The sequence below is a fragment of the Polaribacter huanghezhanensis genome (assembly GCF_030444335.1).
GTDB classification, from domain to species: Bacteria; Bacteroidota; Bacteroidia; order Flavobacteriales; family Flavobacteriaceae; genus Polaribacter; species Polaribacter huanghezhanensis.
Genome location: NZ_CP128595.1, coordinates 1,210,024 through 1,325,366 on the forward strand (window position 1 = coordinate 1,210,024; position 115,343 = coordinate 1,325,366).

The following is a 115,343-nucleotide window of genomic DNA, read 5'->3' on the forward strand; positions in this document are numbered from 1 at the left end:
TTTAATAATTCTTCAACAAAATCTCTTTTATTAGACAACCTTGGCACTTTGTGTTGTCCGCCTAATTTTTGTTTTTGTTTGAGCCAATTGTAAAATAATCCTTTTTCTGCAACATGAATTTTCGGCAAATCCAATGTCATATTATGATAACGTTTTGCTTCGTAATCAGAATTGATAGACTTTAACGCATTGTCTAACAGTTCGGTAAAATAATCTAAACTTTTGGGTGCTTTTTTAAATTCAATAATCCATTCGTGTCCGCCACTAGATTTTCCTTCCATAAAAATAGGAGCAACCGTATAATCTGTAATGGTAGCTTTTGTTTTTTTACACGCTAATTTTAAAGCATCTTCTGTGTTTTCAATAATCAATTCTTCACCAAAAACATTGATAAAATGTTTGGTTCTTCCTGTAATTTTTATGCGATATGGATTTGTTGATGTAAATTTTACAGTATCGCCAATTAAATAGCGCCACAAACCGCCATTTGTAGTAATTACCATGGCGTAGTTTACGTTCTTTTTTACTTTTGATAACGGAATTGTTTTCGAATTTTCTCCTTCGTAAGCATCCATCGGAATAAATTCATAGAAGATTCCGTAATCTAACATTAACAACAATTCTAGTGAATTATTTCTGTCTTGTAATCCAAAGAATCCTTCGGATGCATTATAGGTTTCGTAATATTTAAAATCGGCTTTCGGAATCAGTTTTTTGTATTGTTCTCTGTATGGATTAAAATTGACGCCGCCATGAAAATAGACTTCTAAATTTGGCCAAACTTCTAAAATAGTGTCTTTTCCTGTTTTTTCTAACACACGATTTAACAATAATAACATCCAACTTGGTACGCCCACTAAACTGGTAATGTCTTCATGAATAGTTTCCTCAACAATGGCGTCCATTTTGGTTTCCCATTCGCTCATTAATGCTGTTTCTTGACTCGGAGCAGAACTAAAATCCGCCCAAAAAGGAAGATTTTCTGTAATAATTGCTGATAAATCTCCGAAATACGAATTGTTGTCTTCATAAATTGCTGAACTTCCACCAAGCTTTAATCCTTTTCCAGTAAATAATTGTGTGTCTTCATTGTTGTTAATGTACAAGCACAACATGTCTTTTCCGGCTTTTAAATGACAATATTCCAACGCTTCATCACTCACAGGAATAAATTTACTTTTGGCATTCGTAGTTCCGCTAGACTTTGCAAACCATTTTATTGGAGTTGGCCAAAAAATATTTTGTTCTCCTCTTCTACAACGTTCTATTAATGGCTCAAAAGTTTCGTATTTCTGAATCGGAACGGCGTTTGTAAAATCTGTATAATCTCTAATGGATGAAAAATAATGTGCTTTTCCAAATTCTGTATTCTGAGCAGTATCCAATAATTTAAGCAACAATTCGTCTTGAACATCTAAAGGATACTTTAAAAACAGCTCCATTTGATGCTTTCGTTTTTTTAAAAACCAAGAAATAATTGAGTTTACGAAAGGAAATGCCATTTGGTTTGTTTCTCGTTTAATTTATGAATACAAAATTCTTAAAACTTGCTTTTTTATAGTAAGTTTGTTTGTTGTCGATTATCAACGGAGTTAAAAATACTAAAAATAGTTGTATGCAATATCAAGGAGTCTTAAAAAAAATGCCCACAGAAAATTTAGAGATCATTCAATATTATTTAGAATTGGGTGACGACTTCTTAAATATGAATCAGTTATTGGGTAAAACCATTACAATGACCTTTGTAAAATACGAATGTTTAAACTGTCATTTAAACAAAGAAATTTACCGACAAGGATTTTGTAAAAACTGTTTTTTTGAAACTCCAACTGCTGGCGATTGGATAATGAGACCAGAATTAAGTACCGCACATTTAGGAATCGAAGACCGAGATTTAGAATACGAAAAACAAGTGCAATTAAAGCCGCATATTGTGTATTTAGCAAATTCTAGCAATGTAAAAGTTGGTGTCACTAGAAAACAACAAGTTCCGACGCGTTGGATAGATCAAGGCGCACATGAAGCGATTGAAATTGTAGAAGTGCCAAACAGATATTTAGCCGGAATTACAGAAGTAGCCTTGAAAGAATTTGTTGCCGATAAAACCAATTGGCGAAAAATGTTAAAGAATGATATTGTGGATGAAAACTTGGTAGCATGGAGAAACAAATTAGCCCAATACATTCCGGATGAAGCAAAAAAATATTTTATAGAAAATAATACAGAAACCAATTTGAATTTTCCGGTGGATAAATATCCGCTAAAACCAAAAAGTTTAAACTTGGTAAAGGAACATTCTTATACAGGAACGTTAGTGGGTATAAAAGGACAATATTTAATTTTTGAAGACGAAACCGTTTTTAATGTCAGAGCAAATGAAGGTTTGGTGGTAAGTATTAATATGTAAATGAATTAATTTTTTAATGTAACAATTGCTCAACTTTGTGACTTTGTTACTCTTTTAACTTTGTAATTGAAAAATGAAAAACAACATCCTAAAAGTAGCACTAGCACAAATTTCACCCGTTTGGTTGAACAAAGAAAAAACACTTCAAAAGATTGAGAAATCAATTATTGATGCTGCCAAAGAAAACTGCGAACTCATTGTTTTTGGAGAAGCATTATTGCCAGGGTATCCATTTTGGATTGCGTTAACAAACGGCGCAGAATGGGATTCGAAAGTTCAAAAAGAAATTCATGCTCATTATGTTCGTAATTCTATCACGATTGAAAAAGGCGAATTAAATTCGGTTTGTGAATTGGCGAAAAAACATCAGATTTCTATTTATCTAGGGATTATGGAACGTGCAGAAAATAGAGGCGGACATAGTATTTATGCTTCGTTGGTTTATATCAATCAAGAAGGAGAAATAAAATCTGTTCATAGAAAATTACAACCAACTTTTGATGAGCGTTTAACGTGGGCGCCAGGAGACGGAAATGGTTTGCAAGTACATCCTTTAAAAGAATTTACAGTTGGTGGATTGAATTGTTGGGAAAATTGGATGCCGTTGCCAAGAACTGCTTTGTATGGTTTGGGAGAAAATTTACACATTGCAGTTTGGCCTGGAAGCGATCATAATACCAAAGATATCACACGATTTATCGCAAGAGAATCTCGTTCTTTTGTAATTTCAGTTTCTAGTTTAATGGCAAAGACTGATTTCCCAAAAGAAACGCCACATGTTGACAAAATCATCAAAGATGCGCCAGATATTTTAGCAAACGGAGGTTCTTGTATTGCTTCTCCAAATGGAGAATGGTTGGTGGAACCAGTGATTAATAAAGAAGGTTTGATTATTGAAACTTTAGATTTTAATCGTGTGCTAGAAGAACGTCAAAATTTTGATTGTGTTGGGCATTATTCGCGTCCAGATGTTACGAAATTGCATGTGAATCGTGAGCGTCAAAGTACTGTTTCTTATGATGATTTTTAAAAAACAATTCCCAAATTAAAAATCCATAAACGATTGTGTATTCTAGGCCAACAAACCACAAATTTTCTTTCCAAGGAAGATTAGAGTAGGCTTGGTAACTGAATATAATTACCAAACTCCAAACAATTGGAAAACGATATTTGGTAAAAACAGACAACAAAACTAAAGTTGCTAAATACCACGGATGCATCGTTGTTGTGGTAAAGTAATAAAAAGACAATCCGAATAACAACCCAGTAATGAGTTCTTTCGGACTTTTATTTTTTCTAAAAAAAGTGATAAACCCTAAAAACACAATTGCTAAAACCGGAATGATTTTTCCGATGACAGCAATTTCATTATAACCTCTAAACAGGTATCCAATTTCTCTAAAAATATAATAAAAACTTGCATTAAATTCGAAACTTCTAAACCACAATCCAACAGAATTAAAATAATTTTCAATCAATTCTGAATTGTAAAAGGGTAGAAAAAGTAATATAATTGTTGTGAAAATAATTAGATAGAACACAAATAGTTTTGTCATTCCTGCGAAGTCGAGAGATCTTTTTACAAACCATTGATAAAATAATGGTAGAAATAATAACGGAATTAATTTCACAGAAATAGAACAAGCTAATAATAATGCAGCCCACATCCATTTGTGTTTAAAAAGCAAATACAAACTCCAAATTAAAAAGAACAACAGCACAGGTTCAAAATGAATGTTTCCAGTTAATTCAATTATGATAAACGGATTTAATGCATATAAAAAGATGTTGTGAATTGGTAATTGTAGTTTTTCTAAGATTTTTTTTCCAAAGTAAATAATTCCGATATCTGCTAAAATTAGTTGAAGTCTAAACACAATTACTGAACCTAAAATACTGTTGCCAGCAAAAAGTGATGCGATATAAAAACTCAATTGATTTAACGGCGGATAATTGGTAAAATGACTGCCGTTTAAAGTTCCCATTTCGGCATACAATTCTGTTGCTTGGTTTACTGGAAATTCGTGTTGATTGATAAAGTTTTCTGGTAAATATAAATACGGATTCAATCCTTCGAAAAGCATTCTTCCGTCCCAAATAAAACGGTAAAAATCTTGTGATAAATTTGGAATTGAAAACAAGAAAATCAACCGAAATAAAATGGATAAACTGGTTAACAACTTCGTGTTTTCTTTTCCTTTTTTTAGGATGTAAAATGATGTTGCAAATAGCGAAATATATAAAAACAACACCATTGAAAATTGAGTTCTTTCTACATAAAATGCAAATAAAAAATAAAGAATGATTGTAAGAATTACTGCAATTATAAATCCTGTATTTTTTCTGCTGAAAACCATTATGCTTTAGAAAAAATAGATTTAAAAAACACGTAGCCAAATCCTAAAAACAACATCAAATGAAAAGGAAACAAACCAAAATCTCCACCTTGATTTCCAACCACAAAAGCGCTGTACATTCCAAATGCAAAATACAAGGCTAAAAATCCTTCTAAAATTACATGAACCGATACTTTTTTAGAAATGTATTTGTTGTTTTTCCAGCTGTCTTTTAATGAATTAATATTGAATTTTGGCGTTCTAATAAAATCGCTTTTTTTACCAAAATGACCTTCTAAAACGGCTATTGAATTGTGTAAGGAAAATCCCATCGCAATAGAAAAAAAGGTAAAAAAAGTAACAAGATATTTTAAGAAATTTTTAAATCCACCACCATAAATATTCCGAAACATAAACCAATAACAAATTAAAAATATGAAAGAACTTATCACAAAGAAACTCATCATATAAAAGTAGTTTTTTAAATGTGCATATTCATTTTTAATATATAACATGGGTATACTTAAAACGGCTACAATTAAAACATTTAAAAACATAGTGCTATTTAGTAAATGTAAAATTCCGTGGATTTTTGTTTTAAAATGAACGTTTTTATTAGACAAAACTCGCTTTGCCATTTTTTGAAAATTTTCTGCGCCGCCTTTGTTCCATCTAAACTGTTGCGATCTTGCTGCGCTAATAATAACGGGTAATTCAGCAGGAGTTTCTACGTGTTCTAAATATTTAAATTTCCAATTTTTTAACTGCGCCCTATAACTTAAATCTAAATCTTCAGTTAATGTGTCGCCTTCCCAATTACCAGCATCATAAATACATTCTTTTCGCCAAACACCCGCAGTTCCGTTAAAATTTATGAAATGGTTTTTGCTATTTCGCCCAACTTGTTCTAACGTAAAGTGTGCATCCAATGCAAAAGCTTGAATTCTTGTAAGTGTAGAATAATTTCTGTTGATATGTCCCCAACGTGTTTGAACAACGCCAATTTCTGGGTTTTTGAAATACGGAATGGTTTCTAACAACCAATTTTCTTTGGGTAAAAAGTCAGCATCAAAAATGGCAATAAATTGCCCTTTTGCATTTTTTAAACCTTCTTTTAGCGCTCCAGCTTTAAAGCCTTTTCTGTTGGTTCTTTGGATGTGTTTAATGTCGATTCCAGATTTTTGAAGCTCTTTTATTTGCTTCGATGTAGAAATAACAGATTCATCTGTAGAATCATCCAACACCTGAATTTCTAATTTGTCTTTTGGGTACTTTAATTTTACAATATTCGTTAACAAACGTTCCATTACATACAACTCATTATACACAGGAAGTTGAATGGTTATAAACGGAATTTCATTCGGATTAGAAAAATTAAATCTTTCTGAAGTGTCTTTGTTTTTTTGCGCTTTTAAATAATTAAAAAGCAGGTTGAGTTGTGCAATGGCGTACATAAAAATGAGTACCAAAGCAATGGTATAAATCGCTATAATTATATACGCAACTACAATCATTTAAAACTATATTTAAAAATCCAACCTAATATTTTAACTCCTGCCATCACACTTCCTTTTACAGTTCCAGAAACTTTAGAAACGCCAATTCTATTTCTGTATTTCATCGGAATTTCTACATACGTTAGTTTTTGTTTCAATGCTTTTAATTGCATTTCTACGGTCCAGCCGTAGGTTTTGTCCTCCATGTTTAAAGCTATTAATTTGTCGTATTTAATGGCTCTAAATGGACCTAAATCGGTAAATTTTGCACCAAAAAAAAGGCTCATTAAAAAAGTTGCTAACCAATTACCGAATACTTGTTGCGGCGTCATAGAATCTGTTTCTCGGAATCGTTTTACTCTTGCGCCAATTACAAAATCGATGTTATCATTGATAATTGGAGCAACAATTTCTGTTAATTGTTCTGGGTAATCAGAATAATCGCCATCTAAAAAAACAATAATTGCTGGTTTTACTTTTTGATTTGCGATATAATCCATTCCTTTTAAACAGGCAAAACCATAACCTTTTCTAGATTCTTTTAAAACTGTTGCTCCAGCATTTTTAGCATTTTCTTCAGTATTATCAGTAGAATTGTTGCTAATCACAATAATTTCATCCACGATTGATGGAATATCATGAATGACATTTGCAATAGAATCTTGCTCGTTATAAGCAGGGATGATTACTTTTATAATTGACATTAAAAATTTTTAAGTTTCGGCAAAAATACGATTGTTTCTTTGTTATTTGTCGTTAATCAACTTCATTAAATCAACATCATTTCCTAATAAAATTTCTGTCGGATTGATGCGTCCATCTTCTGGTCCGTTTTCTAATTTTAAAACACCACGCGGACAAACAGCAGAGCAAATTCCGCAACCCACACAACTAGAACGCACAATATTTTCTCCTTTCTGCGCGTAGGCTCTCACGTCAATTCCTTGTTCACAATACGTAGAACAATTTCCGCAAGAAATACATTGTCCGCCATTTGTGGTAATTCTAAAGCGCGATTTAAAACGTTGTACAAATCCTAAATAAGCAGCTAACGGACAACCAAAACGACACCAAACTCGGTTTCCAAAAATGGGATAAAATCCGGTTCCGATTACGCCAGCAAACCAAGCGCCAATCAAGAAGCTATAGGTGTCTTTTATCCATTGCGAATTGATTCCTAAAAAGGATTGTGATCCTGTAAAATAACAATACAATGTTACAGCGGTCATCACCAAAGAAAAGATTAACACCGAATGAATCAACCAGCGTTCTAATTTCCAAGATTTTAAGGTTTTGCTAGAATGTTGTCTGTACGGATCGCCCAATGTCTCTGCCAATCCGCCACAACCACAAACCCAAGAACAGTACCAGCGTTTCCCAAAGAAATAGACCATTACAGGAACGATCACTAAGGTTAACACAATTCCCCAAACTAAAATAAACAATCCGATGGAGCCGCTACTTTTTAAAGTTTCTAAATTCCATTCAAAGAAGAAATCATAATCTAACGGAAAAGCACTTTTAAAATCATATCCAGGCATGTTTAAGCTGGTCATAATTTCTGGAATTAAAAAAGCAAAGACAATTTGAAAAAATAAGACAGAAGTTGTTCTAATAATTTGATATTTATTGTGTCTGTATTTGATGTACATCCTTGTTGCCATCACCAACATAATTACACAATATAAAAAGCCGTATACAAACCATTGAGACGCTAAACCACCATTTAAAAATTTACTTAATGGATCAAAAATAAACGTCCAGTTTACAATATAATCTGGTACAAAATATAAGACCAAATAAAAAGAAACTAGATAGACAAGCACCAACCAAGCAATCCAACCACGATTTGTGCTCGATTCTAAATAAATCCCGTTGTTTTTAATTCCCGCTTTTCCCAATAAAATAACGTTTGGTAAAATAAAAAGAAGTGCGCCAAAAATGGCCAAACCAAAAGTAAGCCACCAAAATAAAACAGCATTTTCTTTTACAAAACCATTGCCAGCAATTTTGGCCATTTCAAAACTTAGTGAATGTGGTTTACCATAAATTTTATATTGATATTGTACTCCTTTTTTATCCCAATTTTTTTCTGAATCGTATTTTGTAATTAATGCATCATAATGATCATTTGAAACTTTAAAAGCGTTTCTAACACGACTAGAAAATTCGAAAATTGATAAATCTTTAGAAGTTACAACTGCTTTTTGTAGCTCGTCTTTTATCAGTTCATTTTTGTAGTTTTTCTCTTTGATGAAAGTATCAAATTCATCAGAAGTTAAAGAAAACGAACCTGTAAAAATAGTTCCCGTAAAAACGGTTAAACCAATTAAGAAAAGGATTAGACCTGTTTGTTTTATTGCTTTCATACTTATTAAGAGCTAAAAATTCTTTTCCAACTTTTCTTTTTCAGTTGGATGTTTGTATTGTTTTCTAGATTGAATTTTGCTACAATTTCTGCTTCATGTAATTTGTAAAACTCAGGGTCAAAATTAGCATCTGATAAATGTTCTAAGACATGATGTATAGAACGTTTTTCATTGAGGATTTTATCAAAAAACTCATGCCGCATTCTAATTCCGAAGGTGTTAATTCCGATAAATTCTTGGGTGTTTTTATCATAATTGATATGAATACATTTTTTACCACTTTTATGTTCCCAATAAAAACGAGCTTCATTTTCTTTTGGTTCTGCCCAAACCCAACCATAGGTTTGATATTCGATATCAAAAAATTTTGCGGAGTTAAACCAATGTCCAGGTTTGTATTCAATTTTATTTCCGCAAATTGTTTGCGCTAGCGTTTCTCCCATCATTCTTCCTGTGTACCAAACGGCTTCAATAGGTCTTCTTTGTCCGATTGCTTCGTGTTGTTCTGCACAATCACCAATGGCATAAATATTTTCAATATTGGTTTCTAAAAAACGATTCACTTTTACACCACGCCCGATTTCGATGTTTGAGTTTTTTAAAAAATCCACATTTGGAGAGACTCCAGCAGTTAATCCAACCACATTACATGCAATTTCTTCATTGGTTTCAGCAATAATGACCGATTTTACATTTCCGTTTTCATCAGCAATAATTTCTTTTAAATTGACTCCCAATCGCAAATCGATATGATTGTCTGTAATTTCTTTATTGATGATTTCAGATTCTTCTTTTGGCAATACATTTCCCCAAAAACTTGGTTCTCTTACTAAAAAAGTAACCGGAATATTTCTGCTATGTAACATTTCTACCAATTCAATTCCGATTAAACCACCACCAACAATTACAGCACGTTTACACACTTTGTTATCGGGCGCATATGTTTCTAAAGATTCTAAATCTTGTTTGTGATACATTCCCATAACGCCCTTTAAATCTTGACCAGGCCAACCAAATTTATTGGGTTTAGAACCCGTAGCGATGATGAGTTTGTCGTAAGTTAATTTTTCGCCATTAGAAAATTCAAGTTCATTTACATCAGAATTTACTTTTGATACAAACCCTTTTTTAAGGTTGATGCGGTTTTTTTTCCAAAACCAAGATTCATATGGTTGTGTGTGCTCAAATTTTAGGTGTCCCATATACACATACATCAGAGCAGTTCTAGAAAAGAAATACTCAGTTTCTGCAGAAATGATTGTGATTTCTTTGTCAGAGTTTTTTCTGATATGCCTGGCGGCTGTAACACCAGAGATTCCGTTTCCTATAATAACAATGTGCTCCATAAATTTCTTTGTTGGCTATTCTGTCGAGTTGTAAGTTACAAACTTAATATAAGATTCTAATTTATAATCAATTCAGATAAGTAAACTATTTTTAATTTCCGTTTGCTATTTATTTTATCAAAAAAACATACTTTAGAAGAATGAAAAGCACAAATTTTATTTTTCTGTTGATATTGCTGTTTTCTTGTACGAAACCTCATCAACCAGAGAAAATAAACGGAATTAGTTTTGTTGCTTCTAATGCTGCAATTGATACAAGCCACGTTGACCCAATTGTGGCAGTTAACGCAAATTATGTTGCTTTAATGCCTTTTGGTTTTTTTAGAGATTTAAAAAATCCAAAAATTATATACAATTCAAAAAGACAATGGTTTGGTGAAACCAGAAAAGGATTAGAACATTACGCAAAAGAGTTTAAAAAACGAAATGTAAAAATTATGTTGAAGCCTCAATTGTGGGCTTCAAGAGGTTTGTATACGGGTTTAATTAAAATGGAATCGGAAGAAAATTGGAAAATTTTAGAAGATTCGTATGAAGTTTTTATTTTAGAATTTGCTGATATCGCTCAGAAAATGAATGTAGATATTTTATGTATCGGAACCGAATTAGAAAAATTTGTAATCAAAAGACCATTATTTTGGAAGCAGTTAATTGCGAAAATTAAAAAGATTTATACTGGGAAATTAACCTATGCAGCAAATTGGGATGAGTTTAAAAGAGTTCCATTTTGGAACGATTTAGATTATATTGGAATTGATGCATATTTTTCTTTAAGTGATAAAAAAACACCAACAATTTTAGATTTTGAAAAAGGATGGAAACCACATAAAGCATCCATCAAAAAAATGCAACAAAAATTTAATAAACCAATTTTATTTACAGAATTTGGTTATAGAAGTGTCAATTTTAACGGGAAAAAACCATGGGAGTCAAATAGAGTAGAAGGAAGTGTTAATTTAGAAGCGCAAAAAAATGCAACGCAAGCAATCTACAATCAGTTTTGGAAAGAAAATTGGTTTGCTGGCGGATTTTTATGGAAATGGTATCACAATCATGAAAATGTTGGCGGAGAGAATAACAACCGATTTACACCACAAAATAAACCCACCGAAGCTTTAATTAAGAAATTATATAAAATAAATTAAAAACATGATAAATGTTATAATTTGCCTTGAGTCAATAACTTAAATTTGTTTTTATCCAAAATTTATATATCATGAAAAAAATTATTGTACCTATAGATTTTTCTGACCACTCAGAATATGCGTTAAAAGCAGCAGCCCTATTAGCAAAAAGACATCAAATTGAAATTGTAGTATTACACATGCTCGATATTAGCATTGCATCTTTGAGTGAAAGCGCAAGCGATTTACAAGCTCAATCTATTTTTTATTTAAAATTAGCAGAAAAAAGGTTTAGCTCTTTTTTAAAAAAGGACTATTTAAAAGAGGTTAAAGTTACTCCAATTATCAAACATTATTTATCCTTTAGAGAAATAAATGACATTGCTGAAGAAGTAAGTGCCGATTTAATAATCATGAGTTCTCATGGAGCAAGCGGAATAAAAGAACTTTTTGTAGGCTCAAACACAGAGAAAGTTGTCAGATTTTCAAGCATTCCTGTTTTAATTTTAAAAGAAGAGCTATTCGATTTAAATTTTGAAGATGTAGTATATGCATGTGATTTTTCTGAAAAATCAATTCCTGCTTATAAAAAAACAGTAAAATTAATGCATTTTTTTGGAGCAGAATTGCATTTGTTATATGTCAATTTACCAAACGATTCGTTTAAAACTTCTGCAGAAATGAAAGAAATGGCAGCTAATTTTTTAACAAAAGCAGATCAAGATAGTAGTAAACTTAAAGAAGTTACTTTTGAGTGTGAACTTACTATTGAAAAAGGAATTTTAAAATTTTCTCATAGAATTGGAGCAGATTTAATTGCCATTAGTACACACGGAAGAAAAGGGTTGTCTCATATCTTTGAAGGAAGCGTTGCCGAAGATTTAGGTAACCATTCAATGTTACCGGTAATTACAATTAAAATATAAACGATAAAAATAATTGTTTTTTTAGCAACATCCACCGCCATCATAACGTAAAGTAGAAGGAGAGAAAAAGAGGTCGTCTCTTCCTAAATTTTGTAATGCTTTTGCAGTTTTATTACAAATTGCTGTTTTTCTTGTAAAAATACAAGGTTCGACTTATGGGATTGAGCAGTATTTTTAAGTAAGTATTTTATTTAGAAAAATACTTTGAATTATTAGGGTTGTTTATTTCAAACTTAATGTATATTGAATCTCCTTTGTGTTTTTGACCAGTAAGTTTATTTGCCCAAAACCAGGTTTCATAAATTTTTCCTTTGTATATAATTCTATAATCAACTTTTTGGTAATAACCAGCCCTCCCTCTTTGTTTGAATTCTGTATTTGTAATTATTCCTTTTTTTACACCCGTTTTTCTTCCAAAAAAACGAGCTTCATCATTCCAAAATAAAGAAATAATATAAAATAAAAGTGCAGAAACTAATAGTGCTATACCAGTTTTTAGAAAGTTTATTTTCCGTTCTCTTTTTCTAGTGAGGTTATATTTCTCTTTTCAATTTGTATAGTAAAATAGCTATTTCACTATAAAAATAATGAAATAAACGCTTTAAAAGTTCTTTTATAAAAGATTTCTCGACTCCGCTCGAAATGACAATTAACTAACAACACCCACCACCATCATAATGGAAGGTAGAAGGAGAAAAGAAAATATCATCTCTTCCTAAATTTTGTAATGCTTTTGCAGTTTTATCACAAATTGCCAATGGCTGATTTTTCAATAACGTATGTCCTAACCCATCATCAAAATAGGCTGAATTACCATAATAAATGGCTGCTTTTCCTGTAAAAACACAAGGGCCATCTTCTGGCATTGGATCTTTAATTGCGGCAATTTCAATCGATTCTATATAAATCAATTCATCTGTTGGATAATTTTTAGGATCTAAAATTCTGTAAGGTTTTCTCGCTCTAATTTCTATCGTTCCAAAACCAGCATCTGTCAATGCTTTTACATAATCAGCAATCGATAAACTGCCAGACAAACACAAGGCACGCAAGCGATCATCGTTGCGTAATTCATCATTCATTGGTTGTTCGCATGTAGGATCGCTCATTACCAAACGCCCATGAGGTTTTAAAACTCGGTGCATTTCTTCAATGGCCTTCTTTAAGTCATCGGACTTAAAAATATTGAACAAACAGTTTTGAGCAGCAACATCAATCGAATTATCTTCCACAGGTAAATTCATGGCATCGCCTTTCCGTAAATCCACAAAATCAGATTTGAACCAATTGTTTTGCGCTTCTGCAATTTTAAAATTCTTACGAGAAGCTTCTAGCATTTCACCCACAACATCCAACCCAATTACGCCGCCTTTATTTCTATTGAAATACGCGAATTGCAACAATTCCATTCCGCCACCAACTCCAACATATAACATTTTCGGATTGTTCGTTAAATCTCTTGCATGCACTGTAGAACCACAACCGTAATTCATTTCTTGCATAATTCTAGGAATCTTCAATCCGGGCAATTCCCAAATAGGATTTGTTGTGCAGCATAAACCAATATCTGGCGTTAAAGCTGCTTCTTTATATACGTTATGTGTGGTTTCTAGGTAACTCATTTTCTTTGGATTTATCGATTTTTGGATGTTTAGATTTTTAGACTCTAATAATCCAGAAATCTACTAGTCTATTTATCTAATAATTTAATTAATTCTTTAAATAATACAATCATTTTTGGCTCTGCTTTTCCAGCAATTGCAATGATTTCAGCAATATCAACAGGATGTAAATTTTTCGGATCACATTCGTCTGTCAACACAGAAATAGCAGCACAAGGCAACTCTAATTGTTTTGCAACAATCACTTCAGGAACGGTACTCATTCCTACAGCATCCGTTTCTAAAATTTGTAACATTCTGTATTCTGCTCTAGTTTCTAATTGCGGTCCAACTACGCTGGTATAAACACCAGCTTTTAAATCTATGTCGTTTGCTTTGGCAATTTCTTGCAGTTGAGTATTTATTTTTTTAGAATAGGGTTCTAACATATCCGCAAAAATATTCCCAAAATCATTGGCGCCTTTAAAAGCTAACGGGGAACTTCCTTGCAAATTGATATGATCTTCAATCAGCATGATATCTCCTTTTTTATAATTTAAATTGATGGCACCTGCGGCATTTGAAATCAATACATTTTTGATTCCCAAACCGTGCATAGTTCTAATTCCGTAGGTTACTTCCCATAAATTATAGCCTTCATAGACATGAAAACGACCAACCATTACAATTACTTTTTTACCAGATAGGTTTCCGTAAATTAGTTTCCCTGAATGGAACTCAACCGTAGCTTGCGGAAAATTAGGAATATCGGCATAAGCAATTTCTTTTTCAATGTCGATTTCATCAACCAATTTCCCTAAACCTGTTCCGAGTACAATTCCAACTTCTGGAGCTGTAATTCCAACAGATTTTAAAAATGCTATTGTTTCTTTAAGTTGTTTTTTTTTCATATTCATGCTGAATTAGTTTCAGTATCTTTTTATTTTAAAGTTGTATCTTTTTTTCAATAATTTCTTTAACCTTCGGATTGTTTTTATAGAAATGGGAATCGATTAAATCTTCAAAAGTATCGATGTCGTTTAGTGTTTTTATCAACCCAACTGATTGTTGTTGCTCTTTTAATTGGGCTAAAGTTATTGTTAATAATTCAGATTGACTCCAAGGTTTGTCTTTAAAAATGGATGGATTCATTTTTGACATCCCAATTAAATAATAACCACCATCTTCAGCGGGACCAAAAACAACATCATTTTTTGCCAAACTCTCAAAACCTGAATCAATAATTTCTTTTGAAATATCAGGTAAATCAGAGCCAATTAAAAGGATGTTTTCATAGCCTTCTTCAAATCCATTTTGAAATGCATTTTGCATTTTAATTCCTAAATCTTCACCTTCTTGTACAAATTTTTTGCCACCTTTCCATTTTGATGAAATAATTGCATCAGAAAAATAAATGTGTCTGTCGGCTTTAATATTAGAAGTTGCTTTTTCGGTGATACCTGCCAATTCTGAATAAATTTTAAACGCACCAATAGCACCAATCCTTTTAGCCAAGCGGGTTTTTACTTTGCCTAAAATAATATTCTTAACAAATATGATTAGCAAGTCTTTGTCTTTTCTCTTGGCTCTTTTCTCTTGGCTCTTTTTATCACTCATATATTTCAACTTTTTATTTTTTAGCTGCTGAGAACTGTTAACTGAACACTGAATTACGCAACAACTCCTTGACAGCTACTTCCTGCGCCAGCTGTGCAGCCGTAGCAATGTTGATTGATAATAATATTTCTATTTTGCAGCAATTCTTCGTTGTAGTCAGCAATATGTTTTACGCTAGAATTTACTTTTAAATTTAACATTTGATTGAAGTCACAATCGTATAAAAACCCGTCCCAACTAACAGAAATTGTGTTGGTGCACATTACGTTTTCTACTGCTGCAGGATTGTAAGCTTCAACCAAAGAAATCATATACTCTTCATAGTTGTCAGAAGCAATTAGATAATCTAAAAATCGGCTGATGGGTAAATTGGTAATGGCAAATAAGCTGTGAAAATCAATATTAAAATCGTCTTTCAATGCTTTTTTAAAATCGTTTTCTAATGCTTGTTGATCTCCTGGTAAAAATGCGCCTGATGGATTGTACACCAAATCTAATTTTAAGTCAGAATCTTCAATTCCATAACCAACTTCATTTAGCATTTGTAATACTTTGATTGATTTATCGAAAACGCCATTTCCACGTTGTTTATCCGTTTTTCCACGTGTCCAGTGCGGCATCGAAGAAACCACATGAATATTGTGTTTTTTAAAAAAGGCGGGTAAATCGTGGTATTTTTTATTTGCTAAAATGATGGTTAAATTAGATCGAACAATAAAGTCTTTGATTCCAGCTTTAGCAGCTTCTTCAACAAACCATCTAAAACTTGGATTCATTTCTGGAGCACCACCCGTTAAATCTAAGGTATGTGCTTTGGTTTTTTTTATGACATCCAAACATTGCTTCATGGTTTCAATTGTCATGATTTCTTTTCTGTCTGGACCCGCATCAACATGGCAATGCGAACACACCTGATTGCACATATAACCCAAATTGATTTGCAGAATTTCTAATTTCTTTGGACGCAATGGAAACTGATTTGTTTCCGTTATTTTATTAGTAAACGTAGGCAATTCACCATCAGCAAAAATTCCGTTTGATAGAATTTCTAATTGACGTTGGGTGTTTGCTAAATCGTTATTTCTTGCTAAAAGGGATTTTTTCATGTATGCTGATTCAGTATCTTTTTGTCTCCTCAAGCGCAGTCGAGAGGTTATAATTTTTATCCGTCTAGTTTATTCACTTTATTCATCATTTGAACTCCATGAACCAACGTTGCCCCACTTTTAATAGCGGCACCAACATGTATAGCTTCCATCATTTCTTCTTTGGTAATTCCGCGTTGCAATCCATCTTTTGTATAGGCATCAATACAATACGGGCATTGTTCTGTGTGTGCTACAGCTAATGCAATCAATGATTTTTCTCTAGCTGTTAACGCCCCTTCTTCAAACACTTTTCCGTAGTAGTCAAAGAATTTGTTTCCTAGTTCTTCGCTCCATTCTGTAATTTTTCCAAACTTTCTTAAATCTGCTGGATCGTAATATGTTTTTGCCATGTTTTTTGTGTTATTCTTAAAAAATAAAGATACTACTTCCCGTTCAGATTCCAATCATATTCTAAGAAACGAATCTTTGCTTTTTTGTTGATTTTAATTGTAGAATACTTGTTTAAATAATCAATTAAAGAACCATTCTTTGTGAAATCGTCTTTATACCAATCAAATATTTTTGAAAGCTGAATTTTCTTTTGAGTGATTTTATTTCGATTAGAATCATTAATAAAAATTTTCATTAAATCTTCTAGTTTTTCGTCAATATTGTCTTCAGTAAAGGCAAAACCCCCTAATTGCGGACAAGATACAGAAGCACAATTTACACCAACATGAATTCTAGGATCGTTAAAATTCTTTCTTAAAATTTTATGTTCAATATGATTTAACGTATACATTTCTCCACCAACATTTGCAAATGGAATATTCCAAGCATCTTTTCCTTTTTCTTTAATATTGGTGATGCTTTTTAAAGGATATTTATCAAGGATTGTTTTTAAAGTGTAGGCGTTATAGGCATTAATCCAAAATGCTTTTGATTTGTTTTTTGACCAATTTTTTTGAGGAGCTGTATTTTCTAAATAACGAATGTATTCAGTTAATTTTGATTCGTCAATTTTTAACATTTTGTAATTTACATTTTCCTTACCATCCACATGTGTATTTAATAAAGCATTGTAAGTTGCTGTTTGTGAATTGATTGAGTCAGTTAGAAAAAGAGAAAAAAGAATGGTAAGAAATGATTTCATCTAAAATGTTTTTATGCTAAATTTTAGACGAACTAATTTAGCGTTGTTTACACAGAAAGAGATAAAAAATTAATCCATTATTTCTTCTCTAGGTTTCAAATTGAATTTTTTTCTAAACCAAAAGACAAAAACATATAAAAAAGGTGTGTCTAAAATGGCGATAATCATTTTAAAAACGACACCACCAACTAATAAACCTAAAAATTTATCCCAAGAAATAATGTAAAAAGAACAAAGTAAAATTAATACGGTTAACGTGTCTATAAATTGAGAAGTAAATGTTGAAAAATTGTTTCGTAACCAAAGATGTTTTCCTTTGGTAAGTTTTTTCCAAAAATGATAGACTCTAATGTCTATAAATTGTGCAAATAAATAGGCCATCATAGAAGCGAATACAGCCAACGGAGCAGCGCCAAATACATTTAAAAATGTTTTATCTGTAACTTGAGACCAAGAAGTAGCAGGAACATGTTTTGAAACAAAAATGATTAACAATGAAAAAAACGAAGCAAAAATTCCAGCAATTACTACTTGATTAGCTTTTTTCTTACCATATACTTCAGATAAAATATCAGTAATTAAAAAAGTAATTGGATAGGGTAATAAGCCAACAGAAATCTCAAATAATTTTACGTCAAAAAGAGTAATATCAAAAGGATACCAATAAAAAAACTTTTGAAAAATAAGATTAGAAGTTACTAATGATGCAATAAATAAAGCGGCTAAAATTAAATAAATTAATTGTGAAGTAGATTTTTGGTTAGCTGTCATTTAACGAAAGTAAGAATTTAGTTTGATTTTAAAAATTTGTATGTTTGCAACATTAAATAAAGAATAAAAAAGAAGAACATGAAGGCATATATTTTTCCAGGTCAAGGAGCTCAATTTTCAGGAATGGGATTGGATTTATACGAAAAATCAACCATAGCGCAAGAGTTATTTGAACAAGCCAATAAAATTTTAGGTTTTGCAATCACAGATATTATGTTTGAAGGAACAGCAGAGCAGTTAAAAGAAACAAAAGTTACTCAACCTGCTATTTTTTTACATTCAGTAATTTTAGCTAAAGTGTTGGGAGATTCTTTTCAGCCAGAAATGGTAGCAGGACATTCTTTAGGTGAAATTTCCGCTTTAGTTGCAAATGGTGTTTTGTCTTTTGAAGATGGTCTAACATTGGTTTCAAAACGTGCTTTAGCAATGCAAAAAGCGTGCGAAATTCAGAAATCTACAATGGCTGCCATAATTGGTTTAGAAGATGGTTTAGTTGAAGAAGTTTGTGAATCAATTGATGGAGTGGTAGTAGCAGCAAATTACAATTGCCCTGGGCAATTAGTGATTTCTGGCGAAATTAAAGCTGTTGAAAAAGCCTGTGAATTATTAAAAGAAAAAGGTGCGAAAATGGCTGTAATGTTGCCAGTTGGTGGTGCATTTCATTCACCAATGATGGAGCCCGCAAGAGAAGAATTAGCAGCGGCAATTGAAGCTACAACTTTTAGCAATCCAACGTGTCCGGTATATCAAAATGTTACTGCAAGTGCAGTTACAGATCCAGATGAAATTAAGAAAAATTTAATGTCGCAATTAACGGCGCCAGTTCGTTGGACACAATCTGTGCAACAAATGATTGCAGATGGTGGAACAGAATTTATAGAAGTTGGCCCAGGAAAAGTATTGCAAGGGTTGATGCGTAAAATTGATAGAAGTGTTGCCGCAAGTGGAGCTTCTTTTGAATAAAGAATAAAAAGTAATTGGAATAAAAATCCCATTCAATTTGAGTGGGATTTTTCTTGTTTATTTAGAAAGAACGCAATCTTCGCAGTCTTTAATTTCGCCATAGTATGTTTCTCTATATTTGTGAAGAGTTTCTAAAGGAATAATGTTTAAAAACATTTTTTTAATGTAAGTAACCCTTGTGTGTAATCGTCCCATCTGTGGAGTAAATCTTTTTTCTAAACGGGTTTTTCTTTTAATTTGAATCAGTCTCATGTTGTCTTTTATCATTAAATTAATATGATACAAAGATATGGAGATGATGAGGTCTTGTCAATTTTTAAATGTTAAAACATTAATTTTCAACTGATTAATATTGTATTGAAAATGATAAGGCGTAATTTTTAAAGATATGTTAAGGATATCTGCTTTTATTGAACTATTTGTAATCTTAAAAAGTTAAATTTGAGCAAAAATGACTTAAAAAAGCTAAAAATAATTCAAAAATGAGGTAAAAAAGGTTAAAAGCAGCTAAAAATGGCATTTTTTAATTAAAACCATTTTTTTCTTTTAAAATAATATAACATTCCGATTGCAATAACCACCATACTTCCTAACATAATAAAGTAGCTGTATTTGTAACGTAATTCAGGGATCACATCAAAATTAGTTCCGTAGATACCAGCAATAAAAGTAAGTGGAATGAACACTACTGAAAATACGGTTAAAAACTTCATAATGTCGTTTAGCTTTGTGCTAACTGTTGTGTGATAAATATTTAGTTGATCGGATAAAATTTCTCTATAACTATCAGAAATTTCTACTGCATGATTAATGTTGTTTTGTAATTCTTTAAAGTGAATGAAGTTTTTATGATTGATAAATTCAGAATCTATTTTTGTTAAATTGACAAGCATTTCTCTTGCAGGTAAAATATTTTTTCTTAAATAGTTTAATTCTTTTTTATGCTTGTTTATAGCGTCAATAATAGATTTTTCTGGGCTTTGAATTAATTGTTCTTCTAAGTTTTCAATTTTATCTCCAAGAACGCTTAAAATATAAATGTAATTATCAATTACAACATCTAAAAGTGCAAAAAGTAAATAATCTGATCCAGAATTAATAATTCTTTTTTTCTGCTTACGAATGCGAATTCTTACTGGCTCAAAAACGTCTCCTTTTTTCTCTTGGAAAGAAATTAATACAGATTTAGTAATAATCAAACTCAGGTTTTCAAAAGAAATTTCATGAGAGTTTTCATTTACTTGTAACATTTTTATGGATGTAAACAAACAATTGTCATATTCCTGCACTTTAGGCCTAGAATTCGTATTCATTACTTCTGCAATAATGAAATCATCAAATTGAAAACCTTCTGCAATTTGTTTCATTATATGAGTTTCATCAATTCCGTCTACATTAAACCAAGTAGTAGATTTTTTATCTTGATACGCTAAAGCCTCTTCTACAGAATTAATCGGAATTTCTTCTAAATTGTTTTTATCATAATCGATAATTCTTAGAACGGTGTTTTCTGTTTTTTTTTCACCAATAAAAATAAAATCATCTGGTGATGCGCCAATTTCATTTTGATGTTTTTTAATAAACCTAGCCATAGAAAAATCAATTTAGTGCCAATTAGGACGTTTAATCAGTGAAAGATATATTTTTTTATTTAAAACAACAACTAAGACTGTTGTTTTAACTGCCACTTCCAAGCGGATTCTAGTGCCTCGTCGAGTGTTTTTTCTGTTTTCCAGTTCAATTCTTTGTTGGCAATTGTGGTGTCTGCAAAAGCAGCAGTAATATCGCCTTCACGTCTTCCAACAATTTTATAATTAAGCGATTTTCCAGAAATTTTTTCGAAAGATTTTATGACTTCTAAAACCGAACTTCCTTTTCCTGTTCCCACATTAAAAAATTCGAAATTTGCTTTATTTTTTTTGTTGATCAATCGCTGCAACGCTGCAATATGTGCTTTTGCTAAATCTACCACATGAATATAATCACGAACGGCTGTGCCATCAATAGTATCATAATCATCACCAAAAACAGACAATTCTTTTCTGATACCTGTTGCGGTTTGTGTAATAAACGGAATTAAATTTTGTGGAACACCTAAGGGCAATTCGCCAATTTTTATGCTTTCGTGTCCGCCAATCGGATTGAAATATCGCAAAGCAATAGCATTTAAATTGTAAGCTTTACAGCTTTCTTTGATGATTTCTTCTCCAATTTGTTTGGTGTTTCCGTACGGAGATTCTGCTGGTTTTGTAGGTGCATTTTCTGTAATTGGCAACTCATCAGCTTGGCCATAAACGGTACAAGAAGAACTAAAAATAAAATTATCTAGCTTTCTATTTTTCATTTCTTGTAATAAATACACTAAAGAACCAATATTATTTTCGTAATAATCTAATGGTTTATGAACACTTTCTCCAACTGCTTTAAATGCTGCAAAATGAATAATTCCGTCAATTTTATTGTTTTCAAAAAAAGAAATTACGTCATTTTTAATACGTAAATCGAGTTGATGAAACTCGGGTTTTATTCCTGTAATATCAGTAATGTTGTCTAGAACATTTATAGATGTATTTGATAAATCATCAATAATTACAACATTGAATCCAGCATTTTGTAATTCTACAACGGTGTGAGAACCTATAAAACCTAAACCGCCAGTTATTAATATTTTTTTCATAAAAATGTTTTTAATCTCTCGACTCCCCTCGAGGAGACAAACATAAATCATGTCAAGTCGAGCGGAGTCGAGACCTAAATATTATCTAACAAAATCTAAAATAATCTGAGTTATAAACTCTAATTGATCTTGTTCTAATTCGGTATGCATTGGTAATGAAATAACTGTTTGTATCAATTGATTTGTAACAGGAAAATCACTTTCATTATAACGTTCATCCGCATACGCTTTTTGTGCGTGTAATGAAACAGGATAATAAATTGCATTTGGAATGTTATTTTCTAATAAATGTTTGTGTAATTCGTCACGTTTTCCGTTGGTAATTTGCAATGTATATTGATGAAAAACATGTGTTGTAAAATCGCTAATTGTTGGAGTGATAATATTTTTATTGTTTGCAAAAGCATTCGAATAAAAGGTTGCAGCTTTTCTGCGAGCATTACAATAAGAATCTAACAAAGGTAATTTTGTTTTTAAAACGCCGGCTTGAATAGAATCTAAACGAGAATTTACACCAACAACATCATGATAATAACGCGTGTACATTCCGTGATTTACAATTCCACGTAAAGTATGAGCCAATTCATCATCATTGGTGAAAATTGCGCCGCCATCACCATAACAACCTAAGTTTTTTGAAGGGAAAAATGATGTCGTTCCAACGTTTCCAATAGTTCCGGCTTTCTTTTTTGTTCCGTTTGCAAACGTATAATCTGCACCAATTGCTTGTGCATTGTCTTCAATAACAAGCAAATTATGCTCTTTTGCAACTTCTAATATAGCTTCCATATTGGCACATTGACCAAATAAATGAACAGGAACAATGGCTTTTGTTTTTGGTGTGATGGCTTTTTTCAAAGCATCAATATTTATATTATAAGTATTCGCTTCAACATCAACCAAAACAGGCGTTAACTTTAACAATGCAATCACTTCTACAGTTGCCGCAAACGTGAAATCTGCGGTAATCACTTCATCTCCTTGTTCTAAACCTAACCCCATCATTGCAATTTGCAAAGCGTCAGTTCCGTTTGCACATGGAATTACATGTTTTACGTCTAAATATTTTTCTAAATCTGCTTGAAATTCATGGACTAAAGGACCATTAATATAAGTTGAAGAATCTAATACTTCTTGTATTGAAGCATCAACTGTATCTTTAATTTTAGCATATTGACTTTGTAAGTCAACCATTTGAATTTTTTCCATCTAATTTGTTTTACATCGAGTAACAAAAGTACAAAATTCTACTTGTTTAAAGGAGTTTCTTTTTTGATTGATTTTTCTATTATCTTTGAGAAAATTCTAATTCAATTTCATGAAAATTTTCAAAAAATTCTTAAAAGTAGTTGCCGTATTCATCGTTTTAATTTTTGTTGGATTTTGGTTGTTTTCCAGAACGTTATATCCAACCTATAATGGAGAATTAGAGTTGGCAAATATTTCTGATGAAGTTACTGTCTATTATGATGAAGTTGGCGTGCCGCACATCAATGCGCAAAATCAAAAAGATGCATATACTGCTTTGGGTTATGTACACGCGCAAGATAGATTGTGGCAAATGGAATTAATTAGAAGAATTGCCGCAGGAAGATTGGCAGAAATTTTCGGAAAAGAATTGATAAAAACAGACAAGTTTTTCTCTGGATTAGGAATTGAAGAAGCATCTGCAAAAACGATAAAAAACTTAGATAAAAATTCTGAAGCCTACAAATTAACGATGGCGTATTTAGACGGAATCAATCAATTTATGGAAAATGGACCAACGCCTATTGAGTTTTATTTAGTTGGAGTTGATAAAGAAAAATACACCATAAAAGATGTGTATAATGTGTTTGGTTATATGGCTTTTAGTTTTGCTGCTGCTTACAAAACAGATCCAATGTTAACTGAAGTAAAAGAAAAATTAGGTGCAGCGTATTTTAACGAAATCAGTTTGTCTAATGTTAAAAATACGGTGTTAATTCACAATGAGAAAAATCCTATTTTAACGGCAAGTGTTGCTGCTGCAATGCAAGAGTTAAATAAAAATTTACCCTTATCGCCATTTATTGGAAGTAATTCTTGGGTTTTAGGTCCAGAAAAAACAAAGTATGGACGTGTAATTTTTGCAAACGATCCACATATTGGATATTCACAACCATCCGTTTGGTATCAATCTCATATAAAAACTCCAGATTACGAAATGTATGGATTTAATTTAGCGCTTTCTCCATTTTCATTAATTGGTCATAATAGAGAATATGCATACGGAATGACGATGTTTGAGAATGATGATGTCGATTTTTATTTTGAAAAAAACAACCCAGATAATCCGAATGAATATCTAACAGACAACGGTTGTAAAACCTATGATGTTATAGAAAAAAGAATCAAAGTAAAAGACCAAAAAGATGCTGTGTATCAAATAAAAGTAAGTCAGCATGGCCCAATTGTAAATGATTTAATGGAGCAAATTGACGATAAAAGACCAATAGCAATGCAATGGATTTACACCAAATTAAACAATGAATTGTTAGAAGTTGGTTACGATATTTCGCATTCAAATTCCTTAGCAGAATTTAAAAAAGGTGCTGCACGTTTGCACGCTCCGGGATTAAATATGATGTACGGTGATGCTAAAAATAATATTGCATGGTTTGCTTCCGGAAAACTGTATAAATACCGAGAGGGAATCAATACAAAAACCGTTTTAGACGGTGCTTCTGGAAAAGATGAAATCTTAGAGTATTATGATTTTGAGGAAAATCCGCAAGCAATAAACCCGAGTTGGAATTATGTGTATTCTGCAAATAATGAACCAGATTCTATAAAAGGAGGTTTGTATCCAGGGTATTATTTGCCAGAGGATAGAGCGAAAAGAATAGTGAGTTTATTGAAAGATAAAAACGATTTCACAAAAGAAGATGTTGCCAAAATGCTATATGATGTTACTTCTGCAACAGTAGCATCAAATATTACAACTTTAGCAACTGGAATTGATAAAGAGAACTTATCGCCAAGCGAAAAATTAAGTTTAGATTATTTAAAAAAATGGAATGGTTTTTACGGAAAAAAAGAAATTGCTCCAACCATTTACAACCGATTTATTTATGAAGTTTTAGTAGCAACATATCAAGATGAAATGGGTAAAAGCTTCAAACAATTTATAAATACACCTTATCAAGATAAAGCATTTGTAGAGCAAATTGCGAGAGAAGAATCTGTTTGGTGGGATAATATTAAAACTGTAAATAAAAAAGAAACAAGAACAGATATTATTACCAGTTCATATAAAAAAGCCATTGCGTTTTTAGGAAATCAATTGGGAGAAAATGTGCAAGATTGGACTTGGGATCGTGTTATTTCTGTTGAATATCCGCACGCATTAGGAAAAGTTGCTGCATTGCGTAGCTATTTTAATGTTGGGCCTTTTAAAACGAGAGGAGGAAACGAGGTAATTAACAATCAGATTTTTAATTTAGATAGCACAGGCGTTTATAAAATTACTGCCGGACCTTCTACGCGTAGAATTGTCGATTTTTCTGATGTTGAAAATAGTTTAGGGATTTTACCAACCGGACAATCTGGAAATGTGTTTAGTGATCATTATAAAGACCAAGCACAAAAATATGTTGATGGCGAATTTGTAAAAATGAAACTGAATCAAAAAGAGATTGAAGCTTCTGAAAATGTGTTGATTTTTAAAGTGAAGAAATAAATTTTTACTAACTTTATGAAAATTAAAATGAAATGAAAAAAACACTGTTTATATTTTTATTGTTTAATGCTTTTCTTCTGAATGCACAATCAGCAAAAAATTATCATGTTAAATCGCAAAACTTAAATGTAAGAGAAAAACCAAACAGTAAATCTCCAATAGTTATTAAGTTAAAGAGATATGATAATTTTAAAATAATTGAAGAGAAAAATTCACTAGGTTGGGTTAAGATAACTTATAAAAGTTATACAGGATATGTTCATTCAAGATATATTAAAAAAGGGAAAGTAAATATTTCTTACTATTCTGTTAGAACGGGGGCTAAATGTAGAGATGGATCTAGTAGTAGTGCAACAGGTAGAGGAGCATGTTCACATCATGGAGGTGTTTCTTATTGGATTACATCAAAAAGAAAATCAGTTAGTGTAGAGAATTAAACCTCCTTATAAACTTCTTCAAACGGAATTCTAAAACGTTCTCCATACACACCTTTTTCGGTTCTAATTCCGCAAGAAACAATCATGTTTATTTCTGCGCCAAAAGGCAAACCCAATACACGTTTTACGCGCCAAGTATCTGAACCTTCCATTGGGCAGGTATCATAATCAATTGCCGCCATACTTGTCATAAAATTTTGGGCTGCCAATCCAGCAGATTTGTGTGCAACAATGCGCATATCTTTTTGCCGAACTTCTCTGTAAATCGGTCTAAAAAGCCCTATAATTAAAATCATCAAATATTTAAACCAACCTAAAATTCCGAAGAAATCTACGTATGCAAACGGAATGATTTTTCCGTAATAATTTCGAGCTACTTTTTCTCTACTACGTTGTTCAGACTTCGGATTGTTTTCGCCAAAAACAGCATCCATAAATTTTAAATTTGCTTTTGCACGTTGTTTCCATAAATCTTTTCTGACTACAAAAACAACTAATTGTTGTGCGGTTGTTGCTGCATTTTGATTGAAACAAAAGGGCGCAATTTTGGCAATCATATCTTTTGAAGTGATGTGATAAAACTCCCACAATTGCATATTGCTACTATTTGGAGCAAGTGTTGCTTGCTCAATACATTTTTTTACGAGAGAAGTATCTAGAGGTTTTTCTGCGTCAAATATTCTTACAGAACGCCTGTATTGTATTGCTTCTGAAACTGTTTTTTCGTTGGTCATATTTTATGAAAATAATTTCATGAAGGTTTTTAATGTCTTTAATTTTCCTTTATAAGGAGCATACCTCATCGGAAGATCGAGCCAATTGTAACGTTTTGTTACTCCTTTTTTGTGTGAAAACAACTCAAATGTTTGCTTTCCGTGGTAACTTCCAATTCCGCTTTCGCCAACGCCACCAAAAGGTAAATTGTGATTTGCAAAATGTACCGTTGTGTCGTTAATGGTTCCACCACCAAAAGAATACTTGGCAATCATTTTATTTGCAAATTTTTTATTTCCAGAAAATACATAAAGTGCTAAAGGTTTTTCGTAGTTGCCGATTATTTTTTCTAAATCTTCTTCGGTTTGATAAGAAATCACAGGAGAAATTGGTCCAAAAATTTCACCTTTCATTACTTCGCTATCCAAACTCGGTTCATCAATTAAAGTAGGGGCAATATAATTGTCTTCTCGGTTTGTTTTTCCACCAACTAAAAAGGTTTCATTTTCTAACATCGCTGCTAATCTATCAAAATTACGTTGATTTACAATTCGTGGATAATCGTTAGAGTTCTCTGGATTTTCTCCATAAGCGGTGGTGACTTCTTTCTGATAATATTCAATAAATTTATCTTTTACAGAAGTATGAATTAACAAATAATCTGGAGCAATACAGGTTTGTCCGCCATTGATTAATTTTCCCCAAACAATTCTTTTTGCCGCTAATTTAATATTGGCAGTTTCATCAATAATACATGGATTTTTTCCGCCTAATTCTAACGTAACTGGAGTTAAAAATTGCGCGGCAGCTTTTGCTACAATTTTACCAACTTGTACACTTCCTGTAAAGAAAATATAATCCCAACGTTGATTTAGTAATTCTGTTGATGTTTCAACACCGCCTTCAACAACGCTTACCAAGTTTTTGTCGAAAACCGACTCGACAATTTCTTTGGTAATTTTACTGGTGTTTGGCGTTAATTCTGATGGTTTTACAACCACAGTATTTCCTGCAGCAATTGCGCCAATAAGTGGAACTAATGCGAGTTGATATGGATAATTCCAAGGAGCAATTATTAAAACAGTTCCAAAAGGTTCTTTGTAAATTTTACTAGAAGACGGAAAGTTTAAAAATGCAGGCATCACGCTTTGTGGTTTTGCCCAAGTATTGATGTTTTTAATTGTTCTTTTGAGTTCAGAAATTACAATGGAAGTTTCTGTCATTACACTTTCGTATTCCGATTTTTTAAAATCTAAATACAGCGCATTTACAATGTCTTTTTCTCTTTTAGTAACTTCTGAAAGCAAACTTTTTAAAAGTTTTTTTCTGTTGGAAATGTCTTTGGTTTGTTGCGAAGAAAAATATGTTTTTTGCTCTTGTACTATTTGCGGAATATTCATAAACCCTATTGTTCTTTTAGTTTTGTATGCATTACTGAAAACCATAAAGGAGGTACTAATGCTAAGATGACCATCCCTGGATAACCTGTTGGCATTTGCGGACTTTCTGGTAGCGATTTTAAAATTTGATAGTGTTTACTTCCGTTGTAATGATGATCTGAATGACGCGATAAATTAAACAACATTAATTTACCAATGACATGATCTGAGTTCCAAGAATGTGTTCTTTTTACTTTTTCGTACCTGCCACTTTCAGATTGTTTTCGTAATAGTCCGTAATGTTCGATGTAGTTTACACTTTCTAATAATAAAATTCCAATTATTGATGCAATTACAAAGCAAATCAGCACAAATGTTCCGAAGAAATAAAAGATGGATGAAAGTAAAATGATGTTTAATAAAGTATAGATGACCATTCTGTTTTGGTAATGAAACCAGCTTCTGCCAGAAAGTTTTAAGCGTTTGTTTTCTAATTGCCAAGCTTGTTTGTAGCTCGTAAAATGAGAGCGAATCCAAAAGCTATAAATAATTTCGCTTTTTCTTGCAGTAGCCGCATCTTTTGGAGTGGCAACGTTAAAATGATGGCCCGCATTATGATACGGTAAAAAATGAGTGTTTATAGAACTTAATAATAAAATTTCTCCTAAAAACTGGTCAAATCTGTTGTTTCTGTGACCTAATTCATGTCCCACATTTATGCCAAGTGTTCCAGACATTAATCCCATTCCAAAGAGTCTTCCAATCAATTCAAAAGTGGTTAAATGAGGTTCTTGGATTGCGTAAAAAAACAAATACAAAAAGTACAATTGCACAGGAACTGTTAAATATAAAATATAAGTGTACATTTTATTTTCTTTTTCAATTTGCTCTTGTTCTTTGTTAAAATTTTCTGGTGTTGGTTTAAATAAAAACTCTAAAATAGGAACAATTCCGAAGAATAAAAATAAAGGTAAAAAAGTATACCAACCATTCATATTGAATGAAAAGTAAACGCTAATTGGTAGAGAAAAAACGGTAAGAAATTTTAGGCTTTTCATTTAAAAATGGATTTCAGCCTAAAGATACAAAATTAAGTACACGAATCCCAAATAGGATCTTTTGATAAAGGAGCAATTACAGAAATTTCTTCTTTGCTTACAGGATGAATAAAATTTATTTTTCGTGCATGTAAATGAATACTCCCATCTTTATTACTTCTGTTAAAACCATATTTTAAGTCGCCTTTTATTGGTGATCCAATTGTAGCTAATTGACATCTAATTTGATGATGACGACCGGTTTCTAAATCGATTTCTAACAGCGAATAATTATCTAGTTTTCTAATGGTTTTATAATGTAAAACAGCTTTTTTACTGCCATCAATTTCTTTAGAATACGCGGTAGATTTGTTGTTTTTTGGATTCTTTTTTAGAAAATTAATTAAGGTATCCGATTCTTTTTCTGGTTGATTTTTTACAACTGCCCAATAGGTCTTTTGAATGGTTTTATCACGTAACATTTTGTTTAATCTTTCGAGAGCTTTAGAAGTTCTTGCAAAAATGATCACGCCGCTTGTTGGTCTGTCTAATCTGTGGACAACTCCTAAAAAAACATCACCTGGTTTGTTGTATTTCTTTTTGATGTATTCTTTAACAACATCACTTAAAGGTTTGTCGCCCGTTTTATCACCTTGAGAAATATCGCCAGCACGTTTGTTTACAATAACAATGTGATTGTCTTCAAATAAAACTTGCAAATTTTCTTTGGTAGATAACATGACTGTTATTTGAAATTATCAGCAACATCAACGTTTACATTATCAATAAAATCTAAAACTTCTTTTCTTCCAAGACTTGTTGTTGATGAAGTTAAAAATGATTCAGGAAGTGTTTCCCAATACGTAAGTAATTTCTTTTTGTAAGAAGCAATTTGATTGTTTATTTTAGAACTTCCAATTTTATCAGCTTTGGTAAAAACGATGCAAAACGGAATTTGATTTTCTCCTAAAAACTGCATAAATTCGATGTCTATTTTCTGCGGATCATGTCTGCTATCAATTAAAACAAAGGTACAAACCAATTGTTCTCTTTCTTTAAAATAATTTTCTATAAAGTGTTGAAAAATGGTTCTTTTCTTTTTAGAAATTTGTGCATAACCATAACCAGGTAAATCCACTAAAAACCAAGATTCATTTATTTTAAAATGATTGATTAATTGTGTTTTTCCAGGTTTTCCAGAAGTTTTAGCTAAATCTTTTCGCTCCATCAACATGTTGATTAAAGAAGATTTACCAACATTAGAACGACCAATAAAAGCGTATTCTGGAATTCTGTCTTTGGGTGCATTGGTAACATTACTGTTACTCATTACAAATTCTGCCGATTTGATTTTCATTTGAAATTAAATGTTTCTAGAAGTGAGCCAAGCGTCTAAAAGATTGTTGAACTCCTTTGGTCTTTCCATCATTGCCGCATGACCACATTTATCTACCCAAAATAATTCAGAATCGGGTAAAAGCTTGTCAAAATCTACCGCAACTTCTGGCGGCGTAACTTTATCTTGTTTTCCCCAAATCAAACAAGTTGGTTGGCTCATTTTTGGTAAATCTTTTGCCATATTATGCCTTATTGCACTTTTGGCAATTGCTAAGGTTCTTATTAAGGAGTTTCTGTTGTTAATTACAACATAAACATCATCAATCAATTCTTCTGTTGCAATAGCAGGATCGTAAAAAACATCACGAGCTTTTTGAGTTACATATCCTCTATCTCCTCTTCTAGGGTAGCTATCTCCCATGGTATTTTCATAGAGTCCAGAACTCCCAGTTAGCACCAGTGCTTTTACTTTATCTGGGTAATGTTTTGAAAAATAGAGACCAATATGTCCGCCTAAAGAGTTTCCAACTAGTACGATTTTGTCTAGTTTTTTAAACTCGATAAAATCATTTAAAAATTTTGCTAAATTTTTAATATTGGTTTTTAATAAAGGCAAAGAATATAAAGGTAATTCAGGAATTAAAACTTTATAGCCTTTTTTAGAAAAATGATTAAAAGTAGCATCAAAATTACTTAACGCTCCCATTAGCCCATGCAATACAACTATTGCTTGTCCTTCACCTGCTTCTGCGTATGTAAACTTACCTTCAGTAATTAAGTTTTCTGTCATGGTCTAAATTGATTTTGACTTTGTGGCAAATGTAGTTTTTTTTTAGGACATATACATCTTTAACACAATGAGCAGAATTCTAAACGTATGTATTAAAGTGTCAATATTTTACGTTAAAATGAATTTTTTGCAATAAAGTGGTAAAAAGTGGTAAAAAGTGGTAAAAAATTTCTACTTTTGAAAATCAAACTAAGAGGTAACTAGAAATTAATGAATCTAATTGGTACATACGAATGCAAGGCCGATGCTAAAGGAAGAGTGATGTTTTCATCCGCTTTGAAGAAGCAGTTGTTGCCTGTTGTATCTGAAGGATTTGTAGTGAAAAGAGCAGTTTTTCAATCTTGTTTGGAGTTGTATCCGATGAAAGAATGGAATTTGATGATGGATAAAATCAATACGTTAAATCGGTTTGTGAAAAAGAATAATGATTTTATCAGAAGGTTTACAGCTGGAGTTAAAGAGGTTGAGTTAGATGCCTCTGGACGATTATTAATTCCGAAAGATTTATGTCAGTTTGCTGGAATAGAAAAGCAAGTTGTGCTGTCGTCAGCAGTCAATATTATTGAAATTTGGGATAAAGATAAGTATGAGAATGCGATAGATGATGCCGCAGTTGATTTTGCAGAATTGGCTGAAGATGTAATGGGAAATACCGATGCAGATGAGTTATCATGATCCGGTTTTATTAAAGGAAAGCGTTGATGCTTTAAAGATTAAAGAAAACGGAATTTATGTTGACGTGACCTTTGGTGGCGGAGGACATTCTAGAGAAATATTAAGTCGTTTAGGAAAAGACGGAAAGTTGTTTGCTTTTGATCAAGATCCAGACGCACAAGAAAATAAGATTGATGATGAACGTTTTGTCCTGATTGCAGAAAATTTTAGACACATTACAAGGTTTTTAAAATTTTATAGAATAAAAAAAGTAGATGGAATTTTAGCTGATTTAGGAGTTTCATCGCATCAATTTGATGTAGCAGAAAGAGGTTTTTCTACTCGATTTGATGGAGATTTAGACATGAGAATGGATCAGAAAAGTGATATTTCTGCGAAACACATCATTAATAAATATGGAGAAGAGCGGTTGGCAGATGTATTGTTTTTATATGGCGATTTAAGAAATGCAAGAGCGTTGTCAAAATCGATAGTAGAAGCAAGACTAGAAACAGCAATTGAAACAAGTTTTCAATTAAAAGAAGCATTAAAAAGACATTTGCCAAAGGCAAAAGAACATAAAATTTTAGCTCAGATTTTTCAAGCTATTCGCATAGAAGTAAATCAAGAGTTAGAAGTATTAAAAGAGTTTTTAAATCAGATTCCAGATTTGTTAAAAGAAGATGGAAGATTGAGTGTAATCTCTTATCATTCTTTAGAGGATCGATTGGTGAAGAGATTTATAAGAACAGGATTATTTAGCGGCGAGCCCAATAAAGATTTTTACGGTAACACAAGTGAACCCTTAAAAAAAGTTGGAAAATTAATAGTACCTACCCAAGATGAAGTTAAGTTGAACAACAGGGCTCGTAGCGCTAAATTAAGAATGGCAACATTAAAATAGTATAATGACAAAAGTAAAAAGAAATATTTACGATGTATTACGTGGAGGTTTCCTTACAGATGCTTCGGCATTTAAAAACTGGCGCATTATCATTTTTGTTGTTTTTCTATTATTATTTATGATTACTAGTGGGCATAAAGCCGATGGTAAGGTTATTAAAATTGCAGAATTAAATAAAAAGAAAAGAGAATTAAGAGCAGAATACGTTGATACAGGAACCATTTTAATGCGAATGAAAATGGAATCGAACATTCGACAGAAGGTAAAATCTAGAGGAATACTTCCTTCCAAAACGTCTCCAGAAAAAATAAAAATCATCCGAAAAACGAACTAACCTTGGCAACCATTAAAAAGAGCATATTAAACAAACTATATATAGTCACTGCTTTAATGACGCTTTTTTTTATTGTTATTATTGGACGAATTATAGATATTCAATATGTACAAGGCGATAAATACAGAAAACTTTCTGTAGAAAGCACCGTTAAAAATGATACTATTTTTTCTAACAGAGGAAATGTGTATGCAGCCGACGGAAATTTATTGGCAACATCGATGTATAAGTACACAATCCGAATGGATTTGGTTGCGGTAAAAAGTGCAATTTTCGAAAAAAACATCAACGCTTTATCGAGCTCATTATCCGAATTACTTGGAAAGCCAGCGGCTTATTATCAACAAAAATTAAGAACTGCTCGTAAACGAAAAAACAGGTATTTACTGATTGCAAGAAACTTGGGATACAATGATTATATAAAAATGAAGCATTTTCCTGTTTTCAAATTAGGTCCATATAAAGGAGGTTTTATTACAGAGCAGAAAACGGTAAGAGTAAAGCCAATCGGAAAAATTGCTGAAAGAACAATTGGGTATGATGATTATAGAGGCGGAGCAGGAATTGAAGGTGCATTTGCCAAATATTTAGAAGGAGAAAATGGCTGGAGATTAAAACAAAAAATAGCGCAAGGTCAATGGAAACCAATTAATGATGTCAACGAAAAAGAACCAATAGATGGCAGCGATGTTATTACAACTTTAGATGTTAACATTCAAGACATTACGCATCACGCTTTGTTAAGACAAATGGAGTTTTTTGATGCAGAACATGGATGTGCAATTGTGATGGAAACGGCTACTGGAGAAATAAAAGCAATCGCAAATCTTGGTAGAACATCAAAAGGAACGTATTACGAAAAAAGAAATTACGCAGTTTGGGAATCTCATGAACCTGGATCGACTTTTAAATTGGCAAGTTTAATGGCTGCTTTAGAAGATAAAGTAATAGATACCTCTACAGTTGTTGATACAGGAAATGGAATTTTAATGCTGCACGGAAATAAAGTGGAAGATTCTCATCGTGGAGGTTACGGAAAAATCTCTGCTGCTAGAGTTCTTGAGGTTTCATCTAATGTAGGAATCGTAAAGCTGATTAGAAAATATTACGATGAGACTCCGATGAAGTTTATCAACAAAATGAGATCATTTGGATTAGATAAAAAACTAGGATTACAAATTCAAGGAGAAGGAACACCATTTATTCCGTACCCAGGAAACAAAAGAAATCCGTGGAATAAAATTTCTTTAGAATGGATGGCTTGGGGTTATGGAGTTTCACTTACACCATTACAAATGTTAACGTTTTACAACGCTGTTGCAAACAATGGTGAAATGGTAAAACCACGGTTTATTAAAGAATTACGAGTGCAAAATAAAACGGAGAAAGTCTTTAAAAAAGTAATTATAAAAGAAAAAATTGCAAGTCAAGAAACGATAAATAAAGTTAGAAAAGTATTGGAAAATGTTGTGATAAAAGGAACAGCAGAGCATATTTATTCTCCAAATTTTTCTATGGCTGGTAAAACCGGAACGGCAAAAAAATGGGTAGATACTTATACAGATAAAGAAGGAAAAAGGATAAAAGGCCATTATTCTAGCCAATTATATGTTGCGTCTTTTGCAGGTTTTTTTCCTGCGGATAATCCTAAATATTCTTGCATTGTTGTAATTCATGAGCCAAACAAAAAGAAAGGATATTACGGAGCAATTGTTGCTGCTCCAGTTTTTAAAGAAATCGCTCAAAAGATATATACAACTACACCAATTAATGTGCAACAAGTAACTGATCAACCAACAATTACTGGATTAGATTCAAAGTATCAAGAGTACTATAAAAATGTACAAAAAGAACACGATGTTGTTCCAGATGTAAACGGAATGTCTGGGATGGATGCGGTTTCATTATTAGAAAATTTAGGTTTAAAAGTAAAATTTAATGGTGTTGGAAATGTAGAAACACAATCGATACATAAAGGATCAAAATTTAAAAAAGGAGATACAATTCTACTGAAATTATCATAAATAAATTGAAGAAATTAAAAGACATATTATATAAAATATCCATCGAAGAAGTTCTTGGGTCAACAGCTCTTGAAATAAACTCTATTCAGTTTGATTCTCGTAAAGTAACATCGAACGATTTGTTTGTTGCGCAAAAAGGCGTCACTGTTGATGGACATTTGTTTATTGAAAAAGCAATTTTATTAGGAGCAACCGCAATTATTTGTGAAGAATTCCCAAAAGTAATTGCTGAGAATATTTCTTATATCAAAGTAAAAGATGCTAAAAGCGCATTGGCAATTTCAGTGTCTAATTATTTTGAGAATCCATCATCAAAATTAAAATTAATTGGAGTTACCGGAACAAATGGTAAAACGACTATAGCTTCTTTATTATATCAATTATTTAAAAAAGCAGGTTTTAAAGTTGGGTTGCTATCTACAGTAAAAGTGGTTATCAACGAGAAAGAATACAATGCAACACACACAACACCAGATTCAATCACCATCAATTCGTATTTAAATGATATGATCAATGAAGGAGTTGACTATTGTTTTATGGAAGTGAGTTCGCACGGAATTCATCAAAAAAGAACACACGGTTTGCATTTTGAAGGAGGCATTTTCACGAATCTTTCTCACGATCATTTAGATTATCACAATTCGTTTGCAGCATATAGAGATGTTAAAAAAGCATTTTTTGATTCGTTGCCAAAATCGGCTTTTGCTCTCGTAAATATTGATGATAAAAACGGAACTGTAATGTTGCAAAATACCAAAGCAACAAAAAGAACATATGCATTAAAAACCATTGCAGATTTTAAAGGAAAAGTGCTAGAAAAAAGTATGTCTGGAACTTTGTTAATTGTAAACGGAACAGAAATTTGGTCTAAACTTATTGGGACATTTAATGCATACAATTTATTAGCAATTATTGGAACAGCAGAATTATGTGGTTTAGAAAAACTAGAAATTTTAAGATTAACAAGTGAGTTAGAAAGTGTAAGCGGTCGTTTTCAGTACACAATTTCTAAAACTGGAATTACCGCAATTGTAGATTATGCACACACGCCAGATGCGTTAAAAAATGTGTTAGAAACCATTGCTGATATTAAAACGGGTAAAGAAAAAGTAATCACAGTTGTTGGTTGTGGCGGTGATAGAGATAAAACAAAAAGACCAAAAATGGCAAGAATTGCTTCGCTGTTAAGCAATCAAGCAGTTTTTACTTCTGATAATCCAAGAACAGAAAATGCGCAAACAATTATTGATGAAATGGAAGTTGGAGTAAGCGCAGAAAATCTTGCAAAAACGTTATCGATTGTAGATAGAAAACAGGCGATAAAAACAGCGTGTAAATTATCTGAAAGTGGAGATATTGTTTTAGTAGCCGGAAAAGGCCATGAAACCTATCAAGAAATAAATGGAGAACGATTTCATTTTGATGATTTAGAAGTTGTTACCGAATGTTTAATCCAATTAAATAAGTAAGAATGTTATACTATTTATTTCAATATTTAGAGAGTCAATTCAATTTCCCAGGAGCAAGTGTATTTCAATTTATCACATTTCGTGCTGCTTTGGCATTTATATTTTCGTTGTTGTTTTCAACGATTTTTGGAAAGAGAATCATCAATTATTTACGAAAACAACAAGTTGGAGAAACAGTTAGAGATTTAGGGTTAGAAGGTCAAGCTCAAAAATCAGGAACACCAACAATGGGAGGGATTATCATCATTTTGGCAACCTTAATTCCGGTGTTATTATTGGCAAAATTAGACAACATTTATGTCATCATATTAATCATAACAACTCTTTGGATGGGTTTTATTGGTTTTGTAGACGATTATATAAAAGTATTTAAAAAAGACAAAGGTGGTTTAAGCGGAAAATTTAAAGTGTTAGGTCAGGTTGGTTTAGGATTAATTGTTGGCTCGATGCTTTATTTTCATCCAAACGTAACAATCAAAGAACAATTGCCAGTTGAGCAACAAATTGTACAAGAAAACGGAAGAAAACAGGTTTTTGGAGATGCGCATAAATCTACAAAAACAACCATTCCATTTTTAAAAGACAACGAATTAGAATACTCAAAAGCATTGAGTTTTTTGGGTGATGGATATGAAACCTACGCGTGGATTATTTTCATTTTTGTAGTAGTTTTTATTGTAACCGGAGTTTCTAACGGGGCAAACTTAACAGATGGAATTGACGGATTAGCCGCAGGTTCATCAGCAATTATAGTCATTACGTTGGCTGTTTTTGCGTGGGTTTCTGGGAACATCATTTTTGCAGATTATTTAGATGTAATGTACATCCCAAATTCTGGAGAAATGACCGTTTTTATTTTGGCATTTGCAGGTTCATTAATCGGATTTCTTTGGTACAACACGTTTCCGGCTCAAGTTTTTATGGGCGATACAGGAAGTTTGACAATTGGAGGAATTATAGCTGTAATTGCCATTGCAATCCGCAAGGAATTGTTGTTGGTTTTTTTAGCTGGAATTTTTGTTGTGGAAAACATGTCAGTGATTTTACAAGTAGGATATTTTAAGTACACCAGAAAGAAATTTGGAGTTGGAAGACGCATTTTTAAAATGTCGCCATTGCATCATCATTATCAAAAATCGGGATATCACGAAAGTAAAATTGTAACGCGTTTTTGGATTGTTGGAATTCTGTTAGCGGTGTTTACAATTGCAACATTGAAATTGAGGTAAATGAAGAGAATTGTGATTCTTGGTGGTGGAGAAAGTGGCGTTGGAACCGCCATTTTAGCAAAGCAAAAAAACTATGAAGTTTTTGTTTCTGATAAAGGAGCAATTGCGGAGAAGTATAAAAAAGTTCTTTTACATAATGAAATAGATTTTGAAGAAAATCAACATACAGAAACGAGTGTTTTAAATGCTGATTTGGTGATGAAAAGTCCAGGGATTCCTGAGAAAGTTGAGTTGGTTCAAAAATTGATAAAAATGCAAATTCCAGTAATTTCAGAAATAGAATTTGCGAGTCAATTTACAGATGCAACGATTATCGGAATAACAGGATCAAACGGAAAAACAACAACAACATTGCTAACGCATCATGTATTAAAACAAGCGGGTTTGCATGTTGGAATTGCAGGGAATATTGGAGACAGTTTTGCGCAACAAGTTGCGGAGCAAAACTATGAGAAATATGTGTTAGAGTTGAGTAGTTTTCAGTTAGATGGAATCGAAAAATTTGCACCGCATATTGCAATCATCACCAACATAACGCCAGATCATTTAGACAGGTACGAATATGATTTTAATAAGTATATCGAATCAAAATTTAGAATCACAAAGAATCAAACAACAAAAGACTATTTAATTTATGATGCGGATGATACAGCAATACAAAATTGGTTAAAAAAAAATAAGATACAAGCACAGTTACTTCCTTTTTCGATAGAAAGAGAATTAGAATTTGGCGCTTTTATAAAAGGAGAAAATATAATAACGAAAATAAACACAGAAGAATTTACTATGCCACTATCAAACCTAACGCTACAAGGCAAACACAATGTAAAAAACGCAATGGCTTCGGCTATGGCAGCTCAATTACTAAAAGTAAGAAAGCAAACAATTAAAGAAAGTCTTTCAAATTTTGAAGGCGCAGAACACCGTTTAGAAAACGTACAAAAAGTAAAAGAAGTACAGTATATCAACGACTCTAAAGCAACCAATGTAAATGCAACTTTCTATGCTTTAGAATGTATGGATAATCCAACAGTTTGGATTGTTGGTGGAGTTGATAAAGGAAATGATTATCACGATTTATTGCCTTTGGTAAGAGAAAAAGTAAAAGCAATTGTTTGTTTAGGAATTGACAATAAAAAAATTATTGAAACTTTTAATAATGTTGTCGATATTATTGTAGAAACTGCTGGAGCAGAGGAAGCTGTAAAAGTTGCAGCAAAATTAGCAACAAAAGGAGACAATGTTTTATTGTCGCCAGCCTGTGCAAGTTTCGATTTATTTGATAATTACGAAGACAGAGGAAGGCAATTTAAAAAAGCAGTAAGATCAATTTTATAATTTAAGTGATACACCTACTCAAACATATAAAAGGAGATAAAACCATTTGGACTATCGTTGCAGTATTGGCAATTTTTTCGTTTATGCCAGTTTATAGCGCTAGTACAAATTTGGTGTATGTTGTAGGTTCTGGATCAACATTTGGCTATTTAATAAAACACATGATTTTATTAATTATGGGTTTTGTCATTATTTATGGAGTTCATAAAATTCCGTACAGATATTTTAGTGGAGGTTCTGTACTAATGTTGCCAATTATTATCTTATTGTTGATTTATACCTTGTCTCAAGGAACTACAATTGGTGGTGCAAATGCCAGTAGATGGATTCGCATTCCGTTTGTTGGTGTAGGTTTTCAAACATCAACGTTGGCAGGATTAATTTTGATGGTCTATGTAGCAAGATATTTAGCAAAGAATAAAGAAAAAAAGATAGAATTTAAAGAAAGTTTGTGGCAGTTGTGGTTGCCAGTCGCTTGTATTTTAGTGTTGATTTTACCAGCAAATTTTTCTACAACAGCAATTATTTTTACCATGGTAATGTTGTTGGTTTTTATTGGTGGATATCCGCTTAAATACATCGGATTTATATTAGGAGTTGGAATTGTTTTTTTAACATTGTTTGTGTTGATGGCAAAAGCATTTCCGGATGCAATGCCAAACCGTGTTGCTACTTGGGAAAGTAGAATAGAAAATTTTTCAAAAAGTGATGGCATTGAAGGATATCAAGTAAACAAAGCAAAAATAGCCATTGCAACTGGTGGATTAACAGGGAATGGGCCAGGAAAAAGTGTTCAGAAAAACTTTTTACCACAATCTTCGTCAGATTTTATTTATGCAATTATTGTAGAAGAATATGGACTTGTTGGAGCATTTTTAGTGCTTTTTATTTATTTTTTATTGCTGTTTAGAATCCTAATTGCAGCCAAAAAAGCCAATACAATTTTTGCTTCTTTATTGGTGATTGGAGTTGGTTTGCCAATTATTTTTCAAGCAATGATAAACATGGCTGTTGCAAGTAATTTATTTCCTGTAACTGGTCAAACATTACCGCTAATTAGTAGTGGTGGAACATCGATTTGGATGACGTGTTTTGCACTCGGAATGATTTTAAGTGTAAGCGCATCAAAAGACGAAACAGAAGAAGCAATTTTAGATGATAATCCTTTAGATATTTTACATGAAGCGATCGATTAACATCCTAATAAGTGGCGGTGGAACAGGCGGACATATTTATCCGGCGATTGCGATTGCGAACGAATTAAAGTTGCGGTATCCGAAAGCAAAATTTTTGTTTGTTGGCGCAAAAGATAAAATGGAAATGGAGAAAGTTCCGCAAGCTGGATACGAAATAAAAGGATTGTGGATTTCTGGAATTCAACGAAAATTGACGCTGAAAAATCTTTCGTTTCCTTTTAAATTGATCAGTAGTTTATGGAAAGCATCTAGAATCATTAGAAAATTTAAACCAACAATAGCAATTGGAACGGGTGGTTTTGCAAGCGGACCAACATTAATAGTTGCAAGTAGTAAAGGAATTCCGACTTTGATACAAGAACAGAATTCGTATCCAGGAATTACTAATAAAATATTAAGTAAAAAAGCAAAATCAATTTGTGTGGCTTATGATCATTTAGAGCGATTTTTCCCTGTTGATAAAATTGTAAAAACAGGAAATCCTGTAAGGCAAGATTTATTGACAATTCATCATAAAACAGAAGAGGCAAAAGCATTTTTTAAGTTAGATGCAACTAAAAAAACAATATTGATTTTAGGCGGAAGTTTAGGTGCAAGAAGAATCAATCAATTAATTGAAGCGCAATTAGATTTTTTTAAAAATCAAGAAGTGCAACTTATTTGGCAATGTGGTGCATTCTATATTGATGAATATCAAAAATACAATGAAAACAAAAACGTACAAGTTCATCAATTTTTAAACAGAATGGATTTAGCGTACGCGGCTGCAGATGTTATTATTTCTAGAGCAGGAGCAAGTTCGGTTTCGGAATTATGTATTGTTGGCAAACCAACAATTTTTATACCGTCGCCAAATGTTGCAGAAGATCATCAAACAAAAAACGCAAAATCTATTGCAGATAAACACGGAGCAATTTTGTTAAAAGAAAGTGAGTTAGAAACGTTTCCAATTGTTTTTGAAACCTTGATGAAAGATAAAGGAAAGCAACAAAGCTTGAGTGAAAATATAAAAGGATTGGCGTTGCCAAATGCTACAAGTCAAATAGTAAATGAGATTGAAAAATTATTAAATAAAGAATGATGTCTCCTCGAGTGGAGTCGAGAGGTTTAGTAGGTCTCGACTCCGCTCGAGGAGACACGTAATATGAATTTAAATACTATACATAACGTTTATTTTATAGGTATCGGAGGAATCGGTATGAGTGCGCTTGCGCGTTATTTTAAGGCAACTGGTAAAAATGTTGCGGGTTACGACAAAACCCAAACAAACATTACTATTGGTTTGGAAGAATTAGGAATTGCAATTCATTTTGAAGATGCTGTAGAGAATATTCCAACTAATTTTCTGTCAAAAGAAAAAACATTGGTGGTGTTTACTCCAGCAATTCCAAAGAATCATGTAGAATATAATTATTTAAAAGAAGCAGGTTTTACCATTTTAAAACGCGCAGAAATTTTAGGTAAAATAACAGAGAACACGTTTTGTTTGGCAGTTGCAGGAACGCATGGTAAGACGACAACGTCATCAATTTTGGGACATATTATGCAACCAAGTAAAGCAACTTCGTTTTTAGGCGGAATTGCAGAAAATTACAATTCGAATTTAATTTTAGGAGAGGATAAAATTTCTGTTGTAGAAGCTGATGAGTTTGATCGTTCTTTTTTGCAGTTATCGCCAAATATTGCATGTATAACTTCTATGGATGCAGATCATTTAGATATTTATGGCGATCATAATGAACTGATAAAATCGTTCAATGATTTTTCAAAAAAAGTGTCAGACAAATTAATTGTTGCAAAAGGATTGCCAATTGATGGATTGACGTACGCAATTGATGAAGATGCAGATTACAAAGCGTTTAATCTTAAAATAGAAAGCGGTACCTACATTTTTGATGTACAAACGCCAACAGAAATCATCAAAAATATTGAATTCTATTTACCAGGAAAACATAATGTAATGAATGCTTTAGCTGCATTAGCAATGGCAAATGAATATGGAATTTCGTTAGTATTAATCAAAGAGCAATTAAGAACTTTTAAAGGAGTTCAACGCAGATTTTCATACAAAATTAATACACCAGAATTGGTGTTGATTGATGATTACGCACATCATCCAACAGAAATAAAAGCAGTAGAGAATTCGGTAAGAGAAATGTATCCAAACGAAAAAGTGTTGGCGATTTTTCAACCACATTTATTTAGTAGAACCAAAGATTTTATTGATGATTTTGCTACTGAACTTTCAAAATTTGATGAGTTATTGGTGTTAGCTATTTATCCTGCGAGAGAATTGCCAATAGAAGGAGTGAATTCTGAGTGGTTATTGGGTAAAATCAATTCAAAAAATAAAAAAGTAATCACAAAAAATGATGTAATTACTGAGATTCAAAAATCATCGGCAAAAATTATTGTAATGATTGGAGCAGGAGATATTGGCGCATTGATAAATGATGTAGTAAAAGAATTAAAACAGAAAGAATTAAGCTAAGTGAAAAAAGCAACAACATATCTATTTTTTGTACTATTAATAACATCTTTGGTATTTTTATATAGTTTTTCTTTGGTTAAAAATTCGAATAAGAAAATTAAAAAAGTAACGATAGAGTTTGCTGAGGGAAACAATGATTTTTTAACTCAAGAAATGGTTAATAAATTGTTAATACAAAATAGTAAAGAGCTTAAAAACCAACCAAAATCTGTTATAGATTTACAAGAGTTAGAGCATGCTGTACTTTTAAATCCATATATAGAAAGTGCAACGGTTTTTTACACAATAGATGGCGAGTTAAAAACAATCGTAAAACAGCGCACACCAATCGCTAGAATTAATAATGTTGGTTCGTCTTATTATATTGATAAACATGGATTTAACGTCCCTTTGTCAGATAATTACTCAGCAAGAGTAATCTTGATAACGGGCACTATAAATAAAGGAAATTTACAAGAATTTACAAGGTTTGTAAATATAATTTTGGCTGATGATTTCTTAAAAAAAGAAATTATTGGCATAGATAAAACGCAGGATAATGAATTTATTTTAAGCGTTAGAAGTGGGCAGTATAAAATTGAATTTGGTTTTTTAGAAGATATCAATGTTAAATTTAAAAAATTAAAGGCTTTTTATAACAAAGCTTTTGTTGATAAAACAATTGAACAGTACAAAACAATAAATTTAAAATATCACAACCAAGTTGTGTGCGCAAAATAAGACAAGATGGAAAACAATAAAATAGCGGTAGGTCTTGATATTGGTACAACCAAAATTGTTGCCATGATTGGTAAGAAAAACGAATACAATAAATTAGAAATTTTAGGTATTGGTAAAGCTAAGAGTTTGGGTGTAAAAAGAGGTGTTGTAAGTAATATTACACAAACAATCCAATCTATTCAGCAAGCTGTTGAAGAAGCAGAAAGTGTTTCTGGGCATAAAATTGAAGATGTAGTTGTTGGTATTGCTGGGCAACATATTAGAAGTTTACATCACAGCGATTATATCACTAGAAATAATGCTGAAGAAGTTATTGATGAGAATGATATCGATAATTTGGTGAATCAAGTTCATAAATTGGTAATGCTGCCTGGAGAAGAAATTATTCATGTATTACCTCAAGAATTTAAAGTGGATAGTCAAGGAGAAATCAAAGAGCCTATCGGAATGTATGGCGGAAGATTAGAAGCTAATTTTCATGTCGTTGTTGGGCAAGTTTCATCAATAAGAAATATTGGACGTTGTGTTAAAAGTGCAGGTTTAGATTTAGCAGATATTACTTTAGAGCCACTAGCATCGGCATCAGCAGTTTTGAGTCAAGAAGAAAAAGAAGCTGGAGTTGCGTTGATTGATATCGGTGGAGGAACCACAGATTTAGCCATTTTTAAAGATGGAATTATTCGTCATACAGCAGTGATTCCGTTTGGTGGAGGCGTAATTACGGAAGACATTAAAGAAGGCTGTTCAATTATTGAAAAGCAAGCTGAATTATTAAAAATAAAGTTTGGTTCTGCGTGGCCAGGAGAAAATAAAGAAACAGAAATTGTTTCTATCCCTGGATTAAGAGGAAGAGAACCAAAAGAAATTACGTTAAAGAATTTATCTAAAATTATACATGCAAGAGTTCAGGAAATTATTGAACATGTGTATTTAGAAATTAAAAATTACGGACACGAAACAGCAAAAGGGAAACTAATTGCAGGAATAGTGTTAACAGGTGGTGGAGCGCAACTAAAACATTTACGTCAGTTGGTAGAATATATCACAGGAATGGATGCAAGAATTGGATATCCCAATGAACATTTAGCAGGAGATTCTGAGGATTCATTATCTAGTCCTTCTTATGCAACCGCTGTTGGTTTGTTAATGGAAGGGTTAGAGAAAGAAGGAAAAGAATTTGAAGCAGAAAAGACGGAAGAAGAAATAAAAAATTCTCAAGAAGGAGTTTCAGAAGAAACAGAAGTAGAAGAAAAACCAGTAGCAAAAAGAAAATCTTTTTTCGACAAGTTTACAGAGCGTTTCAAAGAGTTTCTAGACAACGCAGAATAAAGAATTAAAGAAAAAAATAATATATAAACCCTATAAAATAGAAAAGTTATTATGAGCGATGAATTCGATAACATTTCATTTGAAATGCCAAAATCACAATCAAATACTATTAAAGTAATTGGTGTTGGTGGTGGTGGAAGTAATGCTGTAAACCACATGTTTCAGCAAGATATTAAAGGAGTAGATTTTGTAATCTGCAATACAGATGCACAAGCATTAGAAAATAGTGCTATTCCAAATAAAATACAATTAGGCGCAAATTTAACGTCTGGTTTAGGCGCTGGAGCAAATCCAGAAGTTGGAGAAAAAGCAGCTCAAGAAAGCTTGATTGAAATTCAACAAATGCTTAGCACGCAAACCAAAATGGTTTTTATAACTGCCGGAATGGGCGGTGGAACCGGAACAGGTGCTGCACCAATAATTGCTAAAATAGCCAAAGACATGGATATTTTAACCGTTGGTATTGTTACAATGCCATTTCAATTTGAAGGAAGAATGCGCTCAAATCAAGCTCAAATTGGAATAGATACATTAAGAAATAATGTAGATTCTTTAATTGTAATTAACAACAATAAGCTAAGAGAAGTTTACGGTAACTTAGGGTTTAAAGCAGGTTTTTCTAAAGCGGATGAAGTATTGTCTACAGCTGCAAGAGGAATTGCAGAAGTAATTACACACCACTACAAACAAAACATCGATTTACACGATGCTAAAACCGTACTTTCTAATAGCGGAACAGCAATTATGGGTTCTGCAAAAGAATCTGGTGTAAATAGAGGTAAAAATGCGATTGTAAAAGCGTTGGATTCTCCGTTATTAAACGATAATAAAATTACTGGAGCGAAAAATGTATTGTTGTTAATTGTTTCTGGTGTTGACGAAGTTACCTTAGATGAAATCGGTGAAATAAACGATTACATTCAGATTGAAGCAGGGTACGATGCCAATATTATTATGGGAATTGGTGAAGATGAAGCCTTAGGAGATGCCATTTCTGTAACCATTGTAGCGACAGGATTTGCTGCAGATCAACAAAGTACAATTACAAATACAGAAGTTAAAAAAATCATTCATACGTTAGAAGATGAACAAAAAGCAACCTATGATTTTTCTGAAAAAACAGTTACCAAATCAAGTGCTTTAGAAACTCCAATAACAAGTAAACCAGAAGCTAAAATTGTACATATTTTAGAAGAAGATGTTGTGGAAGAAAAAACAACATTAACTCCTACAACAAAATTCATCAACAATATAGATGTGGTTTATGATGAGATTCAAGACGAAACTGTTTCTGATGATGATTTTATCATAACAAATGCAACGCCAGTTGTAGAAGAAATAATTGAAGAAGAGCCAGCTCTAATGCAGCTAGAAACATTGTTTGATTTGCCGTTAAATAGTTACGAAGAAATCAAGCCAGAACCAACAGAAGTTCGTTTTGATTTGTCTATTGATGATGTGAACGAAATTGAAGTAAATGACGTAACTGAAATTGTTGCAGACGCAACTAACGTTGTTGAAAAAAGATATGTTTTAGAAGATTTTACAACTGAACCAACTATCGGAAAAAGTTCTTTGTTACATCAACAAAAAGAAACCGTTGTTGAAGAAGATGAAGAGTTAACATTTACTGTGAAAACAAAAAAAGCAAAAGAAATTGAAGATATTGAAACTATCTCAGAAGAAATTTCTCCGTTAAGTATCACCATTTCAGAATTAGAAAAGACAGCAGAATTACGTCGTCAAAAAATGAAAGGATTCAATTATAAATTTGCAGATCAAGTACACAAAAATATTGATGAAATCGAAAAACAACCCGCATACAAAAGGTTGGGAGTAGATTTAGATGAAATTAATTCTGATTTAAGTAAATCTAAAACTACATTAAGTACAGATGCAAATGATGATATTCAAATTCGTTCAAACAATTCATTTTTACACGATAATGTAGATTAATATTTAAAAAAAATAATCAACTAATCCCTTATTACTTGATTATTTTTTTAAAATTCCTAAGAGATTAGGAATTTTTTTTATACCTATATTTGTAGTCCAAAAAGCAAAAAGAATGAGTTTAGAAAAATTAATAATGGAACAACTAAAAGCAGCAATGAAATCGAAAAATGCTGTTGCTTTACAAGCATTAAGGGCCGTTAAGTCGTCTATTTTATTAGCTAAAACAGAAAACGGAGCAGGAAGTGAGTTGCCAGAGGATTTGGAATTAAAAATTTTACAGAAACAAGTAAAACAACGTAAAGATAGTGCTGCGATTTTTTTAGAACAAGGAAGACAAGATTTGGCAGATCCAGAATTGGCAGAAGCAGCAATTATAGAGCAATTTTTACCAGAAGCTTTATCGGAAGAAGAAGTTGAAAAAATTGTGATTTCAGCAATTCAAAAAACGGGAGCAAGCGGAATGAAAGATATGGGAAAAGTAATGGGAATGGTTTCTAAAGAATTGGCTGGACAATCAGATGGAAAAATGATTTCTACCTTAGTGAAAAAGAATTTATCTTAAATTAAATAATGGCTCCATAGTTCAACTGGATACCTGCCTGCCGCAGGCAGGGAATATCAGATTTTTTTAATTAATATTTTTTAAAAAATCAAGTTATATGTTTGTAGTTTATGTAATTCAAAGTCAAAAAGATTCAAGATTATATAAAGGTTTTACAAAAGATATTGAGAAAAGATTAAAAGAGCATAATAGCGGAAAAACAAAATCAACAAAAGCTTATTTGCCATGGGTTTTAGTTTACTCTGAGAAAGTTTTCAGTAGAGTTGAAGCAAGAAAAAGAGAGAAATACCTTAAATCGGGAATTGGCAGAGATTATTTAAAAGAAATATTAAAAAAGGCTCCATAGTTCAACTGGATAGAATATCAGATTTCGGCTCTGACGGTTGAAGGTTCGAATCCTTCTGGAGTCACAAGTAGCAAAAAACCAAAGCGAAAGCTTTGGTTTTTTTGTTTTCTAAAAAATATAGATACCGATTAAATTTATTTAGCTTTTGAATTAAGAATAACAAAGCAATTCTAAAATACCTAAAACTAGGTATTTTTTTATATAAAAGAAATTTTTACTTTTATCTATATTCTTAAAAGATGATTATAAAGAGGCAAATTTTAGTATTATTTTTTCTGTTATTATTTATGTTTAATATTAAAGGGTATACACAAATAATTAAGTATAATAAAAATAAAGGATTTACACAAAACATTAAAAAGAATACAGGTGTTCTTACAGTGTTGGGTGATTATAATGAAGATTTATTGAAAATTTTTTCAATTCATTATAAAGTGCCTTTAATTATTATTTCTTCAAAAATATACCTCCCAGGAAAAGAATGTTTGGAGGTAAGGAAAATAGGAGGTGATACAGAAAATAGAAAGCTGGGTGGAGACACGGAAAAGAGGAAATTAGGAGGTGATACTGAAAACAGAAAATTAGGAGGAGACACGGAAAACAGAAAACTTGGTGGAGATACAGAGAACAGGAAGTTGGGAGGTGACACGGAAAACAGAAAGTTAGGTGGCGATATAGAGAATAGAAAATTAGGAGGTGACACGGAGAATAGAAAGCTTGGTGGAGATACAGAGAAAAGGAAGTTGGGAGGTGACACGGAAAACAGAAAGTTAGGTGGCGATATAGAGAATAGAAAATTAGGAGGTGATACAGAAAATAGAAAACTTGGTGGCGATACAGAAAACAGAAAGTTGGGCGGCGACACCTCGGTGTTAAAATGTAAAAAATTAGAGAAAGAAAGAGGGTTTGAAATATTACATGTAAATCCAAATGCAACGATTAAAGTATACTATCAAAAACAAATACATATTGTAAAAAACTTACAGGTAAAATATTAATTCTTCTTATTATGAAATCAATTTATTTAAGTGCTTTTTGTTTATTGTTAATGTCTTGTGCAACTGTACCCCAATTTACATATTATAAAAAAATTCCAAATGAAACCTTAACTATAGGGACCGAGGGAGTTGTTATAGAGGCTGAAGATGGTAGTTTTAAATGGGAGTCAGGAAAGGTCAACGATGTGACAAATTTTAAATTTAACAACGGTTGGAATTCATCGGGAGCAGCAACTAAAATTTCACTAAGCACAGAAAATTTTGCTGGATTAAATAAAGAAACCGCAACAAGAGTTAAAATTACAACGCCTTATTCTGATAAGACCTATTATGGTCTTTTAGAAATGGCAGGAATTTACTCTAAATGTAAAGACAAATCACCAGAAACTAGATCCTACTATGTACAGATCCCAAAAAGCTATATAGATGCTGCAGAAGGAGGTAGAGTCTCTGTAGTTTATGAATATTACTCCTGTGAAAGAGGGTATTTTTCTAACAATACCAAGGTGATAAAAAGGGCGATGACTACTTGGGTATTATGGTTGTCAGATAGGCCATTGTAAGGACTTTAAGAATTTATAAAAACCAAAGCGAAAGCTTTGGTTTTTTAGTTGAACTAATTTTTTTAGTATAAAAAAGAGGAACAAAAAATAAATTAAAAATTTGTATATTTATTTTCATCAAATAATATCAAAGCCATGAAGTTGGATTACAATACATTAACTAATGTATACAAATCACACAATAAGTATCTTGGAGGCAAATCTATTCAATTAGAAAACTTCAATATTAAAAAGCAACTGACTGACCTTTTTTGTCCTGGTCCAAATTTTTATTTTATAATAGATTCTCCTACGCTTACTATAGATTTTGTGAGTGATTCTATTCAAGAAATTTTAGGGATAAAACCAGAAAACTTAGAGCTAGCAAACTTTTTAGAGATTTTACACCCAGGAGATGTACAATTTTTTGTAAAATGCGAAGATTTAATAGCTTATTTTTTAACAAAAATTGTTAAGCCTAATAAAATAACAAGCTATAAAATAAATTATTGTTTAAGATTAAAAACCAAAGACAATAGTTATAAGTTGTTTTTATTGCAAATCATTACCCTAAAGGTAGATGAAAAAGGTTCTTTATTAAAGGTTTTTGACTCCTTTACAAATATTAACCACTTAACTTCTTTAAATAATTATAAATTATCATTTTTTGGGTTGGATGGAGAATTGTCTTACCCCGAAATAGATGTTTTTAAAGAAAATCCTTTTGACGATTATGTCCCGTTCAATATAAATGCAGAGGGACATCCTTTTACAAAAAGAGAATTTGAGATTATTAATTTTTTAGTAAAAGGTTTTAGCACAAAAGATATTTCTAATAAATTATTTATATCTCCTCAAACAGTTTTAACACATAGAAGAAATATTTTAAGAAAAACAAAAGCAAAGAATACACTAGAGTTGGTGGCAGATTTGCTAAGTAAAGGGTTTATTTAAAATACCTATTAAAGGGTATTTTTTTAATAAACGATCTTTTTTATTTTAGTTGCTTATTGATAAAATATGAATTATTGTAATATAAAATATAAGTTTATTTTGACATTTTCTTTTGCCTTAATTACTTTTTTAGGTTTTTCTCAAAGAGGTCCAGAGTATGCAACGAATGTTTCTTTTATAAGAAACGCTACCATTAAACAAGATTTAGAAACCTATTTAAATTACGAATTTAAAGTTAGTTCTCATTCAAAAGCAAGATTATATAACATATTCTAATTATAAATTAATACTTAAAACACAATTTTATGAAAAAAATAATCATTTTTCTTGTCTTAATGTCTACCGGCATTATAAACGCTCAAAAGCACATTGTTGTAGCATTTGCAGTTGGTAAAACAAGTTGTCAATACTCAACTGATACAGATTTAGGGTATCAAATTTATACTGGAAATTCTTCATCAAGTGCAAATAAATCAGCAAGAGATAGAGTAAAAAGAGACTATCCAAACTTAATTAGGGTTTCGGTTGAACAGAATGGTTGGAAAGCTGAAAAAGGAAATCACTTAGTGATTATTGAAGTAAAAACAAAATACCAAGGCTGTGATAAATATACTTATGGAGCTGGATTTGGCTTTAATAAAACTGAAGCTTTAAGAAATGCAAAAAAGAGTTTAGGAATGCGAAACTGGAATTGGGTTGAAAGTAAACACGGATACAAGCAAGTACATTATAGGTCATATTAAATGATAAATATTTTTATTTGAATTCCTATAGTTTATATAGAAGTTTAAAATTGTTTAATATTATAGCATGAAAAACATTTTTTTAGGAGTAACATTTTTTATAATTGCAAGCTCTTATTCTCAAACAAAACAAGAAACCGAAAATTAGGGAAAGTGACTTTAAAATATATTATTGGTAATTTTTCTGGATGCTTTGGAGAGACTTTTAGTGTTTTAAAAGAGGTAAGAGAGAATGCATTAGCAGATGTATATAAAAAGAATATCAATAGTTTACAATTAACCAATATAAAATTGATAAAGGCAGATGCCACAGGAACAAGTAGAAAATATAAGATAATTAAGAAAATAAAAAGCTCAAAATGAAATTATATTTAACGTTAAGTTGTGCTTTCTTATTGATTTTACTTGGTGTTCATCGACAAGAAGATGCTCACAATAAAGAGTCTTTAGAATCATTTAAAGTCTACTATTATTTTAAAATAGCAACATATCCAAGAAATGGAAATAGGTTGATTTTTTCTGAAGTAAAATCAGTTACTTGTAATTGGAATAAGAATTATGTTGGGTCGTCTCAAAGAACAGCCATTCAAATTCAATTTCACGATTGGTTTAGAGCAAGATATAGGTCAAATTTAAAGTATAAATTAGGTAATAATATTAATGTCTTTGAAAAGAAATCAGCTGCGGTAAAGGCATTAAATAGAGAAGTTGCATATTACAATAATAACAGAAATATAGACTATGCGATTAATTTTAATAGAAGATTTACGTATGTATGTAATGACAAATAAATATAAATATCGGGGGATGAAAAAATTATTTTTATTACTAACACTACTATTCGTTATAAACTCCTATTCTCAAACTAAACAGGAGACAGAGAAATGGATTTTAGATAAATTAAAATTATATTCTAAAAATTTTACAACTAATAATTTTTTGAGCTATAAAAAACCAACATTTAAGTTAGATGGAAATAATTTAATTATTAACTACAAATACAGTGAGGGTGTTTTTACAATTAATGGATTAAAAAAAATAACAATTCCAATTTGGGCAATAAAAGACATCAGGATGATAGAGTATAAAGATAGTTATGGTTACAAGGTATATAATTTTAAGTTTAATCTAGAGAAGTATTGTAAAGAATGTAGTATAAATGAAAGATGGGAGGAAACAGGATATAAAAGAGTAGAATATGAGTCTGTAAATAAATACGGAAGAAAAGTGATAAAAACAAAAAGATTGGCTAATAGAATTTATACTAAAAAATATCGGAACCAAAAGGAAATTACTTCAGTTGATGTTAGATTTGTATCTAAAGATCCTGAACAAGATTTTGTAGTGCGTTTCAATAAAGCCATCAAACATCTACAAACTTTGTACCCTAAGCGGGTTAAAAAGAAAGAAACTTTTTAGTAAAAAGAAATAAACTTTAAAATAGATAATTACAAATTTAAAACTCGTTTAAGATGATAAAAAAAATGAAAACGAATGTTATGTGGACAGTTGTATTATTTATAATTGTTCATGGAGTTGGTTGGTATATAGATGGTTTCGATTTGACAAAAAAATTCTTTTTAGAATATTGGTGGATCTGGTTGATTTTACCTTTTGCTTTACGCTTGTACGCTTGGTTTCGTAATTTAAAAAGAAAGGCATTTAATTATGGTGCAGGCATTAAAGAAGAAACACCAAAGAATGAGTAACAATTTTTTAAAGTGATAAAAGCAGGTCATCATATTAGACATCATATTTTATTTGTGCTACTTTGTTTTTTAAACAGTCAATTGTATGCTCAAAAAGAAAATATTGCCTCAGATTTTGTAGAAATACAAAAAGACACTTTAGGAAAACAGTATCATTTTTATATTTCTAAGTTTGTAGTAAGTGTAAAAGAGTATCAAGACTATCTTCGGTTTTTAGGTCTTAAATTACCAGAACCACCTAATTATGGGTGGAAAAATAAGACTTTACCAATGGTTTTAGTTTCCTATAAAGATGCTTTGAGCTACACTAACTGGATGACCGATGTATTTCAGGTTCAATTTAGATTGCCAACAGAAATAGAATGGATGTTAGCTGAAGACAGCAATCAAAAACAAATACATATATCTAAAGAAATTCCAATCTGTACAGATTGCGCTAGCCCAAATAAAAATGGAATTTACGGAATGAATGGCAACGTTTGGGAGTGGACATCTACTTTAAAGGACAAAGAATTCAACATTTTAAAAGGCGGTAGTTATGCAGATGATTCTAATAAAAATTTGAAAGAAAATACCTTTGCAATTAGTCCAAGTTTAAAGTTAATAGATGTTGGTTTTCGGTTGGTTATGGATGTAAATGAAATGAAGAAATACGAGTTTGCCTTTAAGGTAGATGAGATTCTGAAAAAACTATTTCCAGAATATACTAATATTAGAGTAGAGCCTTATGGACTTTATTTAAATGATGGAGAAATTTTATGGAAACAACAGCATGATATTGTGAAAATTGATTTCGGAAAGTTAAAATTAGAATTTTGCTGTTTGGAATACGCGAATTCAAAAAACAATTTGGAGCATAAAATAGTAGCGTTTCCTTTTGCAAAGAACGATGTAAAACTTATTAAAAAACTTGAGAAGTTAATCAACAAAAGAAACCTTGATTTATTTAAATAGATATGAAACTAAAATTGAATTTACTTTTTTTTTATGCGTGTTGTTTACAGCTCAACGCTCAACTCAACATTCCCGCTCATTTTGCGTATGTAAAAGAAGGGATTTATAAAGAGTATTCTAGAGATAGTTCACAAGTGTATGAGCAAAAAATAGCAACTTTTTATATGTATCGATTTGAGGTAAGCGGAATGGATTATTTAAGGTTTTTAAGAGCTTCAAATAAACAAATACCTAAAGATTTAGACTTAAAAAGACCTGTGGTCAACGTTGCTTATTCTGATGCTCAGGCTTATTGTAGATGGTTACAATCAATTTATAAACTTCACTTTAGGCTTCCTACAAAAGAAGAATGGGAGTTTGCAGCAAGAGGAGGGAATTTTGACAATGATAATTATATATATCATAAAGCCTTGCCTAATGACTATGTGGTTTATATAGGGAACTCAAAAGAAAAACCAAATTGCACAAGTTGCATGCAACCAAATGAATTAGGTATATATGGAATGGTTGGTAATGTTTGGGAGTGGACAGAGCAACGGTTAAAAGGTTTTGATACATTTATTGTTGGCGGAAGTTTTTTTGAAGATGCAAACCATGTAAAAGTTACTACTAAAAAAGCAATAAATATGGATCGAAAACAAAAAGATCTAGGTTTTAGAATGGTTGTTTATGCTAAAGAATTTGAGTTGTATTTAAATAAGAAAAAGAAAGAATAATAATTAATGAGATTTACACAACCGCCATATCCAACAGTGTTTTTTAGCGAAAAAATAGTTGTTAAATGTAATGAATGTAATGGTGTTGGAATCGTTAAAACAACGTTGGGTAAATATATAATTCCATTTCCTCATGATCACAAATCTACGTTTACTTGTACAAGTTGCGGAGTTATAAAAAAGTACTCAAAAGAGTGGCACGGATATTATCAAGGCTTTTTAACGATACCTTGCGGTTTTTGTGGTAGCAGTATTGTTCATGCTACCAAACCAGAAAAAAAAAGAACAAAGACTACTCAAATAAAATGTGAGGCTTGTAAGAAAGAAAAAGAATATCAATTAAAATGGTATCGATATCGAAAAGACAAATCTATCGACCCTTATTTCGGATTAGATTTATGGCTTCAGATTAATTTTAAAAAGCATTTTTTATGGGTTTATAATTTGGAGCATTTAAAATATTTAAAAGAATATATCGCGTCTAAATTAAGAGAAGATAATGATAGGCATAAGTATTCTATGATTACAAACCTTCCACAATGGATTAAGTCTGCTAAAAACCGAGATGCCCTTTTAAAAAAACTGAATACGCTAGAAAAGGAAATTAAAAAAATAAATATGGCTTAAAAAAAAGCAAGTAATAAATTTTACTTGCTTTTTTATTTTTAAAAGGATTTAATTTTATAAAGCTTTCAAATTAGCAATTGTTGCTGTCGGATTATCACTTTTAAAAACAAAACTCCCGGCAACCAAAACATCAGCACCAGCTTCAACCAATGCATTTGCATTTTGATCTGTTACTCCGCCATCAATTTCAATTTGACAATTGGAGTTTGAAAACTCTATTAAATGTTTTAACTGACTTACTTTTTTGTAGGTGTTTTCTATAAATGATTGTCCGCCAAAACCAGGATTGACACTCATAATACACACCAAATCTAAATCAGCAATGACATCTTCTAAAACGGCAATTGGCGTGTGCGGATTCAAAGCAACTCCTGCTTTCATTCCTGCTGCTTTTATAGCTTGAATTGTTCTGTGTAAATGGGTACAAGCTTCGTGATGTACTGTTAAAATATTAGCGCCTAAATCGGCAAAAGTTGTAATATATCTATCAGGATCTACAATCATTAAATGTACATCAATTGTTTTTGTAGCATGTTTAGAAATTGCTTTTAAAACGGGCATTCCAAAAGAAATATTTGGCACAAAAACGCCGTCCATAATATCAATATGAAACCAATCGGCTTCACTATTGTTTACCATTTCGATGTCGCGTTGTAAATTGGCAAAATCTGCCGCTAAAATTGAAGGTGCTATTAACTTGTTCATTTGTTTGTTGTTGTGTTGTTATTTTGCAAAGGTAATTAATTTGTCATTGTATGGAACGACCCAATCCCTTAAAAATACAACAATAATTTATTAAAAAATGCGACACATAGACACATAGTAAAACTGACTTTATTTCTATTTGATAAAGCAGAAAAGTTTAAGAGAGGTTTAGCCCTGATTGAAGTGGCATCCTTTTTTACTGTCAGTTCGAGTGAATTTTGAAGAATGAAAAATTAGTACCTGCCTGTCGGCAGACAGGTCGAGAACAGAAGTGAAAAAGATATAACGAAAAGCAGGAAATAGCTTCAAAAAGAAAACTCCCGAAATAATTTCGAGAGTTTTACAGTTTTATTTATAAATAACGACTAACCAAGGTACGTCATTAAAATTTTACTTCTTGATGTATGTTTTAATCTGCGAATTGCTTTTTCTTTAATTTGACGAACACGCTCACGAGTTAAATCGAACGTTTCACCAATTTCTTCTAAAGTCATTGGTTGGTGTTCCCCTAAACCAAAGTATAATTTTACTACATCTGCTTCTCTTGGAGTTAGTGTTTCTAAAGCTCTAGAAATTTCTACTCGTAAAGATTCGTGCAATAACGCTCTGTCTGGATTTGGAGATTCACCTGAATTTAATACATCGTATAAGTTAGAGTCTTCTCCTTCAATTAATGGTGCATCCATTGAGACGTGGCGACCAGAATTTTTCATTGATTCTTTTACGTCATTTACAGTCATGTCTAATTTCTTAGCAATTTCTTCTGCACTTGGTGGACGTTCGTTTTCTTGTTCTAAGAAAGCGTACATTTTATTGATCTTGTTGATAGAGCCAATTTTGTTTAACGGCAAACGGACAATTCTAGATTGTTCTGCCAATGCTTGTAAAATAGATTGACGAATCCACCAAACGGCATACGAGATAAATTTAAATCCACGAGTTTCATCAAAACGTTTTGCCGCTTTAATCAATCCTAAATTACCTTCATTTATTAAATCTGGTAAAGTTAATCCTTGATTTTGATATTGTTTTGCTACCGAAACAACAAAACGTAAATTAGCTTTTGTTAACTTTTCTAAAGCGATTTGATCTCCGGCTTTTATACGTTGTGCTAATTCTACTTCTTCATCGGCAGTAATCAAATCAACCTTCCCTATTTCTTGTAAATATTTATCTAATGATGCAGTTTCTCTATTAGTAACCTGCTTGGTAATTTTAAGTTGTCTCATTCTATTTTACTGGTTTTATTAAAGAGCAACAGCACTCTACATACCCTTATACGCTCAATAATCAGTTTATGTTACAAAAAATAAAGATTTATTTTTTTAATTTATAAAATGATGCTTTTTTAAGCAACGATAATGGTTTTTTTTTAATGGTTTTTTTTTTATTTATTATGTTTCAATTATTTTTTGTAAATTGCTCTCCGATAGGTATTGGGGGATTTCTATCAAAAAACCAAAAAGCCATTTACTAATGTAAATGGCTTTTTATTTTTGACTTATTTTTGATTAGAACAATCCGTTTATTTGAGCATCAATTCTATCAATAATATAGCCTAAATCTTCTTGATTGTCTACAAAATCTAAATTATCTACATCTATAATTAATAACTTTCCTTTTTTATAGGTAGAAATCCAAGCTTCATAACGTTCGTTTAATCTGCTTAAATAATCTATGCTAATAGAGTTTTCGTAATCTCTTCCTCTTTTATGAATTTGCCCAACTAAATTGGGAATGCTTGAACGTAAGTAGATTAATAAATCTGGTGGAGTTACTAATTTTTCCATCAACTCAAATAAAGAACTGTAATTTTTAAAATCTCTATTGGTCATTAATCCCATTGCGTGAAGATTTGGCGCAAAAATATGTGCATCTTCATAAATGGTTCTGTCTTGAATTATTTTTTTACCAGTTTCTCTTAATTCTAAGATTTGTCTAAACCGACTATTTAAAAAGAAAACTTGTAAGTTAAAAGACCAACGTTCCATTTCTGCGTAAAAATCATCTAAGTACGGATTTTCATCAACAGATTCAAAATGAGGTTTCCAGTTGTAATGTTTGGCTAATAATTTGGTTAAAGTGGTTTTTCCTGCTCCAATATTTCCTGCAATGGCTACATGCATAATTTATTTTTTCTAAAAGATTTTAAAAGGGTCGATAAAGTTAATCAAATTTTAGAATTAGCAATGCATTTAACAAATCAATTTATAACCATAGCCTCTTACGTTTATAATTTGAACATTTTCGTCTACTTGTAATTTTTTTCTGAGCTTCGCGATAAAAATATCCATGCTTCTGGTATAAAATAAGCATTCATTTTTATAATTAAATATTTTTTAGAATAAGAATACATTAGTCTCACAAAAGCATTAAATATTCGCTTTTTTTAATTCGAATTTGTGCGTATTTTCGTCAAATGAATTTTAAAATTGCAACTGCTTTATTTGCTTCCTTTTTTAAAACCTTAGGATATTTATTTCTGTTTATGGTTTTTGGGCTTTTTTTAGATAGCACATACATGTCGGCTATTTTTCCACAGACTCAGCACTTGGCAACTTTTGTAATGCTAATTGGTTTTGCAATTTTATATTATCGTTCTGCTTCTAGGTTAAGAGAACAGATGATTTACGCAGTTATTATTGGGTATATTGGCGAGCATTTATTTTCTATCGGATTAGGAATGTACACCTATCGATTAGGAAATGTACCACATTATGTTCCGCCAGGCCATGCAATTGTATTGATAACAACCATGTATTTTTGTAAAGATGCTGTTGTTAAAACATATAGAAAACTTCTAGAAAAAATATTTACCATTTTTATACTAGTCTACGCCACACTATTTTTAATTTTTGCTGGTGATGTCTTCGGGTTTGTAATGTCTTTGCTCGTAATCTTCTTACTGAGAAATAAGCCAAGAGAACGTTTGTTTTATTTAAGTATGTACATTGCTGTTGCTTTTTTAGAAATTATTGGTACAAATTACCAATGTTGGTTTTGGCCAGAAACGGCTTGGAATACAATTCCATTTTTAAAAAGTGCAAACCCGCCAAGCGGAATTAGCTTGTTCTATTTTTTATTAGATTTAGGTAGTTTGTGGTTGTATAAACAACGACACAAAATTGCTTGGGCAAGAATGAAAAGTATTAGAAAATTGACGGAGAATTAAAAGGTTTCGCTAACGTGTTTGTATATGGAAAGTTGCGTGTTTGCGTGCGAGGATTTTCCGAAGGAAAATCAGACGTAGTAAACGTGCAACGACCTTTGTTTTAGCACAACACCAGCAATTTTTTATATACGTTGTTAGCTTTTAGTGCTTTACCTGTTATTTCCCGACTATTATAGCACAATTATCTTCTGGTTTTAAGGGGTTGCACGATGTACTTTTACAACTTTTTAATGCTCCTAAAAGTGAAGTGCGAATATTGACTAAATCTCTAATTTTTTCGTCCAATAAGTTAACCTTTTCTTCAATCTTTTCTGAAATGTTATTGCAAGTGGCTTCATTAACATCAATCATATCCAATAATTCAGCCACTTCATTTAGGGTAAACCCAAAACTTTTAATCAATTTTACAGCTTGTAACCGATTCTCTGTTTTTTCCGAATATTCTTTATAATTATTGAACTGATGCTCTTTTTTACCTTTAGCAATTAATCCTTTCTTTTCATAAAAACGAATGGTGTCTCTTGAAAGCCCTGTTTTATTAGATAATTCTCCTATTAACATATTTTAAATAAAATTTAACATTATTTTTAATAACCATAGACTATACTCCAATGTATATATTTGTAAATATAAATAAATAATTCAAAAAAAATGGAAGCAACACAAAGAAAAACAAATTATCCAAGAGCCATTGGAGCAGGCGTAATTACCTCTGTCGCAATTTCAATTGTAATGGTAATTGCCACTAAAACAGGTATTTCTCCTTTCCCAAAACCAGTAGGTTTAGCATTTGTCCAACTTTTTTTACCAAAAGCACCTCTACCGTTAGGGCTTCTTTTTCACACATTATATGTTACTTTTTGGTCAGTAATTTACATTACGTTTTTTAAGAAAAGAAATTTTATTAACGCCATTTGGCTTGCTTTGGCTCTATGGATAGGGGTCTTAACAATTTTCTTTCCTGTTTTAGGATGGGGATTTTTCGGTTTGGCAATAAGCCCAAAACTTATTGTTGCCTCGTTAATTCCACACGCTTTATTTGCAGTTATAATATGGCGAACAAGCCTTTTAATGTTTCCTAAAAAAGAGGCTAAAGGTCAATAAAACTAAAACATAATAATTAAAAAAAACAAAAATGGATACTACATCAAATAAATTTAATATTAGCATAGAATATTGTGTACCTTGTGATTACAGCGATTATGCAATTAAGGAAACAACATCACTAATTAAAAATTTTCAGCATAACATTAATCAATTAGCCTTAATTACAGGCAGTAAAGGAGTTTTTGACATTAAAGTTGATGATGAAATAATTTTTTCAAAAACCGTATTAAATCGCTATCCCAATACTGGAGAATTAGTTGATTTGATTAAAGAAAAAAAAGGGTTATAAATATGAAGCAATTCATTTTTATTTCGGTACTAATGATTTTAATTTCGAGTTGCGAAACTAAAAAAAGTAAAACGCTATCTTTTGCAAGAAAACCTCTTGAAACAGTTAAACAAGAAGGAATTGCAATTGAAGTTTACAATTTTGAAAACTTCAAGCCTTTTTTAAATCAAAAAAATGACACTACTTATGTAGTTAATTTTTGGGCGACTTGGTGTGTTCCTTGTGTAAAAGAATTACCAAATTTTGAAAAAATAAATGAAGAATACAGCAATAAAAAAGTAAAAATAATATTGGTAAGTTTGGATTTTGCTAATAAAATTAAAACTCAACTTATTCCATTTATTCAAAAAAAAGGAATAAAATCAAAAGTAATACTACTCAATGAACCAGATGCAAATTCTTGGATTTCAAAAATAGATAAAGATTGGACAGGAGCTGTGCCTGCTACTTTAATTTACAATAAAAATCATAGAAAATTTTATTCAAAACCTTTTACATATAATGAATTAAAAACAGAAATAAATAACCACTAAAATTTAAAAAAAATGAATCTATTAAAAATATTACTCCCATTGTTATTAATTAATGTGTCTTGTAACGATTCTGGATGCTGTGCTAAACCACAAAATAACGGACAGGTGTCTCAAGCGAAAATTAAAAACACCCAAAAAAGTTACGGTTATGATATTGGAGATATAGCTACCGATTTTAAATTGAAAAATATTGACGGAAAAATGGTGTCATTGGCAGATTATAAAGACGCGAAAGGATTTATTGTTGTTTTCACAGCAACTCACTGCCCATTTTCAAAGGCTTATGAAGATAGGATAGTTGCATTGGATAAAAAATACAAATCAAAAGGATATCCGGTAATAGCTATTAACCCAACTAATCCTGAAAAATATGAAGCAGATAGCTATGAAAATATGCAAATTTTGGCAAAGAAAAAAGGGTTTACTTTCCCTTTTCTGTTAGATGTAGGGCAAAAAATATTCCCTCAATATGGTGCTACAAACACTCCGCATTTTTTTGTACTTGAAAATACAAGTCAGGGAAACAAAGTGGCTTACATAGGAGCTATGGATGACAATGCTCAAGACCCAAGTGGCGTTACTAAAAGATATGTTGAAGATGCTGTTGATGCTTTAATTGCTGGTAAAAAGCCAAAAATCACAAAAACAAAAGCAATAGGTTGTGGTATAATTCGGTAAAGTTTTGGATATTGTAGGGAGAAAATTATTAAAAAAATGTCAGTATTAAAATCAATCCCTTTATTTATCCTTGCAGGGTTTTGTGAAATAGGAGGTGGCTATCTAATTTGGATTTGGCTAAAAGAAGGCAAATCAGTTTGGTATGGAGTTATAGGTGGAATAATTCTTGCCTTGTATGGCGTTGTAGCCACTTTTCAGACTCAAAATTTTGCCCGAGTGTATGCCACTTATGGTGGGGTTTTTATTGTAATGTCGCTATTATGGTCAATGAAATTTGACAATTACTCGCCTGACAAATACGATATTATCGGAGCATTAATTGCTTTATTGGGAGTTGCCATTATTTATTACGCACCGAGAAATTGAAAAAGAATATAAAATCTTAAATATATACAAGCTATTCAATTCAACAGAATAAACAAAACTCCGAAAAAGTGTGAAAACACACTTTTTCGGAGTTTTTATTGTAACGTAAAGTTATTTTTTCGGCTTGGAATTTTTCATTCCAACACTAAATGCTCAATCTTGCTAAAGTTGTTTAGTTTCGGCAATTTTTCCAGCATTAAAGCTAACTTTAATGATATCGAACGTTTTAATGTTTTATATCAAACGTTAGCGAAGTTACCGAAAAATGAATTTAGAAACAAGCTAAATTGTTATTTCGCTATAAAACAAAAAACCTCAAACAAATGTGTTTGAGGTTTTTAATATATGGTGTTTAGTTTTCTAGAAACCAAACGCTTCTTTTACTTTATCTACATAATCTAATTTTTCCCAAGTAAACGTTTCTACTTCTTGCGAAACGGTTTCTCCCATTGGGTTAGAAAATGTTACTGTTTTTACTTCTGGAGTTCTTCCCATATGTCCGTAAGCAGCAGTTTCAGAATAAATAGGTGTTCTTAATTTTAAACGTTGCTCAATAAAGTATGGGCGCATATCAAAAATACTTTCCACAACTTTACTAATTTCTCCGTCTGTTAAACTTAAGGTGGATGTTCCGTAGGTTTCAACATTAATACTTGTTGGTTTTGCAACTCCAATTGCATACGAAACTTGTACCAAAACTTCTTTACAAACTCCTGCGGCAACTAAATTTTTAGCAATATGTCTTGTTGCATAGGCTCCAGATCTATCCACTTTAGAAGGGTCTTTTCCAGAAAAAGCTCCACCACCGTGAGCGCCTTTTCCACCGTAGGTATCAACAATAATTTTTCGTCCTGTTAATCCAGTGTCACCATGTGGTCCACCAATAACAAATGTTCCTGTAGGGTTGATGTGATATGTAATTTTATCGGTAAATAGTGCTTGAATATCTGCAGGTAATTTTGCAATGACTCTCGGAATTAAAATGTTTACAATGTCAGATTTAATTTTTGCTAACATCACTTCGTCACTTTCATCAAAATCATCGTGCTGAGTCGAAACAACAATGGCATCAATTCTTTGCGGAATATTATCATCAGAATATTCAATAGTTACTTGAGATTTTGCATCTGGACGTAAATAGGTAATGTCTTTATTTTCGCGTCTTAATTCGGCCAACTCAATCAACAAGCGATGCGATAATTCTAACGCCAAAGGCATGTAATTTTCTGTTTCATCAGTTGCGTAACCAAACATCATTCCTTGATCTCCAGCGCCTTGCTCTTCTTTGTTTGCTCTGTCAACTCCTTGATTAATATCAGGTGATTGTTCGTGTATTGCAGAGAAAACTCCACAAGAATTCCCATCAAACATGTAGGCACTTTTTGTGTATCCAATTTTGTTAATTACATCTCGTGCAATTTGTTGAACATCTAAATAGGTATTTGATTTTACTTCTCCAGCCAACACAACTTGTCCTGTGGTAACCAAAGTTTCACAAGCAACTTTTGATGCAGGATCAAAAGCTAAAAAATTATCGATTAAAGCATCAGAAATCTGATCGGCTACTTTATCTGGGTGACCTTCTGAAACGGATTCAGAAGTAAATAAGTATGACATAGTATTCTTCTTTTTTTAAATGAATTGAAAAATAAAAAGAGATTGCTTGGTCGCTAAAAAGGAGTAGATAATTACTGCTTTAGCTTTTTTGTCATTCTGAATTTATTTCAGAAGGTACTGAAACTAGTTCAGTACAAGAGGTTGCAATCAGTTCAAATTTTTCCTCGAAATATCGACTACAAAGGTACAGCTAAAATTGACACTAAAAAATGAATTGTGTTAAAAAACATGTAAATAGAAAATTAAATGATATCAAAAAAAATAAAAAAAGCAGCAATAAATTAGGATATTAATTTTTTCTTACTGAATATTTGCACTCAGAAAGTTCATCACTTATTGACAATGTTATCAAGAAAGGCAGAGGGATTAGACCCGATGAAGCCTTAGCAACCCTTTACACTTAGTGAAGAAGGTGCTAAATTCTACTTAATTTCAGATTCATTTATCAGAAATTGGATAGATAACTCAAAAAACAATTACTGACGAGTACTTGTAATAATTCTTTATAACATTTTTCTAGTAAGTACATCAATTTATTGATGCATTTGACTTTTGATTTAATCATTTATTAACTCAAAAAACAAGAAAAATGAGTACACAAAAATTCGCAACCAATGCGTTGCACGCCGGACATGATGTTCAGCAACATGGAGGAGCAAGGGCTGTTCCTATTTATCAAACAACCTCGTATGTTTTTAACAATTCAGAACATGCAGCAAATCTTTTTTCATTAAAAGAATTAGGGTTTATTTACACGCGATTAAACAATCCTACAAATCAAATTTTGCAAGATCGTTTAGCGGCTTTAGAAGGTGGAGTTGGAGCCGTAGTTTTTGCTTCAGGAACAGCAGCAATTGCAACAGGATTGCTTACACTTTTAAAAGCCGGAGATCATATTGTGGCTTCAAGTAGTTTGTATGGCGGAACCTATAATTTGTTAAATGTAACTTTACCGAGATTAGGAATTACAACCACTTTTGTTGATGCTGATAATCCAACTAATTTTGCAGCTGCTGTACAAGAAAATACAAGAGCATTTTTTGTAGAATCTTTAGGAAATCCAAAATTAGATGTTTTAGATTTAAAAGCAATTTCTGTTCATGCAAAAGCAGCAAAAGTTCCTTTTATTGTAGATAATACAGTAGCAACTTCAGTGTTGGTAAAACCTATTGAACATGGTGCAGATATTGTAATTCATTCGCTAACAAAATATATTGGCGGACAAGGAACTTCGTTAGGAGGAGCAATTATTGATGCGGGAACTTTTAATTGGGCAAATGGTAAGTTTCCTGAATTTACAGAACCTTCAGCAGGATATCACGGTTTAAAATATTACGAAACTTTAGGCGCAGCATCTTATACTTTTAAATTAATTTTAGAAGGATTGCGTGATTTTGGTGGCGCATTAAGTCCAACAAATGCGTTTAATATTATTCAAGGATTAGAAACATTACCAATTAGAATTCAACAACATTCCCAAAACGCATTAGCATTGGCAAAATGGTTAGAAGAACAAGCCGAGGTTGCTTGGGTAAATTACCCTGGGTTAGAAAGTAGCAAATATAAAAATTTAGCAGATAAATATTTGCCAAACGGACAAAGTGGCTTGGTAACTTTTGGAGTAAAAGGCGGATTTGAATCCGCAAAAATAATAGCAGATAACACAACATTATTTTCATTATTGGCAAATATTGGCGATACCAAGTCATTAATTATTCATCCTGCGAGCACAACGCATCAGCAATTGTCAGAAGAAGAACAAAAAAATGCTGGAGTTTCTCAAGATTTAATTCGATTGTCTGTTGGTTTGGAAGATGTAGAGGATTTAAAAGCAGATTTACAAGAAGCGTTTGCAAAGATTCAGCAAGAAGTTTTGGTATAGATTTTAGACTTCACAGGTTTTAAAAACTAGTGAGGTCTTTTAAAAAACATAGAAAGAAGATGAAAAGGAATGTGCCTTTTATTAAAGTTCTTAATTATGCTACAGAAAGTGGAATTCAATTCAAAAACATTCAATTAAGTTATCAATTGTTCGGAAAAGAATTGGGTACCGCTCCTGCGGTATTGGTAAATCACGCATTAACTGGTGATAGTAATGTTGCTGGGGAAAAGGGTTGGTGGAAAGATTTAATCGGAAAAAATAAAGCGATTGACACGAATAATTACACGGTTTTGGCTTTTAACATTCCTGGAAATGGTTTTGATGGTTTTGTGATTGATGATTATAAAAATTTTATTGCAAGAGACATTGCGAAACTGTTTTTAATCGGATTAAAAGAGTTACAAATTGAACAACTTTTTGGTTTGATTGGAGGTTCTTTAGGTGGTGGAATTGCTTGGGAAATGGTCGTTTTAAATCCAAAAATCACACAACATTTTATTCCGGTTGCAACCGATTGGAAATCGACTGATTGGTTGATTGCAAATTGTCAGATTCAAGAACAATTTTTAATAAATTCTAGGAATCCAGTTCACGATGCACGCATGCACGCCATGTTGTGTTACAGAACTCCAGCCTCTTTTAAAGAACGTTTTCAGCGCTCAAAAAATGATGAATTAAAAATATTTAATGTAGAAAGTTGGTTGTTACATCACGGGAAAAAATTGCAAGAACGTTATCAATTATCCTCTTATAAATTGATGAATCAACTATTAAAATCAATTGATGTAACCAATAATGGTAAAAAAGGAGTTGAAATTTTAGATCGTATTGAAGCGGCGATTCATATTGTTGGCGTGAATTCAGATTTGTTTTTTACGGCGGAAGAAAATAAAGAAACGCATCAGAAATTAGCAATTACAAAAGCAAATGTTACGTACAACGAAATTAATTCGGTACACGGACACGATGCTTTTTTAATAGAATACAAACAATTACAAAAAATTATTGAACCGATATTTAATAAAGGTTTGAACAAAAACAACATGAAAGTATTAAAATTTGGTGGGAAATCTTTGGCAAATGGAGAAGGATTACAAAATGCCATAAATATTATTGCAAGTAAAATTGAAGCTGGAGAAAATATCACAGTTGTAGCTTCTGCAAGAGGAGACTCTACAGACGAATTAGAAGAAATTTTAGAGAAAGCAGCAAGTAATACATCGTATAAAGAGCAGTTAGCAACGTTTAAAAAGTATCAATTAGAAACCAATGTACAAGTAGATTTTTCAAAAGAATTTTTAAAGCTAGATACCATTTTTGAAGGTGTACAATTGTTAGAAGATTATAGTCAGAAAATTAAAGATGAAGTCTTGGCGCAAGGCGAATTGTTATCTGTTAAACTGATTGAAAGTTTATTAAAAGAACGCAATATCAACGCCCATGCAGTTGATGCAAGACAATTGATAATTACCGATGAAATTTTTGGAAATGCACAACCTATCAACAAAATTTCGAAAGAAAAAGTACAGCATTATTTTAAAGAGCATCAGACTGAGGTACTTGTTATCACGGGTTTTATCGGAGCTAATCTCAAAAATCAAACAACAACATTAGGTAGAAACGGAAGTAATTATACGGCGGCTTTATTGGCGAATTATTTAGATGCAGAAGAGTTGCAAAATTACACGCATGTAAACGGAATTTTTACTGCAAATCCAGATTTGGTGACTGACGCAAAAAAAATTGAACAATTATCGTTTTCTGAAGCGAATGAAATGGCAAATTTCGGAGCAACCATTTTACACGCAAAAACAATCATTCCGTTGTTAGAGAAAAACATCAATTTACGGGTTTTAAATACCTTTAATAAAAATGACAAAGGAACTTTAATTACATCAAAAGCTACTGAAAAAGGGATCAAATCTATTTCTGTTTTAGAAGATATTGCACTCATCAATTTTGAAGGCAGAGGTTTGCTAGGAAAAGTGGGTGTTGATGCAAGAATTTTTAAAACTTTGAGTGATAGAAATATTAGCGTAAGTATCATTTCTCAAGGATCTTCAGAAAGAGGAATAGGTTTAATTATCAATAAAAATAAGGCAACCGAAGCAGTTTTGGCACTCGAAAAAGAATTCGAAAATGATTTTTATACACAAGATGTACATCAGATTTCTATTGTTGATCATGTGGCAGTAATTTCAATTATTGGTCAAGATTTAAGCGAGTTTCATCATCCGTATAACGCGTTGATAAAAAATCAAATTGTACCGTTATTATTCAACAATACGATTACTGGAAAGAACGTGAGTTTAGTGGTGAAAAAAGAACAATTACATAAAGCTGTAAATGTAATTCACGGACAAGTTTTTGGCATTGCTAAAAAAGTAAATATTGCTGTTTTCGGAAAAGGATTGGTCGGCGGAACCTTAATCAATCAGATAATAGAAAACACAAAATCGATTTTAGAACGACGAAAAATTCAATTAAATATTTTTGCGATTGCAAACTCAACAAAAGTAATTTTAAACGAAAAAGGGGTTTCTAAAAATTGGAAAAACGAATTGTTAGAAAAAGGAACAGAAAACAGTTCTATTGAAGCAGTAATTCAGTTTGCCAAACAACATCATTTAGAAAATTTAATAGCGGTTGATAATACGGCGAATGCCGATTTTGTTGCAAATTATATTCCGTTAGTAGAAGCTGGATTCGATTTGGTTTCATCCAATAAAATTGCCAATACCATTTCTTTTTCTTTTTATAAAGAATTGAGAGGTAAGTTGAAGGAATACAAAAAAGAATATTTGTACGAAACCAATGTTGGTGCAGGATTACCTTTGATTGATACCATTAAACTACTGCACGAATCTGGAGAAAATATCACCAGAATTAGAGGTGTTTTTTCGGGCTCGTTAAGTTATTTATTCAATCAATTTTCTTCGGATGATGTTCCATTTTCAACGATTTTACAAGAAGCAATTGATTTAGGATTTACAGAGCCAGATCCGCGAGAAGATTTATGCGGAAATGATGTTGCAAGAAAATTATTGATTCTAGCTCGAGAACTCGATTTAGAAAACGAGTTTGAAGATATTGTAATTGAAAATTTAATTCCAACCGAGTTTAGAGAAATTTCTTCTGATGCGTTTTTATTCAATTTAAATCAATTAGATAGCACGTTTCAAGAGAAGAAATTAGCACAAAAAGAAAATCATGTATTGAGATATATTGGCGATTTGTCGGGAAATTTATTTCAAAATAAAGGAGAGTTAAATGTAAAACTAGAGTCGGTTCCACAAAGTTCTCCTTTAGGTTCTTTAAAGGGTTCGGATGCTATTTTTGAGATTTACACAGAATCGTATGGAGAACAACCTATTGTGATTCAGGGAGCTGGCGCTGGAGCAAAAGTGACCGCTCGCGGTGTTTTTGGAGATATTTTACGATTGGCAAAAAATAATAATTAAAAAGAAAAAAAGAATCAAGAAGAAAGACAGTTCTTGTTTAAGCATAAAAATCTAGGTTCCTGATTCTAGTAGCGTAGCTATCTAACATTAAAAAAAAAATAATGAAACACCATTTCGAAACAGAAGCCATTAGAAGTCAAACAGAAAAATCACAATTTTCTGAACATTCTGTGCCGTTATATCTTACTTCAAGTTTTGTATTTGATGATGCAGAAGATATGCGAGCTTCGTTTGCAGAAGAAAAAGAAAAGAATTTATACAGCCGATTTTCAAATCCGAATACCACAGAATTTGTCAATAAAATTGTTGCCATGGAAAAAGCAGAAGGGGGTTATGCTTTTGCAACAGGAATGGCAGCTGTGTTTTCAACTTTTGGAGCATTGTTAAATGCAGGAGACCATGTGGTTTCTTGTCGCTCTGTTTTTGGTTCTACACACACCTTATTTACAAAATATTTACCAAAATGGAATATTGAAACCAGTTATTTTAGAGTAAATGAAGTTGATAAAATTGAAAGTTTAATTCAGCCAAACACAAAAATTTTATATGCAGAAACGCCAACTAACCCAGCTGTAGATATTTTAGATTTAGAACTTCTTGGGCAACTCGCAAAAAAACACAATTTATTATTGGTGATAGACAATTGTTTTGCAACACCATATTTGCAAAACCCAATTGATTTTGGCGCTGATATTGTGATTCATTCGGCAACAAAATTAATAGACGGGCAAGGAAGAGTTTTGGGCGGAGTAGCCGTTGGGAAATCAGCATTGATTCGAGAAATTTATTTGTTTTCAAGAAATACGGGTCCGGCAATGTCTCCTTTTAATGCGTGGGTGTTGTCAAAAAGTTTGGAAACGTTGGCGGTAAGAGTAGAAAAGCACTGCGAAAATGCGTTAAAAGTTGCTGAGTTTTTAGAGACGCATCCAAAAGTAAATCTGGTAAAATATCCTTTTTTAAAATCGCATCCGCAGTATAAAATTGCAAAAAAGCAAATGCTTTTAGGGGGAAATATTATTGCTTTTGAAGTGCAAGGAGGAATTGAAAAAGGGAGAAATTTTTTAAATGCCGTTGCGCTTTGTTCATTATCAGCAAATTTAGGAGATACAAGAACCATTGTTACACATCCTGCGAGTACAACACACAGTAAATTATCTTTAGAAGATAGATTAGAATCTGGAATTACTGACGGATTGGTTCGAGTTTCTGTCGGATTAGAACACGTAAACGATATTATAAACGATTTAAAACAAGCTTTAGACTTATAATGTCTGTTCGAGCGCAGTCGAGAACTTTAAAAAATAAAATGATGTATGATGTAAAAGAAGAACTCCAAAAAAGAATCCTTGTGTTAGATGGCGCAATGGGAACCATGTTGCAAGCCTATAAATTTTCTGAAGAAGATTTTAGAGGTGAGCGATTTAAAGAGTATCCAACTCCTTTACAAGGAAATAACGATTTGCTTTCAATTACACAACCACAAGCTATAAAAGAGATTCATGCAAAATATTTTGAAGCTGGTGCAGATATCATTGAAACCAACACATTTTCTGGGACTACCATTGCGATGGCAGATTATCAACTAGAAAATTTGGTGTATGAGTTGAATTATCAATCAGCAAAAATAGCCAAAGAAGTTGCGAATGAATTTACAAAAAGAGAACCAAATAAACCTCGTTTTGTAGCAGGTTCAATTGGACCGACAAACAGAACTGCAAGTATGTCTCCAGATGTTAATGACCCTGGTTACAGAGCAGTAACTTTTGATGAATTACGAATTGCCTATAAACAACAAGTGGAAGCGTTGGTTGATGGTGGAGTCGATTTGTTATTGGTAGAAACTGTTTTTGATACTTTAAATGCAAAAGCAGCTTTGTTTGCGATTGAACAAGTAAAAGAAGAAAAAAATAGTGACATTCCGATTATGTTAAGCGGAACAATAACGGATGCTTCAGGAAGAACATTGTCTGGTCAAACTGCAGAAGCTTTTTTAATTTCAGTATCTCATATTCCATTATTGTCTGTCGGATTTAATTGTGCATTAGGCGCAAACTTATTGCAGCCTCATTTAGAAGCAATTGCCAATAAAACGGATTTCGCAATTTCTGCACATCCAAATGCAGGATTACCAAATGCATTTGGAGAATATGATGAAACTCCAGAAGAAATGGGAGAACAAATAGAAGAATATTTAAAGAGAGATTTAATCAATATTATAGGAGGATGTTGTGGTACAACTCCAGAACATATTCGTGTTATTGCGAAGATTTCCGCTAAATACAAACCACGAAATATTGTCACCTTGAGTGCGGTCGAAAGGTTTCATTAAAATGAAAGAAAGATTATGAAGGTAAAACAAACAAAATACATGAAGTTATCTGGTTTAGAGCCTTTGGTTTTAAACGAAAACAGCAATTTTATTAATGTAGGAGAGCGTACAAATGTTGCGGGTTCTCGTAAGTTTTTACGATTGGTGAAAAATGAACAATTTGATGAGGCATTAGATATTGCTCGTCATCAAGTAGATGGCGGAGCGCAAATTATCGATATTAATTTTGATGACGGTTTGATTGATGGAAAAGAAGCAATGATTCGTTTCTTAAACCTGATTGCAGCAGAACCAGATATTTGCCGTGTTCCAATTATGATTGATAGCTCTAAATGGGAAATTATAGAAGCTGGATTGCAAGTTGTACAAGGAAAATGTGTTGTAAATTCTATTTCTTTAAAAGAAGGAGAAGAGAAGTTTATTTGGGAAGCAAAACAAATTAAGCGTTACGGAGCTGCTGTAATTGTAATGGCTTTTGATGAAGAAGGACAAGCTGATAATTACGAACGACGCATAGAAATAGCAAAACGGTCTTATAATGTTTTGGTGAATAAAGTAGGTTTTGCATCCGAAGATATTATTTTCGATTTAAATATTTTTCCAGTGGCAACAGGAATGGATGAGCATCGTAAAAATGCACTAGATTTTATAGAAGCAACACGTTGGGTTCGCCAAAATTTATCAAATGTAAGTGTAAGTGGAGGTGTAAGCAATGTGTCTTTTTCATTTAGAGGAAATGATGGTGTAAGAGAAGCAATGCACTCTGTGTTTTTATATCATGCCATTCAAGCAGGAATGAACATGGGGATTGTAAATCCAGCTTTGTTAGAAGTATATGATGATATTCCAAAGGATTTATTAGAACGAGTAGAAGATGTTATTTTAGACCGAAGAGAAGATGCTACAGAACGTTTGTTAGATTTTGCTGAAACCGTTAAAGGATCAAAAGTTGAAAAAGGATTGGATTTATCTTGGAGAGAAAATCCGTTACAAGACAGAATTACGCATGCTTTAGTAAAAGGTATTGATGCGTTTATTATTGAGGATATTGAGCAGGCAAGGCAAGAAGCTGAAAAGCCAATTGAAGTGATCGAAGGGCATTTAATGATAGGGATGAATGTGGTTGGGGATTTGTTTGGGGCAGGAAAAATGTTTTTGCCACAAGTGGTAAAATCTGCTCGAGTTATGAAAAAAGCAGTTGGTTATTTAAATCCGTTTATTGAAGCAGAAAAAGGAGATAAACAAGAACCAGTAGGAAAAATATTAATGGCAACTGTAAAAGGCGATGTGCATGATATTGGTAAAAATATTGTAAGTGTTGTATTAGCGTGTAACAATTATGAAATTATTGATTTAGGGGTGATGGTTCCGCCAGAAAAAATTATTGAAATGGCAATCAAAGAACGAGTTGATGCCATTGGTTTGTCTGGATTAATTACACCGTCACTTGATGAAATGGTGTATTTAGCAAAAGAAATGCAACGTCAAAATTTTGAATTACCGTTGCTTATTGGAGGAGCAACAACATCTAAGGCACACACAGCTGTAAAGATTGATACGCAATACAAAAATGCGGTGGTTCATGTAAATGACGCATCGAGAGCGGTAACTGTTGTGGGTGATTTATTGAATAGAAAATCATCAAAAGAATATGTCACCAAAATGAAAAATGATTATGATGAATTCAGAACTAAATTTTTAAAACGTGGTAAAGAAAAATCATACATTTCTATTGATGAAGCTAGAAAAAGAAAATATAAAATTGATTGGAATACATCAGAAATTAAAAAGCCAAACGAACTAGGGATTCAAACTTTAAAACAATTAAGTTTAAAAGAATTGGTGCCATTTATAGATTGGAGTCCATTTTTTAGAAGTTGGGATTTACATGGTAAATTTCCGGATATTTTAACAGATAAAGTTGTGGGTGAACAAGCTTCAATAATGTATGAAGAAGCACAACAAATGATACAAGAAATTATTGCAAAACAATTGCTGAAACCCAAAGCTATCTTTGGTTTGTTTGAAGCAAACTCTATAAAAGACGATGATATTTCCATCCAAAAGAAAGGAAAAGAAATCGCCATTTTTAGAACCTTACGTCAACAATTAAAAAAACGTGAAGGAATTCCAAATCATGCTTTGGCAGATTTTATAGCCCCGAAAGAATCAAACAAACAAGATTATATGGGTGCATTTAGTGTTGGTGTTTTTGGAGCACAAGAATTAGCAGAAAGTTACAGAGCAAAAGAAGATGATTATAATGCAATTATGGCGCAAGCAATTGCTGATCGATTTGCAGAAGCTCTGGCAGAATATTTACACAAACAAGTTAGAACCAAACATTGGGGTTACGCAGCTAATGAGGATTTAACAAATGACGATTTAATCAAAGAAAGTTATAAAGGAGTTCGTCCAGCTCCTGGCTACCCTGCGTGTCCAGATCATTTAGAAAAAGAAACGATTTGGGATTTATTAGATGTCGAAAATAAAATAGGAATTCAGCTTACCGAAAGTATGGCGATGTGGCCAGCAGCAGCAGTTTCTGGTTATTATTTTGGAAATTCTGAAGCGAAGTATTTTGGTGTTGGAAAAATCACAAATTCTCAAGTAGAAGATTACGCAAACAGAAAAGGAATTACAAAAGAGAAAGCTAGAAAATGGTTGCATGCAACAATTGCAGATAATTAATATACGTCTATGAAAGTAACAGAGCACATAAAAAAAACAAACGGAAAAACATTATTTTCTTTTGAAATAGTACCACCACAAAAAGGGAGAAATATTAAAGAATTATATAATAATATAGATCCTTTAATGGAGTTTAAACCTCCCTTTATTGATGTAACAACTTCAAGAGAAGAGCAAATATATGTCAATAAAGAAGGCTTGTTTGATCGAAAAACGACAAGAATGAGGCCTGGAACATTGGGGATTTGTGCTGCAATAAAACATAAATATGATGTAGATACTGTTCCGCATGTTTTATGTGGAGGATTTACAAAAGAAGAAACAGAATATTTATTGGTAGATTGTCATTATTTAGGAATTGATAATGTAATGGCGTTGCGTGGAGATGCAATGAGTCATCAAAAATATTTTGAAGCTACCACAGGCGGACATTTATTTGCTAAAGATTTAGTGAATCAAATTCAAAATTTAAATAAAGGAAAGTATTTACATGACATGGCAGAGGTAGAAGATAAGTCAGATTTTTGTATTGGTGTTGCCGGTTATCCTGAGAAACATTTAGAAGCGCCTTCAATGCAATCAGATTTAAAACGATTAAAAGAAAAAGTGGATGCAGGAGCAGATTATGTAGTTACTCAAATGTTTTTTGACAATCAAAAGTATTTTAACTTTGTTGAAGCTGCAAAAGAAATTGGTATCAACGTTCCAATAATTCCGGGTATAAAACCAATTGCCGTAAAACGACATTTACAATTATTACCCCAGGTTTTTAGAATTGATTTGCCAGAAGATTTAATAAATTCGATTGATAATTGTAAAGATAATAAAGAGGCAAGACAAGCAGGAATTGAGTGGGCTATTCAACAATCTAAAGAATTGTTGCAAGCAGGTGTACCTGTTTTACATTATTATTCTATGGGGAAATCATCAAACATTAAAGCTATTGCTAAGGCAGTTTTTTAAAATAAATTATGTTGATAGTTCTATTGTAAAAAGTAATTTTTTTATAAATGTAAAAGAAAAATATTTGATTACTTTTGTAAAGTAAAAAAGAATAAACCACTTAAAAATAAATAATATGGCATTAGAAATTACAGATGCAAACTTTGAAGAAGTAGTATTAAAATCTGACAAACCAGTTTTGGTTGATTTTTGGGCAGCTTGGTGTGGACCATGTAGAATGGTTGGGCCAATTGTTGATGAAATTTATACTGAATATGATGGAAAAGCTGTTGTTGGTAAAGTAGATGTTGATGCCAATCAAGAATTTGCAGCAAAATACGGAGTGCGAAATATTCCTACAGTTTTGATCTTTAAAAATGGTGAAGTTGTAGACAAGCAAGTTGGTGTTGCACCTAAAAATGTATACACAAGTAAAATTGATGCAGCAATGTAAAAACAAATTGTTTTAACAATTTTAATATATAAGAAAAGGTTTGGCGTTGGTCAAACCTTTTTTTATTTTTAGAACTTAAACCTATTCTATATGAAACCAATTATTTCTGTTTTTTTGATTCTCTTTCTTTTTATTTCTTGTGATGAAGAACCTACCCCTAAGCTCTTTTTAGAAAAAGGAATTTCTATGCAATTGGCCAAGTACAGAAAACAACAATTACAAAATGTTAAGTATCAACTAAAGTTTGAAATTTCAAAAACAAAAGCAGAAGCAATTCCGAGTCAGTTAAAAATTACTGTTACACTATTAGATTTAAAGCATAATTTAATTTTAGATTTTAACGAGAAAAAATCGAACATAAAAGGTGTTAAAGTAAACGGAAAAGAAACTAAAATAGTGCATGAAAATGAACATATCATCATTTCAAAAAAGCACCTATCAATAGGTAAAAATAGTATTGAAATTGATTTTATTGCAGGAGAATTATCATTAAATAGAAATGAGGAATTTTTATATACATTATTAGTTCCAGACAGAGCCAGTACCTTGTTTCCGTGTTTTGATCAACCAGATATTAAGGCAAACTATACACTTACAATTGTTGCTCCAAAAGAGTGGAAAGTATTATCTGGGGCTTTTGAAAAAGAGCAATTACAGAAAGGTGATTTTACAGAACATCGTTTTATCGAATCAGATAAAATGAGCACCTATTTATTTTCGTTTGTTGCAGGTAAATTTACGGAAGCAATTCAAAACCCAGGAGCTTTTGATATGCGATTTTTTTATCGAGAAAACAATCAAGAGAAAATTGATGAAAGTGTAAATCAAATATTTAAAATTCATCAACAAGCATTAGAGTATTTAGAAAATTATACAGCATATCTATTCCCGTTTCAAAAAATGGATTTTGCTGCAATTCCGCCTTTTCAATATGGTGGAATGGAGCATGTTGGTGCCATTCAATATAGAGAATCTAGTTTGTTTTTAGATAAAAATGCAACCCAAAACAGAAAGTTAGGAAGAGCTAAATTAATAGCGCACGAAACATCACACATGTGGTTTGGAGATTTGGTAACCATGAAATGGTTTAACGATGTTTGGATGAAAGAAGTGTTTGCCAATTTTATGGCAGATAAAATAATGAATCCAGTTTTTCCAGATGTAAATCACGGATTGCAATTTGCAATGACGCATTATCCGAGTGCTTATTCTGAAGACAGAACTCAAGGGACAAATGCCATTAGACAGTATTTAGGAAATCTAAAAAATGCAGGTTCTTTGTATGGAAGAATTATTTACAACAAAGCACCAATAATGATGCGTCAGTTAGAAAACATTTTAGGGAAAGACGCTTTTAAAAGTGGAATTCAAGAATACATAAAAACCTATGCAAACTCGAATGCAGACTGGAATGAATTGGTAACTATTTTGGATAAAAAATCGCCACAAAACATTAAAGAATGGAGCGATGTTTGGGTAAATAATTCTGGAAGACCAATTGTTTCTGATGAAATAAATTACGAAAACGGAAAAATCACTTCTTTTAAAATGTATCAAAAAGCAGAAGATGGTACGGGTAAATTATGGACACAATCCTTTAAAATTGGATTTGTGTATGCTAATGAAATTAAAATACTGGATGTTACAATTTCTGATAAAGAATTTGATTTTAAAGAAGCAGTTGGCTTAGAAAAACCTTTACAAATTATATATAATTATAATGGTTTTGGTTATGGTGTTTTTCCAATACAAACCAGTAAAATGAACTCGTACAAAAACATAAAAGACGATTTGGCGAGAGGTTATGCCTATATTAATTTATATGAAAATTTTTTAAACAAAAAAGTAACTGCTGATGCCACCTTTAAAACGTTTTTAAATGGATTGTTAATAGAGAAAAACGAATTGATTTCTAATTATCTTTCAGGAAGAATTACAACTATTTATTGGACATTCTTCACTGATAAACAAAGAGCAGGAAATCAGCAAATGTTAGAGCATAAAGTATTAAAATTTCTAGAATCTAATATTCCAGCAAATATGAAAAGAACTTTATTCGGTTTGTATCGTTCTATTGCAGTTTCAAAAAAGGGGAAAGAAGTTTTGTTTGCTATTTGGAGCAAAAAGAAAAACATAAAAAACCTCTTTTTAAATGAAAACGATTATGTAGGGATAGCAACTCAATTAGTAATCTACCAACACCCAAAATCAAAAGAAATTCTTGAAAAGCAATTAACTAGAATTAGCAATCCAGATAGATTAGAACGTTTTAAGTGGTTATTACCTTCTTTGTCTGACGATGAACAAGTAAGAGACCGTTTTATGGAGTCACTTTTAAAGAAAGAAAATAGAGAAAAAGAATCTTGGGTGCAATCTGCATTAATCAATATTCATCATCCGTTAAGACAAAAAACTGCTGTAAAATATGTAAAACCTATTTTAGAAAAGTTAGAAGAAGTACAGTTAACTGGAGATATTTTTTTCCCAAAAGGATGGTTAAGTAGCTCCGTTGGAAGATATAGTTCTAAAGAAGCTTTCGAAATTGTTCAAGATTTTTTGAAAGAACATCCAAAGTATAATCCGATTTTAAAAATGAAATTGTTACAAACGGTTGATGATTTATTTAGAGCGCAAGAAATCAAATAATGAGTTTAGAAAATCAATTACAACAGAACGCTCTTGGTAACATCGAAATCCTTGCAAAACAAGTAGTAGAAGGTTTTATTACAGGAATGCATAAAAGTCCATTTCATGGATTTTCTGTAGAATTTTCTGAACATAAATTATACAACAACGGAGAAAGTACGCGCCATATTGATTGGAAATTGTTTGCGAAAACAGAAAAATTATATACTAAAAAGTACGAGGAAGAAACCAATCTTCGGTGCCATATTATTATTGATAATTCAGCATCAATGCATTATCCGGTTGTTAAAAAACAAACTTTTGGACACTTAAATAAAATAGGATTTGCTGCAGTTGCAGCTGCTTCATTATCAGAAATTTTAAAAAGACAACGAGATGCAATTGGTTTAAGTATTTATTCTGATTCTTATGAATATTACGCACCAGAGAAAGGAAGTGATCGCCATCGAAAAATAATTTTACATCAATTAGAACAATTATTGCATTCCGATCCGAAATCTACCACAGAAACCTATCTATTTTTACATGAAATTGCTGAGAAAATTCACAGACGTTCGTTAATTTTTCTGTTTACAGATATGTTTCAAACAACTACCGATAAAGAAGCTTTGTTTGACGCTTTACGTCATTTAAAATACAACAAACATGAGGTTGTTTTGTTTCACACCTATGATAAACAACACGAATTGGATTTTGATTTCGAGAATTCACCCAAAAAATTTGTAGATGTAGAAACAGGTGATGCGCTTAATATCTATTCATCAAACATAAAAGAAGCGTATCAAAAATCGGTAACAAATTATTTTAATGAGCTGAAAACAAAATGCTTGCAATATCAAATAGATTATGTTCCGGTAAATAGCAATGACGGTTTGGAAACCGTTTTAACAAGCTACTTAATTAGCCGAAGAAAGTTTTTGTAATTTTTTTTCTTTTTCTTTTGCAAATACTAAAATCCGACTTATATTTGCACTCGCTTATCGCAAGGTAAGTATGCTAATAGCAACGGTCTGGTAGTTCAGCTGGTTAGAATACCTGCCTGTCACGCAGGGGGTCGCGGGTTCGAGTCCCGTCCAGACCGCAAAAAGCTTCTCAATTTTGAGAAGCTTTTTTTGTGTGATTAAAATGAAAAGATACACACTATATTTTTAACCTAACATCTTAATTGTAAGATATCTAATAATTATTTTTATTTGAAATACAATTATGATTAACAGAATTTATATTTCATACACGATCAAATTCTCCTTAAAAGTATTATTTTTAACCTCAAATTGCTGTTTACTAAAAACGAGCTTTTAAATATCTAAACATGATCAAAAGAATTTTTAAATATAGTTTTCTTGTAGCAATTAGCTGCTTATTATTTTTTTCTTGTCAATCAAAACAAGTAATTAGTGTAAATGGAGTTACAGTAATTAATTCTAAAGCGGCTCAAGAAAAACCGTATTTAATATTAATATCACTCGACGGATTTCGTTGGGATTATGTAGATCGTTTTAAGCCTTTATATTTGAGTAGTTTTATAGCAAATGGAGTAAAAGCAGCATCAATTATTCCTTCGTTTCCATCAAAAACATTTCCAAATCACTATACGATTGCTACAGGAATGTATCCTGATAAAAATGGAATTGTAGGCAATTCTTTTTACAGTTCAGATAAAAAAGAAGTGTATTCTATTGGTAATCGAAAATTGGTTCAAGAGGGTCGTTTTTATAAAGGTACTCCGATTTGGATTGCAGCCAATAATGCACAAATGGTTACAGCAAGCTACTTTTTTGTAGGAACTGAAGCAAACATTCAAGGAATAAAACCAACCTATTACAAAGATTATGACGGAGGTGTAAAAAACGAAACTCGTGTAAATCAAGCAATCGATTGGTTACAGCTACCTGCTGAAAAAAGACCACATCTAATTACCATGTATTTTTCAGATATGGATGATGCAGGACATGATAACGGGCCAAACAATGATGAAAAATTAAAGCAAAAACTATTCGCTTTAGATGTCAATTTAGGGAGCTTATTTGATAAGGTAAAAAAAACAGGATTGCCAGTTAATATTATTATTGTTTCTGACCATGGAATGGCAGAGGTAAAAGCATCAAATTATATTTCTGTAGATCAATTAAAAGATGATACTCGGTATTTAACGGTTGATAATGGAGCAATTGTATATATTTATCCGAAAGATGATAGCGATGAAGAGACAATTTATCAGGATTTAAAAAAGAAAGAAAATCATTTTAAAGTTTATAAAACTGCCGATACACCAGGATTTGAATATACACCTACAAATAAAGATTGGGGAACTATTCAAGTTGTTCCAGATGTAGGTTATTATTTTGCTAGAGATAAAAAGATTGCTGCTATCAGTAAATATCCAGATAAAGTATTCGGAGTTCACGGTTATTTACCTAGTTTTAAAGATATGCATGGCATTTTTTACGCAAATGGACCAGCATTTAAAAAAGGATATGAGATACCATCTGTAAAAAATATTCACGTATATCCTCTAATGTCTAAAATATTGAGTTTAGAAGTTCCTGCAACTGTTGATGGGCGATTGGATTCTATAAAAAACGTTTTAAAAGAAAATTAATAATAGGAGTATAAGCAATAAAGTAATTTATTTTGAAAGCAAAGAAAAGTTTGACAAACGTTCTTTAATTAAAACTTTATTGTGCACCGTAAAAAAATGAAATTTACTTCTTATTGCTTTTAGATTTTACCTCTTTAATTTTTACATAAATTAGTTTCATCCTACCTTTAGACGTATCTTTTCTTTCTATTTCAAATGCATTTATTGATTTAATTAAAGGAGTTAATTTCTGAAAACCATAATTTCTAGAATCGAAATTTGGTTGTTTTTTTTGTAGTAAACTACCAACATCACCTAAAAAAGCCCAACCATCATCATCTGCAACATCTTCTATAGTAGATGCTATAAATTTAATTTCTTTTTGAGTTATTTTATCATATTTGTTTTTACTAGTTTTTTCTATTTCTGTAGTTTCTTCTTCATTTTCAGAAACTTCTTGTTTCAATATTTCAATATAAATAAACTTATCGCATGCAACAATAAACGGATTTGGTGTTTTCTTTTCCCCTAAGCCATACACTTTCATGCCGGCTTCACGCAACCGAGTGGCCAAACGCGTAAAATCACTATCGCTAGAGACTAAGCAAAAACCATCTACTTTTTCGGAATATAAAATGTCCATAGCGTCTATAATCATAGCAGAATCTGTGGCGTTTTTACCTGTTGTATATCCGTATTGTTGAATTGGTGTGATCGCGTTTTCTAGTAGCATATTTTTCCATTTAGACAAATGGGGTTTGGTCCAATCTCCATAAATACGTTTTATGGTAGGATTGCCGTATTTGGCTATTTCTTCCATCATTTCTTTTACATAAGCAGATGGTATATTGTCTCCATCTATTAATACTGCTAATTTTATGTCCATAGATTTAACGAGGTTTAATTTTTACATAAAGATACTTGCTTTATTATAGAAAACAAATAAAATAATATTTAACCATAATTTATTCTTAGATTTTTTTAAACTCTTTTGTAATTTATGAAAATGAAAGATTGTTTACAGAGAATATTATAATAACAGTCTTATTTTTTGGGTGTTTTTATTAATTATTATATAATATATACAAGATAATTTGTATATCTAAAATTAATCTTTAGATTTGTCTCGTACTACAAAAACAACAATGATGTTACAAAATACTTGGCAAGGTTTCTATTTTTACTTTTATTTTTTTTATAAGAGTTGAGACTTTGTACCATATTGTTAACACAAAATAATATATTATAAAGTCTCGAAATTCGAGGCTTTTTTTTATGCTTAAAATGAAGGATGTAATCGCCATACAAGGAGCCGAAGGTTCAAATCATCATAAAGTTGCTAGAGATTTTTATGGGGATACCATTGCGTTAAAAGAATGTTTGTCTTTTGATGTTTTGGTTGATAGCTTGCTAGATAAAACTGCTCAAAAAGGAATTATGGCAATTGAAAACACCATTGCAGGTTCTATCATTCCTAATTATGCATTAATAGATGTTCATAATTTGCATATTATTGGAGAAGAATATTTAAATATTCATCACCATTTAATGGCGTTACCTGGTCAAAAAATTGAAGATATTACAGAAGTGTGTTCACATCCAATGGCATTATTGCAATGCAAAGTGTTTTTTAAAAAATATCCACATATTAAGTTAGTAGAAGATGTTGATACGGCAGAAGTTGCTAAAAGAATTGCTAAAAATCAATTAAAAGGAGTCGCAGCAATTGCGCCAAAATTGGCTGCTGAAATTTTTGGATTAGAAGTTTTGGAAGATGAAATTCAAACGATGAAAGACAATGCTACTCGGTTTGTAATTGTCCAAACAGAGAAGTCAAACAACGGAATTGATCACATAAATAAAGCGTCATTAAAATTTCAGTTAGATCATAAAAGAGGGAGTTTGGCTGCAATTTTAAATGTGTTAAGCGATTGTAAAATGAATTTGACAAAAATTCAATCTTTGCCTGTTATAGAAACGCCTTGGAAATACTCATTTTTTGTTGATGTAACTTTTGAAGAATTTAAAGAGTATGAAAAAGCAATTGCAATTATAGAAATAATGGCAGAAGAATTTAAGGTATTAGGAGCATATAAAAACGGAAGAAAATGATTGATGGAGCAAAAAGAGTAGAGAATATTGAAGAATATTACTTTTCAACCAAATTAAAAGAGGTTAGAGAATTGGCTGTATCAGGAAAACCAATTATCAACATGGGAATTGGAAGTCCAGATTTACAACCACCAACAAAAGTAATTGATGCAATTCAGCAAAGTTTTAACGATGATTCTGCGCATAAATATCAGAGCTATCAAGGGTTGCCAGAATTACGAAGCGCAATTTCAAAATTTTACAAAAATAAATTTAAAGTTGCTTTAAATCCAAAAAATGAAATATTGCCTTTAATGGGAAGTAAAGAAGGGATTATGCATATTTCGATGGCTTTTTTAAATGAAGGAGATAAAGTATTAATTCCGAATCCAGGATATCCAACCTATACTTCGGTTACAAAACTAGTTGGAGCAGCAACTGTTTTTTATAATTTGGATGAAAGTCATCATTGGCAACCAAATTTTGATGAGTTAGAACAACAAGATTTATCGAAAGTAAAAATTATGTGGATCAATTATCCGCACATGCCAACAGGAACAAAAGCGCTAAAAGAAACATTTGAAAAGTTAATTGCATTCGGAAAAAAACATCAAATACTAATTGTAAATGATAATCCGTACAGTTTTATTTTAAATGAGAAACCGCTCAGTATTTTACAAGTTGATGGTGCAAAAGACATTGCATTAGAGTTGAATTCGTTGAGTAAAACGTTTAATATGGCTGGCTGGAGAGTTGGAATGGTGTTGGGAAATTCTAATTATATCAATCAGATTTTAAAAGTAAAAAGTAATATGGATTCTGGCATGTTTTACGGAATTCAAAAAGGCGCCATTGAAGCATTGCATTTGTCTGACGATTGGTTTAAAAACCAGAATAAAGAATACACAGAGCGTAGAAATTTAGTTTGGAAATTAGCAGATAAGTTGCAGTGCACGTACGATAAAAATGCAACAGGATTGTTTGTCTGGGCAAAAATTCCTAAAGGAAAAACATCCGAAGAAATAACGGATGAAATTTTATATAACAACGATATTTTTATTGCACCAGGAACTGTTTTTGGAAGTCAAGGAGAAGGGTATATTCGGTTTTCATTATGTGTGTCAAAAGAAATTATTAAAGTAGCAATTGGTAGGTTTGAGTAAGATTTCCTGCAAGGTTTAAAAAAACCTTATAGGTATAGATAAAACGACAAAATAACACCTACAAGGTTTTTGAAACCTTGCAGGAGAAACAAAAAAGATGAACGTATTTGTAATAGGAATCGGATTGATTGGTGGAAGCATAGTGTTGGATATAAAATCTAAATATCCAGATGCGATTATTTACGGAATAGACACTAATGAAAGTCATTTAGACAAAGCATTAGAGTTAGGTGTGATTGATGAAAAATCTAATTTTGATGCTCTTAAAAATGCAGATTTTGTAATAGTTTCCATTCCGGTTGATGTTCAGTTAGAAGTAATTCCGAAACTATTAGAAAAAATCAATGATGAATGTTTGCTGATGGATGTTGGCTCAACCAAAGAGCAGATTTGTAAAGTATTAGAAAATCACCCTAAAAGAAGAAATTATTTAGCAACGCATCCAATTGCTGGAACAGAATTTTCTGGTCCAACTGCTGCACATTTAGGATTGTTCCATCAAAAAACAAATATTATTTGCGAAGTAGAAAAGACCGCTTTTAAATTGCAAGAAAAAGCATTGGAAATTTTTGCAAAATTAGGAATGCGAATTCGTTATATGGATCCGAAATCGCACGATAAACACATCGCGTATGTCTCTCATTTATCGCACATCAGTGCTTTTATGTTAGGAAAAACAGTGATCGATAAAGAGAAAAACGAACGCGATATTTTTGACATGGCGGGTTCTGGATTTGCATCAACGGTACGTTTGGCAAAAAGTTCGCCAGCAATGTGGACGCCCATTTTTGAGCAAAATAAAACAAATGTGATCGAAACATTAAATGAATATATTAACAACCTTCAGCAATTTAAAACGTTGATGGAACAAAACGATTTTACCGAAATTTACAACGAAATGGAAAGTACAAATCATATCAAACAAATATTAAACGGCATAAAGTAAAAGCCAAAACAAATAGAAAAATGGAAAACACAAAAGAATTAAGAACGTGGTTGGATGATATGAAGCTTGCGCATCCACTAGTAATAGCAGGGCCTTGTAGTGCAGAAACCGAAGAGCAGGTTTTAAAAATTGCACACGAATTAAAAGATTCTGATGTAAATTATTTCCGTGCCGGAATTTGGAAACCAAGAACAAGACCAGGAATGTTTGAAGGCGTTGGAGCAATCGGATTAAAATGGTTGCAAAAAGTAAAAGCAGAAACAGGAATGAAAACCTGTACAGAAGTTGCCAATGCAGCTCATGTAAAGTTGGCGTTAGAATATGATGTTGATTTGTTGTGGATTGGTGCGCGTTCTACGGTTTCTCCTTTTATTATGCAAGAAATTGCTGACGCTTTAAAAGGAACAGAAAAAATTGTGTTGGTTAAAAACCCTGTAAATCCTGATTTGGCGTTATGGTTAGGCGGAATCGAAAGATTGTACACCGCCGGAATTAAAAATTTAGGAGCCATTCATAGAGGGTTTTCTACCTACGAAAAATCGAAATATAGAAACATTCCAGAATGGCAATTGGCAATTGAGTTTCAAAACAGATTTCCAGATTTACCATTAATTTGTGATCCATCTCATATTACAGGAAATAGAGAAATGATTTTTGATGTTTCTCAAACTGCTTTAGATTTAAATTTTGATGGTTTAATGATTGAAACTCATTTTGATCCAGAAAATGCTTGGAGTGATGCTGCGCAGCAAGTTACACCAACAAAATTAAAGCAAATTATGGAAGATTTAAAAATTAGAAAGATTACTGATAATGAATCTGATTATAGAGAATCCTTAAATAATTTGCGTGCACAGATTAATGTTGTTGATGCCCAGTTAATTGAAATGATGGGAAAAAGAATGAAAGTTGCTGATAAAATAGGTGCACTAAAAAAAGAGAAAAACGTAGCGGTTTTACAATCTAGAAGATGGAATGAAATTTTAGGGAATATGATTTTAGAAGGAGAAAGTAAAGGTTTAAGTGAAGAGTTTGTCTTGAAAATGTTTAAAGCAATTCACCAAGAATCAATCAATCATCAAGAAAAAATTATTAAAGGGTGATTTTTTAAATAAACTATTTAGCCGCAAAATCACGAATAATTAGTGAATCTGCGGCTATTTTTTTTTAATCATTTTTTTATTCTCATCTTTGTAATAATGACAGGAATCGTATATAAATCTACAGGAAGTTGGTATCTGATTAAATCAGAAAATGGATCGTTTTACGAATGTAGAATGAAAGGAAAGTTTAGAATTCAAGGGATTAAAAGCACTAATCCAATTGCTGTTGGCGATGTTGTAGATTTTGAAATTGAAACCAAAAATGATACGGAAACTGGCGTAATTCATGAAATCCACGAACGTAAAAATTACATCATCCGTAAATCGGTAAATTTATCAAAACAAACACACATCATTGCTGCAAATGTAGATTTGGTTTTTCTATTAATTACGATTGATAATCCACCAACTTTTACAACATTTATAGATCGGTTTTTAGTAACTGCAGAAGCGTATTCTGTACCAACAATTTTGATTTTTAATAAAATTGATTCGTACGAATTAGAACAACGAGCAGAAGTGATGTATTTGAAAGATATTTATGAGAAAATTGGCTATACGTGTGTAGAAGTTTCTGCTACAGAAAATAAAAATGTAGCTATAATAAAAGAAATGATGCTTGGTAAAACAAGCATGTTTATCGGTCATTCTGGTGTTGGAAAATCTACCTTGGTAAATGCCATTGAACCAACTTTAGATTTAAAAACCAAGGAAATATCGAATCAACATAAACAGGGGCAACACACAACAACTTTTGCGGAAATGTTCGATTTAAGTTTTAATGCCTCTATTATTGATACACCAGGAATTAAAGGCTTTGGTGTTGTAGATATGGAGAAAGAAGAAGTTGATAGTTATTTTCCAGAGTTTTTAGCAGTTAAAAACGATTGTAAATTTAACAATTGTTTGCACGTAGAAGAACCAAAATGTGCTGTAAAAGAAGCTGTTGAAAACGAAGAAATTTCTTTTTCTCGGTATAAAAGTTACCTGCAAATTATTGCTGGAGAAGAGGAAAATTATAGAACTGATTTTTGGGAAAACGAAGACGATATTTAAATGAAAGCTGTAATTCAAAGAGTTAAACATGCTAGTGTAACTGTAAACAACATTAAGATAGCTACAATCCAAAACGGAATCTTATTATTGTTGGGAGTTGCAGAAAATGATTCAGCTGAAGACATTAGTTGGTTGTCAAAAAAAATTGCAAACCTCAGAATTTTTAATGATAAAAATGGTGTGATGAACAAATCTCTGTTAGAAATTAACGGAGAAGCAATTGTTGTGAGTCAATTTACTTTACAAGCAAGTACCAAAAAAGGAAATAGACCGAGTTATTTAAAAGCTGCAAAACCAGAAATTGCGATTCCGATTTACGAAGAATTTGTACGTCAATTTGAAGTAGAAATTGGTGAAAAAGTGCAAACAGGTGAGTTTGGAGCAGACATGAAAGTTGAATTGCTAAATGATGGTCCAGTAACCATTATTATAGATACCGAGAACAAAATTTAATTTCAATTTTTTAAGAAAAAATTAAGTGAAAAATAAATATATTTTCCATGGAAAATATATTTAAAAAGATTACATTTGCCGTTCATAAAAAATAAAACAATTAAAAAATGAAAAAACTAGTAATTTTAGCAATCGCATTTTCTGCGGTATTGGTTTCTTGTAAAGAGAATAAGAAGGTAGAGGTAAAAGAAGAGGTAGCAGTAATTAAAAGTGCATCAGACTTAAATAACGTAGATGTAACGGCATCAGTTTTAAACTGGAAAGGAGCAAAACCAACAGGAGAACACAACGGAACAGTTGCTTTAAAAAGTGGTGGAATTTTAATCGAAAACGGCGTAATAACTGCAGGAGAATTTGTAGTTGACATGAGTACGATTACAAATTTAGATATGAAAGGTAAAGCAGGGGCAGGAAAAATTGAAGGACACTTAAAGTCTGTTGATTTCTTTGATGTAGCAGCATATCCAACAGCAAAATTTGTAATTACAAACGTTGAGAAGAAAGACGATAAATTAGCTGTAACCGGAAACTTAAATATTAAAGATGTAACTAAAAGTATCACAATTCCGGCAACACTTTCTGAGGTTGATGGAGCATATGTTTTTAAAAGTGAAAACTTTAATATCAACAGAGCAGATTTTAATATAAAGTACGGTTCAAAATCTTTCTTTGATAATTTAAAAGATAAATTTGTAGACGATTTAGTAGAAATGTCTTTTGTTGTTAAAACAAAAGCATAGTTGTTTCTATAAAAAAATAAATTTTTTAAAACCCAAAACGAAAGTTTTGGGTTTTTATTTATAAGTTAATTGCAGTCGTATTTTTTACTTCTCCAATCGTAAAAATACTGTGTGTACTTCCAATATGCTTAATTGCTGTTAGTTTGGTAATCATAAAATCTCTGTAAGATTCCATGTCTTTTACATAAATTTTAAGAATGTAATCGTAATCGCCACTGACATGAAAACATTCCGAAACTTCTGGGAGTTTTAAAATTTCCGATTCAAAATTGCTTACATATTCTTTGGTGTGTTGAATCAATTTAATGTGACAAAAAACTAAGAATGAACGTTCAACTTTGTTTTTGTTGATAATCGCCACATAATTTTTAATTACATTTTCTTTCTCCAATTTTTTAACCCGTTCATAAACAGCTGTTACAGATAAATTTAATTGTAACGAAAGTTTTTTTGTGGTCTGTTTACTGTCTTTTTGTAAAAGATGAATCAGTTTTTTATCAATAGTATCTAATTGCATTCCGAAAATTTTTCTAGTTGATGTTGTAAATGATGTAAATTGTAGTTTTTAAATTTATTTTAAACCATAAAAATAGAAAAATAATCTATATATAATGAAATCAATTGATTAATAATCGGTGATGTTGTTTCTTTGTAAAACAAAACACAAGATTATGAAATTTAAACCAGCAAATAACATTCAAGATTTACAATATTTCGGAGAATTCGGAGGCGTAAATCCATCTATTTCAGATTCATCAACCTATACCTTTTTATCGGCAAAAACCATGTTCGATACGTTTGAAGGAAATACTGATGGTTGTTATTTATATTCTCGTCATTCAACGCCAAGTAACTTATATCTAGGCGAAGCTTTGGCTGCAATGGAAGGAACAGAAACCGCAAATGTTGCAGGTTCAGGAATGGGTGCAATTACACCAACTATTTTACAGATTTGTGGCAACGGAGATCACATTGTTTCTAGTAGAACAATTTATGGAGGAACGTACGCTTTTTTAAAGAATTTTACGCCAAGAATGGGCATACAAACATCGTTTGTGGATATTACAAAAATTGCTATTGTTGAGGCAGCAATTACTAAAAACACAAAAATGATTTATTGCGAATCTGTAAGCAATCCTTTACTGGAAGTTGCAGACATCAAAGCACTATCTGCTTTATCGAAAAAACACAATTTACAATTGGTTGTAGATAATACGTTTTCGCCTTTGTCAATTTCTCCGGCTCAATTAGGTGCAGATGTTGTAATTCATAGTTTAACAAAATTTATCAACGGTTCTTCGGATACGATGGGCGGCGTTGTTTGTGGTACAAAAGAATTTGTAAATTCTCAAAAAAGTGTGATTGACGGAGCAAGTATGTTGTTGGGTTCTTCGATGGATTCTTTGCGCTCTGCATCGATTTTAAAGAATATGAGAACCTTGCACATTAGAATGAAACAACACAGTAAAAATGCAGCTTTTTTAGCAGATAAATTTGAAGTTGAAGGATTAAAAACGGTGTATCCAGGACTAAAATCGCACCCATCTCACGCCATTTTTAAATCGATGATGAACGAAGAATATGGTTTTGGAGGGATGTTAACAATTGATGCCGGTTCTTTAGAAAAAGCAAATGCATTGATGGAGTTAATGCAAGAAAAAAACTTGGGTTACTTAGCGGTAAGTTTAGGTTTTTATAAAACACTTTTCTCTGCCCCCGGAACTTCAACTTCATCAGAAATACCAGAAGACGAACAAGAAGAAATGGGATTAACAGATGGATTAATTCGTTTTTCAATTGGTTTAGATAATGATATTGAAAGAACTTATAAAATAATGAATGCTTGTATGAAACAAGTAGGAGTTTTATAAATTAAATCCCTTTTATCCGATTCCAAAGTGTACTAAAAAAACCATCGGAAGGATTAAAATTATTGGTGGGTTTCGTTTCTAAACGAGACCCATTTTTTTTGATTTCAAAATTCATCACCGCTCTAACAGAATCTTGTTTTGTAAGCATTACATAACGCAAATCGTTGTAAATAATTTTTGTCGGATTTTTCTGTCTTTCAATGAAATAATACTGATCGCTAAACCAAGCTAATCTTTTTAAATCAGCATTTTTTGGGTTTAAAATTGTTGTATCTTTTGCAATGGTAATAAAAGTATCAGCTGTATTTTTAGTATCAAAAATCGAATAGTATGCAATTTTATAATTGGTATTGGTTTCTGCAATTCCGTACCAAAGAAAATTATTTAGAATAGTTGGTTGTGTTCTATATCGGAGATAAGAAATGTTTGCTTTTTTAAAAGATTTTTTAAAAACAGCATCTATATAAATTTTATTTCCAATAGTAAAAAGCATGTATGCAGAACTGATGTAAATCCCCGCTTTTGTCCATTTTAAGCGTTTGGTATTTGTTCTTTTAAAGAATAAAACTACTATCATACAAGTCAAAAATGGAAGTGTATATAAAGGATCCACAACAGAAATATTGTTAAATGCAACTCTATAATCAGAAAAAGGTGCAAACAATTGTGTTCCGTAAGGCGTAAAACAATCTAAAATTGGGTGTGTAAAAATTGATAAAAAGAACAATAGAGTCCAATCTTTTTTGGTAGTGGTATCTATTCTTTTTCCAGAATTATATAATTTGAAGAAAACAAATCCGAAGATAAAAGCGCCTACAAAAGCAAAGGTAAGCGAATGCATAAATCCTCTGTGAAAAGTCATAATATCAATGCTGTTAGAGTAAAATAACTTCCCAATAAAAACATCCAAATCAGGGATTGTTCCGCCTATTGCGCCAAATAATAATGCTTTATTTCCTATCTTTTTACCGAGTGCAATTTCGCCGCAAGCAGCACCTAAAACAATCTGAGTTAACGAATCCATAGACGCAAATGTAGTAAACGAAATTGATTTGCATAGCTTCTTCTAAAATCGTAACATTACAACACAAAAATTTTATACAATGCAAGACGATAAAAACATTTCTGAAATTAAGATTGAAGACCAAAAAATAATTGAAAACAAAGAGTTAAATATTTGGGAAGCCCTATTTCCTGTTCTAATTTTAATCGGAATGTTAGCGTATAATGTTTATATTTTTGGTGATGATGCACTGAGTGGATCTAATCAATTTATTTTATTGATGGGTGCAGCAGTAGCGGCAATTGTTGGTTTTAGAAATAAAGTTTCTTTTGAACGAATGATTGAAGAAGTTGCTGAGAATATTAAATCTACAGCTGGGGCAATTTTAATTTTATTATTAGTTGGTGCTTTGGCAGGAACTTGGTTGATCAGCGGAATTATTCCTGCAATGATTTATTACGGATTGCAGGTGTTAAATCCAACGATATTTTTAGCGGCTTGTTTAATAATTTGTGCAGTAATTTCTATTGCCACTGGTAGTTCTTGGACCACTTCAGCAACGGTTGGTATTGCATTAATTGGTATTGGAGATGCCTTGGGGATTTCTTTAGGAATGACAGCCGGAGCAATCTTGTCTGGAGCTTATTTTGGAGATAAAATGTCGCCAATGTCAGATACCACAAATCTAGCGCCCGCAATGGCAGGAACAGATTTGTTTACACATATTAGATACATGGCGCTAACGACAGTTCCTACAATAATTATAACATTAATTGTATTTATAATTTTAGGGTTTACACAAAATGTAACTGGAGAAGCAGATACAAGTTCGTTGTTAGTTGATATAGATAAAGCATTTAATATTACTCCTTGGTTATTTTTAGTTCCAGTTGGAGTAATTGTTTTAATTGTAAAGAAAACGCCTCCGTTAATTGCATTGTTAATTGGTACTCTAGCTGCAGCCGTTTTTGCGTTGATTTTTCAACCAGAAGTTGTTGCACAAATTGCAGGAGTGAAAGAATTAGATTTTAATTCTGCTTATAAAGGAGTAATGAAAGCCATAACAGTAGAAACTTCTGTAGCAACAGAAAATAAAGCATTAGCCGATTTATTTACAGCTGGCGGAATGGCAAAAATGCTTGGAACCATTTGGTTGATTTTATGTGCAATGACTTTTGGTGGTGTTATGGATGCCATTGGAGCTTTGGCAAGAATTAGCAGTTTTATGTTGGGGCTTTTTGATTCAGTTTTTGGATTGTTTGCAAGCACAGTAGCAACGTGTATTGGATTAAATATTACAGCTTCAGATCAATATTTAGCAATTGTAGTTCCGGGTAAAATGTATGCAAAAGCATATAAAGATGCTGGATTAGCACCAGAAAATTTAAGTAGAACGCTAGAAGATTCTGGAACCGTAACGTCAGTGTTAGTTCCTTGGAATACTTGTGGAGCGTATCAATCTGGAGTTTTAGGTGTTGGTGTTTCAGAATATTTTTTCTACGCAATCTTTAACTGGCTGAGTCCTATTATGACTTTAATTTTCGCTGCATTTAAAATCAAAATAAAACAGTTGGTTAAAAAATAAATGATTGTTAAAGCGGCTCCTTCTGATGCAGAAACACTAACCCAAATTGCGTTAGAATCAAAAGCGTATTGGGGATATTCTTCAGCACAATTAGAAAGTTGGAGATCAGATTTAACAATTCTTCCAGAAACTTTTAATGATTGGGAGTGGTTGTAAATTTACAATCGATACTGAAATTGAAGATTTTTATTTATTAAATAGAATAGATTCAAGAAGTTGTGTGTTAGAATTTCTATTTGTAAAACCACCATTTATAGGAAAAAATATCGGAGGACAATTAATAGAACATGCTATTAAAAGTTGTAGAACCAATAGTTGTAAAGTTTTAAGTGTACTTTCTGATCCAAACGCGGTAGCTTTTTATGAGAAGTATGGATTTAAAACAATCTCTCTAAAAGAAAGTTCAGTTCCTGATAGGTTTTTACCTGAAATGGAACTAGAATTCCTAGAAAAGAGATGAATTATTTCTTCTTTAAAAGATGTAAAATTCCAGAAATCAATAAAAGAACCCAAGGTAAACCGTGTAACAACACGTCAAAATAATCTTGAAATTGCATTGCGTGTTCTCCGGAAAAAGCACTTCCTCCTAAAATCCATTGAATTTTACCCCAAATATGTGGCGGATTAAATGGCGCTAAACCTAAAGTTAAACTTGCGATTAAAAAGAGCTTCCAATTGTCTCGTAATTTTTGTTTCATTTTTCGGGTATTTTCTACTTTGTGACTAGATAAACCAGTTCCAAACCAAACCAAAACGGATTACATAATCTCTATATGGATAGTTGGGCGCAGAAAAATAATTCTTCTTTAAAAATAGGGAACTTAGGTTTTCTGCCTTTAAATAAATCCGAGTTCTTCTAACTTGTGCATTGATAAAAAAATCAAAAGTTGGATAACCGATTTCGGTGGAATTCTGAATTGTAAATTCGTTTAACAATGGATTAAAAGCATTTGCTTTGTATTTTGAGAAATACTTAAATGTAATTCCGGTTTGTAAGAATAAGGGTTTTCCTTCAAACAAAAAACCGGAATAATACAAGGTGTTTCTAGTTACAAAATTCGGAACCCTAAAGACATCTTTTCCGCTACTTACTTGCTGAAATAAAAGGGTGTTGTTTAATGCGAACTTTCCAAATTTGAACTCATTATTTGCTTTCACTTTTAAATACGTAACATTTTCTCCAGATTGTTGCGGTTTAGAAGTGTCATCAAAATAGGTATAGTTTTCAATGTTTGTAATGCTTGTATTTAAGTTTATCCATTTAGATTGCATTTCAAAAGCAATGTTTCTTGTATTGCTATTTTTAAAAGTATCATTTTGCCAATTGTACTCGTCGTAGGCACTTTGATATAAGATTGTATTAAAATTTGGTGATTTAGAATTGAGAGAAATACTTCCTTTAAAAGACGTTACACTATCTTTTTTGAAAATCGCTTCACTATAAAAATTTGAACCAGAAATACGTCCTGATCCAGGTGTAAGATTTACATCCGTATTTAATCGGAAATTTTTAATTTTCGCATTCCAGCTTCCTCCAAAAGAAATTGCAGAGCCTTTAATTTTAGGATTTGTAATGGTGTTTATTGTCGAATTTAAAACGGCATTATATCCGTAATTGTAATTTGTTAAACCTGTGTTTACTCTAAACGTTCCTAAAATATATTTCGAATTAAATTCTAAAAAGAATTGATTGTTGATGAGTTTATTTTCAACGGTGTCTGTAAAACCAGTAGCAATATTTGCATTCCCGAAAAACGTAGTGTTTACTGCTTTTTCGGTAAATTGATAGCTTTTAGTTTCGTGTGTAAATATGTGTCCGAATTTTAAATTGGTAAAGTTATTTTTGATGCTGTCTTTTGATGAAAATAGTTTATAATCTTGCTCAATATAAAACCGGTTTCCTTCTAAAGTTGTTTCTGTACCTTCTAAATTTACATCCAATCTTCCTCTGTCAGAAAAATTTGGGTCATTAGTTGTAAAAGCAGTTAAAGAGATTGCTGTTAATCCGCCGTTTTCTTGATTCATTAAATCTTGTTTTGCAATATGTCCTCTAATTGCGTATCGATTGTTTTTAGTTTGATAACTAAACACCGTTCTAAAATTACCTTGAGAAGCCAATGAGTTTCTGTAATTTCCTAAAGAACGCAGACCTTTGTAAAGAATGCCGACATTAAATCGTTCAGAAAAATTTAAGGTAAATAAGGTTTCTAAAACTTGTCCTTGTTGCAAGCCAGTTCTGTATAAAATTTCTGATGTTGGCGTCGGAACTTTGTAATAATTAATGTCTTCTTTGGATAGATAATTAAAATGTTTTGCGTTCATTCCAATAATTGGAAATGAGTTTTGATGTGTAAAATCGTATCCTAAATTGTTAAAAGTTTGTCCTTGATTATGAAAAGCAAGCAATTCAAAATTGTCTTTTCGTAAAAAATTATATTTGTATTCTTTTAAAATTGTGAGCGTAGTATCAATATACGTAGTGTCTTTTTTAAAAGAGATAATTTTATAATCAGTATATTTTGTTTTGCCGTTTAATTTTACAATCGTTCTTTTTTTATTGATAAATGTAGAATCTGCCTGGTTTATTCCATCCGAAGAAATGATTTGGGAATGGATTAGTTGCAAGCTAAAAAGCATGATGATTAAGAAACTAAAAAAACGTTTTTTCATGTAAAATGATTGATACAGCAAATGTAAAATTTTTAAACGGAAATAAAGATGAATAATTCCCTCTAAAACTGTTAATGAAAAAAAAGGTTTCTCATTTTTTATGAGAACAGATAAATTGTTATTCCCATGAAAATGGGAATCTAAAAGAAAAGAAATTGATTTTATATTCTTTTCTTTGTAGCGATGCTAAAAAGTAATTACAGCGGAAAAATTTTAGAAGCGGGAACAGACGAAGCCGGAAGAGGTTGTTTGTGTGGTCCGGTTGTGGCAGCTGCAGTTATTTTACCAGTAAGTTTTGAACATCCTTTTTTAAATGATTCTAAGCAATTATCAGAAAAGCAGCGGAAAGAATTAAGACCAATTATAGAACAAAAAGCAATCGCTTTTGGTGTTTCTTTTGTTGATGAAAAAGAAGTGGATACAATCAATGTGTTACAAGCTTCAATTGTTGGTATGCAGCGTTCCATTGAACAATTAGATCCGCAGCCAGAATTTATTATTGTTGATGGAAATAAATTTAAAACCTACAAAAAAGTTCCGCACGAAACCATTGTAAAAGGCGATGCAAAATATTTGAGTATTGCCGCAGCTTCGGTATTAGCAAAAACGTATAGAGATGAATTTATGGAGAAAATTCATCAAGAATTTCCGATGTACAATTGGAAACAAAACAAAGGATATCCAACAAAACAACACAGAAATGCGATTCGAGAATTTGGAATTACAGCGTATCACAGAAAAACATTTCGTTTGCTTCCAGAGCAATTAAAACTGAAGTTGTAATTGTTTTTTTTGTCAAGTAAATATATTTTTCTAAAAAAAAGACGACTCTATTTTAGTTTAGAGAAGGTATACTTGTCATTTTGAGGGAAGTGAAACGAAACCGAAAAATCTTATCAAAATTGTTATCAACTTATAAAAACTTCAACTATTTTAGCACTCTAATTTTACAAGATGATTAAAAGAACACGTGCTGAAATTACCAAATGTATCATTCATAAAGTAGCGAATAAATACAATCGCGGACAAAATGTTTTTTCAGAAAACGTCATCCGATTTGATGAAGATAGTTATCAATTAATGATTCCATTTTTATTAAAACCGTTTGTAAACTTGTCGCAAAGTTTTCGTTTTAGTCATCATGCAGATATTCGTTTAAACGAAATCAATAATTATGCAACAAACATTTTTAAGGATGAAAATTCTTTTATAGAAAATTCTAAAAACATTGTCAATCATTTATACGAACAATCAAATTCTGCTCAAATAAAAAAAGGCGATGTCATTATCGCATTGGTTGAAGGCATTGAATATCAAGATATTATAACGGAAGCAATTGGAGTTTTTAAAGTCGAAAATAAAACAGATTTTTTTCAAACCTATTTAGAAGACAATAGTTTTGATGTTGCTGTTCAACAAGGAATTAGTACCAAAAAAATAGACAAAGGTTGTTTGATTTTAAATACAACAGATGCAGAAGGAACCGTTGTTTTAAGTGTAGACAACAATCAATATGATGCGCAATATTGGATTAAAAATTTCTTGTCAGTAAAATATGCTGATGACAGAAATCAACACACACAGAGCTATTTAGAATTGTGTAAAGAGTTTTCTGAAGAAGTGATAAAACCCGAATTTGGCAAACAAGAACAAAGTCAATTTTTGGCAAATACCGTAGATTATTTTAAGGAAAACGAATCGGTAGATTACCATGCTTTTAAAGAAGAATTGTTTGAGGAAGACAAACAAAAAGGTATGTTTGACGATTATAAAAAACATTTTGAAACGCTGAATGATGTGTTAATCAGAAATAATTTTGAAGTTTCTGATGTGGTGTTAAAGAAAGAAAAAAGCAAGATAAAAAGCATCATTAAATTAGACACCAATATCGAAATAAAATTAGATGTTGATGCGCCAGATGCGGCTTCAGAATATTTAGAACGCGGGTATGATGAAGAGAAAAAAATGAAATATTACAAAGTATATTTTAACGAAGAAAAATAGCGCTAACTTATTTTTGGGTAAGATTTAAGTTCGTTTTTTTTCATTTAAAAATAGTATATTTACGTACATCAATTTTTACGACAGAGATGAAAAAAATACTCATTACAAGTGTTTTGCTGTTTTTTGGACTTCATATACTAGCACAAGAAAAAGTACAAACCTATACTTCAGAGCTAGGGAAATTCTCTATGGTTTCTTACGGAGAAGTTACAGAGGATGTTAAAAAAGAGAATAGCAGTACTATTTATAGAGCTGCATACAGAAGTAAGGAAATGCTTTTTGCAGTTTCAAGTAGCTTGCAGCAAAACAAACCTAAAAAAGTTTCTGATTTATTAAAAGCGTCTGTTTTAACTTTTAAAACGGCACTTAAAGCAACAATTGTTCAACAAAAAAATATTAAAGAAAATAAAACAAAAGGAATGTATGCTTCTCTAATGATGAATAATGATGTGACAGTAGAATACAAAGTATTCTCTAAAGGCTTTTACTTGTACCAAGTGATGGTGTTTGCAAAAAAAGACAAGTACAAAAAAGAAATTGCAGCGGCTTTTTTTAAAGCGTTTGCTATTACTAAGTAGCTTGAAAATTTATAGAAAAGATTTTACTTCAAACAAATCTGTAAAATGGTTTAAAATTTTCTCTTGAACATCTTCTAGAGGAATTTTTCTGCCCAATTCAACTTCCATAGAAGTAACGGCCTTTCCTCTAATTCCACACGGAATAATATTGTCGAAATAACCCAAATCTACATTTACATTTAGAGCAAAACCATGCATCGTAACCCAACGTGTAGAACGAATTCCCATGGCGCAAATTTTACGAGCAAAAGGTGTTCCAACAGCTAGCCAAACACCAGTTTCTCCTTTGCTTCTTTCTGCTTTTAAACCGTAATCATTTAAAGTCAAAATAATAACTTCTTCTAAAAAACGCAAGTATTTATGAATGTCTGTAAAAAAATTTTCTAAATCTAAAATAGGATACCCGACAATTTGTCCCGGACCGTGATAGGTAATATCTCCACCTCGATTTATTTTGTAAAAAGTAGCCCCTTTTTCTTCTAGCTGATTTTCATTCAATAATAAATTTTCTAAATCGCCACTTTTACCCAATGTATACACATGCGGATGTTCTACAAAAAGGAAATGATTTTTGGTTTCTTTTGTTTCATTATTCTTTCGATTGCTAATTTTTTGATCAACAATTTCTTGTAATAATTCGGTTTGATAACTCCAAGTTTCCTTGTAATCTTTAACGCCTAAGTTTTTAAGTAGAATGTTTTTATTCATAATAGTAGAGAGCAAAGATAAATATTTAATTACATTTGTTCGTGATATTTACAATTAACCCAAACTAATTTTAGATACATTTAATGATGAAAAAATACTACAAACTTTCTTTCTTGTTTTTCTTTTTTCTTTCTATTTCTATGTTTTCACAAAACATTTGGACAAAGAAAAAGGCAAAAGCAAGAAGTACAAAGAAAGCATTAGAATATAGAGAATCGCAACCAACATCTTACGAGCTATATACTTTAGATGCAGATTTGGTTGATAAAAAATTAACTCTTTCTACAGGTCAAGAAACCATTATGGAGTTGCCAACTCCAAACGGAATTCAACGATTTTTAGTAAAAGAAGCTTCTGTTTTTTCGGATGAATTAGCAGCGAAATTTCCTTTGATAAAATCGTACGTTGGAGTTGGAGTTGATGATGCAACCGCAAGAGTTCGATTTAGTAAATCTAGAGATGGTTTTCATGCAATAATTTCTTCAGGGAACTATCCAATGTTTTTAATCGACCCCTATACAAAAGATAAAAAAACAGCAATAGCTTATTTTAAAAACAAATCTACTAAAAGTAAATTTCAGTGTTTGTTTGAGAAAAATACGTCAAAAGGAAACCAAAGAAATTTCCAGAAAACAACAAATGCAAATGATGGAAAATTAAGAACGTATAGACTTGCCGTAGTTGCAACTGCAGAGTTTTCTCAATTTCATTTAACCAATCAAAACATTGCCCCAGCTGCAACAGATGCAGTTAAAAAGGCAGCAGTTCTGTCAGCTATAAATACCATAATGACTCGTGTAAATTGGGTTTTTGAGAGGGATTTAGGAGTTACTATGAAACTCGTAACAAACAATGAAAACCTTATTTTTTTAGATAGTGCAACAGATGGGTTAACTAATGATAATATTAATACCTTGTTAGAAGAATCGCAAAAAAAATGTGATACAATTATTGGCGATGCAAATTACGATATTGGACACTTATTTGCTTGGGTAAATGATGAAAGTGGAAACGGTTTAGCTGCTGGTAGCGTAGTTTGTGAAAGTGGAACTAAGGCAAAAGGAGTAACCATGAAAAAAACACCATTAGGTGATGGTTTTGCTATTGATTTAGTAGCTCATGAAATTGGGCATCAATTTGGGGCAAATCATACACAAAATAATGCAGACTGTAATATAAATAGAGGAACAGCTGTAGAGCCAGGAAGTGGTTCTACCATTATGGCGTATGCAGGTTTTTGTGCTCCAAACATACAGTTCTATAGTGATGCATATTTCCATGCAGCAAGTATTAAAGAAATGTGGACTTATGTTTCTACAATTGCAACTTGTGCTACAGAAACTGCAACAAATAATTCGGCTCCGGTTGCAAATGCTGGTACTAATTTTTTTATCCCAAAATCAACGCCATTTGTGTTAAAAGGTGCAGCAACAGATGTAGATAGCGCAAATAGTTTGACTTATAATTGGGAACAAGAAGATAATGAAGCAGCAACAATACCGCCAGCTGCAACAAGTACTGTTGGACCAATGTTTAGATCACTGCCATCTTCTACGTCACCAGATAGGTATATGCCAAAAATAGCAACTGTATTAGCAGGAAATACTTCTTCTACTTGGGAAGTTGTTCCTTCAGTAACTAGGTCTATGAATTTTTCTTTAACGGTTAGAGATAATGTTTTAAATGGTGGAGCAACTGCTAGAGATGATACTAAAATTACAGTTGATGGAAATTCTGGGCCTTTTAGGATGACCTCTCAAAATGACAATACGGTACCAATAGAATGGAAAGGAGCTAGTATACAGACTATTACTTGGGATGCTGCAAATACAACATTCTCACCAGTAAATTGTGCTTATGTTTCTATTGTATTTTCAACTGATAATGGAGTTACATTTGATACAGTCATAGAGAAAAAGACGCCTAATGATGGAGTACAAGATGTAATTGTTCCAAATTTAAATACAACTAATGGTAGAATAATGGTTAAAGCATTCGATAATGTTTTTTATGCTGTAAATTCAGCTAAGATTACTACTGTAAAAGTTGTGGTAAAAGACGGGTTTTTACTATATCCAAATCCAACAATAAATAAAGAGTTGTTATTAAGTTTGAAGAAAGAAACCTCTAAAAGTGTTGAAGTTAAATTGTTTAATCTATTTGGGCAATTGATTCAAAAGGATACTTATAACAATCCAGAAAAACAGTTTTTAAATAAAATGGACTATTCTAATGTGTCACAAGGGTTATATATATTAGTAGTAACCAATGGGTCTATTAAATTTATCAGAAAAGTTTTTATAAAATAATAATAAAAATAATTTTCAGTTATCTTGTTAAGTCAATTATTTTTATTGTGTAATTTTCACTTATGTCTATAGAAGTTTCTTCAGTAACCAAAGTCTACGATTCTCAAAAAGTGCTAAATAACATCAGTTTTTCTTTAGAAAAAGGATCTATTGTTGGATTCTTAGGCCCAAATGGCGCTGGAAAATCTACCATGATGAAAATCTTAATTGGTTTTATAAATCCAACAGAAGGAACCGTTTTAGTCAACGGAATTAACGTGTTAGAAAATCCGATTGAAGCGCAAAAAAACATTGGTTATTTGCCAGAAAACAATCCGTTATATACAGAAATGTATGTAAAAGAATACTTGCAATTTCAAGCATCCATTTATAAAATAGCCAAAGAAAATGTTGCTGATATTATAGAAAAAGTTGGTTTAACGCCTGAAGTTCATAAAAAAATAGGACAATTATCAAAAGGCTATCAACAAAGAGTTGGTTTGGCTGCTGCTTTGTTACACAATCCAGATGTATTAATTTTAGATGAACCAACTACAGGTTTAGATCCAAATCAGTTGGTAGATATTAGGGAGTTGATTAAAGAAATAGGAAAAGATAAAACCGTGTTGTTTTCTACACATATCATGCAAGAAGTAGAGGCGGTTTGCGATCGGGTCATCATCATTAAAAAAGGAGAAATAGTTGTCGATAAATTACTGAAAGACGTTCGTTCTAACCAGCAGCAAATTATAGAAGTGACGTTTGATTTTAAACTTGAGGAACAATTTATAAAAAAATTACCCAACTTAGTTTCCTATAAAAATAACTACGATACTACATGGTTTTTAACCTTTAATGCTGATAAAGATATGCGTTCTGTGGTGTTTGATTTTGCACAAGAAAACGGACTTAAAATTTTAGGGTTGAACACGCAGAATCAAAATCTAGAAGCACTTTTTAGAGAAAGTACCAATTAAAGTCCTGCTTTTGAACTTGAAATTTTTGAAGCTAATAGCGCCATTGGAATATAGGCGAAAATAAGATCTACAGCATTGAACCACATTGGAGCAGGCAACATAAAAACATTTATCGTTCCGAATACTAAAAAGATACATCCAACAATTAAAGTCATTTTTTTCTTGGTTGCTGCAATTTTATCGGTAACAATTGCTCCAACTAAAGTCCCGATTGCGTGTGCTAAAAAAGGAAAGAAAAAATGTTTTGGTTCAAAAAGATGTAAAGATTCTTTTAAACCCTCCATGCTTGTAACATCTGCTCCGTTTGGAGGCGGAATTACAGAGCTACTCATCATAATTATTCCCATATTCACAATACTACCTATCACCAGGCCAGCAATAACTGCAAGAATATTTTTTAATGTAGCATTAATGAAAATACATTTATAGACTGATAAATATACAGCTATAAAAATTATTGAATTTATAAACAGTTGAAAAAGAGGTTATAAAAACGTATATTTGAGTTTAACTATAAAAAAACGAACCAATGGAAGATTTAACAGAGCAGCAAAATGCAACTATAATGTCTTATAAAGAATGGGCATTAACCATCTTTTTAGCATCCATTCCAATTGTAGGATTTATTTTAGTATTGATTTGGGCATTTGACTCAAACACAAGAATTAATAAGAAAAATTGGGCAAAAGGAACTTTATTATTAATGGTAATTTACTTTATCATCATAATGCTATTCTTATTTATGTTTGGCGGTTTGGCAATTTTAGCAGGAATGAGTTAATTCAATTTAAAAGTAACTTGTTCTTTTTCTAATTTAGCTAACAGTTCATTTGTTATTTTTATTTTAGGAATTCTACTTGGTAAACTCAGTTCTATTTTTTCTTTTTTATCCCAAATTGTAAAATACAGACTTTGTTTACCAGGATTTGTTTCTAATAATTGTTGCAGATTCGTAATGTTGTTTTCTGTTACTTCTTCAACAGGAATTTGAATGGTGATTTTTTTACACATTTCATCCATCGTGTCGTGCAATAATTTGAATTCTGTAAACTGTAATCTTGGTTCACCAACGATTCCAGTATTTTTATTTGCCCAACCTGCTTTGATTACTGTTTTTACAAATAAGAAAGAATTTGGAACTAAAAAGTGTCTAAATTTTAAATATTCTTCTCCAAAAATTCGAAACTCATTATTGTTATAATAATCTTCTATAAAAAAAGTAGCCCAACCTTTTCCAGCTTTAGAAACTCGATGTTGAACGTCGGTAACAATTCCTGCAAAAGATAAATTCATTCCCACATACTTCGTAAGATCTCCTTTAAAATGAGATAAATTGGCATTACAAAAGGTCAATTCGTTTTTAAAATCATCTAAAGGATGCGCAGAAATATAAATTCCGACCACTTCTTTTTCTTTCCCTAAAGTTTCCATGGTGCTCCAAGTTTCACATTCTGGAATAATAGGTTCTGGCAATTGAATATCTGATGCTTCTCCAAACAAAGAAACTTGTGATGAATTTTCTCCATCTTGATATTTGTTTCCGTAACGCAATGCCTTCTCAATAAAGGTTTGTCCTTTTTCATCTTGAGCAAAATATTGCGCTCTATGAGAATCTTTAAAAGAATCAAATCCGCCAGCTAAAATCAATCCGTCAAATGCTTTTTTATTAGCAACACGTAAATCAACACGTTTTGCAACATCAAAAATCGACACAAAGTGTCCATTTTTTTTACGTTCATCAATAATTGCTTTTACAGCCAAACTTCCAACTCCTTTAATTGCCGCCATTCCAAAACGGATATTTCCTTCTTTATTTACAGAAAATTTAGAATACGATTCGTTCACATCTGGACCTAAAACGGTCAGTCCAGAACGTTTGCATTCTTCCATAAAAAACGAAACAGACTTAATGTCATTCATGTTATTTGACAACACAGAGGCCATATATTCAGCAGGATAATGTGCTTTTAAATATGCCGTTTGATAGGCAATCCAGGCATAACAAGTGGAGTGAGATTTGTTAAAAGCATAACTTGCAAACGCTTCCCAATCTTTCCAGATTTTCTCTAATTTTTCTGCATCATGCCCATTTTTACTTGCTTGCTCAATAAATTTCGGTTTCATTTTAGCAAGCACAGAAGCTTGTTTTTTTCCCATGGCTTTACGCAACACATCAGCTTCACCTTTGGTAAAATCTGCTAACTTTTGCGACAACAACATTACTTGCTCTTGATAGACTGTAATTCCGTAAGTTTCTGCCAAGTATTCTTCCATCGCTGGCAAATCATACTCAATATCTTCCGTTCCGTGTTTTCTGTTGATAAACGACGGAATGTACTCCATTGGTCCAGGTCTGTACAACGCATTCATTGCAATTAAATCGGCAAAAACAGTTGGTTTTAAAGCACGCATGTGTTTTTGCATTCCGGGTGATTCGTATTGAAAAATCCCAACCGTTTCTCCACGTTGAAATAATTCGTATGTTTTTTCATCATCCAACGGAAAATTTTCTGGATCTAATTCAATTCCGTGTTTTGCCTTTACAATTTTTACGGTATGCTTAATTAGGGTTAATGTTTTTAATCCCAAGAAATCCATTTTCAACAAACCTGCACTTTCCACAACCGAGTTATCGAATTGTGTCACATACATGTCAGAATCTTTAGCAAGTGTCACCGGAACAAAATTTGTAATGTCGGATGGTGTAATAATTACACCACAAGCGTGAATTCCGGTATTACGAACAGAGCCTTCTAAAACCCTTGCTTTGTTGATGGTTTCTGCACTTAAATCAGTTCCTTCAGCTAATTTTTTAAGCTCGTTCACCAATTCAATTTCTTCTGAACGCAATTTTTCTTTTAGCTCTTTATCGCCTAATGAAAAGATTTTGCTCAGTTTCATTCCAGGAATTAACTTGGCAATTCTGTCGGCTTCAAAAAGCGGTAAATCTAGTACTCTTGCTGTGTCTCTAATAGAAGATTTTGCAGCCATGGTTCCGTAGGTAATAATTTGCGCAACCTGATTAGATCCATATTTATTGATTACATACTCCATTACTTTTCCACGTCCTTCATCATCAAAATCGATATCGATATCTGGCATCGAAACACGTTCTGGATTTAAGAAACGCTCAAAAAGTAAATCGTATGTAATTGGATCTAAATTGGTAATCCACAAACAATACGCAACAACAGATCCAGCAGCAGAACCACGACCAGGACCAACGGCAACATCCATATTTCTGGCTTCTCTAATAAAATCTTCTACAATTAAAAAATATCCTGGATAACCCGTTTTTTCAATTACAGACAATTCAAAATCTAAACGCTCTCCAATTGCTTCTGTAATTTCTCCGTAGCGTTTTTTTGCACCTTCATAGGTTAAATGGCGTAAGTAATTGTTTTCTCCTCTTTTTCCGCTATCTTCTGCATCTTTTTCATCTTGAAATTCTGTTGGAATATCAAAAGCGGGTAATAAAACATCTCTTGCCAACGTGTAAGGTTCCACTTTATCAACAACTTCTTGAATGTTAGAAATTGCTTCTGGTAAATCTGCAAATAATTGCTTCATTTGTTCAGAAGATTTGAAAAAATATTCATCGTTTGGCAAACCGTAACGATAGCCTCTTCCGCGACCTTTTGGAGTAGCTTGTTTTTCTCCGTCTTTTACACACAATAAAATATCATGCGCATTGGCATCTCCTTTTTCTAAATAAAAAGTGTTGTTGGTAGCAACCGTTTTTATGTGGTGGTTTTTAGAGAATTTTAATAAGGTTTCATTGACTATTTTTTCATCTTCTTGTCCATGACGCATCAATTCGATGTAAAAATCATCTTTAAAAACAGATTTCCACCAAAGCAAGGCTTCTTCTGCTTGTTTTTCTCCGACATTTAAAATTTTACTTGGAATTTCTCCGTATAAATTTCCAGTAAGTACAATAATATCTTCTTTGTATTTTTCTACAATTGCTTTGTCGATTCTAGGAATATAATAGAAGCCATCTACAAATGCGATGGACGACATTTTTGCCAAATTGTGATATCCTTTTTTATTTTTCGCCAACAAAACAACTTGATATCCGTTGTCTTTTTTGCTTTTATCTAAATGATTTTCGCAAATATTAAATTCGCAACCAACAATGGGTTTTAAAATAGTTTCGGTTGGTGTTTCACCTTCAGCCTCTAACTCTTTGTTTTTGGCTTCTGCAGTTTTATTATGATTTAAAATAGCGCTTACAAAATGAAAAGCTGCCATCATATTTCCTGTGTCTGTCAAAGCAATTGCAGACATGTTGTCTTTTGCAGCAGCCTTTACAATGTTGCCAATTTGCATGGTAGATTGTAGTACAGAAAACTGTGTGTGATTGTGTAAATGCGCAAACTGAACACCTTCTAATGAGGCAATATTTTTTGTAGAAACGGCTGTTGTGTCGGCATCTTTTTTTGCCTCAGCACGTTTTCTAATTTTTTCACTTTCTTTTTTTAGGTTGATGTGTTTTAAACCAATTACCTGAATTGGTTTTGGATTTGCTTCTGAGAAATTTTGAAAATAACTTTCATCAACATCTAATTCTTCTTTGGTGAATTCTCGTAAACGAATCAATTCTAAAAAACAACGTGTTGTTGCTTCAACATCGGCAGTTGCGTTATGTGCTTCTGCAAAATCTTGTCCAAATAAATGTCTGTGTAATTCTGTTAACGTTGGCAATTTAAACTTCCCATATCTTCCTCCAGGAAGTTGACACATCAACGCTGTTTTCTCAGTACACGTATCTAAAAGAGGTAGTTTATTTAACTTACTTTCAACCCCTAAACGATGAAATTCACAGCCCATAATATTAAGATCAAAACCAACATTTTGACCAACAATAAATTTTGTTTTTTGCAAGGCTTCATTAAATAACTGTAAACTTTCCGCTAAAGAAATTCCTTGTTCCTGGGCAAGTTCTGTAGAAATTCCGTGAATTCTTTCTGCATCATACGGAATGTTAAATCCGTCAGGTTGAATTAAAAAATCATTATGTTCTAATAAATTTCCGAATTTATCATGCAACTGCCAAGCAATCTGAATGCATCTTGGCCAATTATCTGTATCGGTAATTGGTGCATTCCAGCTTTTAGGCAAACCTGTTGTTTCGGTATCAAAAATTAAGTACATAAATGATTTTAAATTGTATTTTTAGAGACTTTAAAGATACTTTTTTTTGATATTTTTTTAAGTGAAGAAACGGTAATAGTTGTTAACAATTATAGAATCGAATCAAGTGATAAAACTACTATATTCAATATCTTTACGAAAGACAAAATGATGAAAGATTTTACTTTACAAATTATTGGGCATCGAGGGGCTTCTTTTAACGCTCCAGAAAACACGCTTTCTGCAATTCAACTAGCTTGGAATTTGGGAATTAAAAAAGCAGAAATTGATGTACATCTATCAAAAGACTACCAAATTGTTGTCATTCATGATGAAAACACCAAACGACTTACAGGAAAAGATGCTTTGGTTAAAGATCAAACTTTAGCGGAATTACAAGACTTAAGCGTTTGCTTAAAAACAGGTGTTGATAAAATACCGACTCTAAAAGAAGTTCTTGAAACGATTCCAATAGAGAGTACTTTGATTATCGAAATAAAATGTGGAAAAGAAATTATTCCGATTTTAGAACGAGAAGTAGCAAACTATTCTTTTGATGCTTTAGTGTTTATTAGTTTTGATTATGAGGTTATTTCTGAAGTTAAAAAAAGTTTTCCAAACAACAAATCCCTTTGGTTGTTAGATTTAGATTACACAAAAGAGACTGAGAAAGAATATGTCGGAATTGAATCAATTCTAAAAAAAACGAAACAAGCAAATTTAGACGGAATCAACGTTTGGGCTGGAAAAATTGCTGATAAAAACTTTGTAGAGGCCGTAAAAACAGCAAACTTGCTTTTGTATATTTGGTCAACAAATTCTGTGGAGTTGACAAAACATTTTTTAAAACTAGGTGCTGATGCAGTTACGACAGACAGACCAAAATGGATTTTAGATCAACTTTAAAATTGCAAAATTCATGAAAAATAAAGAATTAGAAGAAACGCATTGGGATGTTTTAATCATTGGTGGCGGAGCGACAGGAGTTGGAACTGCAATTGATGCAGCATCTAGAGGTTATAAAACATTGCTTGTTGAGCAAAGTGATTTTGGAAAAGGAACATCCAGTAAAAGCACCAAATTAATTCATGGAGGCGTTCGGTATTTGCAGCAAGGAAACATTTCTCTAGTTTTAGAATCGTTGAAAGAACGAGCGATTTTAAAAAAGAACGCACCTCATATTGTACACGATTTGAATTTTGTTGTTCCGACTTATGATTGGTGGGAAAGTCCATTTTATGGAATCGGACTTAAATTGTACGACATGCTTGCGGGAAAAGAAGGATTTGGGAAATCTGAGTTTTTATCCAAAGAAGAAACGATTTCTTACTTGCCTACGATAGAACAAGAAGGGTTGCAAGGAGGCATTTTGTATCATGATGGACAATTTGACGACACACGTCTACTAATTAGTATGTTGTTAACGGCTGAAAAGCAAGGCGCTACTTTATTGAATTACACAGAATTAATTTCGCTAACCAAAACAAATGATAAAATTAGTGGCGGAATTATTAAAGATGTGCAGACAAAATCGACCTTTGAAATTAAGGCAAAAGTAGTGATCAATGCAACGGGAGTTTTTGCAGATGCCGTTCGAAAAAAAGATCTTTCAGGTGTAAACAACAGAATGACGGGAAGTCGAGGTACTCATATTGTGTTGGATAAGAGTTTCTTAAAGGGAGAAACTGCAATTATGATTCCTCATACCAAAGACGGACGTGTTTTATTTGCTGTTCCTTGGCACGATAAATTGTTGATTGGAACGACAGATATTGAAGTTCAAGAATACAATCTTGATCCTGTTTCAACAGAAGAAGAAATTAATTTTTTATTGAATCACACGGCTAAATACCTTGTTAAAAATCCAACTAAAAAAGATATTAAAAGTGTTTTCTCAGGCTTACGACCTTTGGTGAAAAATGATTCTTCTGAAAGTTCTTCTGAAATATCTAGAGAACATCAAATAGAAATTAGCGAAAACGGATTGGTTAGTATTTTAGGCGGAAAATGGACAACGTATCGAAAAATGGCAAAAGATGTTGTAAACAAAGCTTCTACGTACGCCGGTTTGCCAAGAGTTAAATCAGACACACATAAATTACAATTGAACGGTTTTCATGAAAATTCTGCAGTTTTTGAAGCGTTGAGTATTTATGGATCTGATGCTTTAAAAATAAAGAAAATAAGTGCTGATAATCCTGATTTAAAAGAGAAATTACATCAAGAATATCCAATTATAAAAGCACAAATTGTTTTTGCAGTACGAAATGAAAAGGCCAAGACAATTGAAGATTTTTTAGCAAGAAGAACGCGTCTTTTATTTCTTGATGTAAAAGCGAGCCTTGATGTAGCTCCCGTTGTTGCAGAAATAATGGCAAAAGAATTGGGTACAACTGAAGATTGGATTCAAGAGCAACTTACATCTTATCAAAAAGTGGCAAGTACATATCTTCCGTAGATTTTATCTTGTTTCATCAACAATTTAAGGCAGCAATTATTCGATTTTAATTCCTTGATTTTTAATTGTTTTTCTAATTTATTTTGAAAAATATTTTTGTATATTTGCAGCCGCTTATTACGAGATAATAAGAATTTTAATAATCAAGGTCGAGAACCTTAAAAAATTAACAATAAATGTCAGTAAAAATTAGATTACAAAGACACGGTAAAAAAGGAAAACCATTTTATTCAATCGTAGCAGCTGATGCTCGTGCAAAAAGAGATGGTAAATTCTTAGAAAAATTAGGAACTTATAACCCTAATGTAAACCCAGCAATTATTGAATTAGATGTTGATGGTGCTGTAAAATGGTTACAAAACGGAGCGCAACCTACAGATACTGCGAGAGCAATTTTATCTTACAAAGGTGTGATGTTAAAAAATCATTTGGCTGGTGGAGTTCGTAAAGGAGCTTTAACTGAAGAGCAAGCAGAAGCAAAATTTACTGCTTGGTTAGAAGAAAAAGCAGGAAGAATTACTGCTAAAAAAGAAGGATTAACAAAAGAGCAAACAGAAGCAAAAGCTGCTGCATTAGCTGCAGAAAAAGCGGTAAACGAAGCTCGTGTAAATGCTGTTAAAGAGGCTGAAGCTGCAATTGTTGCAGAGAAAGAAGCTGCTGAAGCTGCTGAAGCTGCATTAGAAGCAGAAAAAGTTGCTGCAGAAGCTACAACTGAAGAAGTTGTTGAAGAAACTGAAACTGAAACAGAAGAATCTACTGAAGAGAAATCTGCAGAGTAATTCAAAATTTTAGCGAAATGCGTAAAGAAGATTGTTTTTATTTAGGCAAAATCGTTAGAAAACATAGTTTTAAAGGTGAAGTGGTCATCAAGTTAGATACCGACGAACCTGAACTGTACCAAGAAATGGAATCAATTTTTGTCGATTTAGGCAATAATCTGATTCCATTTTTTATTGAAAAAAGTTTACTTCAAAAAGGAAATCAATTGCGTGTTCAGTTCGAAGATATGTACACCGAAGAAGAAGCGGATGGCATTTTAAAAGCAGATGTATATTTACCGTTGGATTTGCTGCCAAAATTATCTGGAGATAAATTTTATTTTCATGAAGTAATTGGCTTTAAAGCTGTTGATGTAAATTACGGATTGGTTGGAACCATTGAAGGAATCAACGATAAAACAGCACAGCCTTTATTTGAAATCAAGAACGGAGATAAAGAAGTTTTTATTCCGATGATTGATGATTTTATCAAAAAAATTGATAGAGAAAATAAAGTAATTGAAGTTGAAACTCCTAAAGGATTGATTGAGCTTTACTTAGAAGATTAATAGATTCTGAAACAAATTCAGAATAAAGAGAGGTGGCCGAGTGGTCGAAGGCGCACGCCTGGAAAGTGTGTATACGGCAACGTATCGAGGGTTCGAATCCCTTCCTCTCTGCAAGAGAGTAAAAAGTTTAAAAGTTCTGCGTTTATTTTCGCGGAATTTTTGTTTTAAAATTAGAGAATATATTGAGGAAACCATTTCAATTTAAGGAATTTGTAATTCATCAGGATAAAACTGCGATGAAAGTTGGAACTGATGCGGTGTTGCTTGGCGCTTGGTGTTCTTTAGAAAAATTTCCAAATACAATTTTAGATATTGGTGCAGGAACTGGAATTATTGCGCTTATGTTAGCACAACGTTCTGATGCATTTACGATTGATGCAATAGAGGTTGATGAAAACGCGTATGAGCAAAGTGTTGAAAATTTTGAATTAAGCGATTGGTCAGATCGGTTGTTTTGTTACCATTCGTCTTTTGAAGAATTTACGCGCGAAATGGAAGATGAAGAAGAAAAATATGATTTGATAATTTCGAATCCGCCATTTTATACCGATGCTTTTGAAACTGAAAATGAAGCGAGAAATAAAGCGCGATTTACATCGTCACTTACTTTTGAAAATTTAATTTTAGGTGTTTCTAAAATCCTTTCTAAAACAGGTGAGTTTTCTGTGATAATTCCGTTTAAAGAAGAAGAAAATTTTATAAAAATTGCACAACAAAACAATTTATTTCCGATTAGAATTTGTCATGTAAAAGGAACAGCGACTTCAGAAATTAAAAGAAGTTTATTGTGCTTTGCTTTTGGTAAAAAAGAAATCCAAGCAGCAGTTTTGGTTATCGAAAAAGAGAGACATCAATACACCGAAGCATATATCAACCTGACCAAAGACTTTTATTTAAAAATGTAAAAAAAATGCGATTTCACAAAATAGTAAAATCGCATTTAGATTCATTTCTTTTTCATTAACCGATTACATTTTCTGGATTGTATCCCAAATAAGGAACCTCTTTTTCTGTAAAAGAAATACCGAAACTTTCTAATTCTTTTAAAATGGGTTCATACACTTCTTTAGAAATTGGTCTTAAAACACCAGGCGTTTTAATTTCTCCGTTTAGTATTTTTAATGCAGCAATTGCAACAGGCAAGCCAACCGTTTTTGCCATTGCAGTGTAGGTTTGGTTTTCTCCAATAGTAACCATGCTACTTTCTATTTGTTGCTTTTTACCATTTAATTCGAAACCGAATTTATGGTGCATAATAATCATGTCTTTATCCTCTTCAGAAAGCGTCCATTTATCCATTAATATTTTCTGTAAAATTTGAGCTGGAGTTGCATTTTTCAATCCAATTATTTTTGTTGGATTAAAAATATCGAGCTCAATTAACTTTTCCCACATTACATCATCTTGATCAATTTTTAAATACGAACGCAATTTTAATTCTACAGAGTCTGTTGGACTATACGCTAAAAACAAATTAACAAAATCACGATAACTCATGTGTTCTGAGTCTTCAATTGTGTAGGTGTCATCGGTCATTCCTAATTGAATAAAGATGTTCCAAGCTCTAGAAAAACCAACTTTCCTGATTGTTCCTCTGTACATTGTAGGAATGTTTTCCAAACCATAAATAGAACGGTATTTTAAAGAATCTCTATTAGCGTATGCTTCAAATTTTCCGCTTCCGTTTATTTGTAAAAACTCAGTTCTTCTAAATAATTTATGATAGGGAATGTATTTGTAAGTTCCTTCTTGAATAAACATTGCTGCGCCTCCTTGTCCAGCAGTTACAACGTTTCTTGGATTCCAAGTAAATTTATAATTCCATAAATTAGTATCGCTTTCAGGGGCAACTAATCCACCAGTAAAAGATTCGAATAATACTATTTTTCCGCCTTTTGCATGAATTTTATCAATAACATGCATGGCACTCATATGATCAATTCCTGGATCTACGCCAATTTCGTTCATAAAAACCAAGCCGTTCTTTTTAACATTAGCATCTAACGCTTTCATTTCATCAGAAATGTAAGAAGCAGTAACCATGTTTTTTTGAAATTGGATACAGTCTTTTGCAACTTCTAAATGAAACCTTGCAGGCAACATCGAAATAACAATATCTGCTTTTTTTATGGCAGTTTCTCTTTGGGTTTTATTAAAAACATTAAGCTGAATTACAGTTAAATTGGGGTGTTTTGGAATTCGTTTATTGATGTCTTCTATAGAAATATCTCCAATAGTAATATGTAAATTTTCTTTAGAAGATGTATCAAGTAAATATTTTATAAGTGAAGAGCTAGATTTGCCAGCTCCAATAATTAAGATGTTTCTCATTTTATTATTTTATAACTAATTTTACAATTGTGAATCGTGTAAATAATGTTTAGCTAAAATACACAATTCAGCGAGAAAAGTTTAAAATAAAACAAAAATCAAAAAAATGAATAAAAATTTAACAATAACATCAGTATTAGGAATCTTAACAATCATTTTAGGAGCTTTTGGAGCGCATGCGCTGTCAAAAACTTTAACAATAGGAGGCCTGAATAGTTTTGAAACTGCGGTTCGCTATCAAATGTATCATGTAATTGTATTGCTATTTGTAAACACGTATCAAGGTTTTACTGCAAAGCAAAAGACCCGTATCAGTTGGTTGTTTTTTCTAGGAATTTTGTTTTTTTCTGGTTCTATTTATGTAATTGAATTAATCGGAGTTTCTGCTAAAAGCATCTGGTTTATTACTCCTTTAGGAGGTTTGTTTTTAATGTTAGGTTGGTCGTTTATGGCATTTAGTTTTGCAAAAAGAAATGAACAATAAATAGTTGATAAAAATTTAAAATGATTAAATCATTGTGAAAATAATCTGTACTTTTGCTCTTTATTATTTAACACAACTAAATAAATAACTTAAAATTTAAACATGGTAAATTTTGATTCAAAATCAATTTCACTAGATAGTTTAGGAATTAAAAATGCAACAACTCATTACAACTTAACTTCTGATGAGTTACATGCAGCAACTATTGAAAAAGAACAAGGAGTTGAAGTTTCTTCTGGAGCTTTAGCTATTAATACAGGAGAATTTACTGGAAGGTCGCCTAAAGACCGTTTTATCGTAAAAGACGATGTGACGAAAGATGAAGTTTGGTGGGGAGATATCAACATCCCTTTTGATGTTGATAAATTTGATAAATTATATGATAGAGTAACAAACTATTTATCTAACAAAGAAATTTTTGTTAGAGATAGTTATGTGTGTGCAGATGAAGATTACAAATTAAATATTCGGGTTGTAAATGAGCATCCTTGGGCGAACTTATTTGCTCACAATATGTTTTTACGTCCAACGGAAGATCAATTAAAAACGTTTTCTCCAGAATGGACTATCATTAATGCGCCAGGTTTTATGGCAGATCCAGAAATTGATGGAACAAGACAACATAATTTTGCAATTCTTAATTTTTCAAAAAAAATAGCTTTAATTGGAGGAACGGGGTATACTGGAGAAATTAAAAAAGGTATTTTTTCTGCATTAAACTTTATTCTTCCAGTATTTAAAAAAACATTGCCTATGCACTGTTCTGCAAATGTTGGTAAAGACGGAGATACAGCAATTTTCTTTGGATTATCTGGGACAGGTAAAACAACCTTGTCAGCAGATCCAGATAGAAGATTAATTGGTGATGATGAGCACGGTTGGACAGTTGACAATACTGTTTTTAATTTTGAAGGTGGTTGTTACGCTAAAGTTATTGATTTGACTGAAGAAAAGGAACCAGACATTTTTCATGCAATTAAAAAGGGAGCTATTTTAGAAAATGTAATTCTAAAAGAAAACGGTGATGTAGATTTTGAAGATACTTCTATTACACAAAATACAAGAGTTAGTTATCCAATTTATCATATAGATAATATACAGCCAGGATCCATTGGTAATAATCCAAAAAACATATTTTTTCTAACAGCTGATGCTTTTGGAGTATTGCCTCCAATCTCAAAACTAACACCAGGTCAAGCAGCGTACCACTTTATTTCAGGTTATACTGCAAAAGTTGCTGGAACAGAAGCAGGAATTGATGAGCCAACTCCAAGTTTTTCTGCTTGTTTTGGAGCACCATTTATGCCATTACATCCAACACGTTATGCAGAAATGTTAAGTACTAAAATGAAAGAAGCCAACGTAAATGTTTGGCTGATTAACACAGGTTGGACAGGTGGTTCTTACGGAACAGGAAGTAGAATGAAATTAAAGTACACCCGTGCAATGATTACGGAAGCTTTGGAAGGAAACTTAGATGCTGTTGAGTTTGTACAGCACCCAATATTTGGATTGTCTATGCCAATACATTGTGATGATGTGCCAAATGAAGTTTTAAATCCAAAAGATACTTGGACAGATAAAGCATCTTATGATAAAAAAGCATTAGAGCTTGCAAATTCATTTAGAAAAAACTTTGCAAAATTTGAAGAATATGCAAATGAAGAAATTATGACTGGTGGACCACTAATGTAAACCAAACTGTAAACTATAAAAAAAGCATCTCAATTGAGGTGCTTTTTTTATGGATTGTTTTTCCTATTTTTATAGAACATCAACTTACTAAAATATATGATAAAAAAGTGGTTTAAAAATATAGGTCCCGGAACTTTAATTGCGGCAGCTTTTATAGGT

Annotated in this window: 112 protein-coding genes, 3 tRNA genes, 1 pseudogene and 1 riboswitch (2 of these 117 only partly in view); of the genes and pseudogenes, 78 read left to right on the top strand and 38 right to left on the bottom strand. The window is 31.9% G+C overall.

Going from position 1 to position 115,343, the window contains the following annotated elements; genetic code table 11:
• Nucleotides 1–1,502: the 5' portion of a GH3 auxin-responsive promoter family protein gene (locus KCTC32516_RS05715; RefSeq protein ID WP_301402620.1), read on the bottom strand. It extends 34 nt beyond the left edge of the window; only the first 1,502 of its 1,536 coding nucleotides appear in the window; it begins with the start codon at nt 1,500–1,502; its stop codon lies beyond the left edge, outside the window.
• Between the two features lie 113 nt (nt 1,503–1,615).
• On the opposite strand from KCTC32516_RS05715, the gene KCTC32516_RS05720 reads away from it, so the two are divergent.
• Entirely contained in the window at nt 1,616–2,407 is a 792-nt protein-coding gene (locus tag KCTC32516_RS05720) for a DUF2797 domain-containing protein (RefSeq protein ID WP_301402621.1), read from the top strand.
• 73 nt (nt 2,408–2,480) lie between these two features.
• Nucleotides 2,481–3,437, top strand: coding sequence for a carbon-nitrogen hydrolase family protein (locus tag KCTC32516_RS05725; RefSeq protein ID WP_301402622.1), 957 nt, complete (start codon nt 2,481–2,483; stop codon nt 3,435–3,437).
• On the opposite strand, the gene KCTC32516_RS05730 is transcribed toward KCTC32516_RS05725, so the two are convergent.
• The 5 genes from KCTC32516_RS05730 to KCTC32516_RS05750 are packed head-to-tail and all read right to left on the bottom strand — an operon-like array spanning nt 3,379 to nt 9,954.
• Entirely contained in the window at nt 3,379–4,764 is a 1,386-nt protein-coding gene (locus KCTC32516_RS05730; RefSeq protein WP_301402623.1) for an MptA/MptB family glycosyltransferase, read from the bottom strand. The genes KCTC32516_RS05725 and KCTC32516_RS05730 overlap by 59 nt on opposite strands.
• The gene (locus KCTC32516_RS05735) at nt 4,764–6,257 is read right to left on the bottom strand and encodes a cellulose synthase family protein (protein ID WP_436410108.1); all 1,494 of its coding nucleotides are present in this window, start codon (nt 6,255–6,257) and stop codon (nt 4,764–4,766) included. Before KCTC32516_RS05735 ends, KCTC32516_RS05730 begins: the two co-directional genes overlap by 1 nt.
• On the bottom strand, nt 6,254–6,943 hold the full coding sequence (locus KCTC32516_RS05740) for a glycosyltransferase family 2 protein (protein WP_301402624.1): 690 nt from the start codon (nt 6,941–6,943) through the stop codon (nt 6,254–6,256). Before KCTC32516_RS05740 ends, KCTC32516_RS05735 begins: the two co-directional genes overlap by 4 nt.
• Nucleotides 6,944–6,985: 42 nt before the next feature.
• Nucleotides 6,986–8,608 (bottom strand): 4Fe-4S binding protein, encoded by a 1,623-nt coding sequence (locus KCTC32516_RS05745; protein ID WP_301402625.1) that lies wholly within the window; start codon nt 8,606–8,608, stop codon nt 6,986–6,988.
• A gap of 5 nt (nt 8,609–8,613) precedes the next feature.
• Nucleotides 8,614–9,954 (bottom strand): NAD(P)/FAD-dependent oxidoreductase, encoded by a 1,341-nt coding sequence (locus KCTC32516_RS05750; protein WP_301402627.1) that lies wholly within the window; start codon nt 9,952–9,954, stop codon nt 8,614–8,616.
• Between the two features lie 140 nt (nt 9,955–10,094).
• Between KCTC32516_RS05750 and KCTC32516_RS05755 the strand changes: the two genes are divergently transcribed.
• On the top strand, nt 10,095–11,099 hold the full coding sequence (locus KCTC32516_RS05755) for a glycoside hydrolase family 113 (RefSeq protein WP_301402629.1): 1,005 nt from the start codon (nt 10,095–10,097) through the stop codon (nt 11,097–11,099).
• 71 nt (nt 11,100–11,170) lie between these two features.
• Nucleotides 11,171–12,004, top strand: coding sequence for a universal stress protein (locus KCTC32516_RS05760; protein WP_301402630.1), 834 nt, complete (start codon nt 11,171–11,173; stop codon nt 12,002–12,004).
• 653 nt (nt 12,005–12,657) lie between these two features.
• Here the strand turns inward: KCTC32516_RS05760 and arsM are convergent.
• The 7 genes from arsM to KCTC32516_RS05795 all read right to left on the bottom strand — a co-directional run bounded on the left by arsM (nt 12,658) and on the right by KCTC32516_RS05795 (nt 18,234).
• Nucleotides 12,658–13,626: an arsenosugar biosynthesis arsenite methyltransferase ArsM gene (gene arsM, locus KCTC32516_RS05765; RefSeq protein ID WP_301402631.1), complete on the bottom strand. Its 969-nt coding sequence runs from the start codon at nt 13,624–13,626 to the stop codon at nt 12,658–12,660.
• Between the two features lie 68 nt (nt 13,627–13,694).
• Nucleotides 13,695–14,516, bottom strand: a complete 822-nt coding sequence (locus tag KCTC32516_RS05770) for a purine-nucleoside phosphorylase (RefSeq protein WP_301402730.1) — start codon at nt 14,514–14,516, stop codon at nt 13,695–13,697.
• A 34-nt stretch (nt 14,517–14,550) separates the two neighbouring features.
• Nucleotides 14,551–15,222, bottom strand: coding sequence for a TIGR04282 family arsenosugar biosynthesis glycosyltransferase (locus KCTC32516_RS05775; RefSeq protein WP_301402632.1), 672 nt, complete (start codon nt 15,220–15,222; stop codon nt 14,551–14,553).
• 53 nt (nt 15,223–15,275) lie between these two features.
• A complete protein-coding gene (gene arsS, locus KCTC32516_RS05780) occupies nt 15,276–16,328 on the bottom strand; it encodes an arsenosugar biosynthesis radical SAM (seleno)protein ArsS (protein WP_301402633.1) in 1,053 nt (350 codons plus the stop codon).
• A 56-nt stretch (nt 16,329–16,384) separates the two neighbouring features.
• A complete protein-coding gene (locus KCTC32516_RS05785; RefSeq protein ID WP_301402634.1) occupies nt 16,385–16,720 on the bottom strand; it encodes an arsenosugar biosynthesis-associated peroxidase-like protein in 336 nt (111 codons plus the stop codon).
• Nucleotides 16,721–16,752: 32 nt separating this feature from the next.
• On the bottom strand, nt 16,753–17,463 hold the full coding sequence (locus KCTC32516_RS05790) for a DUF547 domain-containing protein (protein ID WP_301402635.1): 711 nt from the start codon (nt 17,461–17,463) through the stop codon (nt 16,753–16,755).
• A 69-nt stretch (nt 17,464–17,532) separates the two neighbouring features.
• Nucleotides 17,533–18,234: a queuosine precursor transporter gene (locus tag KCTC32516_RS05795; RefSeq protein WP_301402636.1), complete on the bottom strand. Its 702-nt coding sequence runs from the start codon at nt 18,232–18,234 to the stop codon at nt 17,533–17,535.
• A 78-nt stretch (nt 18,235–18,312) separates the two neighbouring features.
• Between KCTC32516_RS05795 and fabD the strand changes: the two genes are divergently transcribed.
• Nucleotides 18,313–19,197: an ACP S-malonyltransferase gene (fabD, locus tag KCTC32516_RS05800; protein ID WP_301402637.1), complete on the top strand. Its 885-nt coding sequence runs from the start codon at nt 18,313–18,315 to the stop codon at nt 19,195–19,197.
• A 57-nt stretch (nt 19,198–19,254) separates the two neighbouring features.
• Here the strand turns inward: fabD and KCTC32516_RS05805 are convergent, their stop codons facing one another.
• From KCTC32516_RS05805 to KCTC32516_RS05820, 4 genes are all read right to left on the bottom strand, one after another.
• Nucleotides 19,255–19,449: a hypothetical protein gene (locus KCTC32516_RS05805; protein ID WP_301402732.1), complete on the bottom strand. Its 195-nt coding sequence runs from the start codon at nt 19,447–19,449 to the stop codon at nt 19,255–19,257.
• 275 nt (nt 19,450–19,724) lie between these two features.
• Complete coding sequence (gene corA / locus KCTC32516_RS05810) at nt 19,725–20,789, bottom strand: magnesium/cobalt transporter CorA (protein ID WP_301402638.1); 1,065 nt, start codon at nt 20,787–20,789, stop codon at nt 19,725–19,727.
• Nucleotides 20,790–20,860: 71 nt separating this feature from the next.
• On the bottom strand, nt 20,861–21,874 hold the full coding sequence (galE, locus tag KCTC32516_RS05815) for a UDP-glucose 4-epimerase GalE (protein ID WP_301402640.1): 1,014 nt from the start codon (nt 21,872–21,874) through the stop codon (nt 20,861–20,863).
• An 81-nt stretch (nt 21,875–21,955) separates the two neighbouring features.
• Nucleotides 21,956–23,083: a DegT/DnrJ/EryC1/StrS family aminotransferase gene (locus KCTC32516_RS05820; protein WP_301402641.1), complete on the bottom strand. Its 1,128-nt coding sequence runs from the start codon at nt 23,081–23,083 to the stop codon at nt 21,956–21,958.
• A gap of 109 nt (nt 23,084–23,192) precedes the next feature.
• Between KCTC32516_RS05820 and KCTC32516_RS05825 the strand changes: the two genes are divergently transcribed.
• Both KCTC32516_RS05825 and KCTC32516_RS05830 read left to right on the top strand, forming a co-directional pair.
• Nucleotides 23,193–25,574: a penicillin acylase family protein gene (locus KCTC32516_RS05825; RefSeq protein ID WP_301402642.1), complete on the top strand. Its 2,382-nt coding sequence runs from the start codon at nt 23,193–23,195 to the stop codon at nt 25,572–25,574.
• A gap of 32 nt (nt 25,575–25,606) precedes the next feature.
• Nucleotides 25,607–26,011: an SH3 domain-containing protein gene (locus KCTC32516_RS05830; RefSeq protein ID WP_301402643.1), complete on the top strand. Its 405-nt coding sequence runs from the start codon at nt 25,607–25,609 to the stop codon at nt 26,009–26,011.
• On the opposite strand, the gene KCTC32516_RS05835 is transcribed toward KCTC32516_RS05830, so the two are convergent.
• Genes KCTC32516_RS05835 through KCTC32516_RS05860 form a run of 6 tightly spaced genes read right to left on the bottom strand, consistent with a single transcriptional unit; the run spans nt 26,008 to nt 31,269 of the window.
• Nucleotides 26,008–26,745, bottom strand: a complete 738-nt coding sequence (locus KCTC32516_RS05835; protein WP_301402645.1) for a nitroreductase family protein — start codon at nt 26,743–26,745, stop codon at nt 26,008–26,010. The two genes, KCTC32516_RS05830 and KCTC32516_RS05835, sit on opposite strands and share 4 nt — an antisense overlap.
• Before the next feature lie 3 nt (nt 26,746–26,748).
• Nucleotides 26,749–28,125, bottom strand: a complete 1,377-nt coding sequence (locus KCTC32516_RS05840; RefSeq protein WP_301402646.1) for an aldehyde dehydrogenase — start codon at nt 28,123–28,125, stop codon at nt 26,749–26,751.
• 5 nt (nt 28,126–28,130) lie between these two features.
• The gene (locus KCTC32516_RS05845) at nt 28,131–29,162 is read right to left on the bottom strand and encodes an alkane 1-monooxygenase (RefSeq protein ID WP_301402647.1); all 1,032 of its coding nucleotides are present in this window, start codon (nt 29,160–29,162) and stop codon (nt 28,131–28,133) included.
• A gap of 32 nt (nt 29,163–29,194) precedes the next feature.
• Nucleotides 29,195–29,881 (bottom strand): RluA family pseudouridine synthase, encoded by a 687-nt coding sequence (locus tag KCTC32516_RS05850; protein ID WP_301402648.1) that lies wholly within the window; start codon nt 29,879–29,881, stop codon nt 29,195–29,197.
• A 5-nt stretch (nt 29,882–29,886) separates the two neighbouring features.
• Nucleotides 29,887–30,498 carry a ribosome biogenesis GTP-binding protein YihA/YsxC gene (gene yihA / locus KCTC32516_RS05855; protein WP_301402649.1) on the bottom strand — a complete coding sequence of 204 codons (612 nt, stop codon included), beginning with the start codon at nt 30,496–30,498 and terminating at the stop codon, nt 29,887–29,889.
• A 6-nt stretch (nt 30,499–30,504) separates the two neighbouring features.
• On the bottom strand, nt 30,505–31,269 hold the full coding sequence (locus tag KCTC32516_RS05860) for an alpha/beta fold hydrolase (protein ID WP_301402650.1): 765 nt from the start codon (nt 31,267–31,269) through the stop codon (nt 30,505–30,507).
• A 210-nt stretch (nt 31,270–31,479) separates the two neighbouring features.
• Here KCTC32516_RS05860 and mraZ point away from each other — a divergent pair, with 210 nt between their 5' ends.
• The 28 genes from mraZ to KCTC32516_RS06000 all read left to right on the top strand — a co-directional run bounded on the left by mraZ (nt 31,480) and on the right by KCTC32516_RS06000 (nt 55,064).
• Entirely contained in the window at nt 31,480–31,944 is a 465-nt protein-coding gene (mraZ, locus tag KCTC32516_RS05865; protein ID WP_301402651.1) for a division/cell wall cluster transcriptional repressor MraZ, read from the top strand.
• Nucleotides 31,931–32,827 (top strand): 16S rRNA (cytosine(1402)-N(4))-methyltransferase RsmH, encoded by an 897-nt coding sequence (rsmH, locus tag KCTC32516_RS05870; protein ID WP_301402652.1) that lies wholly within the window; start codon nt 31,931–31,933, stop codon nt 32,825–32,827. The genes mraZ and rsmH overlap by 14 nt, the downstream gene beginning before the upstream one ends.
• A gap of 4 nt (nt 32,828–32,831) precedes the next feature.
• A complete protein-coding gene (locus KCTC32516_RS05875; RefSeq protein WP_301402654.1) occupies nt 32,832–33,161 on the top strand; it encodes an FtsL-like putative cell division protein in 330 nt (109 codons plus the stop codon).
• A 56-nt stretch (nt 33,162–33,217) separates the two neighbouring features.
• Complete coding sequence (locus KCTC32516_RS05880) at nt 33,218–35,185, top strand: penicillin-binding protein (protein ID WP_301402655.1); 1,968 nt, start codon at nt 33,218–33,220, stop codon at nt 35,183–35,185.
• 5 nt (nt 35,186–35,190) lie between these two features.
• Entirely contained in the window at nt 35,191–36,654 is a 1,464-nt protein-coding gene (locus KCTC32516_RS05885) for a UDP-N-acetylmuramoyl-L-alanyl-D-glutamate--2,6-diaminopimelate ligase (protein ID WP_301402656.1), read from the top strand.
• A 2-nt stretch (nt 36,655–36,656) separates the two neighbouring features.
• Entirely contained in the window at nt 36,657–37,883 is a 1,227-nt protein-coding gene (gene mraY / locus KCTC32516_RS05890) for a phospho-N-acetylmuramoyl-pentapeptide-transferase (RefSeq protein ID WP_301402657.1), read from the top strand.
• Nucleotides 37,884–39,221 (top strand): UDP-N-acetylmuramoyl-L-alanine--D-glutamate ligase, encoded by a 1,338-nt coding sequence (gene murD / locus KCTC32516_RS05895; protein ID WP_301402658.1) that lies wholly within the window; start codon nt 37,884–37,886, stop codon nt 39,219–39,221.
• A gap of 5 nt (nt 39,222–39,226) precedes the next feature.
• Nucleotides 39,227–40,417 carry an FtsW/RodA/SpoVE family cell cycle protein gene (locus tag KCTC32516_RS05900; protein WP_301402660.1) on the top strand — a complete coding sequence of 397 codons (1,191 nt, stop codon included), beginning with the start codon at nt 39,227–39,229 and terminating at the stop codon, nt 40,415–40,417.
• Nucleotides 40,401–41,498, top strand: coding sequence for an undecaprenyldiphospho-muramoylpentapeptide beta-N-acetylglucosaminyltransferase (murG, locus tag KCTC32516_RS05905; RefSeq protein ID WP_301402661.1), 1,098 nt, complete (start codon nt 40,401–40,403; stop codon nt 41,496–41,498). Before KCTC32516_RS05900 ends, murG begins: the two co-directional genes overlap by 17 nt.
• A gap of 63 nt (nt 41,499–41,561) precedes the next feature.
• Nucleotides 41,562–42,908 carry a UDP-N-acetylmuramate--L-alanine ligase gene (murC, locus tag KCTC32516_RS05910; protein WP_301402663.1) on the top strand — a complete coding sequence of 449 codons (1,347 nt, stop codon included), beginning with the start codon at nt 41,562–41,564 and terminating at the stop codon, nt 42,906–42,908.
• Entirely contained in the window at nt 42,909–43,628 is a 720-nt protein-coding gene (locus KCTC32516_RS05915; protein ID WP_301402664.1) for a cell division protein FtsQ/DivIB, read from the top strand. It begins immediately after the preceding gene.
• A 6-nt stretch (nt 43,629–43,634) separates the two neighbouring features.
• Nucleotides 43,635–44,957, top strand: a complete 1,323-nt coding sequence (ftsA, locus tag KCTC32516_RS05920) for a cell division protein FtsA (protein WP_301402665.1) — start codon at nt 43,635–43,637, stop codon at nt 44,955–44,957.
• Between the two features lie 51 nt (nt 44,958–45,008).
• The gene (ftsZ, locus tag KCTC32516_RS05925) at nt 45,009–46,913 is read left to right on the top strand and encodes a cell division protein FtsZ (RefSeq protein WP_301402666.1); all 1,905 of its coding nucleotides are present in this window, start codon (nt 45,009–45,011) and stop codon (nt 46,911–46,913) included.
• A gap of 112 nt (nt 46,914–47,025) precedes the next feature.
• On the top strand, nt 47,026–47,475 hold the full coding sequence (locus tag KCTC32516_RS05930) for a GatB/YqeY domain-containing protein (RefSeq protein WP_301402667.1): 450 nt from the start codon (nt 47,026–47,028) through the stop codon (nt 47,473–47,475).
• A gap of 97 nt (nt 47,476–47,572) precedes the next feature.
• Nucleotides 47,573–47,821 (top strand): GIY-YIG nuclease family protein, encoded by a 249-nt coding sequence (locus tag KCTC32516_RS05935; protein ID WP_301402668.1) that lies wholly within the window; start codon nt 47,573–47,575, stop codon nt 47,819–47,821.
• Nucleotides 47,812–47,885 (top strand) — tRNA-Arg (locus KCTC32516_RS05940). The genes KCTC32516_RS05935 and KCTC32516_RS05940 overlap by 10 nt, the downstream gene beginning before the upstream one ends.
• Nucleotides 47,886–48,108: 223 nt before the next feature.
• Nucleotides 48,109–48,819 carry a hypothetical protein gene (locus KCTC32516_RS05945; protein WP_301402669.1) on the top strand — a complete coding sequence of 237 codons (711 nt, stop codon included), beginning with the start codon at nt 48,109–48,111 and terminating at the stop codon, nt 48,817–48,819.
• Nucleotides 48,820–48,830: 11 nt separating this feature from the next.
• Nucleotides 48,831–49,382 carry a hypothetical protein gene (locus KCTC32516_RS05950; protein WP_301402670.1) on the top strand — a complete coding sequence of 184 codons (552 nt, stop codon included), beginning with the start codon at nt 48,831–48,833 and terminating at the stop codon, nt 49,380–49,382.
• 141 nt (nt 49,383–49,523) lie between these two features.
• Nucleotides 49,524–50,315 carry a LuxR C-terminal-related transcriptional regulator gene (locus KCTC32516_RS05955; RefSeq protein WP_301402671.1) on the top strand — a complete coding sequence of 264 codons (792 nt, stop codon included), beginning with the start codon at nt 49,524–49,526 and terminating at the stop codon, nt 50,313–50,315.
• 99 nt (nt 50,316–50,414) lie between these two features.
• The gene (locus KCTC32516_RS05960; protein WP_301402672.1) at nt 50,415–50,591 is read left to right on the top strand and encodes a hypothetical protein; all 177 of its coding nucleotides are present in this window, start codon (nt 50,415–50,417) and stop codon (nt 50,589–50,591) included.
• A 29-nt stretch (nt 50,592–50,620) separates the two neighbouring features.
• On the top strand, nt 50,621–51,058 hold the full coding sequence (locus KCTC32516_RS05965) for a hypothetical protein (protein WP_301402674.1): 438 nt from the start codon (nt 50,621–50,623) through the stop codon (nt 51,056–51,058).
• A gap of 153 nt (nt 51,059–51,211) precedes the next feature.
• Nucleotides 51,212–51,421 (top strand): hypothetical protein, encoded by a 210-nt coding sequence (locus KCTC32516_RS05970; RefSeq protein ID WP_301402675.1) that lies wholly within the window; start codon nt 51,212–51,214, stop codon nt 51,419–51,421.
• Nucleotides 51,418–51,849: a hypothetical protein gene (locus tag KCTC32516_RS05975; RefSeq protein ID WP_301402677.1), complete on the top strand. Its 432-nt coding sequence runs from the start codon at nt 51,418–51,420 to the stop codon at nt 51,847–51,849. Before KCTC32516_RS05970 ends, KCTC32516_RS05975 begins: the two co-directional genes overlap by 4 nt.
• Nucleotides 51,850–51,865: 16 nt before the next feature.
• The gene (locus tag KCTC32516_RS05980; protein ID WP_301402678.1) at nt 51,866–52,477 is read left to right on the top strand and encodes a hypothetical protein; all 612 of its coding nucleotides are present in this window, start codon (nt 51,866–51,868) and stop codon (nt 52,475–52,477) included.
• Between the two features lie 65 nt (nt 52,478–52,542).
• Nucleotides 52,543–52,767 (top strand): hypothetical protein, encoded by a 225-nt coding sequence (locus tag KCTC32516_RS05985; protein ID WP_301402679.1) that lies wholly within the window; start codon nt 52,543–52,545, stop codon nt 52,765–52,767.
• Nucleotides 52,768–52,779: 12 nt separating this feature from the next.
• Nucleotides 52,780–53,721 (top strand): formylglycine-generating enzyme family protein, encoded by a 942-nt coding sequence (locus KCTC32516_RS05990; protein WP_301402681.1) that lies wholly within the window; start codon nt 52,780–52,782, stop codon nt 53,719–53,721.
• Between the two features lie 14 nt (nt 53,722–53,735).
• Complete coding sequence (locus KCTC32516_RS05995; protein ID WP_301402682.1) at nt 53,736–54,437, top strand: formylglycine-generating enzyme family protein; 702 nt, start codon at nt 53,736–53,738, stop codon at nt 54,435–54,437.
• A 6-nt stretch (nt 54,438–54,443) separates the two neighbouring features.
• Entirely contained in the window at nt 54,444–55,064 is a 621-nt protein-coding gene (locus KCTC32516_RS06000) for a hypothetical protein (RefSeq protein ID WP_301402683.1), read from the top strand.
• Nucleotides 55,065–55,118: 54 nt separating this feature from the next.
• On the opposite strand, the gene rpe is transcribed toward KCTC32516_RS06000, so the two are convergent.
• The 4 genes and pseudogenes from rpe to KCTC32516_RS06020 all read right to left on the bottom strand — a co-directional run.
• On the bottom strand, nt 55,119–55,769 hold the full coding sequence (gene rpe, locus KCTC32516_RS06005; protein WP_301402684.1) for a ribulose-phosphate 3-epimerase: 651 nt from the start codon (nt 55,767–55,769) through the stop codon (nt 55,119–55,121).
• A gap of 365 nt (nt 55,770–56,134) precedes the next feature.
• Complete coding sequence (locus KCTC32516_RS06010) at nt 56,135–56,998, bottom strand: sigma-70 family RNA polymerase sigma factor (protein WP_301402685.1); 864 nt, start codon at nt 56,996–56,998, stop codon at nt 56,135–56,137.
• A gap of 282 nt (nt 56,999–57,280) precedes the next feature.
• Nucleotides 57,281–57,895 carry a deoxynucleoside kinase gene (locus KCTC32516_RS06015; RefSeq protein WP_301402686.1) on the bottom strand — a complete coding sequence of 205 codons (615 nt, stop codon included), beginning with the start codon at nt 57,893–57,895 and terminating at the stop codon, nt 57,281–57,283.
• Nucleotides 57,896–57,964: 69 nt separating this feature from the next.
• Nucleotides 57,965–58,078: pseudogene (locus KCTC32516_RS06020) on the bottom strand (winged helix-turn-helix domain-containing protein); the annotation flags it as partial.
• Between the two features lie 110 nt (nt 58,079–58,188).
• Between KCTC32516_RS06020 and KCTC32516_RS06025 the strand changes: the two are divergent.
• Entirely contained in the window at nt 58,189–58,941 is a 753-nt protein-coding gene (locus KCTC32516_RS06025) for a hypothetical protein (protein ID WP_301402687.1), read from the top strand.
• A gap of 156 nt (nt 58,942–59,097) precedes the next feature.
• Here the strand turns inward: KCTC32516_RS06025 and KCTC32516_RS06030 are convergent, their stop codons facing one another.
• Nucleotides 59,098–59,502, bottom strand: a complete 405-nt coding sequence (locus tag KCTC32516_RS06030) for a MerR family transcriptional regulator (RefSeq protein WP_301402688.1) — start codon at nt 59,500–59,502, stop codon at nt 59,098–59,100.
• Nucleotides 59,503–59,592: 90 nt separating this feature from the next.
• Here KCTC32516_RS06030 and KCTC32516_RS06035 point away from each other — a divergent pair, with 90 nt between their 5' ends.
• From KCTC32516_RS06035 to KCTC32516_RS06055, 5 genes are read left to right on the top strand one after another with little or no spacing between them, the layout of a single operon-like run.
• The gene (locus tag KCTC32516_RS06035) at nt 59,593–60,045 is read left to right on the top strand and encodes a hypothetical protein (protein ID WP_301402689.1); all 453 of its coding nucleotides are present in this window, start codon (nt 59,593–59,595) and stop codon (nt 60,043–60,045) included.
• Between the two features lie 31 nt (nt 60,046–60,076).
• Nucleotides 60,077–60,337 (top strand): SelT/SelW/SelH family protein, encoded by a 261-nt coding sequence (locus KCTC32516_RS06040; RefSeq protein ID WP_301402691.1) that lies wholly within the window; start codon nt 60,077–60,079, stop codon nt 60,335–60,337.
• Between the two features lie 2 nt (nt 60,338–60,339).
• On the top strand, nt 60,340–60,870 hold the full coding sequence (locus KCTC32516_RS06045) for a TlpA disulfide reductase family protein (protein ID WP_301402692.1): 531 nt from the start codon (nt 60,340–60,342) through the stop codon (nt 60,868–60,870).
• Nucleotides 60,871–60,882: 12 nt separating this feature from the next.
• Nucleotides 60,883–61,548 carry a thioredoxin family protein gene (locus tag KCTC32516_RS06050; RefSeq protein WP_301402693.1) on the top strand — a complete coding sequence of 222 codons (666 nt, stop codon included), beginning with the start codon at nt 60,883–60,885 and terminating at the stop codon, nt 61,546–61,548.
• Nucleotides 61,549–61,584: 36 nt separating this feature from the next.
• Entirely contained in the window at nt 61,585–61,914 is a 330-nt protein-coding gene (locus KCTC32516_RS06055; protein WP_301402694.1) for a YnfA family protein, read from the top strand.
• Between the two features lie 360 nt (nt 61,915–62,274).
• On the opposite strand, the gene metK is transcribed toward KCTC32516_RS06055, so the two are convergent.
• A complete protein-coding gene (gene metK, locus KCTC32516_RS06060) occupies nt 62,275–63,531 on the bottom strand; it encodes a methionine adenosyltransferase (RefSeq protein WP_301402695.1) in 1,257 nt (418 codons plus the stop codon).
• Nucleotides 63,532–63,873: 342 nt separating this feature from the next.
• A riboswitch (SAM riboswitch) is annotated at nt 63,874–63,998 on the top strand.
• A 122-nt stretch (nt 63,999–64,120) separates the two neighbouring features.
• Between metK and KCTC32516_RS06065 the strand changes: the two genes are divergently transcribed.
• The 11 genes from KCTC32516_RS06065 to KCTC32516_RS06115 all read left to right on the top strand — a co-directional run bounded on the left by KCTC32516_RS06065 (nt 64,121) and on the right by KCTC32516_RS06115 (nt 80,538).
• On the top strand, nt 64,121–65,413 hold the full coding sequence (locus tag KCTC32516_RS06065; RefSeq protein ID WP_301402696.1) for an O-acetylhomoserine aminocarboxypropyltransferase/cysteine synthase family protein: 1,293 nt from the start codon (nt 64,121–64,123) through the stop codon (nt 65,411–65,413).
• A gap of 59 nt (nt 65,414–65,472) precedes the next feature.
• Nucleotides 65,473–68,874 (top strand): bifunctional aspartate kinase/homoserine dehydrogenase I, encoded by a 3,402-nt coding sequence (thrA, locus tag KCTC32516_RS06070; RefSeq protein WP_301402697.1) that lies wholly within the window; start codon nt 65,473–65,475, stop codon nt 68,872–68,874.
• A 101-nt stretch (nt 68,875–68,975) separates the two neighbouring features.
• A complete protein-coding gene (locus KCTC32516_RS06075; RefSeq protein WP_301402698.1) occupies nt 68,976–70,142 on the top strand; it encodes a trans-sulfuration enzyme family protein in 1,167 nt (388 codons plus the stop codon).
• A gap of 41 nt (nt 70,143–70,183) precedes the next feature.
• Entirely contained in the window at nt 70,184–71,203 is a 1,020-nt protein-coding gene (locus KCTC32516_RS06080; protein WP_301402736.1) for a homocysteine S-methyltransferase family protein, read from the top strand.
• A gap of 15 nt (nt 71,204–71,218) precedes the next feature.
• The gene (gene metH, locus KCTC32516_RS06085; RefSeq protein ID WP_301402699.1) at nt 71,219–73,894 is read left to right on the top strand and encodes a methionine synthase; all 2,676 of its coding nucleotides are present in this window, start codon (nt 71,219–71,221) and stop codon (nt 73,892–73,894) included.
• A 9-nt stretch (nt 73,895–73,903) separates the two neighbouring features.
• The gene (gene metF / locus KCTC32516_RS06090) at nt 73,904–74,857 is read left to right on the top strand and encodes a methylenetetrahydrofolate reductase [NAD(P)H] (protein ID WP_301402700.1); all 954 of its coding nucleotides are present in this window, start codon (nt 73,904–73,906) and stop codon (nt 74,855–74,857) included.
• A 115-nt stretch (nt 74,858–74,972) separates the two neighbouring features.
• A complete protein-coding gene (trxA, locus tag KCTC32516_RS06095; RefSeq protein ID WP_301402702.1) occupies nt 74,973–75,290 on the top strand; it encodes a thioredoxin in 318 nt (105 codons plus the stop codon).
• 90 nt (nt 75,291–75,380) lie between these two features.
• Nucleotides 75,381–77,936, top strand: coding sequence for a M1 family metallopeptidase (locus tag KCTC32516_RS06100; RefSeq protein WP_301402703.1), 2,556 nt, complete (start codon nt 75,381–75,383; stop codon nt 77,934–77,936).
• Nucleotides 77,936–78,859, top strand: a complete 924-nt coding sequence (locus KCTC32516_RS06105) for a DUF58 domain-containing protein (RefSeq protein ID WP_301402705.1) — start codon at nt 77,936–77,938, stop codon at nt 78,857–78,859. The genes KCTC32516_RS06100 and KCTC32516_RS06105 overlap by 1 nt, the downstream gene beginning before the upstream one ends.
• An 84-nt stretch (nt 78,860–78,943) precedes the next feature.
• Nucleotides 78,944–79,017: transfer RNA gene (locus tag KCTC32516_RS06110), tRNA-Asp, on the top strand.
• Between the two features lie 231 nt (nt 79,018–79,248).
• Nucleotides 79,249–80,538 carry an alkaline phosphatase family protein gene (locus KCTC32516_RS06115; protein ID WP_301402706.1) on the top strand — a complete coding sequence of 430 codons (1,290 nt, stop codon included), beginning with the start codon at nt 79,249–79,251 and terminating at the stop codon, nt 80,536–80,538.
• A 103-nt stretch (nt 80,539–80,641) separates the two neighbouring features.
• Here the strand turns inward: KCTC32516_RS06115 and KCTC32516_RS06120 are convergent, their stop codons facing one another.
• Nucleotides 80,642–81,403: an NYN domain-containing protein gene (locus KCTC32516_RS06120; RefSeq protein ID WP_301402707.1), complete on the bottom strand. Its 762-nt coding sequence runs from the start codon at nt 81,401–81,403 to the stop codon at nt 80,642–80,644.
• 398 nt (nt 81,404–81,801) lie between these two features.
• Here KCTC32516_RS06120 and KCTC32516_RS06125 point away from each other — a divergent pair, with 398 nt between their 5' ends.
• From KCTC32516_RS06125 to KCTC32516_RS06155, 7 genes are all read left to right on the top strand, one after another.
• Entirely contained in the window at nt 81,802–82,629 is an 828-nt protein-coding gene (locus tag KCTC32516_RS06125) for a prephenate dehydratase (protein ID WP_301402708.1), read from the top strand.
• Nucleotides 82,626–83,771, top strand: a complete 1,146-nt coding sequence (locus KCTC32516_RS06130; protein WP_301402709.1) for a pyridoxal phosphate-dependent aminotransferase — start codon at nt 82,626–82,628, stop codon at nt 83,769–83,771. Before KCTC32516_RS06125 ends, KCTC32516_RS06130 begins: the two co-directional genes overlap by 4 nt.
• A 97-nt stretch (nt 83,772–83,868) precedes the next feature.
• Nucleotides 83,869–84,717, top strand: coding sequence for a prephenate dehydrogenase (locus KCTC32516_RS06135; RefSeq protein ID WP_301402710.1), 849 nt, complete (start codon nt 83,869–83,871; stop codon nt 84,715–84,717).
• A gap of 20 nt (nt 84,718–84,737) precedes the next feature.
• The gene (locus KCTC32516_RS06140; protein ID WP_301399509.1) at nt 84,738–85,820 is read left to right on the top strand and encodes a bifunctional 3-deoxy-7-phosphoheptulonate synthase/chorismate mutase type II; all 1,083 of its coding nucleotides are present in this window, start codon (nt 84,738–84,740) and stop codon (nt 85,818–85,820) included.
• A gap of 96 nt (nt 85,821–85,916) precedes the next feature.
• Nucleotides 85,917–86,876 (top strand): ribosome small subunit-dependent GTPase A, encoded by a 960-nt coding sequence (gene rsgA, locus KCTC32516_RS06145; protein ID WP_301399510.1) that lies wholly within the window; start codon nt 85,917–85,919, stop codon nt 86,874–86,876.
• Nucleotides 86,877–87,329 (top strand): D-aminoacyl-tRNA deacylase, encoded by a 453-nt coding sequence (dtd, locus tag KCTC32516_RS06150; RefSeq protein WP_301399511.1) that lies wholly within the window; start codon nt 86,877–86,879, stop codon nt 87,327–87,329.
• A gap of 107 nt (nt 87,330–87,436) precedes the next feature.
• A complete protein-coding gene (locus KCTC32516_RS06155) occupies nt 87,437–88,069 on the top strand; it encodes a YceI family protein (RefSeq protein WP_301399512.1) in 633 nt (210 codons plus the stop codon).
• 58 nt (nt 88,070–88,127) lie between these two features.
• On the opposite strand, the gene KCTC32516_RS06160 is transcribed toward KCTC32516_RS06155, so the two are convergent.
• Nucleotides 88,128–88,586 (bottom strand): Lrp/AsnC family transcriptional regulator, encoded by a 459-nt coding sequence (locus KCTC32516_RS06160; RefSeq protein ID WP_301399513.1) that lies wholly within the window; start codon nt 88,584–88,586, stop codon nt 88,128–88,130.
• 154 nt (nt 88,587–88,740) lie between these two features.
• Between KCTC32516_RS06160 and KCTC32516_RS06165 the strand changes: the two genes are divergently transcribed.
• The gene (locus tag KCTC32516_RS06165; RefSeq protein ID WP_301399514.1) at nt 88,741–89,940 is read left to right on the top strand and encodes an aminotransferase class I/II-fold pyridoxal phosphate-dependent enzyme; all 1,200 of its coding nucleotides are present in this window, start codon (nt 88,741–88,743) and stop codon (nt 89,938–89,940) included.
• A gap of 1 nt (nt 89,941) precedes the next feature.
• Here the strand turns inward: KCTC32516_RS06165 and KCTC32516_RS06170 are convergent, their stop codons facing one another.
• Nucleotides 89,942–90,964 (bottom strand): metal-dependent hydrolase, encoded by a 1,023-nt coding sequence (locus tag KCTC32516_RS06170; protein WP_301399515.1) that lies wholly within the window; start codon nt 90,962–90,964, stop codon nt 89,942–89,944.
• Nucleotides 90,965–91,043: 79 nt separating this feature from the next.
• Between KCTC32516_RS06170 and nhaC the strand changes: the two genes are divergently transcribed.
• The 3 genes from nhaC to KCTC32516_RS06185 are packed head-to-tail and all read left to right on the top strand — an operon-like array spanning nt 91,044 to nt 92,988.
• Nucleotides 91,044–92,528, top strand: coding sequence for a Na+/H+ antiporter NhaC (nhaC, locus tag KCTC32516_RS06175; protein WP_301399516.1), 1,485 nt, complete (start codon nt 91,044–91,046; stop codon nt 92,526–92,528).
• On the top strand, nt 92,529–92,684 hold the full coding sequence (locus tag KCTC32516_RS06180; RefSeq protein WP_301399517.1) for a hypothetical protein: 156 nt from the start codon (nt 92,529–92,531) through the stop codon (nt 92,682–92,684).
• On the top strand, nt 92,665–92,988 hold the full coding sequence (locus KCTC32516_RS06185; protein WP_301399518.1) for a GNAT family N-acetyltransferase: 324 nt from the start codon (nt 92,665–92,667) through the stop codon (nt 92,986–92,988). The genes KCTC32516_RS06180 and KCTC32516_RS06185 overlap by 20 nt, the downstream gene beginning before the upstream one ends.
• A 1-nt stretch (nt 92,989) precedes the next feature.
• Here KCTC32516_RS06185 and KCTC32516_RS06190 read toward each other — a convergent pair whose 3' ends face one another.
• Nucleotides 92,990–93,226, bottom strand: coding sequence for a hypothetical protein (locus KCTC32516_RS06190; protein ID WP_301399519.1), 237 nt, complete (start codon nt 93,224–93,226; stop codon nt 92,990–92,992).
• Nucleotides 93,227–93,251: 25 nt separating this feature from the next.
• A complete protein-coding gene (locus KCTC32516_RS06195) occupies nt 93,252–95,198 on the bottom strand; it encodes a putative porin (protein WP_301399520.1) in 1,947 nt (648 codons plus the stop codon).
• 183 nt (nt 95,199–95,381) lie between these two features.
• Here KCTC32516_RS06195 and rnhB point away from each other — a divergent pair, with 183 nt between their 5' ends.
• The 3 genes from rnhB (at nt 95,382) to KCTC32516_RS06210 (ending at nt 97,780) form a co-directional block, all read left to right on the top strand.
• Nucleotides 95,382–95,981 (top strand): ribonuclease HII, encoded by a 600-nt coding sequence (gene rnhB, locus KCTC32516_RS06200; RefSeq protein WP_301399521.1) that lies wholly within the window; start codon nt 95,382–95,384, stop codon nt 95,979–95,981.
• A 171-nt stretch (nt 95,982–96,152) separates the two neighbouring features.
• Nucleotides 96,153–97,202 carry a nucleoid-associated protein gene (locus tag KCTC32516_RS06205; protein ID WP_301399522.1) on the top strand — a complete coding sequence of 350 codons (1,050 nt, stop codon included), beginning with the start codon at nt 96,153–96,155 and terminating at the stop codon, nt 97,200–97,202.
• Nucleotides 97,203–97,288: 86 nt separating this feature from the next.
• Nucleotides 97,289–97,780 carry a hypothetical protein gene (locus tag KCTC32516_RS06210; RefSeq protein ID WP_301399523.1) on the top strand — a complete coding sequence of 164 codons (492 nt, stop codon included), beginning with the start codon at nt 97,289–97,291 and terminating at the stop codon, nt 97,778–97,780.
• Nucleotides 97,781–97,789: 9 nt separating this feature from the next.
• Here the strand turns inward: KCTC32516_RS06210 and lipB are convergent, their stop codons facing one another.
• Entirely contained in the window at nt 97,790–98,488 is a 699-nt protein-coding gene (gene lipB / locus KCTC32516_RS06215; RefSeq protein ID WP_301399524.1) for a lipoyl(octanoyl) transferase LipB, read from the bottom strand.
• A gap of 83 nt (nt 98,489–98,571) precedes the next feature.
• Between lipB and KCTC32516_RS06220 the strand changes: the two genes are divergently transcribed.
• Entirely contained in the window at nt 98,572–100,797 is a 2,226-nt protein-coding gene (locus KCTC32516_RS06220) for a zinc-dependent metalloprotease (protein ID WP_301399525.1), read from the top strand.
• A gap of 62 nt (nt 100,798–100,859) precedes the next feature.
• Nucleotides 100,860–101,753 carry a gliding motility-associated ABC transporter ATP-binding subunit GldA gene (gene gldA, locus KCTC32516_RS06225; RefSeq protein WP_301399526.1) on the top strand — a complete coding sequence of 298 codons (894 nt, stop codon included), beginning with the start codon at nt 100,860–100,862 and terminating at the stop codon, nt 101,751–101,753.
• Here gldA and KCTC32516_RS06230 read toward each other — a convergent pair.
• On the bottom strand, nt 101,750–102,100 hold the full coding sequence (locus tag KCTC32516_RS06230) for a hypothetical protein (protein WP_366911052.1): 351 nt from the start codon (nt 102,098–102,100) through the stop codon (nt 101,750–101,752). The genes gldA and KCTC32516_RS06230 overlap by 4 nt on opposite strands.
• 182 nt (nt 102,101–102,282) lie before the next feature.
• Between KCTC32516_RS06230 and KCTC32516_RS06235 the strand changes: the two genes are divergently transcribed.
• Complete coding sequence (locus tag KCTC32516_RS06235) at nt 102,283–102,534, top strand: hypothetical protein (protein WP_301399527.1); 252 nt, start codon at nt 102,283–102,285, stop codon at nt 102,532–102,534.
• On the opposite strand, the gene dnaE is transcribed toward KCTC32516_RS06235, so the two are convergent.
• Entirely contained in the window at nt 102,531–106,910 is a 4,380-nt protein-coding gene (gene dnaE / locus KCTC32516_RS06240; RefSeq protein WP_301399528.1) for a DNA polymerase III subunit alpha, read from the bottom strand. The two genes, KCTC32516_RS06235 and dnaE, sit on opposite strands and share 4 nt — an antisense overlap.
• 147 nt (nt 106,911–107,057) lie before the next feature.
• Here dnaE and KCTC32516_RS06245 point away from each other — a divergent pair, with 147 nt between their 5' ends.
• The 6 genes from KCTC32516_RS06245 (at nt 107,058) to KCTC32516_RS06270 (ending at nt 111,579) form a co-directional block, all read left to right on the top strand.
• Nucleotides 107,058–107,795, top strand: coding sequence for a glycerophosphodiester phosphodiesterase family protein (locus KCTC32516_RS06245; protein ID WP_301399529.1), 738 nt, complete (start codon nt 107,058–107,060; stop codon nt 107,793–107,795).
• 13 nt (nt 107,796–107,808) lie between these two features.
• Entirely contained in the window at nt 107,809–109,347 is a 1,539-nt protein-coding gene (locus KCTC32516_RS06250) for a glycerol-3-phosphate dehydrogenase/oxidase (RefSeq protein ID WP_301399530.1), read from the top strand.
• A 176-nt stretch (nt 109,348–109,523) separates the two neighbouring features.
• Nucleotides 109,524–110,126: a 30S ribosomal protein S16 gene (locus KCTC32516_RS06255; protein ID WP_301399531.1), complete on the top strand. Its 603-nt coding sequence runs from the start codon at nt 109,524–109,526 to the stop codon at nt 110,124–110,126.
• A gap of 17 nt (nt 110,127–110,143) precedes the next feature.
• Complete coding sequence (gene rimM, locus KCTC32516_RS06260) at nt 110,144–110,674, top strand: ribosome maturation factor RimM (protein WP_301399533.1); 531 nt, start codon at nt 110,144–110,146, stop codon at nt 110,672–110,674.
• A gap of 26 nt (nt 110,675–110,700) precedes the next feature.
• Nucleotides 110,701–110,785: transfer RNA gene (locus KCTC32516_RS06265), tRNA-Ser, on the top strand.
• Between the two features lie 71 nt (nt 110,786–110,856).
• Nucleotides 110,857–111,579, top strand: coding sequence for a tRNA1(Val) (adenine(37)-N6)-methyltransferase (locus KCTC32516_RS06270; protein ID WP_301399534.1), 723 nt, complete (start codon nt 110,857–110,859; stop codon nt 111,577–111,579).
• Between the two features lie 55 nt (nt 111,580–111,634).
• On the opposite strand, the gene KCTC32516_RS06275 is transcribed toward KCTC32516_RS06270, so the two are convergent.
• Nucleotides 111,635–113,005, bottom strand: a complete 1,371-nt coding sequence (locus KCTC32516_RS06275) for a saccharopine dehydrogenase family protein (protein ID WP_301399535.1) — start codon at nt 113,003–113,005, stop codon at nt 111,635–111,637.
• A gap of 106 nt (nt 113,006–113,111) precedes the next feature.
• Between KCTC32516_RS06275 and KCTC32516_RS06280 the strand changes: the two genes are divergently transcribed.
• The 3 genes from KCTC32516_RS06280 to KCTC32516_RS06290 form a co-directional block, all read left to right on the top strand.
• Nucleotides 113,112–113,489, top strand: a complete 378-nt coding sequence (locus KCTC32516_RS06280) for a DUF423 domain-containing protein (protein WP_301399536.1) — start codon at nt 113,112–113,114, stop codon at nt 113,487–113,489.
• Nucleotides 113,490–113,591: 102 nt separating this feature from the next.
• Entirely contained in the window at nt 113,592–115,184 is a 1,593-nt protein-coding gene (gene pckA / locus KCTC32516_RS06285; protein ID WP_301399537.1) for a phosphoenolpyruvate carboxykinase (ATP), read from the top strand.
• Between the two features lie 96 nt (nt 115,185–115,280).
• Nucleotides 115,281–115,343, top strand: the 5' end (the start) of a protein-coding gene (locus KCTC32516_RS06290; RefSeq protein ID WP_301399538.1) for an Nramp family divalent metal transporter. Its footprint extends 1,164 nt past the window's final position; 63 of the gene's 1,227 nt are visible here — the first part of the coding sequence; it begins with the start codon at nt 115,281–115,283; its stop codon lies off the right edge, out of view.

Bases quoted from the DNA above. Each gene is read 5' to 3' on its own strand.
- KCTC32516_RS06100 (WP_301402703.1), top strand. From the start codon at position 75,381: ATGAAACCAATTATTTCTGTTTTTTTGATTCTCTTTCTTTTTATTTCT.
- KCTC32516_RS06080 (WP_301402736.1), top strand. From the start codon at position 70,184: ATGTATGATGTAAAAGAAGAACTCCAAAAAAGAATCCTTGTGTTAGAT.
- KCTC32516_RS05930 (WP_301402667.1), top strand. From the start codon at position 47,026: ATGAGTTTAGAAAAATTAATAATGGAACAACTAAAAGCAGCAATGAAA.
- KCTC32516_RS05830 (WP_301402643.1), top strand. From the start codon at position 25,607: ATGAAAAAAACACTGTTTATATTTTTATTGTTTAATGCTTTTCTTCTG.
- KCTC32516_RS06015 (WP_301402686.1), bottom strand. From the start codon at position 57,895: ATGCATGTAGCCATTGCAGGAAATATTGGAGCAGGAAAAACCACTTTA.
- KCTC32516_RS05725 (WP_301402622.1), top strand. From the start codon at position 2,481: ATGAAAAACAACATCCTAAAAGTAGCACTAGCACAAATTTCACCCGTT.
- murD (WP_301402658.1), top strand. From the start codon at position 37,884: ATGAAGAGAATTGTGATTCTTGGTGGTGGAGAAAGTGGCGTTGGAACC.
- KCTC32516_RS06250 (WP_301399530.1), top strand. From the start codon at position 107,809: ATGAAAAATAAAGAATTAGAAGAAACGCATTGGGATGTTTTAATCATT.
- KCTC32516_RS06220 (WP_301399525.1), top strand. From the start codon at position 98,572: ATGATGAAAAAATACTACAAACTTTCTTTCTTGTTTTTCTTTTTTCTT.
- KCTC32516_RS06245 (WP_301399529.1), top strand. From the start codon at position 107,058: ATGATGAAAGATTTTACTTTACAAATTATTGGGCATCGAGGGGCTTCT.
- dnaE (WP_301399528.1), bottom strand. From the start codon at position 106,910: ATGTACTTAATTTTTGATACCGAAACAACAGGTTTGCCTAAAAGCTGG.
- KCTC32516_RS05840 (WP_301402646.1), bottom strand. From the start codon at position 28,125: ATGAATATTCCGCAAATAGTACAAGAGCAAAAAACATATTTTTCTTCG.
- murC (WP_301402663.1), top strand. From the start codon at position 41,562: ATGAATTTAAATACTATACATAACGTTTATTTTATAGGTATCGGAGGA.
- KCTC32516_RS05935 (WP_301402668.1), top strand. From the start codon at position 47,573: ATGTTTGTAGTTTATGTAATTCAAAGTCAAAAAGATTCAAGATTATAT.
- KCTC32516_RS06280 (WP_301399536.1), top strand. From the start codon at position 113,112: ATGAATAAAAATTTAACAATAACATCAGTATTAGGAATCTTAACAATC.
- KCTC32516_RS06120 (WP_301402707.1), bottom strand. From the start codon at position 81,403: ATGGACATAAAATTAGCAGTATTAATAGATGGAGACAATATACCATCT.
- yihA (WP_301402649.1), bottom strand. From the start codon at position 30,498: ATGAAAATCAAATCGGCAGAATTTGTAATGAGTAACAGTAATGTTACC.
- KCTC32516_RS05850 (WP_301402648.1), bottom strand. From the start codon at position 29,881: ATGTTATCTACCAAAGAAAATTTGCAAGTTTTATTTGAAGACAATCAC.
- KCTC32516_RS05750 (WP_301402627.1), bottom strand. From the start codon at position 9,954: ATGGAGCACATTGTTATTATAGGAAACGGAATCTCTGGTGTTACAGCC.
- KCTC32516_RS06010 (WP_301402685.1), bottom strand. From the start codon at position 56,998: ATGAGACAACTTAAAATTACCAAGCAGGTTACTAATAGAGAAACTGCA.
- KCTC32516_RS06130 (WP_301402709.1), top strand. From the start codon at position 82,626: ATGATTGATGGAGCAAAAAGAGTAGAGAATATTGAAGAATATTACTTT.
- KCTC32516_RS06055 (WP_301402694.1), top strand. From the start codon at position 61,585: ATGTCAGTATTAAAATCAATCCCTTTATTTATCCTTGCAGGGTTTTGT.
- rsgA (WP_301399510.1), top strand. From the start codon at position 85,917: ATGACAGGAATCGTATATAAATCTACAGGAAGTTGGTATCTGATTAAA.
- mraY (WP_301402657.1), top strand. From the start codon at position 36,657: ATGTTATACTATTTATTTCAATATTTAGAGAGTCAATTCAATTTCCCA.
- KCTC32516_RS06170 (WP_301399515.1), bottom strand. From the start codon at position 90,964: ATGGATTCGTTAACTCAGATTGTTTTAGGTGCTGCTTGCGGCGAAATT.
- arsS (WP_301402633.1), bottom strand. From the start codon at position 16,328: ATGAAAAAATCCCTTTTAGCAAGAAATAACGATTTAGCAAACACCCAA.
- KCTC32516_RS05845 (WP_301402647.1), bottom strand. From the start codon at position 29,162: ATGAAAAGCCTAAAATTTCTTACCGTTTTTTCTCTACCAATTAGCGTT.
- KCTC32516_RS06185 (WP_301399518.1), top strand. From the start codon at position 92,665: ATGATTGGGAGTGGTTGTAAATTTACAATCGATACTGAAATTGAAGAT.
- KCTC32516_RS05980 (WP_301402678.1), top strand. From the start codon at position 51,866: ATGAAAAAATTATTTTTATTACTAACACTACTATTCGTTATAAACTCC.
- KCTC32516_RS06165 (WP_301399514.1), top strand. From the start codon at position 88,741: ATGAAATTTAAACCAGCAAATAACATTCAAGATTTACAATATTTCGGA.
- KCTC32516_RS06035 (WP_301402689.1), top strand. From the start codon at position 59,593: ATGGAAGCAACACAAAGAAAAACAAATTATCCAAGAGCCATTGGAGCA.
- KCTC32516_RS05825 (WP_301402642.1), top strand. From the start codon at position 23,193: ATGAAAATTTTCAAAAAATTCTTAAAAGTAGTTGCCGTATTCATCGTT.
- KCTC32516_RS06105 (WP_301402705.1), top strand. From the start codon at position 77,936: ATGAGTTTAGAAAATCAATTACAACAGAACGCTCTTGGTAACATCGAA.
- KCTC32516_RS06040 (WP_301402691.1), top strand. From the start codon at position 60,077: ATGGATACTACATCAAATAAATTTAATATTAGCATAGAATATTGTGTA.
- metK (WP_301402695.1), bottom strand. From the start codon at position 63,531: ATGTCATACTTATTTACTTCTGAATCCGTTTCAGAAGGTCACCCAGAT.
- KCTC32516_RS06000 (WP_301402683.1), top strand. From the start codon at position 54,444: ATGAGATTTACACAACCGCCATATCCAACAGTGTTTTTTAGCGAAAAA.
- KCTC32516_RS05740 (WP_301402624.1), bottom strand. From the start codon at position 6,943: ATGTCAATTATAAAAGTAATCATCCCTGCTTATAACGAGCAAGATTCT.
- rsmH (WP_301402652.1), top strand. From the start codon at position 31,931: ATGAGTTATCATGATCCGGTTTTATTAAAGGAAAGCGTTGATGCTTTA.
- pckA (WP_301399537.1), top strand. From the start codon at position 113,592: ATGGTAAATTTTGATTCAAAATCAATTTCACTAGATAGTTTAGGAATT.
- KCTC32516_RS06155 (WP_301399512.1), top strand. From the start codon at position 87,437: ATGAAAAAACTAGTAATTTTAGCAATCGCATTTTCTGCGGTATTGGTT.
- KCTC32516_RS06135 (WP_301402710.1), top strand. From the start codon at position 83,869: ATGAACGTATTTGTAATAGGAATCGGATTGATTGGTGGAAGCATAGTG.
- metH (WP_301402699.1), top strand. From the start codon at position 71,219: ATGAAGGTAAAACAAACAAAATACATGAAGTTATCTGGTTTAGAGCCT.
- rnhB (WP_301399521.1), top strand. From the start codon at position 95,382: ATGCTAAAAAGTAATTACAGCGGAAAAATTTTAGAAGCGGGAACAGAC.
- KCTC32516_RS06125 (WP_301402708.1), top strand. From the start codon at position 81,802: ATGAAGGATGTAATCGCCATACAAGGAGCCGAAGGTTCAAATCATCAT.
- KCTC32516_RS06205 (WP_301399522.1), top strand. From the start codon at position 96,153: ATGATTAAAAGAACACGTGCTGAAATTACCAAATGTATCATTCATAAA.
- KCTC32516_RS06045 (WP_301402692.1), top strand. From the start codon at position 60,340: ATGAAGCAATTCATTTTTATTTCGGTACTAATGATTTTAATTTCGAGT.
- KCTC32516_RS05805 (WP_301402732.1), bottom strand. From the start codon at position 19,449: ATGAGACTGATTCAAATTAAAAGAAAAACCCGTTTAGAAAAAAGATTT.
- KCTC32516_RS06230 (WP_366911052.1), bottom strand. From the start codon at position 102,100: ATGGGAATAATTATGATGAGTAGCTCTGTAATTCCGCCTCCAAACGGA.
- arsM (WP_301402631.1), bottom strand. From the start codon at position 13,626: ATGAGTTACCTAGAAACCACACATAACGTATATAAAGAAGCAGCTTTA.
- KCTC32516_RS06255 (WP_301399531.1), top strand. From the start codon at position 109,524: ATGTCAGTAAAAATTAGATTACAAAGACACGGTAAAAAAGGAAAACCA.
- galE (WP_301402640.1), bottom strand. From the start codon at position 21,874: ATGAAAAAAATATTAATAACTGGCGGTTTAGGTTTTATAGGTTCTCAC.
- KCTC32516_RS06160 (WP_301399513.1), bottom strand. From the start codon at position 88,586: ATGCAATTAGATACTATTGATAAAAAACTGATTCATCTTTTACAAAAA.
- KCTC32516_RS06115 (WP_301402706.1), top strand. From the start codon at position 79,249: ATGATCAAAAGAATTTTTAAATATAGTTTTCTTGTAGCAATTAGCTGC.
- KCTC32516_RS06235 (WP_301399527.1), top strand. From the start codon at position 102,283: ATGGAAGATTTAACAGAGCAGCAAAATGCAACTATAATGTCTTATAAA.
- KCTC32516_RS06210 (WP_301399523.1), top strand. From the start codon at position 97,289: ATGAAAAAAATACTCATTACAAGTGTTTTGCTGTTTTTTGGACTTCAT.
- fabD (WP_301402637.1), top strand. From the start codon at position 18,313: ATGAAGGCATATATTTTTCCAGGTCAAGGAGCTCAATTTTCAGGAATG.
- thrA (WP_301402697.1), top strand. From the start codon at position 65,473: ATGAAAAGGAATGTGCCTTTTATTAAAGTTCTTAATTATGCTACAGAA.
- KCTC32516_RS05860 (WP_301402650.1), bottom strand. From the start codon at position 31,269: ATGACAGAAAACTTAATTACTGAAGGTAAGTTTACATACGCAGAAGCA.
- KCTC32516_RS05985 (WP_301402679.1), top strand. From the start codon at position 52,543: ATGAAAACGAATGTTATGTGGACAGTTGTATTATTTATAATTGTTCAT.
- murG (WP_301402661.1), top strand. From the start codon at position 40,401: ATGAAGCGATCGATTAACATCCTAATAAGTGGCGGTGGAACAGGCGGA.
- KCTC32516_RS06195 (WP_301399520.1), bottom strand. From the start codon at position 95,198: ATGAAAAAACGTTTTTTTAGTTTCTTAATCATCATGCTTTTTAGCTTG.
- KCTC32516_RS05975 (WP_301402677.1), top strand. From the start codon at position 51,418: ATGAAATTATATTTAACGTTAAGTTGTGCTTTCTTATTGATTTTACTT.
- KCTC32516_RS06190 (WP_301399519.1), bottom strand. From the start codon at position 93,226: ATGAAACAAAAATTACGAGACAATTGGAAGCTCTTTTTAATCGCAAGT.
- corA (WP_301402638.1), bottom strand. From the start codon at position 20,789: ATGGCTAGGTTTATTAAAAAACATCAAAATGAAATTGGCGCATCACCA.
- KCTC32516_RS06140 (WP_301399509.1), top strand. From the start codon at position 84,738: ATGGAAAACACAAAAGAATTAAGAACGTGGTTGGATGATATGAAGCTT.
- KCTC32516_RS05730 (WP_301402623.1), bottom strand. From the start codon at position 4,764: ATGGTTTTCAGCAGAAAAAATACAGGATTTATAATTGCAGTAATTCTT.
- rimM (WP_301399533.1), top strand. From the start codon at position 110,144: ATGCGTAAAGAAGATTGTTTTTATTTAGGCAAAATCGTTAGAAAACAT.
- KCTC32516_RS05755 (WP_301402629.1), top strand. From the start codon at position 10,095: ATGAAAAGCACAAATTTTATTTTTCTGTTGATATTGCTGTTTTCTTGT.
- KCTC32516_RS05795 (WP_301402636.1), bottom strand. From the start codon at position 18,234: ATGACAGCTAACCAAAAATCTACTTCACAATTAATTTATTTAATTTTA.
- KCTC32516_RS06030 (WP_301402688.1), bottom strand. From the start codon at position 59,502: ATGTTAATAGGAGAATTATCTAATAAAACAGGGCTTTCAAGAGACACC.
- KCTC32516_RS05760 (WP_301402630.1), top strand. From the start codon at position 11,171: ATGAAAAAAATTATTGTACCTATAGATTTTTCTGACCACTCAGAATAT.
- KCTC32516_RS05875 (WP_301402654.1), top strand. From the start codon at position 32,832: ATGACAAAAGTAAAAAGAAATATTTACGATGTATTACGTGGAGGTTTC.
- KCTC32516_RS06025 (WP_301402687.1), top strand. From the start codon at position 58,189: ATGAATTTTAAAATTGCAACTGCTTTATTTGCTTCCTTTTTTAAAACC.
- KCTC32516_RS05790 (WP_301402635.1), bottom strand. From the start codon at position 17,463: ATGAAATCATTTCTTACCATTCTTTTTTCTCTTTTTCTAACTGACTCA.
- KCTC32516_RS06180 (WP_301399517.1), top strand. From the start codon at position 92,529: ATGATTGTTAAAGCGGCTCCTTCTGATGCAGAAACACTAACCCAAATT.
- KCTC32516_RS06275 (WP_301399535.1), bottom strand. From the start codon at position 113,005: ATGAGAAACATCTTAATTATTGGAGCTGGCAAATCTAGCTCTTCACTT.
- ftsA (WP_301402665.1), top strand. From the start codon at position 43,635: ATGGAAAACAATAAAATAGCGGTAGGTCTTGATATTGGTACAACCAAA.
- KCTC32516_RS05950 (WP_301402670.1), top strand. From the start codon at position 48,831: ATGAAATCAATTTATTTAAGTGCTTTTTGTTTATTGTTAATGTCTTGT.
- rpe (WP_301402684.1), bottom strand. From the start codon at position 55,769: ATGAACAAGTTAATAGCACCTTCAATTTTAGCGGCAGATTTTGCCAAT.
- nhaC (WP_301399516.1), top strand. From the start codon at position 91,044: ATGCAAGACGATAAAAACATTTCTGAAATTAAGATTGAAGACCAAAAA.
- lipB (WP_301399524.1), bottom strand. From the start codon at position 98,488: ATGAATAAAAACATTCTACTTAAAAACTTAGGCGTTAAAGATTACAAG.
- metF (WP_301402700.1), top strand. From the start codon at position 73,904: ATGAAAGTAACAGAGCACATAAAAAAAACAAACGGAAAAACATTATTT.
- KCTC32516_RS05945 (WP_301402669.1), top strand. From the start codon at position 48,109: ATGTTTAATATTAAAGGGTATACACAAATAATTAAGTATAATAAAAAT.
- KCTC32516_RS06075 (WP_301402698.1), top strand. From the start codon at position 68,976: ATGAAACACCATTTCGAAACAGAAGCCATTAGAAGTCAAACAGAAAAA.
- dtd (WP_301399511.1), top strand. From the start codon at position 86,877: ATGAAAGCTGTAATTCAAAGAGTTAAACATGCTAGTGTAACTGTAAAC.
- gldA (WP_301399526.1), top strand. From the start codon at position 100,860: ATGTCTATAGAAGTTTCTTCAGTAACCAAAGTCTACGATTCTCAAAAA.
- mraZ (WP_301402651.1), top strand. From the start codon at position 31,480: ATGAATCTAATTGGTACATACGAATGCAAGGCCGATGCTAAAGGAAGA.
- KCTC32516_RS05835 (WP_301402645.1), bottom strand. From the start codon at position 26,745: ATGACCAACGAAAAAACAGTTTCAGAAGCAATACAATACAGGCGTTCT.
- KCTC32516_RS05965 (WP_301402674.1), top strand. From the start codon at position 50,621: ATGAAAAAAATAATCATTTTTCTTGTCTTAATGTCTACCGGCATTATA.
- KCTC32516_RS05880 (WP_301402655.1), top strand. From the start codon at position 33,218: ATGACGCTTTTTTTTATTGTTATTATTGGACGAATTATAGATATTCAA.
- ftsZ (WP_301402666.1), top strand. From the start codon at position 45,009: ATGAGCGATGAATTCGATAACATTTCATTTGAAATGCCAAAATCACAA.
- KCTC32516_RS05735 (WP_436410108.1), bottom strand. From the start codon at position 6,257: ATGATTGTAGTTGCGTATATAATTATAGCGATTTATACCATTGCTTTG.
- KCTC32516_RS05820 (WP_301402641.1), bottom strand. From the start codon at position 23,083: ATGGAAAAAATTCAAATGGTTGACTTACAAAGTCAATATGCTAAAATT.
- KCTC32516_RS06065 (WP_301402696.1), top strand. From the start codon at position 64,121: ATGAGTACACAAAAATTCGCAACCAATGCGTTGCACGCCGGACATGAT.
- KCTC32516_RS05785 (WP_301402634.1), bottom strand. From the start codon at position 16,720: ATGGCAAAAACATATTACGATCCAGCAGATTTAAGAAAGTTTGGAAAA.
- KCTC32516_RS05745 (WP_301402625.1), bottom strand. From the start codon at position 8,608: ATGAAAGCAATAAAACAAACAGGTCTAATCCTTTTCTTAATTGGTTTA.
- KCTC32516_RS05720 (WP_301402621.1), top strand. From the start codon at position 1,616: ATGCAATATCAAGGAGTCTTAAAAAAAATGCCCACAGAAAATTTAGAG.
- KCTC32516_RS05770 (WP_301402730.1), bottom strand. From the start codon at position 14,516: ATGAAAAAAAAACAACTTAAAGAAACAATAGCATTTTTAAAATCTGTT.
- KCTC32516_RS05775 (WP_301402632.1), bottom strand. From the start codon at position 15,222: ATGAGTGATAAAAAGAGCCAAGAGAAAAGAGCCAAGAGAAAAGACAAA.
- KCTC32516_RS06050 (WP_301402693.1), top strand. From the start codon at position 60,883: ATGAATCTATTAAAAATATTACTCCCATTGTTATTAATTAATGTGTCT.
- trxA (WP_301402702.1), top strand. From the start codon at position 74,973: ATGGCATTAGAAATTACAGATGCAAACTTTGAAGAAGTAGTATTAAAA.